Origin of the sequence: Stieleria neptunia (genome assembly GCF_007754155.1) — a bacterium.
GTDB classification, from domain to species: Bacteria; Planctomycetota; Planctomycetia; order Pirellulales; family Pirellulaceae; genus Stieleria; species Stieleria neptunia.
Genome location: NZ_CP037423.1, coordinates 2,190,927 through 2,306,269, shown reverse-complemented (window position 1 = coordinate 2,306,269; position 115,343 = coordinate 2,190,927). Strand labels below are relative to the sequence as shown.

93 protein-coding genes and 1 pseudogene (2 of these 94 cut by a window edge) are annotated in these 115,343 nt (G+C 59.2%); 43 read left to right on the top strand and 51 right to left on the bottom strand.

Annotated elements, in window-relative coordinates; translation table 11 throughout:
* From Enr13x_RS08040 to Enr13x_RS08025, 4 genes are all read right to left on the bottom strand, one after another.
* Nucleotides 1-737, bottom strand: partial view of a hypothetical protein gene (locus tag Enr13x_RS08040; protein ID WP_145385536.1) — the 5' portion only. It extends 7 nt beyond the left edge of the window; only the first 737 of its 744 coding nucleotides appear in the window; the start codon lies at nucleotides 735-737; its stop codon lies beyond the left edge, outside the window.
* 238 nt (nucleotides 738-975) lie between these two features.
* Complete coding sequence (locus Enr13x_RS08035) at nucleotides 976-5,142, bottom strand: DUF3857 domain-containing protein (protein WP_145385535.1); 4,167 nt, start codon at nucleotides 5,140-5,142, stop codon at nucleotides 976-978.
* A 678-nt stretch (nucleotides 5,143-5,820) separates the two neighbouring features.
* Complete coding sequence (locus tag Enr13x_RS08030; protein ID WP_145385534.1) at nucleotides 5,821-9,141, bottom strand: hypothetical protein; 3,321 nt, start codon at nucleotides 9,139-9,141, stop codon at nucleotides 5,821-5,823.
* A gap of 284 nt (nucleotides 9,142-9,425) precedes the next feature.
* Nucleotides 9,426-10,619 (bottom strand): glycosyltransferase, encoded by a 1,194-nt coding sequence (locus tag Enr13x_RS08025; RefSeq protein WP_145385533.1) that lies wholly within the window; start codon nucleotides 10,617-10,619, stop codon nucleotides 9,426-9,428.
* A gap of 212 nt (nucleotides 10,620-10,831) precedes the next feature.
* On the opposite strand from Enr13x_RS08025, the gene Enr13x_RS08020 reads away from it, so the two are divergent.
* On the top strand, nucleotides 10,832-11,995 hold the full coding sequence (locus Enr13x_RS08020) for a transposase (protein ID WP_145385532.1): 1,164 nt from the start codon (nucleotides 10,832-10,834) through the stop codon (nucleotides 11,993-11,995).
* Nucleotides 11,996-12,321: 326 nt separating this feature from the next.
* Nucleotides 12,322-13,734 carry an ArsB/NhaD family transporter gene (locus tag Enr13x_RS08015; RefSeq protein WP_145385531.1) on the top strand — a complete coding sequence of 471 codons (1,413 nt, stop codon included), beginning with the start codon at nucleotides 12,322-12,324 and terminating at the stop codon, nucleotides 13,732-13,734.
* A gap of 7 nt (nucleotides 13,735-13,741) precedes the next feature.
* Here the strand turns inward: Enr13x_RS08015 and Enr13x_RS08010 are convergent, their stop codons facing one another.
* The 3 genes from Enr13x_RS08010 to Enr13x_RS08000 form a co-directional block, all read right to left on the bottom strand.
* Nucleotides 13,742-14,092 (bottom strand): hypothetical protein, encoded by a 351-nt coding sequence (locus Enr13x_RS08010; RefSeq protein ID WP_145385530.1) that lies wholly within the window; start codon nucleotides 14,090-14,092, stop codon nucleotides 13,742-13,744.
* 150 nt (nucleotides 14,093-14,242) lie between these two features.
* Nucleotides 14,243-15,094, bottom strand: a complete 852-nt coding sequence (locus tag Enr13x_RS08005; protein ID WP_145385529.1) for a N5-glutamine methyltransferase family protein — start codon at nucleotides 15,092-15,094, stop codon at nucleotides 14,243-14,245.
* Nucleotides 15,091-15,723: a TerB family tellurite resistance protein gene (locus Enr13x_RS08000; protein ID WP_145385528.1), complete on the bottom strand. Its 633-nt coding sequence runs from the start codon at nucleotides 15,721-15,723 to the stop codon at nucleotides 15,091-15,093. Before Enr13x_RS08000 ends, Enr13x_RS08005 begins: the two co-directional genes overlap by 4 nt.
* Nucleotides 15,724-15,870: 147 nt before the next feature.
* Between Enr13x_RS08000 and fliW the strand changes: the two are divergent.
* Together fliW and csrA are read left to right on the top strand one after the other, a co-directional pair.
* Nucleotides 15,871-16,293, top strand: a pseudogene (fliW, locus tag Enr13x_RS07995) (flagellar assembly protein FliW); the annotation flags it as partial.
* 405 nt (nucleotides 16,294-16,698) lie between these two features.
* Nucleotides 16,699-16,923 (top strand): carbon storage regulator CsrA, encoded by a 225-nt coding sequence (csrA, locus tag Enr13x_RS07990; protein WP_095739475.1) that lies wholly within the window; start codon nucleotides 16,699-16,701, stop codon nucleotides 16,921-16,923.
* A gap of 93 nt (nucleotides 16,924-17,016) precedes the next feature.
* Here csrA and Enr13x_RS07985 read toward each other — a convergent pair whose 3' ends face one another.
* The gene (locus Enr13x_RS07985) at nucleotides 17,017-17,526 is read right to left on the bottom strand and encodes an acetolactate synthase (protein WP_095739476.1); all 510 of its coding nucleotides are present in this window, start codon (nucleotides 17,524-17,526) and stop codon (nucleotides 17,017-17,019) included.
* A 191-nt stretch (nucleotides 17,527-17,717) separates the two neighbouring features.
* Nucleotides 17,718-18,716, bottom strand: coding sequence for a 6-bladed beta-propeller (locus Enr13x_RS07980; RefSeq protein ID WP_145385526.1), 999 nt, complete (start codon nucleotides 18,714-18,716; stop codon nucleotides 17,718-17,720).
* A gap of 196 nt (nucleotides 18,717-18,912) precedes the next feature.
* On the opposite strand from Enr13x_RS07980, the gene Enr13x_RS07975 reads away from it, so the two are divergent.
* The 10 genes from Enr13x_RS07975 to Enr13x_RS07925 all read left to right on the top strand — a co-directional run bounded on the left by Enr13x_RS07975 (nucleotide 18,913) and on the right by Enr13x_RS07925 (nucleotide 34,359).
* Nucleotides 18,913-19,332: an acyl-CoA thioesterase gene (locus tag Enr13x_RS07975; RefSeq protein WP_145385525.1), complete on the top strand. Its 420-nt coding sequence runs from the start codon at nucleotides 18,913-18,915 to the stop codon at nucleotides 19,330-19,332.
* 716 nt (nucleotides 19,333-20,048) lie between these two features.
* Nucleotides 20,049-22,616: a DUF1592 domain-containing protein gene (locus Enr13x_RS07965; RefSeq protein ID WP_231744155.1), complete on the top strand. Its 2,568-nt coding sequence runs from the start codon at nucleotides 20,049-20,051 to the stop codon at nucleotides 22,614-22,616.
* A 26-nt stretch (nucleotides 22,617-22,642) separates the two neighbouring features.
* Nucleotides 22,643-24,004 carry a DUF1552 domain-containing protein gene (locus Enr13x_RS07960; protein ID WP_145385523.1) on the top strand — a complete coding sequence of 454 codons (1,362 nt, stop codon included), beginning with the start codon at nucleotides 22,643-22,645 and terminating at the stop codon, nucleotides 24,002-24,004.
* A gap of 125 nt (nucleotides 24,005-24,129) precedes the next feature.
* Nucleotides 24,130-26,595, top strand: a complete 2,466-nt coding sequence (locus tag Enr13x_RS07955) for a TonB-dependent receptor plug domain-containing protein (RefSeq protein WP_145385522.1) — start codon at nucleotides 24,130-24,132, stop codon at nucleotides 26,593-26,595.
* Between the two features lie 186 nt (nucleotides 26,596-26,781).
* Entirely contained in the window at nucleotides 26,782-27,432 is a 651-nt protein-coding gene (locus Enr13x_RS07950; protein WP_197455868.1) for a YfiR family protein, read from the top strand.
* Nucleotides 27,433-27,454: 22 nt separating this feature from the next.
* The gene (locus Enr13x_RS07945) at nucleotides 27,455-28,981 is read left to right on the top strand and encodes an ATP-binding protein (RefSeq protein WP_145385520.1); all 1,527 of its coding nucleotides are present in this window, start codon (nucleotides 27,455-27,457) and stop codon (nucleotides 28,979-28,981) included.
* 123 nt (nucleotides 28,982-29,104) lie between these two features.
* Complete coding sequence (locus tag Enr13x_RS07940; RefSeq protein ID WP_145385519.1) at nucleotides 29,105-29,557, top strand: response regulator; 453 nt, start codon at nucleotides 29,105-29,107, stop codon at nucleotides 29,555-29,557.
* A 3-nt stretch (nucleotides 29,558-29,560) separates the two neighbouring features.
* Nucleotides 29,561-31,993, top strand: a complete 2,433-nt coding sequence (locus tag Enr13x_RS07935; RefSeq protein ID WP_145385518.1) for a response regulator — start codon at nucleotides 29,561-29,563, stop codon at nucleotides 31,991-31,993.
* A gap of 26 nt (nucleotides 31,994-32,019) precedes the next feature.
* Nucleotides 32,020-32,232 (top strand): hypothetical protein, encoded by a 213-nt coding sequence (locus Enr13x_RS07930; RefSeq protein WP_145385517.1) that lies wholly within the window; start codon nucleotides 32,020-32,022, stop codon nucleotides 32,230-32,232.
* Between the two features lie 1,197 nt (nucleotides 32,233-33,429).
* Nucleotides 33,430-34,359: a transposase gene (locus tag Enr13x_RS07925; protein WP_449336656.1), complete on the top strand. Its 930-nt coding sequence runs from the start codon at nucleotides 33,430-33,432 to the stop codon at nucleotides 34,357-34,359.
* A 331-nt stretch (nucleotides 34,360-34,690) separates the two neighbouring features.
* Here the strand turns inward: Enr13x_RS07925 and miaA are convergent, their stop codons facing one another.
* Entirely contained in the window at nucleotides 34,691-35,668 is a 978-nt protein-coding gene (miaA, locus tag Enr13x_RS07920) for a tRNA (adenosine(37)-N6)-dimethylallyltransferase MiaA (RefSeq protein ID WP_145385516.1), read from the bottom strand.
* Between the two features lie 88 nt (nucleotides 35,669-35,756).
* Here miaA and Enr13x_RS07915 point away from each other — a divergent pair, with 88 nt between their 5' ends.
* Nucleotides 35,757-36,350 (top strand): GNAT family N-acetyltransferase, encoded by a 594-nt coding sequence (locus Enr13x_RS07915; protein WP_315857022.1) that lies wholly within the window; start codon nucleotides 35,757-35,759, stop codon nucleotides 36,348-36,350.
* A 174-nt stretch (nucleotides 36,351-36,524) separates the two neighbouring features.
* Here the strand turns inward: Enr13x_RS07915 and Enr13x_RS07910 are convergent, their stop codons facing one another.
* From Enr13x_RS07910 to Enr13x_RS07895, 4 genes are all read right to left on the bottom strand, one after another.
* Nucleotides 36,525-38,810 (bottom strand): hypothetical protein, encoded by a 2,286-nt coding sequence (locus tag Enr13x_RS07910; protein ID WP_145385515.1) that lies wholly within the window; start codon nucleotides 38,808-38,810, stop codon nucleotides 36,525-36,527.
* Nucleotides 38,807-39,412, bottom strand: a complete 606-nt coding sequence (locus tag Enr13x_RS07905) for an RNA polymerase sigma factor (protein WP_231744154.1) — start codon at nucleotides 39,410-39,412, stop codon at nucleotides 38,807-38,809. Before Enr13x_RS07905 ends, Enr13x_RS07910 begins: the two co-directional genes overlap by 4 nt.
* A gap of 66 nt (nucleotides 39,413-39,478) precedes the next feature.
* Nucleotides 39,479-40,753: a DUF1501 domain-containing protein gene (locus tag Enr13x_RS07900; RefSeq protein WP_231744153.1), complete on the bottom strand. Its 1,275-nt coding sequence runs from the start codon at nucleotides 40,751-40,753 to the stop codon at nucleotides 39,479-39,481.
* A gap of 82 nt (nucleotides 40,754-40,835) precedes the next feature.
* Entirely contained in the window at nucleotides 40,836-42,470 is a 1,635-nt protein-coding gene (locus Enr13x_RS07895) for a DUF1549 domain-containing protein (protein ID WP_145392177.1), read from the bottom strand.
* Between the two features lie 500 nt (nucleotides 42,471-42,970).
* Between Enr13x_RS07895 and Enr13x_RS07890 the strand changes: the two genes are divergently transcribed.
* Both Enr13x_RS07890 and Enr13x_RS07885 read left to right on the top strand, forming a co-directional pair.
* Entirely contained in the window at nucleotides 42,971-43,372 is a 402-nt protein-coding gene (locus Enr13x_RS07890; protein WP_145385514.1) for a hypothetical protein, read from the top strand.
* A gap of 193 nt (nucleotides 43,373-43,565) precedes the next feature.
* Nucleotides 43,566-44,477, top strand: a complete 912-nt coding sequence (locus tag Enr13x_RS07885) for a cysteine peptidase family C39 domain-containing protein (RefSeq protein WP_145385513.1) — start codon at nucleotides 43,566-43,568, stop codon at nucleotides 44,475-44,477.
* A 24-nt stretch (nucleotides 44,478-44,501) separates the two neighbouring features.
* On the opposite strand, the gene Enr13x_RS07880 is transcribed toward Enr13x_RS07885, so the two are convergent.
* The gene (locus tag Enr13x_RS07880; protein ID WP_197455866.1) at nucleotides 44,502-46,607 is read right to left on the bottom strand and encodes an RNA polymerase sigma factor; all 2,106 of its coding nucleotides are present in this window, start codon (nucleotides 46,605-46,607) and stop codon (nucleotides 44,502-44,504) included.
* A gap of 443 nt (nucleotides 46,608-47,050) precedes the next feature.
* Between Enr13x_RS07880 and rnc the strand changes: the two genes are divergently transcribed.
* Entirely contained in the window at nucleotides 47,051-48,004 is a 954-nt protein-coding gene (gene rnc / locus Enr13x_RS07875; RefSeq protein WP_390621064.1) for a ribonuclease III, read from the top strand.
* 34 nt (nucleotides 48,005-48,038) lie between these two features.
* Here rnc and Enr13x_RS07870 read toward each other — a convergent pair whose 3' ends face one another.
* On the bottom strand, nucleotides 48,039-49,067 hold the full coding sequence (locus tag Enr13x_RS07870; RefSeq protein WP_145392175.1) for a beta-ketoacyl-ACP synthase III: 1,029 nt from the start codon (nucleotides 49,065-49,067) through the stop codon (nucleotides 48,039-48,041).
* Nucleotides 49,068-49,290: 223 nt separating this feature from the next.
* On the opposite strand from Enr13x_RS07870, the gene Enr13x_RS07865 reads away from it, so the two are divergent.
* A complete protein-coding gene (locus tag Enr13x_RS07865) occupies nucleotides 49,291-50,343 on the top strand; it encodes a S26 family signal peptidase (RefSeq protein ID WP_145385511.1) in 1,053 nt (350 codons plus the stop codon).
* A 65-nt stretch (nucleotides 50,344-50,408) separates the two neighbouring features.
* Here the strand turns inward: Enr13x_RS07865 and Enr13x_RS07860 are convergent, their stop codons facing one another.
* Complete coding sequence (locus Enr13x_RS07860; protein ID WP_145385510.1) at nucleotides 50,409-51,371, bottom strand: DUF6655 family protein; 963 nt, start codon at nucleotides 51,369-51,371, stop codon at nucleotides 50,409-50,411.
* Nucleotides 51,372-52,019: 648 nt separating this feature from the next.
* Between Enr13x_RS07860 and Enr13x_RS07855 the strand changes: the two genes are divergently transcribed.
* Nucleotides 52,020-53,516 (top strand): carboxypeptidase regulatory-like domain-containing protein, encoded by a 1,497-nt coding sequence (locus tag Enr13x_RS07855; RefSeq protein WP_197455865.1) that lies wholly within the window; start codon nucleotides 52,020-52,022, stop codon nucleotides 53,514-53,516.
* A gap of 202 nt (nucleotides 53,517-53,718) precedes the next feature.
* Here the strand turns inward: Enr13x_RS07855 and proS are convergent, their stop codons facing one another.
* The 14 genes from proS to Enr13x_RS07785 form a co-directional block, all read right to left on the bottom strand.
* Nucleotides 53,719-55,230, bottom strand: coding sequence for a proline--tRNA ligase (gene proS / locus Enr13x_RS07850; protein ID WP_145385508.1), 1,512 nt, complete (start codon nucleotides 55,228-55,230; stop codon nucleotides 53,719-53,721).
* A gap of 45 nt (nucleotides 55,231-55,275) precedes the next feature.
* Nucleotides 55,276-56,271, bottom strand: coding sequence for an adenosine kinase (locus tag Enr13x_RS07845; protein ID WP_145385507.1), 996 nt, complete (start codon nucleotides 56,269-56,271; stop codon nucleotides 55,276-55,278).
* Between the two features lie 254 nt (nucleotides 56,272-56,525).
* Nucleotides 56,526-57,461: a lactate/malate dehydrogenase family protein gene (locus Enr13x_RS07840; RefSeq protein WP_145385506.1), complete on the bottom strand. Its 936-nt coding sequence runs from the start codon at nucleotides 57,459-57,461 to the stop codon at nucleotides 56,526-56,528.
* 142 nt (nucleotides 57,462-57,603) lie between these two features.
* On the bottom strand, nucleotides 57,604-58,473 hold the full coding sequence (locus tag Enr13x_RS07835) for a class II aldolase/adducin family protein (protein WP_145385505.1): 870 nt from the start codon (nucleotides 58,471-58,473) through the stop codon (nucleotides 57,604-57,606).
* Between the two features lie 68 nt (nucleotides 58,474-58,541).
* On the bottom strand, nucleotides 58,542-58,820 hold the full coding sequence (locus tag Enr13x_RS07830; RefSeq protein ID WP_145385504.1) for a EutN/CcmL family microcompartment protein: 279 nt from the start codon (nucleotides 58,818-58,820) through the stop codon (nucleotides 58,542-58,544).
* The gene (locus tag Enr13x_RS07825; RefSeq protein ID WP_145385503.1) at nucleotides 58,817-59,425 is read right to left on the bottom strand and encodes a hypothetical protein; all 609 of its coding nucleotides are present in this window, start codon (nucleotides 59,423-59,425) and stop codon (nucleotides 58,817-58,819) included. The genes Enr13x_RS07830 and Enr13x_RS07825 overlap by 4 nt, the downstream gene beginning before the upstream one ends.
* Nucleotides 59,426-59,515: 90 nt before the next feature.
* The gene (locus Enr13x_RS07820) at nucleotides 59,516-59,782 is read right to left on the bottom strand and encodes a EutN/CcmL family microcompartment protein (protein ID WP_145385502.1); all 267 of its coding nucleotides are present in this window, start codon (nucleotides 59,780-59,782) and stop codon (nucleotides 59,516-59,518) included.
* Nucleotides 59,783-59,866: 84 nt separating this feature from the next.
* Nucleotides 59,867-61,300, bottom strand: coding sequence for an aldehyde dehydrogenase family protein (locus Enr13x_RS07815; RefSeq protein WP_145385501.1), 1,434 nt, complete (start codon nucleotides 61,298-61,300; stop codon nucleotides 59,867-59,869).
* A gap of 65 nt (nucleotides 61,301-61,365) precedes the next feature.
* A complete protein-coding gene (locus Enr13x_RS07810; RefSeq protein ID WP_095742165.1) occupies nucleotides 61,366-61,689 on the bottom strand; it encodes a EutN/CcmL family microcompartment protein in 324 nt (107 codons plus the stop codon).
* A 43-nt stretch (nucleotides 61,690-61,732) separates the two neighbouring features.
* Complete coding sequence (locus tag Enr13x_RS07805; RefSeq protein ID WP_145385500.1) at nucleotides 61,733-62,965, bottom strand: acetate/propionate family kinase; 1,233 nt, start codon at nucleotides 62,963-62,965, stop codon at nucleotides 61,733-61,735.
* Between the two features lie 98 nt (nucleotides 62,966-63,063).
* Nucleotides 63,064-63,333 (bottom strand): BMC domain-containing protein, encoded by a 270-nt coding sequence (locus Enr13x_RS07800; RefSeq protein WP_095742163.1) that lies wholly within the window; start codon nucleotides 63,331-63,333, stop codon nucleotides 63,064-63,066.
* A gap of 92 nt (nucleotides 63,334-63,425) precedes the next feature.
* Complete coding sequence (locus Enr13x_RS07795; protein ID WP_145385499.1) at nucleotides 63,426-63,725, bottom strand: BMC domain-containing protein; 300 nt, start codon at nucleotides 63,723-63,725, stop codon at nucleotides 63,426-63,428.
* 41 nt (nucleotides 63,726-63,766) lie between these two features.
* Nucleotides 63,767-64,501, bottom strand: coding sequence for a phosphate propanoyltransferase (gene pduL / locus Enr13x_RS07790; protein ID WP_145385498.1), 735 nt, complete (start codon nucleotides 64,499-64,501; stop codon nucleotides 63,767-63,769).
* A 60-nt stretch (nucleotides 64,502-64,561) separates the two neighbouring features.
* A complete protein-coding gene (locus Enr13x_RS07785; RefSeq protein ID WP_390621098.1) occupies nucleotides 64,562-65,380 on the bottom strand; it encodes a DeoR/GlpR family DNA-binding transcription regulator in 819 nt (272 codons plus the stop codon).
* Between the two features lie 1,020 nt (nucleotides 65,381-66,400).
* Between Enr13x_RS07785 and Enr13x_RS07780 the strand changes: the two genes are divergently transcribed.
* The gene (locus Enr13x_RS07780) at nucleotides 66,401-67,219 is read left to right on the top strand and encodes an SDR family NAD(P)-dependent oxidoreductase (RefSeq protein ID WP_145385497.1); all 819 of its coding nucleotides are present in this window, start codon (nucleotides 66,401-66,403) and stop codon (nucleotides 67,217-67,219) included.
* Nucleotides 67,220-67,728: 509 nt separating this feature from the next.
* Here Enr13x_RS07780 and Enr13x_RS07775 read toward each other — a convergent pair.
* Nucleotides 67,729-70,221 (bottom strand): sulfatase-like hydrolase/transferase, encoded by a 2,493-nt coding sequence (locus Enr13x_RS07775; protein ID WP_197455864.1) that lies wholly within the window; start codon nucleotides 70,219-70,221, stop codon nucleotides 67,729-67,731.
* Nucleotides 70,222-70,481: 260 nt separating this feature from the next.
* Here Enr13x_RS07775 and Enr13x_RS07770 point away from each other — a divergent pair, with 260 nt between their 5' ends.
* Together Enr13x_RS07770 and Enr13x_RS07765 are read left to right on the top strand one after the other, a co-directional pair.
* Nucleotides 70,482-70,967, top strand: a complete 486-nt coding sequence (locus Enr13x_RS07770) for a MarR family winged helix-turn-helix transcriptional regulator (RefSeq protein ID WP_145385496.1) — start codon at nucleotides 70,482-70,484, stop codon at nucleotides 70,965-70,967.
* Between the two features lie 43 nt (nucleotides 70,968-71,010).
* Nucleotides 71,011-71,928, top strand: coding sequence for a pirin family protein (locus tag Enr13x_RS07765; RefSeq protein ID WP_145385495.1), 918 nt, complete (start codon nucleotides 71,011-71,013; stop codon nucleotides 71,926-71,928).
* Between the two features lie 69 nt (nucleotides 71,929-71,997).
* Here the strand turns inward: Enr13x_RS07765 and Enr13x_RS07760 are convergent, their stop codons facing one another.
* The 3 genes from Enr13x_RS07760 to Enr13x_RS07750 form a co-directional block, all read right to left on the bottom strand.
* Nucleotides 71,998-72,603: a lipase family protein gene (locus tag Enr13x_RS07760; protein ID WP_145385494.1), complete on the bottom strand. Its 606-nt coding sequence runs from the start codon at nucleotides 72,601-72,603 to the stop codon at nucleotides 71,998-72,000.
* A gap of 199 nt (nucleotides 72,604-72,802) precedes the next feature.
* Nucleotides 72,803-74,779, bottom strand: coding sequence for an ATP-dependent zinc metalloprotease FtsH (gene ftsH, locus Enr13x_RS07755; RefSeq protein WP_145385493.1), 1,977 nt, complete (start codon nucleotides 74,777-74,779; stop codon nucleotides 72,803-72,805).
* A 190-nt stretch (nucleotides 74,780-74,969) separates the two neighbouring features.
* On the bottom strand, nucleotides 74,970-75,242 hold the full coding sequence (locus Enr13x_RS07750; protein WP_145385492.1) for a hypothetical protein: 273 nt from the start codon (nucleotides 75,240-75,242) through the stop codon (nucleotides 74,970-74,972).
* 241 nt (nucleotides 75,243-75,483) lie between these two features.
* On the opposite strand from Enr13x_RS07750, the gene Enr13x_RS07745 reads away from it, so the two are divergent.
* Together Enr13x_RS07745 and Enr13x_RS07740 are read left to right on the top strand one after the other, a co-directional pair.
* On the top strand, nucleotides 75,484-75,804 hold the full coding sequence (locus Enr13x_RS07745) for a hypothetical protein (RefSeq protein ID WP_145385491.1): 321 nt from the start codon (nucleotides 75,484-75,486) through the stop codon (nucleotides 75,802-75,804).
* Between the two features lie 355 nt (nucleotides 75,805-76,159).
* Complete coding sequence (locus Enr13x_RS07740; RefSeq protein WP_145385490.1) at nucleotides 76,160-76,600, top strand: hypothetical protein; 441 nt, start codon at nucleotides 76,160-76,162, stop codon at nucleotides 76,598-76,600.
* A gap of 180 nt (nucleotides 76,601-76,780) precedes the next feature.
* On the opposite strand, the gene Enr13x_RS07735 is transcribed toward Enr13x_RS07740, so the two are convergent.
* The 10 genes from Enr13x_RS07735 to Enr13x_RS07690 all read right to left on the bottom strand — a co-directional run bounded on the left by Enr13x_RS07735 (nucleotide 76,781) and on the right by Enr13x_RS07690 (nucleotide 90,143).
* Nucleotides 76,781-78,394: an FAD-dependent oxidoreductase gene (locus Enr13x_RS07735; protein WP_145385489.1), complete on the bottom strand. Its 1,614-nt coding sequence runs from the start codon at nucleotides 78,392-78,394 to the stop codon at nucleotides 76,781-76,783.
* 75 nt (nucleotides 78,395-78,469) lie between these two features.
* Nucleotides 78,470-80,839: an NAD(P)H-dependent oxidoreductase subunit E gene (locus Enr13x_RS07730; protein WP_145385488.1), complete on the bottom strand. Its 2,370-nt coding sequence runs from the start codon at nucleotides 80,837-80,839 to the stop codon at nucleotides 78,470-78,472.
* Nucleotides 80,840-80,863: 24 nt separating this feature from the next.
* A complete protein-coding gene (locus tag Enr13x_RS07725) occupies nucleotides 80,864-82,654 on the bottom strand; it encodes an outer membrane protein assembly factor BamB family protein (RefSeq protein WP_197455863.1) in 1,791 nt (596 codons plus the stop codon).
* Nucleotides 82,651-84,036: a 4Fe-4S binding protein gene (locus Enr13x_RS07720; protein ID WP_145385485.1), complete on the bottom strand. Its 1,386-nt coding sequence runs from the start codon at nucleotides 84,034-84,036 to the stop codon at nucleotides 82,651-82,653. The genes Enr13x_RS07725 and Enr13x_RS07720 overlap by 4 nt, the downstream gene beginning before the upstream one ends.
* Nucleotides 84,029-84,679, bottom strand: a complete 651-nt coding sequence (locus Enr13x_RS07715) for a 4Fe-4S binding protein (protein WP_145385484.1) — start codon at nucleotides 84,677-84,679, stop codon at nucleotides 84,029-84,031. Before Enr13x_RS07715 ends, Enr13x_RS07720 begins: the two co-directional genes overlap by 8 nt.
* Entirely contained in the window at nucleotides 84,676-84,906 is a 231-nt protein-coding gene (locus Enr13x_RS07710) for a hypothetical protein (RefSeq protein WP_145385482.1), read from the bottom strand. Before Enr13x_RS07710 ends, Enr13x_RS07715 begins: the two co-directional genes overlap by 4 nt.
* Nucleotides 84,907-84,911: 5 nt before the next feature.
* Nucleotides 84,912-86,051 carry an NHL repeat-containing protein gene (locus tag Enr13x_RS07705; protein ID WP_145385480.1) on the bottom strand — a complete coding sequence of 380 codons (1,140 nt, stop codon included), beginning with the start codon at nucleotides 86,049-86,051 and terminating at the stop codon, nucleotides 84,912-84,914.
* Between the two features lie 46 nt (nucleotides 86,052-86,097).
* Nucleotides 86,098-87,495 (bottom strand): outer membrane protein assembly factor BamB family protein, encoded by a 1,398-nt coding sequence (locus Enr13x_RS07700; protein WP_145385478.1) that lies wholly within the window; start codon nucleotides 87,493-87,495, stop codon nucleotides 86,098-86,100.
* A 28-nt stretch (nucleotides 87,496-87,523) separates the two neighbouring features.
* Entirely contained in the window at nucleotides 87,524-88,804 is a 1,281-nt protein-coding gene (locus tag Enr13x_RS07695; protein ID WP_145385477.1) for an outer membrane protein assembly factor BamB family protein, read from the bottom strand.
* Nucleotides 88,805-89,306: 502 nt separating this feature from the next.
* Nucleotides 89,307-90,143: a universal stress protein gene (locus Enr13x_RS07690; RefSeq protein ID WP_145385475.1), complete on the bottom strand. Its 837-nt coding sequence runs from the start codon at nucleotides 90,141-90,143 to the stop codon at nucleotides 89,307-89,309.
* A gap of 312 nt (nucleotides 90,144-90,455) precedes the next feature.
* Between Enr13x_RS07690 and Enr13x_RS07685 the strand changes: the two genes are divergently transcribed.
* The 7 genes from Enr13x_RS07685 (at nucleotide 90,456) to Enr13x_RS07655 (ending at nucleotide 94,997) form a co-directional block, all read left to right on the top strand.
* The gene (locus Enr13x_RS07685) at nucleotides 90,456-90,623 is read left to right on the top strand and encodes a DUF1328 domain-containing protein (protein WP_145385473.1); all 168 of its coding nucleotides are present in this window, start codon (nucleotides 90,456-90,458) and stop codon (nucleotides 90,621-90,623) included.
* Between the two features lie 88 nt (nucleotides 90,624-90,711).
* Nucleotides 90,712-90,900 carry a hypothetical protein gene (locus tag Enr13x_RS07680; RefSeq protein WP_145385472.1) on the top strand — a complete coding sequence of 63 codons (189 nt, stop codon included), beginning with the start codon at nucleotides 90,712-90,714 and terminating at the stop codon, nucleotides 90,898-90,900.
* A 39-nt stretch (nucleotides 90,901-90,939) separates the two neighbouring features.
* Nucleotides 90,940-91,161, top strand: a complete 222-nt coding sequence (locus Enr13x_RS07675; protein ID WP_145385470.1) for a hypothetical protein — start codon at nucleotides 90,940-90,942, stop codon at nucleotides 91,159-91,161.
* A 109-nt stretch (nucleotides 91,162-91,270) separates the two neighbouring features.
* Nucleotides 91,271-91,837, top strand: a complete 567-nt coding sequence (locus Enr13x_RS07670; protein ID WP_145385468.1) for a TIGR03067 domain-containing protein — start codon at nucleotides 91,271-91,273, stop codon at nucleotides 91,835-91,837.
* A gap of 89 nt (nucleotides 91,838-91,926) precedes the next feature.
* A complete protein-coding gene (locus Enr13x_RS07665) occupies nucleotides 91,927-92,415 on the top strand; it encodes an MgtC/SapB family protein (protein WP_145385467.1) in 489 nt (162 codons plus the stop codon).
* A gap of 105 nt (nucleotides 92,416-92,520) precedes the next feature.
* On the top strand, nucleotides 92,521-93,891 hold the full coding sequence (locus Enr13x_RS07660; RefSeq protein WP_145385466.1) for an NAD-dependent succinate-semialdehyde dehydrogenase: 1,371 nt from the start codon (nucleotides 92,521-92,523) through the stop codon (nucleotides 93,889-93,891).
* Nucleotides 93,892-93,959: 68 nt separating this feature from the next.
* Complete coding sequence (locus Enr13x_RS07655) at nucleotides 93,960-94,997, top strand: NADP-dependent oxidoreductase (protein ID WP_145385465.1); 1,038 nt, start codon at nucleotides 93,960-93,962, stop codon at nucleotides 94,995-94,997.
* Nucleotides 94,998-95,472: 475 nt separating this feature from the next.
* Here the strand turns inward: Enr13x_RS07655 and Enr13x_RS07650 are convergent, their stop codons facing one another.
* On the bottom strand, nucleotides 95,473-98,172 hold the full coding sequence (locus Enr13x_RS07650) for an FtsX-like permease family protein (protein ID WP_231744151.1): 2,700 nt from the start codon (nucleotides 98,170-98,172) through the stop codon (nucleotides 95,473-95,475).
* Here Enr13x_RS07650 and Enr13x_RS07645 point away from each other — a divergent pair.
* From Enr13x_RS07645 to Enr13x_RS07620, 6 genes are all read left to right on the top strand, one after another.
* The gene (locus Enr13x_RS07645; protein WP_390621063.1) at nucleotides 98,071-98,688 is read left to right on the top strand and encodes an ABC transporter ATP-binding protein; all 618 of its coding nucleotides are present in this window, start codon (nucleotides 98,071-98,073) and stop codon (nucleotides 98,686-98,688) included. The two genes, Enr13x_RS07650 and Enr13x_RS07645, sit on opposite strands and share 102 nt — an antisense overlap.
* Nucleotides 98,689-99,177: 489 nt before the next feature.
* Nucleotides 99,178-100,290 carry a DUF1559 domain-containing protein gene (locus Enr13x_RS07640; protein ID WP_145385460.1) on the top strand — a complete coding sequence of 371 codons (1,113 nt, stop codon included), beginning with the start codon at nucleotides 99,178-99,180 and terminating at the stop codon, nucleotides 100,288-100,290.
* A gap of 78 nt (nucleotides 100,291-100,368) precedes the next feature.
* On the top strand, nucleotides 100,369-100,986 hold the full coding sequence (locus tag Enr13x_RS07635; protein ID WP_145392173.1) for a PepSY-associated TM helix domain-containing protein: 618 nt from the start codon (nucleotides 100,369-100,371) through the stop codon (nucleotides 100,984-100,986).
* A 52-nt stretch (nucleotides 100,987-101,038) separates the two neighbouring features.
* Nucleotides 101,039-101,569: a DUF2271 domain-containing protein gene (locus tag Enr13x_RS07630; protein WP_145385458.1), complete on the top strand. Its 531-nt coding sequence runs from the start codon at nucleotides 101,039-101,041 to the stop codon at nucleotides 101,567-101,569.
* Between the two features lie 40 nt (nucleotides 101,570-101,609).
* On the top strand, nucleotides 101,610-102,416 hold the full coding sequence (locus tag Enr13x_RS07625; protein WP_145385457.1) for a DUF4198 domain-containing protein: 807 nt from the start codon (nucleotides 101,610-101,612) through the stop codon (nucleotides 102,414-102,416).
* A gap of 27 nt (nucleotides 102,417-102,443) precedes the next feature.
* Nucleotides 102,444-103,157, top strand: a complete 714-nt coding sequence (locus Enr13x_RS07620) for a flavodoxin domain-containing protein (RefSeq protein WP_145385456.1) — start codon at nucleotides 102,444-102,446, stop codon at nucleotides 103,155-103,157.
* 32 nt (nucleotides 103,158-103,189) lie between these two features.
* On the opposite strand, the gene Enr13x_RS07615 is transcribed toward Enr13x_RS07620, so the two are convergent.
* From Enr13x_RS07615 to Enr13x_RS07605, 3 genes are all read right to left on the bottom strand, one after another.
* Nucleotides 103,190-103,894: a hypothetical protein gene (locus Enr13x_RS07615; RefSeq protein WP_145385455.1), complete on the bottom strand. Its 705-nt coding sequence runs from the start codon at nucleotides 103,892-103,894 to the stop codon at nucleotides 103,190-103,192.
* Nucleotides 103,895-103,903: 9 nt separating this feature from the next.
* Complete coding sequence (locus Enr13x_RS07610) at nucleotides 103,904-105,091, bottom strand: prenyltransferase/squalene oxidase repeat-containing protein (RefSeq protein WP_145385453.1); 1,188 nt, start codon at nucleotides 105,089-105,091, stop codon at nucleotides 103,904-103,906.
* A 690-nt stretch (nucleotides 105,092-105,781) separates the two neighbouring features.
* Complete coding sequence (locus Enr13x_RS07605; protein WP_145385451.1) at nucleotides 105,782-106,426, bottom strand: hypothetical protein; 645 nt, start codon at nucleotides 106,424-106,426, stop codon at nucleotides 105,782-105,784.
* Nucleotides 106,427-106,984: 558 nt separating this feature from the next.
* Between Enr13x_RS07605 and Enr13x_RS07600 the strand changes: the two genes are divergently transcribed.
* The 3 genes from Enr13x_RS07600 (at nucleotide 106,985) to Enr13x_RS07590 (ending at nucleotide 109,440) form a co-directional block, all read left to right on the top strand.
* Nucleotides 106,985-107,830: a dienelactone hydrolase family protein gene (locus Enr13x_RS07600; RefSeq protein ID WP_145385449.1), complete on the top strand. Its 846-nt coding sequence runs from the start codon at nucleotides 106,985-106,987 to the stop codon at nucleotides 107,828-107,830.
* An 18-nt stretch (nucleotides 107,831-107,848) separates the two neighbouring features.
* Nucleotides 107,849-108,388 carry an AlkZ-related protein gene (locus Enr13x_RS07595; RefSeq protein WP_145385447.1) on the top strand — a complete coding sequence of 180 codons (540 nt, stop codon included), beginning with the start codon at nucleotides 107,849-107,851 and terminating at the stop codon, nucleotides 108,386-108,388.
* 230 nt (nucleotides 108,389-108,618) lie between these two features.
* Nucleotides 108,619-109,440: a hypothetical protein gene (locus Enr13x_RS07590; RefSeq protein WP_145385445.1), complete on the top strand. Its 822-nt coding sequence runs from the start codon at nucleotides 108,619-108,621 to the stop codon at nucleotides 109,438-109,440.
* A gap of 163 nt (nucleotides 109,441-109,603) precedes the next feature.
* Here the strand turns inward: Enr13x_RS07590 and Enr13x_RS07585 are convergent, their stop codons facing one another.
* Nucleotides 109,604-110,194, bottom strand: a complete 591-nt coding sequence (locus Enr13x_RS07585) for a heavy-metal-associated domain-containing protein (RefSeq protein WP_145385443.1) — start codon at nucleotides 110,192-110,194, stop codon at nucleotides 109,604-109,606.
* Nucleotides 110,195-110,434: 240 nt separating this feature from the next.
* Nucleotides 110,435-111,961: a glycoside hydrolase family protein gene (locus tag Enr13x_RS07580; protein WP_231744149.1), complete on the bottom strand. Its 1,527-nt coding sequence runs from the start codon at nucleotides 111,959-111,961 to the stop codon at nucleotides 110,435-110,437.
* A 377-nt stretch (nucleotides 111,962-112,338) separates the two neighbouring features.
* On the opposite strand from Enr13x_RS07580, the gene Enr13x_RS07575 reads away from it, so the two are divergent.
* Both Enr13x_RS07575 and Enr13x_RS07570 read left to right on the top strand, forming a co-directional pair.
* The gene (locus Enr13x_RS07575; protein ID WP_145385441.1) at nucleotides 112,339-112,731 is read left to right on the top strand and encodes a BlaI/MecI/CopY family transcriptional regulator; all 393 of its coding nucleotides are present in this window, start codon (nucleotides 112,339-112,341) and stop codon (nucleotides 112,729-112,731) included.
* A protein-coding gene (locus Enr13x_RS07570; RefSeq protein ID WP_145385439.1) for a M56 family metallopeptidase crosses the window boundary here: on the top strand, nucleotides 112,724-115,343 show its 5' portion. It continues 14 nt past the right edge of the window; 2,620 of the gene's 2,634 nt are visible here — the first part of the coding sequence; its start codon is at nucleotides 112,724-112,726; the stop codon falls past the right edge of the window. The genes Enr13x_RS07575 and Enr13x_RS07570 overlap by 8 nt, the downstream gene beginning before the upstream one ends.

The window sequence follows — 115,343 nt, the reverse complement described above, 5'->3', positions numbered from 1 at the left end:
ATTGACGTCCCACCCGGCGCGGGTCCGGTAGACGAGGTCTCGTTTGCCACTGCCTCCCAGTAGAACAGAAACATCACGATCTGGATGATTGCGTAAACAATGTCCAGGATACAGTCCATGACAACCGACGTGGCCATGGTGTCCAACTGCGGATAGAGATCGACTGGAAAATAGATCGCGAACGACAGGAACAAGTAGGGGACAAAGAACAGAATCGCGGCAAAGAAAATCTGCCAGCGCCTGCCGACGGTCAATTCCGTGCTTCTGACCGCGGCACGATGAGCGCCGGCACCCTCAAGCACCACCGCTGAGTCCAACAGGGCGTAACGCACTTGGAGGACGATTCCGGGGATGACGAAAACAATGAAACCCAGTGTGACAATGAGGCCGGCGACCAACCGAGCAGCGAACAGTCGCCCCCAGTTGCGAAACCCCACCCCGATCGCCTCCGAATAACTTACGTACTCTCCGGTTTTCAGTTTCCACAGCACATGGACCATCGCACCGATATAGATCGGGCCAAAGATCCCTTCGATCCACATGGTGCTGCGCATCAAATCGACAACCTCGTCCTCGCTGTAGACGTAGTAGGCAAGGTAGTTGATCAGCAGATTTCCGGGCAACCAAACCGTCAGAATGATCGCGCTAAACAAAACAAGATTGTTGAAGAGAAGCCGGCTCGCTTCGCCAAATTTCGCGATCAGGTTGGTGTGGTGCGTCGCTGGGAGCTGACTCAACTCGCTCGCGACTGACGCAGGTGTCGCGTAGGGGTTCACTGCAGACGGGGGACGGTCGTTTGAAGTCATCTCGAACTCTTATGAGTCAGGAGCGAATGCGATGAATGGTGTGATTATCGCTCAATGGTGCCATCGGCACATCTCCGGAGCCGCTCGCAGATTGGCTAGCGATCAGCTTGTCCAACGGTGCCCGGCATCATTTGCCGGTGGCACTAAATTGAAGCCCTGTTTCGCAAAGTCAGGGAGTTTCACTGGCATGAGTTGTATTCACCGATTCCTCTAGTCGCTTCAATCTAAGCTGTGCCAAATCGTAGGTCGAGGTCGGCCCATCCAAATCGTCTCGTTCGCAGCGGGAATAGTAGCGTTTGGCGATTTCAGCCACGCCGCTTCGTTCAGCGATAATACCCTGGGTCAGTCGGTCTAAACGATTCAACTCAATACCGGTTGCAACGGACAAATTACGCAGGATTGCAATCGCGTCTTGGTATTTTCCGTTGCTGGCCAGTGCAACTGCGAAGGTTTTCACGGCAAACGGAACGTGATACCCAAATTCGGCGACGAGGCTTCGAAGCAAGCCCTCAGCCTGATCGAACTTACGGCCTGGTTGGTAAAGCAACAATCTTCCCGCGATCAGTTTTCCGGTCGGTGATAGCGAACGCAGGTTCACCAACTCGCTCAAATACTGCTCTGCGACATCATACTTGCCTTGCGTAGTAGCCGCGGATGCCAACGCAAGCAGGGCTGGTTCGTCATTTGGTATGCGTTTCAGCCGTGCATCCGCCCGTTCAACAAGTTCTTTCGCTTTCCCGAGGCGGAGAAGCGACGATGCCAAGTCATGAAACGGGTCGGGGGCATTGGGGTGTGCATCAACCATCCGGGAGGCGAGATCGGCCTGTTCTTCGTCCCGCCCCAACTGACGCAGTGCGCGGAGACGAGCCCGATCAATTTGGAGTTGCTGAATCTCGCCAAAGCCATCACGCGTTCGATCCAGCGTCTTGAGGCATTCTTGAGCCAGATCGCTGCCGCTTGCCAATGCGGCGGCCGCAACTTCAATGTTCTTCGGGTCATTCTTGTCGCAGGCGATCCAGATTCTGGCAAACGGACTGCCGGCGAACTGGTTGAATACTCTGATGTCGCCGCGCTGCCGATCGAACGCCCAATCCAGCCACTGTCGGGCCGCTTTTTCATTGTTTTCTTTCAACCACCCCAACGCCGCCTTTCCCAGGTTTTTGCCGTCATCACCTGGGTAAAGCAGTCGCAATCCGTCGGGGGTTGAAACCATGAAGAAATCGGCGTAGTGCATTGGGTTGAGTTTCAGCAACGCCCTAACGCGGAAGCCTGTCGTTTCATCTCCTGTCGTTTCGAATGTCATCAGCGAGATCACATCGGTCACGGTGGGCTTCGGAGTTCCGCACGCAACGAGAAGTGCCCGACGTTGGACCAAAAACAGTTCAAGTTGGCTGGCGAGTCGCTGCCACTTAAAATCATCTTTCGAATTTGCGTAGGCATCAGTTGATCGGGTACTGAACTGCCCGTACGCCAATCCATCAACGAGACTCCGTTTACAGATGCTCTCCGGATCGTTGCCTTGCAGATCCGCTTGCTCGATCCTTCCAAGTTCGTCCAATCCGAAGGCGAGTGCTTCACCATTTGCCGCGGGAACTGGATGGCTCATGGCGTCGGATCGTAGCTGGCGTGCCGCTTCGTACTCCCGCAACAGGACGAGCGTATTGGTCAGACGTGACAGCACCGTCTGCTGTTGCGTTCGCGAGGGATGCTTGGCTTGTAGCTGGGTTTTGAACAAGGAATACTCGCCGTCGATGGTATGCATCACGAGTTCATAGAGATCGCGGACCGTAGAAGGTGCCGCCTCCTTCAGGAGACTGCGGAGCTCGTCGCTGTTTCCGGCAAAATGGTGAGCCGTCAGGGTCAGGTCGAGCGAAGCGGATTGTGGCGTTTTACGATAGAGTTTGGTGAAGCTGTCTGCGGCGGCCTGTGCAGATTCCTGTGTCGCGTAGATCGCACCATCGGCGTCCCGCGCCGACAAACTGGCGAGACCCAACATGGTTGCTTCGTCATCTGGTTCCAACTCAATCGCCTTTTCAAACGCCTTGATCGCCGCCTCTTTCGAGAACTCTCCGTAAAAGAGGTTGCCGAGTCGGTCATGTGAATAAATTGTTCCCAACGTTCGATATGCGTCCGCACTCTGGGAGTCCAGTTCAACGGCAATCTGGGCCTGTTCGAGGGCTGCATCGCCCAAGCCGGCGGTCAGCAGGGCGGTCGCCAGGTCGCAGCGAAGTCGGACCGTGTTGGGATCCTGTGTCACAAGTTGGTGATAGCCGCGAATCGCTTCGACCACATTGCCTCCGACAAGGTCCGTTGCGGCCGGGTTCTCAAAGCGGATCGGCACCGTCCACGCCGTGAGATCGTTGGTGTCGGCGAGTCCGGCAATCGCACGCGAAGCATCTCTGACCTGAGAAGCGGTGAAACGCCCGCCACCGGTGTCAAGCTTGAATTCGGCAGTGACCGATCCCCGTTTCGAAGACCGATAGTTCAGAGCGAAACTCGCCGATCCGAATTCGATGCGTTTGTCCTCGGGGACTTCCTTTGCCACAAATCCCTTTGGTGGGAAAATCTCATAGCGAACCGTCGTGCGGAACAGCATTGGCAGGTGTAGCGGCGACTTCCGAGATTCAATCTTTGACGCAGCCGTGGCAGACTCCTGGGACTGTGATTCCACTTGTTTGGATTCTGTGGCATAGAAGCTCACGGGAAGATTGTTGAGGGCCTCGGTCGGATCAAGAACGACGACGGCTTCCGAAGCCGAGATCGCAACGTTTTGAGCGTTCCCATAGGTTGCGCGGACCGTGAACTCCCCGTCTTTGGCCCCCGATTCGACCTCCAGGTCGACGAGGTCGTCCGTTGCATACCGACGGACACCGGCGTTGCGATAGACGCGATCCAACTGGGACTCGTCCATCTGTTGCACGACGGACCGCATTGACGACGCGTAGACGCCTCGATATCGATTCTGTTCGGTGATGCGATTCGTGCCATCGTCGGATAGTTTTACGCGGCGCTCGAAGATTGAATGATTCTCTGACGACGGGGCGAGCGGAATTCTGACCAGCCCGGTGGTCTCGCCGGAGGCGATCATTGCAAGTCGTCCTTGATCGCTCGCGGGTATTTTCCCGATCGGCGTCTCAGGCGACGTCAAGTCGATCCAATAATCCGGTTCTCCAGGAATGTAAACGATCGCATGATTGAAAACCCGCAGCGCCGGGACCTCAGGGATGGAATCCAAACCGGTCCCCGACGAAAGCAACGCGACGTAGGATTCGATTCCGATCTCGCGGAGCCCGGATACCAGCAAGGTCGACATGTCTTTGCAGTCGCCGTAGCCACGTTGCAGGATCGTCGAAGGAGGCTGCGGCACGAAGGAACTGCTGCCGAACTCAAGTCCGGTGTAGCGGACAGCATTTAACACTTGTTGTGACAACGCTCGAATGGCTTTTTCACGCGACATCTTCCTGATCTCGGTTAGATCGAGCGACCACGCGGCGGCACCGTTCGCCGCTGCGCTGATCTGTTGGTCAACCAGCTCGCTATATTCGTTCGCACAATCGGACCAAGAAACTGCGGTTCCAGCGAACAACGTCGGAATGGGCGATTGATCAGCGGGCAAATAGGCTTCGATGCTCGAGATTGCCGGCTGAGGTCCGGTCGGAAAAACAAGCTCTCGACGTCCGTTCTTCCTGGTCTCCGTCGGTTCAATGTCTAGGCCAAGCACCTTGTAGTTGAGCGTGAGATCCTCGGGAATCGAGATGGATGCGACCGAATGCCGGATCGGAACCCCGGTCGCAAATGAAAAGCGAACGAGACCGCCGCTTGTCGCGACCGGGCGTTTTTCTTCCGAAACGATCTGAGTTTCGACGATCGCACCCGGCGAGATCCCGGCAAGTGGGGCGCGCACGAGGTAGCGGTCGGTAAAGATTCGTGAATCGTTGGAGGGCATGCGAAACTCTTCAATCGTCTGCGGATCAAGCGAATAAACATGACCATCCTTCGTGATCACCCGTGCGCGGATCACCGGCCGTTTTTCATGCCAAGGTTCCCAAGTTGCATGAACCACACCCCACCCTTCCATCGCTGAGCGTTCTCGAATTTGGTAAACCTGTCGCACGACCGCCGTTTTGCGGCCTTGCGCGTCAAATTCGTAATTCCCCGAATCCCACAGCATTTCAACCGCGGCGTCACCTACTTTCGTTTCGTTTGCATCAGCGATCGCATCTTTGGCAAGCACAGAGAATGGCTTTTCGGACCAAATCGATTGTCCGTGCGATATCGCCGGAGCAACCAAGACGAACCAACAAACGCCGAACAAACCTGTCTTGCTTAAGAACATTGATGTTGCCGTGGAAAGTTAGGACATTCGAAGATCGGTTCTTGTGAACCCGCGTGGAATAGGCAAAGTCGAAACCGTGAATCACGACGGACAAATCGACTCCGTAGGCTAACCAAGGAGGCGCAGGGATGATCGCATTGCCGGTTCATTTGCCACGCAACCCAAAGCCCCCCCTATATTAGCGAGGTGCAGGCAGTCCGTGCTAGACGGGTGTTGAAGCGGACACCATCGGCACGAACGCTTTACTTGGTCGGCCGAAGAAACATGGGTGAAAAGTGCCACCCGGGTGAAAAGCGGTGAAAAGTAGGGTGAAAAGTGCCACCCACCATGCTCAATCGGTGTGACCTGCCTGCTGCTTTGCTTGGTGAAAAGTGCCACCCACCATGCTCAATCTGTGTGACCTGCCTGCTGCTTTGCTAGCAGGCATGCAGATTCTCGCTGCCGTCCAGGATTGGTGGGTGGCACCAAAGATAGCACCAGGATTGGTGGGTGGCACCAAAGATAGATGGTGCGCACGTGGACGTGGGCCAGTTGCTTTCAGCTTTCCGCATCTCCATCCTGTGCCCGCGCCAACTTGGATCGAGAGGTCGGCGGTTGGCCGCGGCATTCGATGTGGATCATGCCGCCGATTGTACCTGTCGGTTCACTCGGCGGCATGCACTTTGCCAATCGTGCGTGCTAGTCCCTGAATCGGATCAGGCGAAAGATCCATGCAAACTTTCGCTCGCGACCGGAGCGCGGGCCATCGTTGAATTCGCTGTCGGTATAGGTGTCCGACCAACTGGAACTGTCACCGATGGTAGAAGGAGGTCCACCGTAGGGACTGTTGTCGTACCCCGTTTCCGACCAGTTGTACCCACCGGCATCGGTTGTCGACCCGGAGACGGATGCCTCCGGTGTACCAGATCCTCCACCGTAGGGATCGCTCGGCGTTGTGATCGCAGTGGTGTAGCTGTAGTTGATGTCCGCCGATGCATAACCGTGACCGATGTATTGCATCCCGTTTGACGAACCGTGGTCCCAATCTTCGGTAAACGATGCGAAGCTATTCCCCCAATCCAGCAACGTACCGGTCAGCGTTGTGGCTCCACTGCTGATTTGGGTGTTGTAGTAGTCATCGTAGTACCAATCGCCAGTCACCACGCGGGTCGATTCGGTGTCGATGGTATCGGTTCCCGACGAGTGATACCACTTGCTCAGCGAATCATTTTCGAACAGGTTGTCTCGATGGGTTTCGCCTTCTTCGTTGACGACATAGGTTCGGTTGTTACCCGAGGTGTAGGTGGCGAGACTGTTTGCCACGTCAATCACAAAATCCTCGTCGTGCTGGTCCAGTCGATTCGTTTTGTAGGTGATCCGTGTGGATCCGGCGGGATCCCATTCGTAGTCGGTGGTTTTCCAATAGTACTGATCTCTGCCGCCGTTTTGACTGTCAACTTGGTGCACGATGGTGCCTGCAGGCGACCTTGTGGTTCCACCGTCGATCGTATCGCTATCGGTGTCGGGATCCATGATGTCGGTCTTAATCGTCCCGGTTCGCCCGGTAATGGTACCGCTGGAATTCCGATCGACGGTGGTGTCATTGTCGTACCAATAGACCCAGTCGTCTTGTCGAATCGGTGTGCCTGCTCCGAACCACGTTTGGGCGCTCGGGTCTCCACCGGCTTCCAGCCATTCAAAGAGCGTTCCGCCTCCAAGGCCACCGGGATTGGCGCCCGAAGATTCGGTCAAGCTGTATTCCCAATCTTGTGAATCACTGTGTGCAGCCCAGTTGTAGTAGCTATCAGCCGCCCGAGACCATCCGCCGTCTGCTTCTCCCTCTTCGTCGACAACCGTGGTGGTTGAACCGTTGGAATGGTGTGTCGTCGAATCATCAAAGATATAGCGATAGTAGTCCTCCATGTCCTCCGCCCAGTACTCTTGTTGGCTATCCGCATCAATGGTGTAGGTGGCGGTGCTTCCGGACCCAGTCATGCTCAAATCGCCGTCCATTTCCAGTCGTCGCAACAGCCAAGCGTCTCCGTCCTCTTGGTAGACTCCGGTCCGAGAGGTTTCGTTGCCGTAACTGTCGAAAACCTGTGTGGTTTGGTCGTCATAGTTGGTTTCGACACGTGCTGTGACATCCACGCTGACTTCGGGCGCGACATGTGCGTTCGGGTCAGAATGATCCTGTGTCGTTTCGGAAAAATAGACATTCCGAACGATTCCTGAACCATAGTCCTGGTGATCGTGCCAATCCAACGCGTGTGTCCCTTCGGTCCAATAATCTCCGTCGATCGAACCGGTGGTGTTGTTGACGACGGTGGAAGTACTGCCGGAGAGCGTGATACTGCGTGAAAAAGTTTCGGCGAATGCCAGATCAGCTTCTTCATCCCACCATTCATCCCGTGTGGCCGCATCGTAGCTGTCGCTGGTCATTTGATCCAAGCGGTCTTGGTAATCCAGATGTCCAGTGTGATCCATGGTGTAGGTCCGTTGGTCCTGACCACTTTCGCTCCGCGTCCCTATTTTTGTGTAGTATCCGGTGGTACCAGTCAATTCGCCGCTTCCCGAGTAATTCAGTGTGCTGGGCGTTGTGGAAGAGATCGACAGGTGCTCATCGAGTGTTGAGTATTCATCCAAGTCAATGAACGAGGATTCTTCACCGACGACATCGATTTCCCATGAGGAGGTGACGAGGTTGTCAAAGTCTCCGTACCAGCTGAGCGTTCCAACTTCGGTATAGGTCTTGGGATCACCGCCCCCGTAGGGATCCCCGCCGCCATAGGGATCCCCGCCGCTGGGCATCGTGACCGCAAATTCATCGGTCTGGCTGCGATCGGCAGTGGCAAGGTAATTGTACGTGTGCGTTTCGGTTTCGTAGGGGAGTGTCGCGGGGTCAAAATCTTCATCGTAGGTATCGGAATACCCGTCGTCATAGATATCCTCGAAACTAAAGTCACTCACACTCGAGCCTGATCCATTGCTCTCGAAATTGAACGTGTAATCCCCGGACTGAACCAGGTCGCGATCCACGACGCCTGGTAGTCCACTGGGCGGCGGTCCGGCTGTTCCGAGTGCCGTATCAAACAGCCCGCCGCCGTAGGGATCGGCGTAGTAGTACTCGATGCCATATCCGTCGTTCGGGTCTGGGACCTCATAACCGTAGGGTTCGAAATCATAATCCCATGACGTGGTGATTTGAAAATTCGTTAAGACCAATGATTCGGAATAAGACCACGTGCCGCCCGACGAACTGTAAGTGACGGTCAACGACCAGGGAATCACGTAGTCAATGCTTTTGTTCGACGATATCGTCTCGGTCACGTTGACTGTCCCCGACGTCACCGTTGTTCCTGTCGAACCGCTGGGGACAAAGTACTCCGGATCCGAATGCCAGCCCTCGACTTGCGTAAACAGATGCTTAATCGACTCGGGGTCCAAGAACCATTCGGAAAAGTCATAGTCGTCGGCCATTCGGCCATAGGCTTCCGCTGACGGTCCGTAATAAAAGTCCAATGGTTCATACGTTCCCATCGGGTCCATTCCATCACGCGAATACAAGCCGACCTTTGACCCGACGGCCGGCGAGGGCTGGTTGGACGGCCACTGTGCGTAATAGCTTGATCCCCAATACGCAAACTCCGAAGCCTGGGGACCGGTTTCCAACGTCAGCGTATCGAGATCCGGGATTCGATCCGTGTATTCCCAATACTCCGGGTAAATCGTATCGGGATCGAGTTCATTTCCGCGGTTGTTTTCCAACTCACGAAAATCTTTCGCAAAATCGCTGAGATTAAAGAAGTCTCGGTCATATTGTTCGTGCTGATAAAGACGATACCCGGACTCCAATTCAAAATCCGTCGCATCGCTACTGAGCGGATTGGATGGAATCCCCTCGGCACTCAAGACACGCCGATTCTCCAACGTCTGAATGATCAGATGTCGTTTTCGATCGACCAGTTTGCGTTGACGACGCTTCGACGAAAACTTACTCGCAAACAGATTCTTCCTACGCATGATATCCGCCCCTTTATATCACGTGAAATGGCTCTTGATGAAATGCATGTTGAACGACAAAAGGTCAACACACTCCGCAACAGATTTGGCGTTTAGGAACAACCAATACAAAACGAAAAAGATTGCCCCAAGTTCGCGTTGCGTTTCACGAACGTAACAATTTGCACGACAGAAGCAAGCAAAATGTTGATAATTTTAGAAGGCGAAATCACTGCGGCCGACACCTGTATAGCAGTCGTCGTCGACGATCGGCCTGTTTGTCTGCGCAAGGTGTCGGCAGGATGTCACTCGTTGATCATCGCATCAAGCGTGATCCAAGTGTGATGCAAACTGTTGCGAAGCGTTGCCGAATACTTGTCGGAAAATCGACCGACCGCGTGCTTCGCGGCCGGGCTTGTTGCACGACGAACGGCTTCGTCGAATCGTTCGGGCGCGCTGGGACTCATCGCGATTGCCAATCGATGAGCGCGCAAGCAACCCGCGTGAATGCGTTGTTCAAAGAACGAGGGAAACCCAATCATCGGCACTCCCAACGACAGCATTCGGATGCTCATGCCATGGTTGCAGTTGGCAATCGCAAAATCACACTGGCGCGCTGCGGCCTGCAAGTCAACGTGTCCGTCCTGCAGGACGACGCGTGGCCCCAACGATTGCAGCAATGTCGCTGGAATTCCGTCGGACACAAGGGCAACGTTGCAGCCAAGGTCGACCAACTGACGCAAGATAGCCGGCAGCGCAGGAAACGGTTTCAGGTAAGCGATGACTTTGTGGCCGTCCAAATCGGGCCAGCGCGGAGCCCGACCGTTGGACACGTCCCAAGTCCCCAAGTACTCACGCTCGGGTGATCCTGCGTACGGGTCAAGTTCCTCCACGGATGCAAGTAGAGTTTTTCCGGCATCGCCAATTGCCTGTCGAAAAGCGTGGAATTCACCCCCGCCAATGATCCTCATGGCGTGGTTGATGTTTTCGAGGACGGCTTTTTCGGGGCTACCGAGTGAATCGTCGGCCGGCAAGCTCGGTGGCGACGGTTCGGCATACAAGAGGTTCGTCAATGGAGCCGTCAACGGCGGGCACTCAAACCCGGTCCCGATTCGGATTCGTCTGAGCCCCAAAGATCGTGCCGCGATCGACGCGGAGAGACCGAAATCGGATACCACCGTTTCAATGGATTCATTCACCATGATGCGACGATACGCTTGGACCTGTGCCGCGATACGCTCGACCGAGTCATACCCCAAATTCCAAGCCAAATCCGCAAAGGTTTGCGGGAAGTCCCGCTTAGCGGAAACGAATCCGGTCAACGTCGGTGACTGGTAAAGTGGCACCGTCTTGAGGCTATAGCATTGCCCCACGTGTGTCAGGTCACGCAGGGCGAGCACAACCCGATGGCCTTGCTCACGCAACCGATCAGCGAGTGGCCAGAAACGAACCAAATGCGAAACGCCCGCGCCCCATTCCCACGCAAATAGAATATTCATGCGCCATTCATACCACTTCATGGCGCAGGTCTCAAATCGATCAATCGCGGCAGCCCCCAGCCGGTCATAAACGAATCACAAATCACAAACACAAATAAACACAAATGGTGCCACCCACCATCTCACAAATGGTGCCACCCACCATTTATTTGACTCGCCGTCGCCACCGGGGTAGAATCACACCACCACGGATTCATGGGGAGGGATTTGTAATGGGACGTCCGCTGCGTTCGGAACAGGTTGCTAGTGACGAAGTGTCGATCGTGCATGCCGTTCAGCGGTGTGTCCGGCGTGCTTTTTTAGCGGGGGTCGATCAGGCGACCGGCAAGGACTACGGATTCAGACGCGAGTGGATTCGGCGGCGGATGGAAGCGCTGGCGTCTGTGTTCGGCATCGATGTCCTCTCCTATGCCGTGATGTCCAATCACATGCATTTGGTCCTCCGCAATCGCCCCGATGTCGTCGCCGCATGGACCGATCAAGAGGTCGCGATTCGCTGGCTAAAAGTCTTTCCCGGCCGCCGAATGGAAGAACATTTGGGTGAGCCCACCGAAAACGATGTTCAAATGTTGGTCTCCGATAAAGAGAGGCTTGCCGAAGTGCGTCGTCGCTTGTCGGATATCTCTTGGTTCATGCGTTCCTTGAGCGAACCGATTGCGCGGATGGCCAACCGCCAAGACGAGTGCACCGGTCGATTTTGGGAAGGCCGATTTAAACTGCAATGCATCACCGATGAGGCCGGATTGCTGGCGTGTGCGATGTACGTGGACCTCAACCCGGTCCGTGCCGCGATGGCGGAATCGCCCGACCAGTCGGTCCACACGTCCGGATACGATCGGATCAAAGGGGAGCAGGGTCAAGAAATCGATTCGGCCGCTTTTGATCTGGTTCCGATCACCACGGAACAGGCCGGCGAAGAGCGTCGCACCACGCCGGTAGATGAACTGCGTAAAAAGAAGCGGGCCAAACGAAAGAATCCGACCGGTAAGCGCATCCGCCGCGACGGATGGCTGGCTCCGTTGACCCTGGATGAGTCGACGCTTTCCAACGACGCTCAACCGAACCAGGCTGGCGTGCGGGCGAGCGACAAGGGGTTTCTCGGGATCAGCCTGAAAGACTACGTCAAGCTTCTCCGTTGGACTGCGAAACAGAGTGAAGAAGGGGCGGGGCGAGAGCTACCGCCAAGTATGCAAGGTCTGGTTTCGCGTCTCGGAATCGACTTGTCGATGTGGCGTGACTTGGTCTGGAACTTTCAACGCTACTTCGGCAACAGTTGTTGCGCAGGCTCACCGAACGGCATGTCGCAGTTCGCCGAGTCGAGCGGCCGGAAATGGGCGAAGGGGCAACGACAAGTTGCCGAGTGTTTCACCGCCTAACATTTCTCCAGTCCGTATCACTCCGGTCGGCGCACCAGTGATTCAGCGAGCCGCGGTCGCCCCTCGACCGGGGTTCCCGGTCTCATCATCATCATCGGGCGCAGCGCCTGCAATTCTTGTGTTGCGCAACTCACTGACCATGCTGGTTTCAGCTGTGCGAATCGGCTGTCGCGAATTGTGCCTGGCAGACTAATCGGTGGGTGGCACCAATTAGGAACCCGGTGGGTGGCACCAATTAGGAACCCGAAGGTTCCCAGGTAGCGTGTTTTGGCGGTTCGGTGGTACGGTATGCAAATGAACCCCGTTTCTGCGTCGCAGGTCTTCGAATGATTTTGATTGACACTTTGCTTGCCGGTCCAACGTTGCTTGCCAGTTCGGTGGAGGAAGCTCCAATCGAACCCGCCTCCGCCGGCGTGATGTTGCTGTTTGCCGCCGTGATGTGCGCCACGTACGTGGGCGTTGCGATCGAGCGGTTTCACAAAACGGTCGCGGCGCTGTGTGGTGCGGCGGTATTGGTGGTGCTCGGATTGGCGCTGGGTCTCTTTGAGTACCCGAAGCTGTATGAGTTCCTGAAGGAAGATCTGAATATCTTCGGTGTGATCATCGGTACCGGAATTCTGGTCGACGTGGTCGGCAAAAGCGGCCTGTTTCACTTCTTGTCGATGTGGATCGTCCGGTTCACCGGCGGGTCGGCGTCCAAGCTGTATCTGACCTTGTGCCTGGTCACGTTCGTGTTCGTCGCAGTGCTGACGATTGTTCCTGCGATGTTGATTCTTTCGTCGTTGGTGCTGGTGATCTGTCGCTCGTTGAATTACAAGCCGATGCCGTTCTTGTTGAGCGTGGCGATCTGTGCCAACAGTGGTGCGATCGCCACGTTTGCCAGCGGGCTGCCGAACATCATGATCGGCACGGCAGCAGGGATCCCCTATGCTCATTTCTTGCAAGTCAGCTTGCCGTACGCAGTGGTTTCCCTGGTGATCGCGATCGCGGCACTGCGTTTCTTCTTTCGCAATGATTTGCCGTGGAAGCAAACACCTGAGCAACAGGAAGCACTGCGTGTTCAAATCGAGACGTTTGATCCCTGGGCGATGGTCGAGGACAACCGCGTGCTGCTACGCAGCGGCACGATCCTGGCGTTGACCGTGATCGGGTTTGTGTTTGCGCAGCAGTTGGGCGTGGGGATGGATTTCATTGCGATGGTGGGCGCGACCGCGGCGTTGCTGTTTGCGGGCAAGGGCGTCGAAGATGCGATCGGCAAAGTGAACTGGACCGTGATTTTGTTTTTCATGGGCCTGTTCATCATCATCGGTTGTGTGAAACAAACCGGCGCGTTGGCCTGGGTGGCCGAACAAGTGATCGAGCTGTCGGGGAACGAGTTAACGCTGTTGGTTCCGCTGCTGGGCGTGTTCTCGGCGGTTGCCAGCAGCATCGTCGACAACATTCCGGTGGCCGCGACGCTGATTCCGATCGTCAAGGACATCGCGGCCGATGGCACGGTGCCGATCGAACCGCTTTGGTGGACCCTGATCATCTGCTGCAACTTGGGCGGCAACGGAACACCGATCGGATCGATCTCTTGCGTGATCGCAATCTACGCGCTCAAGAAAGAAGCCGGGGTCCACGTCGGTTGGGGAACGTTCTTGAAGATCGGCGGTTTGATCATGCTGTTGCAAGTCGCCGGCGCGATCGTTTACGTGCTGCTCCACTACAACAATGGATGGACGCCGGCGTTGTCCTAAGATGGCTTCAGTTGTTGCTGAAGCCGTAGCCGACGGTGGTTTCGCGACCGAGCGGGTTGCTGGCGAACGCCTCGTAGCATTGTTCGCAAAGGTCATATTGTTCGGGACCCTCATCGATGTCCCGTCCGCACACGACGTCGTCGATTTCGTCGAGCGTGTCGTGCAGGCACATGCCGAGCTCGGCATTGAGTTCTCGCTGCAATTGATCGTGCAGTTCAGCGAGTTGATCCAGGTCGTCACCCTGGTCACTGTTTGGCTCAATCACATTGGCCATACGAACATCGATCTCGACGACAAACCTTGGTTCCGTTTCCGGATCGATCGTGCGTTTGCAGCGATCACAGGTGTAGTGGATCATGGGCGATTCCGACTCGCGTTACGTTCGAAGAAAGCGGTCACGCTCTTGCGAGAGTGTTCAACGAATTAAAAATGACAACACTTTTGATCCGCCGCTCACACCATGGTAATGGCTGCGAGCCGCTGATCGCAAGTTTTTTGCGGTAACCCACTAACGGAGATCCGTTGCAGGTGGATCACCACTGCTAGCGTCAACTTTGGGGATTTGATTACGCCCCAAACGCACTTCGATCAACATGCCCGGCAGGAAATCGAGCGGCAACTGATCAACCGCTCGGTCATCCAGGACCTTGGTTTGGTACCCCAGTGCATCGGCCTCGGATAACAGACGCGTGATTGCGGGGGCATGACCGTATGCCAAAAGACAGCGTCCGCCCGGGTTGAGATGTTTTGGCAGCCCGGCCAGCAGCGAATCCATCAGCGCGAAACCGGGGTCGTAAAAGGCATGATCGGACGGTGCAGCGACCTTGCCGTCCTCCCACGGCGGATTGGACACAATTAAATCAAATCGTTCGTCCGGTTTCAGCACCGCATAGGCGCCCGGATCCGCAGGCGAGACCTGCCGGACGTCGAACGATTCGTCCAATTGATGCATCGCCACATTGTAGCGGGCGTTGGCGACGGCCGCGGGATTGATGTCGGTGGCCACCACCTCCTGGGCTCCGTTGGCCAGGCACAACAACGACAGCAGGCCGGTTCCGGTGCCGATTTCCAACACGCTACGCCCGGCGGCGATCTGGTCCTCGACAATCATCTTTCGCAGCGACGTGGTGTCATCGGGTTCCCAGAAAACACTTTCAAATTGAACCAGCGGTTGGCCGTCGATCGCGTCCAGGTCGGGCAGCACGACGTACTGTTCGACATCGTAGGAGTAATCGAGATCGTTGCGATTGGATGCCGGGCACCCCAGGCAACCCAGCAGCGTGATGGCCGCCACGGTCTGAATCAGATTTCGCCGGCCGCCGAAGGCGCGGGGCGTCCGCGGGAAAACGAGAGCGTTCATTCGACCAGTTCTCTTTGTAAAGCGGCTTCGATCGCCGCTTGATATTCTTGTTCGGTCAAGTCCAGGATGTCACGCATCTGGGTCATGACCTTGAGCGATGCACCTTCCATCTTACCTTCCGCGGTGGCGGCCAAGAACATCGCCTGGAGCGCCTCGGACTTTTGTGCTTCGCTCCACCGTCGGGAAACCGTCATCACATAGTTGGCCGCGCGAATCTTGTTCTGTTGTGCGATCGAGCACAGTTCGCCCAGTTCTTCTCGGTCGATCGCACGGCCGAGCAGCTGCTGGGCGATCTGCTGGAGCACCTTGACCTCGGTGCCGCTGATCTGGTCGTCGGCCAAGACCACCAGGACGGCACTGCGGAGCGCTTCGCGTTGGAATTGTTCGGCCTGAACCTGTTCGTGTTCGCGTTGGTCCATCTGCAGCACGGTCGGATCCCACTTGTCGCGACAGCCGCGGCAATCGACAAACCATTCGGCGGCACCGATCGGCACAACGGGAATGAAGTACAGCGTCAGAAACGGCCGTCGTGACCGCAAACGATACTCTTGGGCGCAGCGGCAGGTGGGGCAATAAAACTGCCCCGACTGGCGCGTCCGAGTCAGGTTCATCGTACCGATTAGGATCATCTATCGCTCTGCGGGAAAACCTTGGTTTTTGTGCCCGGCCGGCACCGATTCGGAGTTCTTGTCTGATTTTGTCGATTTCGAAAAGGACTCCGCCGATAACGATAGTGTAGGCACACCCAATCTCTCTAGCGCCACCGAGCCATTCCGATGCGGATCGAAACTCAGCGTTTTGGCAACATTACTGTCGATCAAGACCAGCTTCTTCTTTTTCCCGCAGGACTGATCGGGATGGAAACACTGCGTGATTGGGCATTGCTTCCTGATTCGGAGAATCCGGCTGTCGCGTGGTTGCAATCGGCGTCACGTGGGGACCGGGCACTGCCCCTGATCAGCCCCCGGGCGTTCTTTCCGGACTATCGCGTCCAGGTATCGCGTCGGGAGTTGGCCGGATTGCACATGCGACCGGGCACGGAGCTGTACGTGTTGACGACGATTTCGGGAAACAGTGGGAAACTGACGACCAACCTGCGCTCGCCGATTCTGTTGAATCTGAGCCGTCGACTGGGTTGCCAAGTGATTACCGACAACGACCATCCGCTGCAACAAGGCGTCTCGTCGTTGCAGTCCGATCGCCTGGTGGTGCCGTCGACGTGCGACGCGTCCACGGCGGCCGATGCGGTTGCCGCGGCGACGTCGTCCAGTCTGATCGGGCAGATCAATCGGGCCGCCTGACGCCCATCGCATTGGGAATTTCGTTCCAACCCGGCGTGCGCGATGAATCGGCATGACCGGCATGCGCCGACTTCCTCAGAACGTTGTCAAATGCCGGGACCGCTGCGCCGATGAACAGGTTGTCAGGAGGCACGCCCGCATGACGCGACGGGCCTGCTGATCTTGAATCACCCTATCCAGTCCATGGAAATCTCTCTCCGTCGTGATTTGATCGCGATCGAAGAGCGGTGCCGACTCGGGTGGCTCAACCGTTGACGTAACCTCCTTCTGTTTCCTTTAGAATTCAATGATGTCGAGGCCAATATGCTGGTCCTATCCCGACACCGCGACGAAAGCATCATGATTGGCGACGATGTCGTTGTCACGATTGTCGATATCCGCGGCGATAAAGTTCGCTTGGGTATCGAAGCCCCACAGTCGATCCCGGTTCACCGACAAGAAGTCTACGACGCGATCCAACGTGAAAATCGACGCTCGTCACAGACAAGTGCCGCCGCGACCAAAGACGTCAAACCGCCTCGCGATTAGACACCCGGCCAGTCGCGGCTACCGCGGCGCCACCGGCGACTGCCTGTGCCATCGGCGACTGCCTGTGCCACCGGCGGCTGCCTGTGCAGACCACTATTGATCGATGGTCGGATTGTCGTCCAAGTCACCTTCGGTGATGATCGTGAACCCTTTCTCGATCAACGTCTCCATCGCCATTTCGATATTTTCCACCATGATCGCCACTGCCGGCTTGCCGAGCGGTCGGACGATCAGTGGATACGTCTGGATGATGTTCAGCTCGGCCTGTAGCAACGCGGTGCAAACGCGGAGCAGCGGTTGTGGCCCCTCGGGCAGCTGGACGCCGATCAAATCGGTTTCGATCAACGCCAATCCGCTCCGTTCGAGGATTTCTCGACCGCGGTCGGCATCGTTGACGAGGAACCGTACGAACGCACATTCGGCGGCGTCGTTGATCGACAAGGCGCAAATGCGGATTCCCGTCCCTTCAAACCGCCGGACCACTTCCAAGAGTTGTCCCACGCGGTTTTCCAAGAAGATGGTGAATTGGCGGAGTGCCGGATAATTGCGACCCCGCATCGTATCGAACTTGGTTGCCGCACCACTTCCGTCGTCAGATTCCATCACAGCCTCGTCGTGAATGCAGCCTTCGTTCGCGTTGCAATCGACGTAGTGTACGCGTTTCCCGTCTCGCAGGTCAATTCGGCGATTCGTCTTGACACGCAGGCCCCTGACTCGCCGGCCCTCGGCGCGAGAGACTCGCCGGCCCTCGGCGCGAGAGACTGAGCCGGCCCCTCGCCGTGGGCGGCCCCGACCTACTCCCTGACCCGAACCAGCTTCATCAGCCGCCCCGAAACGTTCCAATCCTGGACGTACAGGTTTCCATCCTTGTCCCAATAGGAACCGTGGGTTCCGCTGAACACACCTTCGACCCAATCGGCCTGGGGGATGTTAAAACTGCGCCCCTTGGCGGGATCGGGGTTGTTCCCCAGTACGGCGATGATCGTGTTGGTTTTGTTCAGGATCACCAGGCGTCCGTGCAGATCCGGCACCGACACATAGTCGCCATGGATCGCCACCGACGTCGGCATTCCCAACCCGGTGATGACTTCTTCGATGAAGTTTCCGTCCAAGTCATAATGCAGCAAGCGGCCCTTGGGCTGGTGATTGCGATCACAGATCAACAGGCGGTTGGGTTGGTAGCGCGTGTCCAGCGTCATCCCGTGCGCGGTGTTGAACTCTTTCAAACCGTTGCCTTTTGTGCCGAAGTGACGCAAATACGCCCCCGTTTTGTCGAACACGAAGATGTTGTTGCTGGCGTAGCCGTCCGACAGATAGATGTCGCCATTTGCGGCCACGGTGATCGCGGTCGGACTGAATTTCTTCAGGTCCAACCCCGACTCTTGCGGGAACGGCAGCTTGAGGACGATGTCACCGCCGCGGACCCGAAATTTGATCCCCTCGGCGTCCTTGTTCCGGGCCCCATAGATGTACTCTTCACCGTCTTCCTGGCGAATTTCCATGTCGTGAATGTTCGCGTACTCGGGCCCCAAGTAGGTGTGGATCACGGCGCCCTCGGGGGAAAACACAAACACGCCGGCCTGGGCGCTGGTGTAAATGTTTCCCGCCCGGTCGACGACGACGCCACCATGGGTCGACCCCAGCGGCGAGTTCCCGTCGGCTCGCAGCCCCCAACCGGGCACCGTGTCAAAGGTCATGTCGCCACATCCCATCCGAACGGGATCGGCGGACCACGCGGGCAGGGCGAAAACAAACGCAATCGAAAACGCAACGAACGGGAGAATTCGGTTCATGATGCTGGATGTCGGTGAGGGGGGCCGGTGAAAAGAAGGGATGGCAGGGGAATTGCCACACGACATTGTAGCTGGGCCCAGCGGGGACAGGGCGGCGGGACGGTTCACGGCCGATCGGGTATAAGATGCGACGCAGCCGAACTCCGCCAGAACTTGCCAGGACCAATCCTGGCCGTCCCCCAACACAAACGCCAGGATGCCCGCAGACACTCTCCTTCATTACTCTCATGAATTTCGTGTCGCCTACCACCAGACCGATGGCCAGCGACGCGTGCACCATTCCAATTACCTGAACTTCTTTGAAGACGCCCGGGTCGAAATGCTTCGCGCCGGCGGGGTGCGTTACAAAGATGTCGAAGATTCCGGTCGGCTGCTGGTCGTCACCGAAATGAATGTCCAATACCACGCCGCTGCCGAGTTCGATGACTGGTTGCGACTGGACGTCGTGGTGACCGAGATTCGAAAGGTCCGCTTGCGGCACCACTATGACGTCTTTCGGGACCAGACGCTGATCGCCTCGGCCGACTCGACGATCGCCTGTGTGGGCGCTGACGGCCGTCCCAAAAAACTGCCCGCGAAATTCTTGGACCTGGCCGCACATTTGGACCAGGCCTAGCGGCGAAGCTCGCCAACGGTTCGCCATGCCGTCTCTGCCAGGAGACGGCACTTTTACTACTGCAAGATTCATGGCTCCCTTCTCCCCCACAAATCGTGACAAGCTTGCTTGTCGATTTGTGGGGGAGAAGGGCTGGTGATCGGTTTTGCAGCCCACATCGATCGTCGCGGAAGTCGCAAAGCCTTTCGGGGCGCCGGCCCTCTCTGGCGTTTGCTTGCTGCGCAAACGCCGTCTCTCCCAGAGGGAGAGAATCTAAATCGGTTGCCAAATCCTGCAGTAAAAGAATCGACGTCCCGCGGGAGAGAATCTAAATGTGTTGCAAAATCCTGCAACAAAAGAATCGACGTCCCGGGGCGACTCGGCTCGCGCCCTGCCGTTCAAAACTTCGTACAAATGGGTGGTCAACGATTCACTGCTTTGCCGTTTGGGTGCGGCAAACTTTGCTGCTTGAACGGCGCGGCCTCGGTTCTCCCACCCAATTTCCCGCAGTCGTCCCGATTTGTCTGGAAATGGGTGGCCAAATTCCTACAATGAACTGCCCCTCCATTCCCCGGAATTTGAACACTTCGCATGCGTCGTGTTCGGCAGCCCCCCGTTGATGGCTTCCCGTTCCGGTCCCGCCTTTCCTACCCGATGGTTTTTCCGTGTTCGATCAACAGATCGTAATACGACCGTTTGCCGTGCAGCCCGACTGCGGGTTCTCGTCCCACGTTCGATTGGCTGCACGTCTAAGCTTGACGGTCGTCCTCCTCGTAGGGCTCGGCTTGCGATGGGCCGGCGGACAGAGTGCCGTCGCAGCCCCACCCGCGGACGCAAAGCAAACAGCGGAACCGGCGCCGTCATCGGAACCGGCGCCGTCATCGGAACCGGCGCCGTCATCGGAACCGGCGCCGTCATCGGACACAGCGGCGACGGACGCGCTGGCGCATTGGCAAGCGACCGGATTGCCGTTGATGCAGGCGTATTGCGTCGATTGTCACAATGAAGACGTGCAGGAAGGCGGCCTGGATCTCAGTCCGTTTGAAACGCTCAGTGACCTGACCACGGCGGAGGTGAAACGGGTGCTGGAGATGGTCCGGTTCGGCGCGATGCCGCCGGAGGACTACGACACACCGGAGATCGAAGAACGAAAATCATTGGTGTCGGCGCTCGAGGCGACGATGTATTCGTCGACCTGTGATCTGACCCCGCGTGCGGGCAAGGTCACCGTTCGGCGGCTCAATCGCAGCGAGTACAACAACACCATCCGCGACCTGTTTGGGCTCGATCTGCGACCGGCGGACCGGTTCCCGTCCGACGAGGTCGGCGCGGGATTTGATAACAACGGCGACGTGCTTTCGCTGAGCCCGATGTTGATCGAAAAACTGATCGAAGCGGCCGAGTTTGTTTCCCAGAACGTGATGGTCGATCCGGCGGACTTGCCCGAACTACGTCTCGAGTTGACCGGCGACCAGTTGCCGATTTATGGCGATCCGAAAATCGGCAGTTTCTATGGCCGGTTTGTCGACCGCGATAGTTTTGCCTGGATCGACTTGGACGCACCGTTCGACGGCCAATACCGCATCGACGTCCGTGGCGGGATGACGTCCAAGTCAGACGGTGCGGCCAAGGTTGCGATCTGCGACGAGCAAGGAAAACTGTTGGCGAGTGACGAGTTGGACTATTTCGGCGGCGGGGGCGGAGCGGATTCGATGCAAGAGACGATCGAATTGACCCGAGGCAAACACCGGCTGATTTTCGTGCCCGTGTTGGACGACCGCGATTTGGTCGTCGGTGAAACAAAATTTGAATCCGTCACGACGCTGGACCCGGAACGCGTCAAGTCGATTCTCGCCAGACGCGGCAAGCCGGTTTCGGTGGATAGGAATATCGATGCGGAAACCTATCCGTTCATGTTCCGTTCGTTTCGCGTGAGCGGTCCGAGAGAGCATCCGCGGGACGCGTATCCGCCCAAACAATTCCAAATCGTTCGCGTTCGCCACGTCGCGCCAAAGAAACGCGATCGGTACAGCGACGTCGCCAAGACGGCGATGAAGAACTTGCAGCCCTTGATGGAACAAGTCTTCCGCGGCCCGGTGACCGAAGACGAGGTGCGGCCCTATGCCCAGTTGGTCGAGCAGTCGGTCAAGGAAGGTGCATCGTTTCACCGGGCAACGCAAATCGCATTGTCGGCGATTCTGGTCAGTCCGCGATTCTTGTTCCGTGTCGAGACGCCGTCGCCGGAGAGCGAACCCAATTCTTTCGGTGACATCCCGCTGTCGCCGCACCAACTGGCAACCCGGTTGTCGTACTTTCTGTGGAGCAGCACGCCGGATCAAACCCTGTTGGATCAAGCCGATCGCAACGAGTTGGACCTGGAACGCTTGCGGGGTCACGTCGGTCGGATGCTGTCGGATGAAAAGGCCGATGCACTGGCAACGGACTTTGCCGCCCAGTGGCTGGGGTTGAGAAATCTGGCGGAGCACGAAGCCGATGGCAAACGTTTTCCCACGTTTGACCAGGACCTGAAGTCGTCGATGGTGCGTGAAACCGAATCGCTGTTTCTGCACATCTTGCGCAACAACCTGCCGATCAGTGAGTTTCTGACCGCCGATTACACCTTCGTCAACGAAACCCTGGCCGAGCACTACGGTTTAACGTTTAGCGGTGAACCGTTTCAAAAGGTGTCGCTGTCCGAGACGCCGCGTCGTGGATTGCTTTCCCACGGCAGCGTGTTGACGCTGACCAGCACACCAAACCGCACCAGCCCGGTGTTGCGGGGAAAATGGATTCTCGAAAACGTGTTGGGGACCAAGGCCCCGGATCCACCGGCGGGCGTTCCCGAATTGGACGATGCGAAAGCAGCCGGCGACAACGCGACGCTCCGTGAACAACTTGAACTGCACCGCCAAAGCCCCTCCTGTGCCTCGTGCCACCGGGTGATGGATCAATTGGGATTCGGATTGGATGACTACGACGCCATCGGTCAATACCGAACCGAAGAGGGCGGCAAACCGATCGACGCCAGCGGTGCCTTGCCCGACGGTCGCTCGTTCAACGGTGGGGCTCAGTTGAGCGGCATGTTGGCCGAGACCGAAGTCGAAGGGCTGGCACGGACGCTGACCGAGCGGCTGCTGACCTTTGCGATCGGTCGCGAACTGACCCCGGACGATCGATGCACGATCGACGAGATTCTCGAACACACCCGCAGCAACCAATTCCGTTTGGCCGATCTTGTCACCGAAGTGGTGGCCAGCCGCCAATTCCGATTCCAAACTTTCGACGCCGACGCACATAGCCGGTAACGAATTCATACCGAGAGGACCGAACGATGAAGTCGAGACCACAAATGATTGAGCGCAAGATCGTCGATCGCCGAACCGTCCTGCGAGGATCGGCAGCCGTCCTGGGCCTGCCGTTGCTGGAGGCGATGACGCCGATGGCACGCAGCGCGTTCGCATCGCCCGATTCGATGCCGCGGCCGGTTCGGATGGCTTGTATTTTCGTGCCCAACGGCGTCATCGTGCCACAGTGGAAACCGATCGTCGGTCCCTCCGGCGAGCCGACCGACTGGGAATGCAGTGAGACGCTGCAGCCGCTTGCGCCGCTGAAGCACAAGCTGAACGTGATCTCCAATCTGACGCACGACAACGGCCGCGGCTACAAAGACGGAGCCGGCGACCACGCCCGCTGCGGTGCGACGTTCCTGACCGCCGCACGGCCGCTAAAAACCAGCGGCAACATTCGCTTGGGCGTCTCGGTCGACCAGATCGCCGCGGAGCAACTGGCCGGTCAAACCCGTCTGCCTTCGATCGAACTGGGACTCGAAGGCAGCCGCAACGCCGGCAGTTGCGATTCCGGTTACAGCTGTGCCTACAGCAGCAACATTTCCTGGCGCAATGAAACGCAACCGATGCCCAAGGAAACGATTCCACGCCTGGCGTTCGAACGGATGTTCGGCAGCGGTGACCTGGCCGAGCGGCGGGAATCCAACCGCATCCGCAAGAGTGTGCTGGACGTCGTTCGTGGCGACGCCCAACGGCTGATGAAGCAACTCGGCAAATCCGACCTGCGGAAGATGGACGAGTATTTCTCGGGGGTTCGGGAAATCGAACAGCGGATCGAACGCACCGAGCAAGAAGACGCCGCGGCGCTGCCGGACATCGAGATCCCCTTCGGCCGCGTCGAGTCGTTCCGTGAACACGCCCGGCTGATGTTCGATCTGATGGTCCTGGCGTTCCAAACCGACACGACTCGCGTCGCCACGCTGATGTTGGACAACGCCGGAGGCAACCGACGCTACACCGAGATCGGCGTCAGCGACGGGCACCACGGTATGAGCCACCACCGAAACAAGCCGGAACTGGTCGAAAATCTGCGCAAGATCGATCGCTATCTGGTCGAGCAATACGCGTATTTCCTGGCAAAGCTCGAGGCCACCCGAGACGCCGGCGGATCGCTGTTGGACCAATCGATGGTGCTCTACGGCAGCGGCATCAGCGACGGCAACCGGCACCGACACGAAGATTTGCCGATCGTGCTGGCCGGCAGCGCTGCGGGTCAGGTGGAAACGGGCCGTTATCTCGATGCCGGGAAAGAATGCCCGATGGCGAATCTGTTCCTGACCATGCTGGATCTGATGGGCACTCCGGCCGATTCGATCGGGGACAGCACCGGGCGGATGGCAATCTAAGCCAGGGGGCACCTCGTAGTAAGATTTAAGGGCGGCAGGCGGAATGCTTAATATTTCCGTCAGCGGGGTCGACGACACTACCAAGGGGACGCTTTCTTTTCCGCGCCTTTTGGTACGCCCGTGTCATGAAACGAACAACGCTCGCTGCATTGTGCTGTCTCGGGTTGAGCCTGGAGACGTGGTCGGTTGGACAGGAACCCGCACCCGGTCGACTCGGATTCGTCGCCATCGGGCAATTGGGTGACGGCGGCCAGCAGACGCCTGGCGAATTGGTGCCGGCGACGGTGGAGCCGCTGACCGACGGCGGAGAAGACGCCGAGAATCCAGACGACGCAAACGCCGCGCCTGCCGACACCGAGCCGCCTGCCGAGACCGAGCCGCCTGCCGAGGATCAGCCGGCAGGTGAAGACCAAGAATCGCCGGCCGATTCGCTCGGTTTTGACCTGCCCTCGCTGGAAGAATTCGCCGAGCAACCCCTGTTGGTTCCCGTCGAGGCGCCGGCAACGCTGGCGACGCTGGACACCATTGACGAAATCGCGCCCGTGTCGATCGGCGGCGGCATTCCGGCGATTTCTCGAATCACGCCGGCCGCGGTCACACGGATCGGGGCCCCCACGATCTGGTCCTCCGGGGCGCGCAACCTGGACGAACTGCTGGATATTCTGGTGCCCAATTTCCAGCATGTTCATCAAGTGGCCACCGGTCCCAAGATGGGCATGCGGGGCATCATCAGCGACCGCGACGACAAAATTCTGTTGAAGGTCAACGGCCGGATCATGAACAACCGGGGAGAATCCGGTGCGTACCACGAGCGTGATCTGCCGCTACTGGGTGATCTTCACATCGTCGACGTGCTCCGCGGGCCCGGCGGGGCGACCGACGGTCCGGGGGCCATTGCCGGTGTGATCAACTTGCAAACGCACACCGGTCTGACGTTCCAGGGACTCGACGCCACGGTCCGGCAGGGATTCATTGACGAATTCACGGCGACCGAGTTGCGTTACGGCCGCAAGTTCGATGAAGATTCCGGCGTGTTCGTCTACTACGGCATCGCGACCCAGGACGGCGCGGATCCATCCGATGCGCCGCTGGTCTTCGGAAGCAGCTTCACCGCCAGAGACAACATCCCGGTCACGGCGGGCCAGCCGGTCACGTTCCCACTGCAGGACGACGGCCGCGGGTACCGTTCCAAACCGAAACACAAGTTGCACGCACAAGTGACCGAAGGCAATCTCAACGCCTGGGTCCGGTACACGCGTGGCGGTCAACAGATCGATCCCGATCGGCGTGACGTCGCCCTCGCGCCGGCGGGAGAGGCAAGTCCCGGAGATAGTTTTGACGACTTGCTCACCTCCCAAGCCGGCTATCAACAACTGACGTTTGCCGGCAAGTACTTGTTTGAGTGCAGCGACAATCTGAATATCGAGTGGATGGCCAGTTGGGATCTTTTTGACTTCGAACGCTTCACCCCACAAGACGGCATCATCACCAACCGTGAAGATGAGTTTTACACGCGTCTGCTGGCCCGTTGGACGCCCAACGAGCGGCATACCCTGGCGTTCGGCACCGCGTTGTCCTACGAGTGGTTCGGGTTGCCGAGTCCCGGATATCCCGGTTTGCCGGCCAACGTCGAAGGCGTGCCTGCGAACATCGAAGGCCCCTGGGAAACGGATACGTTTTCGTTGATGGGCGAATACGTGCTGCGTTTCAACGAGCGTTGGACCGCGTTCGCCGGACTCCGCAGCGACAAACACTCCTACAGTGAATGGCTGCTTTCGCCACGGACGGCATTGGTCTTCGCCCCCAACGAACAAGACACGTACAAAGCGATCTGGTCGGTAGCCAATCGACGTGCGACCGATGGCGACCTGAGGCGCCAGTTCGTCGAAACAGGATCCTTTAGTGAGGCGGAAGAAAACGAAAGTGCCGAGTTCCGCTACGAGCGACGGCCCTGCGATCATCTTTTCTTCGCGGCCAGCGGCTTCTACCAGTACTACACCGCGATCGGATTCAATCCCACACCGACCGTGCGACGGCAGACGGTGTTGGGTAAATTCAAGATGGCCGGTTTGGAACTGGAATCGTCTTACCGGACCGACTGCTACCAATGGTCACTCTCGCACTCCTACACCCAGCTGATCGACGGTTTTCTGCCGGACATCACGCGGAACCAAGGCATTAGCGCCGAACCGTATGGATTCGGCAACGATCTGGTGAGTTGGTCGCCCCATTTGACGAAGCTTTACGCCAACCGAGACTGGAACCCGCTCTGGAGCACCAGCGCATCGCTGCGTGCCTACTGGGGCTTTCCCGGCGACGAAGACTTGGCCAACTACAACGCCAGCTTGCCCGCCTCCAACGGATTTTTGCCGCTGGCCGATCCGGGTTACAAAAAAGCCTTCCGCGGCAGCTACTTCGTCGACTTCGGCATCCAACGCAAAATCTGTTGTGGTCAAGGTCAGATGCGGTTGGACTTTTACAACGTGCTCGGCTGGATCGACCAAGACCTGAACAAACGCAATGTGCTGCGACGCGCCTACTACCGCAGCGAGGCGGCGGCGATCGCGTTGACGGTCCAGCGGACGTTTTAGCGGGTGATCCTTCACACCACGGTCCCAGAATTCTTGCCCGGCCGGTTCAATATGACTAAGTTGAATAGGATGAACACGCTCCGGGGCCCCTGGGTTCGCGTCCATCGGCTGATTCAATCCACACGCCGCGTTGGTGCCGGATACCGTTTGGAAAGGCGGACGCCACAAAGGTCCGTGAGGCCGCACATGCGCCGTTCACTTGTATTGCTGTGTGTTTCCTTCGTCTGTGGGGCGTTGATGGGTGAACGCGTCACCAGCGCGCAGCGGCCGGCCCCGCCAAACGAATATGATCTGAAAGCGGGCTATTTCTATTACTTTGGCGACTTGGTCAAATGGCCCAATCCGCCCTTTCCGGGAGCGGACAATGATTTCGTGATTGGTGTGTTGGGCAGCAATTCGTTCGGACAGTACCTGGGACCCGCGGGAAACGGATTCGCCATCAATTCAGGCCTGTTCAAAGTGCCTGTGACGGTCATTCAGGGAAAGAAGATCAAGGTTGTCCAGTACGATTCGGTCGCGGAGTTTGAGCGAAACTATCAACCTTGCCACATCTTGTTTATCTCACGAAACTCCACGCCAGGGATTTTTGGGGAGACCGTTTTGGATCGGGTCAATGCGGCGTTGCAGAAGACCAAAGGTCAACCGGTGCTGCTGGTCGGAGAGGCGAATGGAAAGGCGGAGTCGTTAGCGTACGCCAGATCCGGTGTGATCATCTGCTACTGGAATGATCTTCAAGCGCGGAAACTCAAAATGATCATTAATCAGACATCTGCGCTGCGTGAGCGATTGGACATCAGTGCTCGATTGCTGGGCTTGAAGATCGTCACCACGCTTTAAAACAACCAGAGGGCCACACCGCATGCGACCACTACGAGACCTGTCGATTCGATTTAAATTGACAGCGTCTCTGGTCATCGTGGTCAGCATCGCGCTGGTGATGTCGACCATCGCAGGGCTCGTGGAACAGCATGAATCGGCCAAAGCGGCCCTGGAGACACAGATTTCCGTCCTGGCAGACGTGCTCGGCGATGCCAGCATGACGGCCTTGAAATTCAGTGACGCGGAGCTCGGCAACGAAGTCCTCGCGATCGTAAAGCGCGAACCGAAGGTTGTTTTTGCGCAAACCTTCGATGCCGATAGCGAGTCGTTTGCGATCTACAAAGCGTCGGCATCAGTTTCCGAGAACGTGCAATTTTCCTGGGAGAAAGATCAGGCCATTTTCCATGGCGGCTTCCTGCATGTGTTCAAGAAGATCGGCGATCCGAAAGAACCACGGGGAGCAATCTACCTGCGCGCCAGCCTGGACGAACTGTATGCTCAATCGATCCGGAGAATTCGACTCGCACTCCTGTCTCTGTTGATTTGTCTCGGCATCGCCGTGCTGCTCGGTTTTCTTGTGCAGCGGGCGATCGCCAGACCGATCCGCGAATTGGCCGCCGCGACTGAAAAGGTTGCCCGACAAGGGGATTACTCCGCTCACGTTTACAGCAATGCCAATGATGAGATCGGCGTGCTGTGCAACGGTTTCAACACCATGCTGGATCAGATTCAACAGCGGGATCAAGAGCTGGAGACGCATCGCACGCACCTGGAGGACTTGGTCCAAGAGCGAACCAGCCGGCTCGAAGCGCAGACACAGCAGCTGACCGATTCCAACGCACAACTCGAACGCAGCAACCAAGAACTCGATGACTTTGCCTACATCGTCTCCCATGATTTGAAGGAACCGTTGCGCGGGATCTCACGTTACTCCTCGTTTATTGCCGAAGACTATGCGGGGAAACTGGACGAGGCCGGACACGAAAAACTCGAGACGCTGCAGCGGTTGTGTTTGCGTCAGGAAAACCTGATCGATTCGCTGCTGCATTACTCCCGCGTCGGTCGCGCCGAATTGGCGATCGCCCCGACCGACTTGAACGACGTCATCGAACAGGTTCTGGATATGATGCACGTCACACTGGAAGAACAGCGCGTCGAGGTGCGAGTTCCGCGACATTTGCCCACCGTCGCGTGCGACTCGGTCCGAATCGTTGAAGTTTTTCGCAATCTGATCACGAATGCGGTAAAGTACAATGACAAGGCGGAGAAGTGGATCGAAATCGGTTTTCAGCAACACGGCGAGTCCGGCGAAAACGATGGCAACCAAACCGGCTTCGTGTTTTACGTCCGTGACAACGGGATCGGCATCCGAGAAAAGCACCAGGAGTCTGTCTTTCGGATTTTCAAACGGCTTCACGCCCGCGACAAGTATGGCGGCGGAACCGGCGCGGGACTGACGTTTGTGAAGAAAATTGTGGAGCGACATGGTGGTAAAATATGGCCGGAATCGACGTACGGTGAAGGCACCACGTTTTATTTCACGCTCGATAAAGGAGTCGTCGCGTGAGTGGAATGATCGATGTTTGTCGGAGCTGTTTTTCGTAGGTGACGGTTTGACGTGCCATTTCGGCGCCATGCGGAAAGCTCGAGCCGACCGTGCAAAACCTGATGCAGAGGAGATGTGTGTCTGATGGTCGACTGGAGCAATCAACCGATCCTGATCGTCGAAGATAGTCCGGAGGACTTCGAAGCGACCGTCCGCGCCCTGAGGTCCTCGGGGCTGCGCAATTCGCTGTATCGATGCAGCGACGGTGACGAGGCACTCGATTACCTACACCGCCGTGGCGATTACGCATCGGTCGACAGCGCGCCCCGTCCGGGGATCATCCTGTTGGACCTGAACCTGCCCGGGACCGATGGCCGCGAAGTGCTCGAAGAGATCAAGCAAGATCATGAACTGAAGCGAATCCCCGTGGTCGTGCTGACGACATCGACCGACGAACGGGACATCGAAGCGTGTTATGAGTTTGGGGCCAACAGCTACATCCAAAAACCGGTGGATTTGGCCGGATTCGTCAACGCGATTCAGCGGCTGAAGGATTACTGGTTCCAAATCGTGGTGTTCCCCAAGACCGACGACTGAGAAATGACGCTCCGTATCTTGATCGTCGACGACAGCCCCGAAGACTGTGAGGTCTACCGACGATTGCTGGGCCAGCAAGCCTGGAACGAATACGAGGTGGCCGAAGCGGATTGCGGCGAAGATGGGCTGGAGGCTTGCCGGGACCGCCCGCCGGACTGCATTCTGCTCGACTACAATCTGCCCGACCTGGACGGCCTGGAGTTCCTCACCGAACTCCGTCAGTCGATCCCCGAGCACCATCTGGCCGTCGTGATGTTGACCGGCCAGGGCAACGAATCGATCGCCGTGGAAGCGATGAAGAAGGGTGCCCAGGATTATCTGGTCAAGGGCGAACTGACTTCGGACAACCTGCAACGGGCCGTCTGCAACGCCGTCGAAAAGGTCAGCCTGCAACGCGAGGTCGAACTGCAACGCGAAGAGCTGAAGCAGCGCAACGAACAGTTGCAGCTGGCCAAGGAAGCCGCCGAGGCCGCCAACCGCGCCAAGAGCGATTTCCTGGCCAACATGAGTCATGAAATCCGCACGCCGATGAACGGCATCATCGGCATGACCGAGTTGCTGCTCAGCACCCGACACACCGCGGAACAGAATGAATACCTGTCGATGGTCAAAGACTCCGCCGACGCGCTGCTTCGACTGCTCAACGACATCCTGGATTTTTCCAAGATCGAAGCCGGCAAGCTTGCCTTGGAGGCGACGCATTTCAACTTGCGCGATTGCATCGGCAAGACCGGACAAACCTTGGGGATTCGTGCGGCCGACAAATCGTTGGAACTGCATTGCCGGATCGACCCGAAACTACCGGAATACCTGCTCGGGGACGCCGGGCGACTGCGCCAAATCATCGTCAACCTTGCCGGAAACGCCATCAAATTCACCAGCGAAGGTGAAGTCGTCATCGATGTGGCCGAAGAAGACCGGATTGACGATCAGGTGCGATTGCATGTCTCGGTGTCCGACACGGGAATCGGCATCGCGCCGGAGCACCAGAAGAATGTGTTTGGGGTGTTCGAACAGGCGGATTCCTCGATCACGCGAAAGTTCGGCGGCACGGGACTGGGGCTGGCCATTTCCTCGCAACTCGTGGCGATGATGGACGGACAAATTTGGTTGGAAAGCGAACTCGGTAAGGGCACCACGTTTCATTTCACCTGCGTGTTCGGTCTCGGTACCCAACAGCCGACTGCGCCGCCGATCGACCGCTCGGCGCTGGAAGGGTTGACGACACTGGTCGTCGACGACAACTTGACCAACCGTCGAATCCTGGAAGAGATTTTGACGAATTGGAAAATGCAGCCGAAAACGGTCGAAAGCGGTGCGGCTGCCTTGAGTGAACTGGCGCGGGCGACGACCGATGGCCGACCCTATCAGCTTGTGCTGCTCGATGCGATGATGCCCGAGATGGACGGATTTGAATTGGCCGAACGCATCCACGCGGAGCAGCGCATCGACCGCTGCACCCTGGTCATGATCTCCTCGGCGGCGCGGCCCGGCGATGCAGACCGCTGCCGCGAACTGGGGATCCTCCGGTACATGACCAAGCCGGTCGTCCAGTCGGAGTTGCTCGAGACGCTGCTGGATGTGTTCGGCGAACAGGCCGCGAAGGACCGTGCATCGCAACCCGATTCGGCCGACCAGGCAGAAGCGTCCACGGGGCTGAAGATCCTGCTGGCCGAAGATGGTCTGGTCAACCAACGTGTCGCCGTCGGGCTGCTGCAGATGCGGGGGCACTTCGTCACGATCGCCAACAACGGCAAAGAAGCCGTCGACGCGGTTCGCAGCGAACGCTTTGACGTCGTGCTGATGGACGTGCAAATGCCCGAAATGGACGGCTTGGAAGCAACGATCGCGATTCGTGAACTGGAGAAACCGAACGAACGACACACACCGATCATTGCGATGACCGCGGCGGCGATGAAAGGCGACCGCGAAAAGTGCTTGCAGGTCGGCATGGACGGCTATATCTCCAAACCGATCGACCCCGAACAACTCACCAGCACCCTCAAAGAGATTTCACCAGCCGAATCCGATCCCGAATCCGCTGCCGCTGCCGACGTGGTGCAGTCCGGCCCGCCACCGGAAACCTCCGACGTGATCGATCTGGAATTCGCCCAGACACGAATTCCCGGTGGAGCCCAGGGCGTCAAGGAAGTGGCGCAGCTGTTGATCGATGAATGCCCGAAGATGATCCATGAAATCAGGGAAGGCCTGGCCAACCAGGACGCCAATCAGGTCCGACGCGGAGCGCACACGCTGAAGGGGTCCGCCGATTGGTTTGCCGCCAAGCGGGTTGTCGCGACGGCAAAACGATTGGAACATCACGCCCACGACGGAGACCTGGTCTCCGCCTCCGCGGTCTTACCAGAGCTTGAAGCCGAGGTGCGGCAACTCGTCGATGCCGTCAAAGAGCTGACCAAGCCCGTCGTCCCACAATAGCAATCAATCTCCTGTTCGCCTTCTCCATGACCTGCCTCCCGCTCATCCCGACGCGTTGCATCGCTCGGACTGTTGCCATCTTCTGCTTCCTCGCCATCGCGTCACAGACCGGATCGGCCCAGACAGCCTCGTCGCTGTCCATCGATCATGACGGGCTGACGCTTCGCCATCCCGATCTCGGTGAACCGGCACTGCTCGCCGACCGACGGGCCATGGTCGATCGCCACCGGGACGGTTAGCCGATCATGATTTGAAGACGCGCGGTTGGACCGGCGTCTCGGTACAGAACCAACACCTGGATGTGTTCGGCGTCGTGTTCACTGCCACGTTTTGGGAGCTGGCCGAGTGGACCGGCGACGCTCGCCAGAGTGTGGGAAGCGCCGGAGATCCGCCATTTGAGAGGCTCCCGTACCAGATGGGAGACGCACCAATAGATTCAGCAGGTTCGCCCGCGATCGATAGGACCACGCGAGAAAAAGGGGTCAGGCCTCTTTTCAGGCGCTGGCGGGGCGGAGTTCGCTGCGACCCCGCCCGGGATCGAGGGAAGGAATGGGAGGCGTGGTCCGGAGGTGGCGCTGCGCTGACCTTCGGCGACTCGCCGAAATCCCTTGGGACGTCAATTGTATAAGTGACGGATTTGATCGTAGCGGAAAACGCTAAGACTTTCGCTGCGCCGGCCCTCTCTGGCGTTTGCTTGCTGCGCAAACGCCGTCTCTCCCAGAGGGCGTTCTTCGTGGATTTTAGTGGCTAATCGCTCAGGACCCAGGTTTTTCGAGGCATTGCTGCGATGTCCGAATGGGGAGAGCGAGGACAAACGCTCGGTTCAAACGACCCTCCGCCGACACGGGGGCCGGCGGAGCGCACGAAGCACCTTCGGCGCATCGCAGACCAGGTGATTCCTTGGCGGGTTGCTCCTCAGCCGCCGCAGGCCACAAGTGACCAAATGATTCCGAGGAACTGGGTGTGAGGATTATCATGTCGGATACGCGGCGGGTCGTGGAGGCCGTTCTCTACGTGGTGCTTCGTGCCCGCTTCTCAGCCTGGTCCCGGGAGTTTGCTTGAAAATGACATTGGTGGCTCGCCTCACGGCGTTGACCCCGTTTGAGAGAATAACAGAGCCCTACTCCCGCGCCTGCCGCGTTTTTCCGTTGAAGTCACCTTTCGGAGTTCCGCCATGGCCAAGAAGAAATCCTCTGGGAAACCTAAGCGTCGATCACGTGGTGGGTTTCCGATTGACAACGCACCCGTTCCACAATCACTTGACACAATCAACTTGAACGCTGCCGGCATCGATATTGGTTCGACCCAGCACTATGTTGCCGTGCCCTCCGATCGCGACTCATCACACGTTCGCTGCTTCGGCACCTTTACATCCGATCTGGCGTCGCTCGCAGATTGGTTGGAAGAGTTCGGCAATTTGTGTTCTGCGTTCTTACATGCGGCAACGAGCCATGCTCGTCGCCAACGCGAGCGAGCATATCCAACGGATGCAGAAGGCGATGATGGAAATGAATGTCCAGCTCCATCACGTCATTTCGGACATCACCGGCACCACTGGCCTTGCCATTTTGGATGCCATTGTTGCGGGCAGTCGAGACCCTCACCTACTCGCAAAACTTCGCGATCCAAGGTGCAAAAATGACGAGTCGACGATCGCGAAAGCTCTGGAAGGCAATTGGCGTGAAGAACATGTATTTGCGTTAAAACAGGCTCTGGAACTGTACCGTTTTTACGGTTCCAAACTGTCGGAAGTCGATTCCAAGCTTGAAGAACATTTGGGTACATTTTCCGACCGAAGTGACGGTGAGATTCTGCCGAAGCTGAAGGCTCCTAAAGCTGGAAGCAATAGCCCCCGGTTCGATATGCGCAATCAGCTCTACCGGGTGCTGGGCGTCGACATGACGACCATTGATGGGATTAGCGGTCAATCCGCAATCACACTGATTTCTGAAATCGGTACCGACATGAGTAGGTGGGCAACAGAGAAGCATTTCACTTCTTGGCTTTGCCTATGTCCGGGCAGTAAGAAGACAGGTGGGAAATTGCTCAGTGGTAAAACACGTACAAGTGCGAACCGAGCCGCCGCCGCACTTCGAACAGCCGCCGCGTCCCTGGCACGATCAAACTGCGCCTTAGGAGCGTTCTTTCGCAGGATCCGTTCCCGTCTTGGTTCACCCAAAGCGATCACGGCGACGGCCCACAAGCTCGCGAAAATAGTTTATGGGATGCTGAAGTACGGGAGGGAATATGTCGATGTCGGCAACGACTATTACGAACAGCAATACAAGAAGCGAGCAATGGAAAACCTGGCGAAACGGGCAGCTGCACTCAACCTGCGAGTGGTCCCCAATGAACTAGCTGGGTAGGAAGTTCCTTGAGAGCAGAGCCCGCCTCCGCTTCATCTGGCTTCGCCATCCTACCGAACAGAACCATCGGACATCGCAGTCATCCCTCAAAAAACCTTCCCCGAGTATTCGAGAGCACCCACTAAAATCCGCGAAGAACCCCCAGGGGGAGAGAGACTAAATCGGATGCCAAAAGCTGCAGCAATAGAATCGACGTCCTTCGGGATACGGTCGACCCTCGGCACGTTGCGCTAATTGAATCTTGGGGTGCGTTTGCGCGCCCCCCAAGCTTTGATGTGGCAGGCCGCTGGTGTGAATCGCAAGCTGGATGCTTACGCCACTTTGAAGACCTCTAGGTTGCGGTATCCATCCGCTGGATGTGGCCGCGCACGAACTCCAGGGCTGCGGATTCGTCGTTGAGTTGATCCATTGGGACGGACGTGATTTCGGTGAACGATCGGAACCAGGTCTCTTGGCGTTTGGCGAGCTGTCGGGTGTGGGTCGCGACCAGGTCTTTCAGCTCATCGGTGGGGCCACCGCCCGCGGCTCTCCAGTCGAGGACTTCGCGATAGCCGACCGCTTGGGAGGCGGTCCGGGATAACGAGCCGTAACGCTCGACCAGTTGTTCGACTTCTGCGATCAAGCCGCGTTCAAACATCTGCTCGACACGGCGGTTGATCCGTTGGTGAAGTTTGCCGCGATCGTGTTGCAATGCGAACACGCAACAGGACGCGGCGTCGACGTGGCGGTCGAATTGAACCTGTCGATGACTGAGCGGCATTCCGGTGTGCTTGGATACCTCCAGCGCCCGGATCATCCGACGCGTGTCACCCGGCGCGATCCGCGCGGCCGAAATGGGATCGACTTGAACCAGTCGCTGACGGAGCGCTTCGGCGCCGAAGGTCTCGAGATCGCGCTGCACCGATTCGCGAAATTCCCAGTCCGGCGGCGGCCCGACATCAAATCCCCTCAAGACCGCCTTGAGGAACATCGGTGTTCCGCCGACAAAGATCGGGCGTTTGCCGCGGCCGCTGATCTCGCGAACGCGTTGATGGGCTTCGGCCAGGTAACACGCGACGCTGTAGTCCTGATTGGGATCGGCCAAATCGAGCAGGTAGTGGGGCACCCGGGAGCGATCGGCGGCACTCGGCTTGGCCGTCCCGATGTCCATGTGTCGATACACCGCGATCGAATCGAGCGATAAAATTTCGCCCCCGATCGCTTCGGCCAGTTGCAACGCCAGCGATGTTTTTCCCGAGGCCGTCGGGCCGGTCAGAACAATGGTTTCTTGAACCAGGGATGGAAAAGTCGTTGCAGTCGGATCGGACATCAGCGCGCCGGATAAGCCAAAAAAAGAAGATTTCCCATTTGCAGGGGTTGCCCAAAGTTTACGCACATGCGGCCGGATCGGTAAACGCATGGTAGAATCAAGCATCATGGGCATGACGTATTTCAAACGATACCGGATGGAATTTGACCTTCGCGATTGGCGTGGGGAGGATCCGCGTCTGCCCGAAGGTTACGAGATCTTGCCCTACCTGCCGGGGCTGCTGCGGGAACACGCGATCGCCAAGTTCAATAGTTTCAAGGAGGAATTGGACGCGAACGTTTTCCCGTGCTTGTCTCGACGCGACGGCTGTTTGCGTCTGATGCGTGAGATCACCAGCCGCGGGGATTTCGTCCCCGACGCGACCTGGTTGATCCGTGCACTCGAAACCGATCCGAAAACCGGCGCGGTCCAGTCCTATGCCGTCGGAACCATCCAGGGGCTTTCCACCGAAGGCTGGGGCTCGATCCAGAATGTCGGCATCGATCCGGCGCATCGAGGCAAAGGCTTGGGATCGATTCTGCTGTCCAAGGCTGCAACGGGTTTTCGCGCCGTCGGCTTGGAGCGGATGCACCTGGAAGTCACGACGGAGAACACCGGCGCGGTGCGTTTGTACGAACGCCTGGGATTCAAGCGATCCAGTGTCGTCTACAAGGCGGCGGAAGTCGCCGGGGCGAGCGCGTAAGCAACGAGCGGAAGAAAAGTGGGATAGGCTTCCAGCCTGTCGATACTGGAATGACAGGCTGGAAGCCTGTCCCACTTTAAGAAATCCGACACTTCTGTTCTGCTTGGTGCAATGCAACGTGTGGACGATGACTGCCCGCGGTTGTGTCGCTGCGGAGGGATCCGTGGCCGCAGACTATTCGTTTCTCAGGATCCACCAGATACGACTGAGCGCCGATTCTCGGCTCTTGGATTCTTCTTTCAACCGGTTTGCCGCGGCGGTGATTTCTGCCGTGACACGATTGCGACCGGACAGGTAGACCAGGTGCTGGACTTGCAGGTCGAAATCGTCGATCGAACGCAGCCACGAAACCGGCAACGGGGCTTCGTCACCGGGAAAGTCGACGCTCAATTGTTGCAAGAAACTCGTCGCCGAATTTCCCGCATCGAGCTCGGCAAGCGATTTGGGCGAGCGCGGACGACCGTCGATCGGCTGAGCCAGAATGGCGCCTTGATCATCCGGAGTGAATCGCCCCCCGACGCGGCGCATGGCAACTTCCACTCGCTGGTTCAAAGACGAGGCCGGAGTCTGAACCGCCGCGGCGAAGGCCTGGACTAATTCCAGTGCTTCCTTTCGCTCCTGTTCGGACGACGTCAGCATCGCATCACCTTGCAGAACTTCGGGCACGCTGCGCCGGGCCATCGGAGACGCGATGATCAGCGCCAGCGTTCTGGCGACATCAAACCCATTGGCCTTCAAGTCGTCGGCGAGTTGACGGTGCAAGCGATCGAGGTTTCCATCGACCGGAGGGGCAAAGGCGTCCACGGGAGACGGTTTCAGGGTGCGGCCGTGAACCAATTGCCAAAGCGAGTCGACCATGCTGCCGGCCAGCACGTCGCTGCCGACGAGCGTCTTGGTCCAGGCTTGGAAGTCTTGCATTTGGTCGGTCGACTGCAGCAGGTACTTGCTGACCTTGGGCATCGCCATGCGTTGACGCCCATCGAGCAGTTCATAAAACGTCGGCTTGGGCGTCGCCGGTTGCGCGGCCACGACCCAACGGTTGTCCTGTCGACGAACGACGTTGCGAACCAAGGCCACGAACGACCAGTAATCGTCTTGGGTACCGGAGCGACCGATGTGCGAATCGTGGCATCGAACGCAACGCATGTCGGCGTTGATGGAAATGCCGGCCAGATGCGTGGCGATCCCTTCGCTGCCACGACGCCCGATCGCCTGATACCATTGCCCGGATTGCTGATTGGATCCGTCGATCAAGGAGACCAGCGTCACGTCCAGCTTGGCCTGACCGGAGACACTTTTGGATAGCTCGCTGACCAGCCCGGCATTCTCGGGGCGATCCATGACCGCGATGCCGCTGCCGGTCGTCAACGCGAGCCAGCGTTTGGAAATCTGTTCCGCGTTGGCGGACTGGGCCAGCAGATCGCGGAGTTGTTGCGGATCGCGCAACGCTTGATCGGAAAGCGTGATCCCCAGGCGGCGGTTCAAGCGGGCGACGACTTCAGCCGGCGCGGCATCCGGAGTCGGCGTGATCCCAAGCGTCTGCCAGTAGTCGCGGACCGTCGCCGCGGTTTCAGCCGCGACCAAGGTGACCGCCGGTGACTGACCCGCGGACGGGGCGGATGGGACCGGGTCGGGCTGGCCGTCGGTCGCCTGGTCCTCGCTCGATGCAATGCGTGGTGAGTCGAGTGGGATTCCACGTGGGAGATCCGAGCCGCCGTCGGGCAGACCATCCGCAATGTCCACGGTCTCCGAACTCGCGACCTGTGGACTTTGCGACGACGGCGATTCCGAACGCTCCGACGAAGACGGCTGGTCCGGAACCTTTTCGGCGACGATCAGACTCTGATCGGCCGGATCATTCTGGAACTCGTCCGGTCCGCTGAGGTAAACAACGGCCAGGATGCAAGCGGCGACGGCAATCAGGATCGACACCAATCGCCCCATCGACAGACCGCCACCGGAGGCCTTGATCGGCGGCGTCGAAGGGCTGCTTGGCTCGGCCGCGACAGAGGTTGGGGTGACGGGGGATTGGGCGAGGATCGGCGCGACCAGGTTGGGCGGCGACTTGCGTTTGACCGGGTTGACCGGGACAAATTCGGTCAGCAGCGTATCGACGACGGGATCGGCATCTTCGGCAAACTCGTTGCGTTTGCTGTCGGCCGAATCGGCGAGACGCTGCAGGATGGTCGCGGACAGATCGGGCGGGCCCAAACGTTGCTTGGCATCGGCCGGCAAAAACTCCGCCAGCAGGGTATCGATGACCGGGTCCGCATCGTCGTCGGCGTCGCGTGGTTGTCCGTAACCTGGGGCAGCCAACTGCGCGAGAATGCTGGCCGACAAGTCGGGCGGTTGCTTGCGTTTGCTCGCATCGCTGGAGACAAATTCAGCCAACAACGCGTCGATCAATGGATCGGCATCGCTGCGTGCGTCGTGCGGCAGTTGGCTTGCGGATTGGGTCATGGTTCGTTTTGAAGCTGCAATTTCTCTTCGACACAGTTTCGCAGCTGTTGTTTGGCTCGCTGCATCAAGTTTCGGGCTCCGTGATCGGTGATGCCCAGGGCTTCACCGATTTCGATTCGGCTGGCGCTGGAATCGAACCTCATTCGCAAGGCGATTTGAGCCCGTTCGGTTAGTTTTTCAAAACACTGTTGGAGGGCCTCGACGGCGGCGTCGCCGGTGAGGTCCTTTCCGGCCCACCGGTCCCACGTTTCGTCGAGCAACTCGGGTTCACCGGTGGTCTGAACGCGTCCCAGTTTGCGGTGCCGGGAGACGAGCAGGTTGTAGGCGGTTCGGCGTAGGTAGCCTGCCGTCGCGCTGTCGTTGTGCTGGACAAAATCGGGCCGTCGCAGCACACGCAGGAAGGTTTCTTGCGTCAAATCATCGGCGGTGGCGTCGTCGCATCCGAGCATTCGCAGGTACCGCCAGACACCACGTTGGTGACGTTGGATCAGCGTGGCCGCGTCGAGTGTTTCCGTTTCCTCGGACTGTCCATCAAACGCAGCTTCCTCGTGAACGCTGCCCTCGGGCATCGAATCGTCGGGAACATCGTTTGACTGGGTCATCGAGACGGAACTCGGCCCGGTCGAGCTTGGCGTCTGTCCGCCTAGACTGCCTTCATCCACCAATCATCAAGCCACCAATTCACTTATCAGTTTTCCACCATTGGCAATTTTCATCGGGCGGCGATTCTTGCTCATGAACGTGGTATCGAGCCCGATGCCAAGTCCCTTGCAGACGGTCGCCATCAGGTCTTCGCTGCTGAACGGTTCGGACACAACGGCCGTGCCGTCGCTGCTGGTTTCACCGACGGCCAATCCGCCCTGGATGCCCGCACCGCCGACGACGCAGGACCAGGACCGTGCCCAGTGGTCTCGTCCGGCGTTCTGGTTGATCCGCGGTGTTCGTCCAAATTCTCCCATCCAAATGATCGCGGTGTCCTGCAACAATCCGCGTTGTTCCAGGTCCTCCACCAGGGCGCTCATCGCCTTGTCCAGTTGTGGCAATTTCGTGTCCGCCAGGGTTTGGTGAACGTTGTTGTGCAAATCCCAGCCGCCCAGGTCGACTTCGATAAACGGGACACCGCCTTCGACCAGACGTCGGGCCAACAGACACCCCTGGCCGAATCCGTTGGTCCCGTAGCGTTCTTTCGTCTTTTCGTCTTCTTTCTCGACACGGAAAGCTTCCATTTGACTGCTGGTCATCAAGTCAAAGGTCTTCTTGAGCACCTTGCCGTGCTCTCCGGCGGGCAGGTCACGCGTCCGGTTGGCGAAACCGCTTTCGATTTCCTGCAGCGCGGCCATCCGTTGACGCAATCGCAGGCCGTCTAACTTCATGTCCAAATTGCGAATCCGTCCGCTGCTGGTGACGGCAAAGGGAGACCACGCCATCCCCAAGAACCCCGGCCCCGCGCTGGCACCGCCGATGGTGACAAAGGGAGGAATTTCAAGCTCGGGACGCTGCGACATCAACTCGTGAGCGACGACCGCGCCATAGCTGGGGTGTTCGATGTTCGGATTCGGGACAAAGCCGGTGTGCATGTAGTAGCGGCCACGATTGTGGTCGGCTTCGCGGGTCGACATGCTGCGGACGATCGACAGATTGTGCATCTGCTTGGCGACCATCGGCAGATGCTCACAAATCTGCATGTCACCGGTTGTCGAGATCGGCTGAAACGGCCCACCAGTGGGCGCGCCCGGTTTCAGATCCCACATGTCGATCGTCGGCGGGCCACCCCCCATCCAAAGCATGATCGCCGATTTCCGATTGCGACGCATCTCCTCGGCATTGGCCGCTATCGCACCACCCATGGTCAGCGCCGCCGAGGCAGCGGCACTGGAACCCGCCAGGTGGTTCATGAAGTGGCGGCGGCTCATCCCGCTAGGAGTTTTCCATGGTGAAATCATTGCGATTGCCTATCGAAGAATTCGGTTTCGAAGGAAGTGTTGTCAAATTGGTAACGCTTGAGAACCGGGATTGAACCCAACCTCAATGCTGCATGATGAATTCATTGCTGTTCAGAATCGCCCACCAAACGTCCTGCAACATTTCAATCTCCTTGCCGCCGCGGGCGCGGTAGAGTTCGCCGGCCAGCGCGACTTCCCGCTTGGTCGGCTGTCGCGACAAACCCGCCTTGTACAGTAGATTTAATCGGTCGCGGGTCGATTTGCCCGACTGAGAAAGCCGATCCAAAAAGCTGCCCGGTTTGGTGCTGGTCGCATTCTGTGTCAATTCGCCGTTGAACAACATCAACGCCTGGGGGATCGACCCATCAAAGGTCGTCGCTTCGTCGCCTTCGTCGGTTCCAAAGGTCACCACGAACTGGCGGAGCCATTCGCGACGCTTTTTCTCCTGCTGCTCGTAGGTCCCCGTGGCGTTCCCGCCGGAGGCGGAAACCAGGGACTGATACAGTTGTTCCGCGCTCATTTGGCGGAGATAAAAGCGAGAGAATTTTGGCGTCTCACCGATCGACGGGTCATCGATCTGGTTGTTGCTGCCCAACACCGACGCCAGCGAATATGGTCGGCTGAGCGTGATCCACGTGATCAGGTCTTTGAGGTTGTAGCTGGAACCGCGAAACGCCTGGGACAAGTCGTCCAACAATTGCGGGTGCGTCGGATTGTTGTGGGGCCCCATGTCATCGATGGGCTTGGTGAACCCATACCCCAGAAACATCGACCAGTAACGATTGATCGCCATGCGGTCCAGCGACTGGCTGTCCATCATCAGCCGCCCCAGTTCTTGGCGGCGATTGACGTCATCGACAAAACCGCTCTTGGAAATTTCCGTGCCGTCGGTGAAGACCGGATACGCGACGCGCGTCAGACCGTTCCGCATTTCGTAAAAGACCAACGCGTCATTGGGGTCCCCTGCTTCGCCGGCATAGTCCTCGCTGACCAATTCGGCGTACTCCACGTCACGCGTCCCGTCGACGAACCGTCGCAACGCACGTGTCTGTCGGAAGAACGAATTGAACTCCCAAAACTTCTGCTGCTTCCAATCATTAAAAGGGTGATTGTGACATTGCGTGCATTGAACTTGTTGGCCCAGGAAGATGCGCGACACACTGCTCGCCGCCAGCACCGCTTTCTCTTCGTTGACTTTGCCGACCAGAAAATTGACGGCGCCGTTGAATCCGGGTGCGCCGGGCTTGGTGGCTCCTTCGGCAGTCACCAATTCATAGACCAGCCGGTCGTATGACTTATCCTCCGCGAACGAGTCTCGCAGGTATTTCATCAGACCGTCGCGGTTGGTCAGATCACGCCGGCCCATGCCCCCGCCGCGGCCGATCAACAAATTGCTCCAGACCGTGGCCCAATGGTTCGCATATTCTTCGGTGTAACGATCGTCATGCAACAAACGATCGACAAGCTTCGCGCGGCGGTCGCCGCCACGCTCGGATGCAAATTCCTGTTGCTCTTCCAGACTGGGAATGCGGCCAATGATGTCCAAAAAGACGCGTCGACACCAAACCGCATCGTCCGCTTCCTTGGCCGGAGTGATTTCATAATCGGCCCACCCCTGCTCGATCGCATCATTGATCATCGCGATCTGGGGAGGCACGACGCTCTGCGCTCGCGCCACCGAAGCAAACGCGACCGCCACAACCACCAGGCCACCCATAGAACGCGACAGACGCGACAGGAAGATTGATTTTGCTGCCATGAACTGAAACCTGAAATGCTCGAGCAAAAAGGATGGAGTGCCCCGGTTACGGGTCGATGCGGTGTGTGTGATTCGCCCTATCACATGAACGGACTGTCGAATCTTCGGTACCTGATCAAGTATCAGTTTTGTCACACATTGGGAAAATCGGACGCTATGGCACACCCCTGTCCACCAATGGTACCCGGTTCGACACCGAATCTTCCAGGAATTCAGCGTTTTTGCGGCAAGCGACACCCTTTGACGACCCTGTCCCCCCTGATTCCGCAGCATGACTCCCCGCCTGGAAAACCATTTGCGTTAGCTGTCTCACTCTGCGACGCGGCATACCGGCCCCCCGCGGGTCAATCGCGGCGTGAATCAGTGGTTTGACCAAAGGTGTCAGCGGAGTTGCGATGTTGCTCGGATCAGCCACCAGATTCGCCGTTTCAGCCAATCGCCATTTCAGGGAGTTTGAAATGCCGGAAGTTTATCGCGGACTCGAGCACGCCCTTTGCCCACACTTTGACCCTGGTGCGGGGGCGACAGGCCCCCGCAGCACTGGCCCCCGCGGCGCGAATCCTGGCTGCGCGAGCAAGCGGGCGGGTGCTAAACCCATCGCCGTGGTCGGGCTGGAGGCGGGCTGGTTGATCGCCAAGAAGCCGGACGCCGCTGACGCAGAGAGCTTCGATGCGACGCCGCGCTGCCTGCAACTGGCAACCGGTCAATGGTGTTTACCGAATTGGGCGACTTGGTTTCCCAGCCCCGGTCCGGCCGTGGTCTATGCGTCTGACTTGGGTTACCGGATCGGGAAATCGGTCGAAATCATCTATTTGCAACGCGACCGACAGACCATAACAACTCCGTTTTGGCAATCATGAAAACCCGGATTGCCGCCCGTTTGTCTTGAAAACCGCTGCCCCACGCTGCCCCTTCCCAGGATTCTAAACTTTTCCAACACGCGAACTTCATGGTATCTTCATACGGAGCCGTGTGTCATCATTTTGCAATCGCCTGGATGGCGTCCGGTTTGCTAGGATTTGTCCGAGAGACACCCCCCCCGAGAATTGGGCAATGGGAATGGACCTTTGGATCGCGATCGGTTTTATCGCCACGGTCGCCACGCTCGCCTTCGTGGCGGGACGGCGACTGTCGCTATCGGTCTACCAAAACAAGCCTTTGCTGCTGGCCGAATGCTTGATTTTTTCACTGGTGTTTGCATTCGGTCTGGCCAACCGATTGTCCTGGGCGCACGCGTTCCCCACGCCCGCGGCGCTTTGCTGGGCGAATTGGGTGCCGGTGTTTCTGGCGTTTAGCGCCGGCCTGGCATCGGAAGTTTCTGCATTGCGAGCGGCATGGCGACACGGCGTCGCCGGATTGATGTCGCTGCTTGCGATCGGGTTTCTGGTCTTGCCGGTGCTCCGCCCCCAATTGTTTCCGATCGAAGTAGACCGGGCGGCGACTTGGAAAAACGGTGTGTGTTTGCAGAGCCATGAAGCCAGTTGCGGACCGGCTGCCGCCGCGACATTGCTGCATCAAACCGCCATGCTGACGTCGGCGCGGTTGACCTATGCCGACGGGCAATGGGCGACGGCGCCGCTGGCGTCGGCCGAACGATTGATGGCCGACGCCTGTTTGACCAGCAACCAAGGGACATCGTCACTGGGATTGATTCGCGGATTGCGGATCGCGGTGGCGGGCAGTTCACAACAGGTCGAAGTCGCCGAACAGGATCCGGGGCTGTGGATGGCCAGGGGGCAATTGCCCAACGTCGCGGTGGTGCGGTTTAGTGACGATCGGACCAGCGGGCCGGTGCGTCGTCTGCTGGGGACGGACGGGGAAGGTCACGCGGTGGTGGTGCACAGCCGCACGAACGATGGGCGCTGGAAAGTTGCCGACCCGGCGGTCGGGTGGCGTCTGTGGGATGACGACCATTTCCGTCGCGTGTTCACCGGCGACGCAATTTATCTTGCGACGCGTGAATGAGTCGTCGCGGTGGATCGGTTCGGCCTACATGAAACCACCGCCCTGCACCCCAAAGCCTCCGCCGCCACCTCCGACCGCCCCGCCAAATCCGGTTTGATAGACCGGGATCGCCACTTCAACCTCTTCGGCGACGGCATCGAGTCCGAACGAATTCTCTCGAAGCGTTTGAAGCAGTTGTTCGATTTGTCGATGCGTTTGGTACGTCGTGCTGACAACCAAGCCCGGGCGATTGCCGGGTGCAGGCGACATGGTCGACGCACCACCCATCGCCTCCCATGTGTCGGGATTGATTGTCGTTTCCATCAAGTCCATCAGGCTGTCAAAGTCGCCGCCTATTCCGATCCCTTCGAGCCAATAAACGCGACCGAGCAAATACCTGCTGTCAATGTCATCGGCGACGACCGTGAGCAGGTTGTCTTTGGCCGTCAGAACCAGGTCGTGCTGGCGCAGGATCAAGGAGATCAGGTCGTAGCCGGAGAGGGGATAGACGTCCGCGTCGACGGGCACATCGGCATCGATGCCGATGTCTTCGAGCGAGCGTTTGTCGATCACGATCGGCAGATCCAACGTTTGGCTCAATTGCGAAACCGCTTCGGCCAGCGGGGTTTCAACAAACGCGACGCTGTTCGTTTTGGCCAATTTTTCTTCGGCCTGACGCATCATCGCATCGTTCACACTGAGCCACTGATCGGTGCCGATCCCACGATGCACGAGTTCGCTGTGGTCGGCCGTGATCACCAAGCCTTCGCTTTCGATGGTCGCTTTGAGTCCCAGTGGCTGCAACAGTTTGCGGAGTGCGGTTCGCAGCGGTTCCGGGCGAGAGCGGTACTTCACGGGTGAGCCGGGTTCGAGCTGCGCGTATTCCGTCACGCGTGGGCTGAGGATCACCGGTTGCTGAATTTGGTCCTGCAGTTGATCCACAAGAGAATCCAAGGCTCCGGTGATTTGGAGTTCGACTTGTTCGTCCATCATTTCAGCGAGTGAATCCGCCAATTTTCCTGACGGGGAGGCGGGTCGGAAACGTCGTCGCAAGACGGTTTGTGTTTCGGGCGTTTGTGTGTCGGGCGATGGGTTCGCCGAACCGACTGTCTCCGCGGTGCTCGGTGTGAATTCCACGCCCGTTCCATCGGGGCCCTCGAAGCCCATCGCACCCGTGGCGGGCGTTTGGCCGGCTTGGTCTTGAGGTCGCGTTTCGGCCGGTGCGGCGAACTGTCCGGCGATCGCATCGGGCTCGGCACGGAGCGTGATCGGAGTGTTTGAGGGGGTTGAGGGGCTCGATTGCGGGCCACCATCGGCACCAACGGCCGACACCAACAACAGGGTGGCAATCGTTCCGATCGCGGTCAGACCGCCGGCAACATTCCAAGGAGTCATGATTCGTTTTCCTGAAGCGACGAGAGGATGAAGAAGGTTTTCCTGAATCGGTGGAGAGGGCAGCGGTCCATCGGCCACCGTGGAGAGAAACGTTGTTCCGGCGGCCGAAACTTCATCAGCAGTCACCGTGATCGATCCGGCGGCGGCAAACGCTAGCAACGGCACAACGCCTCGTCGTCGCAATCGATCGGCGAGCAATTTTTTGCCTCGCTGCAGTCGACCACGAATCGATCCGAGCGAGGTCTGAAAATGCTCCGCCATGCGTTCCAGCGGGCAGTCTTCGTAGACCTGCATGACCAGAGCGGCACGATAATGTTCGGGCAGCCCCGCCAGTTCCTCATCCAACACGATCGCATCGTGTTGCTGCGTGATGCGGTCCAGCGGATCGTCGATGAGGACTTGTTCGATCATGGGTTCGGGGCTTCGATGTTTGCCAGCAAGGGTGGCGACCGAAGCTCGATGGGCGACGCGATGCAGCCACCCCGCCAGGCAATCCGGGCGTGTGATTTTCGCACTGTTTTTGGCCAACACCAAGAAAGTGGTTTGGAACGCATCGTCGGCATCGGCGGCGCTGCGGCATTTTCGGCGACAGACCGTCAAAACCATTCTCGCGTGTCGAGTGACAAGCACGGTTAACGCTGCTGCGAGTTGATCACGGGACCAGGCGTCCAGTAATTCGGCATCGCAGAACTGCTCCAGCGCGACCGCTGAGTTTCGATCTGTCGTCAATTCGTCAGTTTGGTTTGTTCGATTCATGGCGTTCTGCATGTTAGTGCGACCGAACGCGCCGGGAGCGCGCAGAAAATCTTCAACGCCGAATGAATTGCCCGTTTTTTCTTTGGTGAACGTTCGTGCGACCGGATTCCGGGCCGAATCGCGTCACGTCGACGCCCCCTTTTCAGACCGATCGGACTACCCATGCAGGTCCGCAGTTGTTAAGGTACAACCATCGCGTCGCACACCGGCGGGCGGGTCGGTCTGGTTTCGTTCCAGTTGGAACGGCTGGACCCGTTCGCCGGCGTGTGACATGGATGGCATGCAAGGCTGCATCAGACGTTGCGCCTTGATTTGCCTCACGTGTCACTGCTGCTTCTCTCTGCGTCCGCGCCACGGAGTGTCTCTCTGTCCCGGCGCGTTGTGCGAGTGATCCGGTTGGGCACGTGCCTTACCGACGCACGACTCTTTCGCACGCAAGTACCTTGTCTTTACCGCTTGATTCTGAATCGAATGATGCCGAACTGATCCAATCCGGTTCCATCAGCGATCACGACCATCATTCCGACGATCACGACAACGACGCGTTCCAAAACGATCCAGACGATCTCGAACAAGAGCGATCGGAATTGGTGGTCGATTTCGACCCACCCGGGACGGGCGACGATGTTCGGCTCGTCGCTTCGCCACGCGATGAATCGGGGGACTTGGATCACTCCGAGAAACTACTGCGTTGCCAACAACTGATCGATTATCAGTTCAAGGACCAAGAGTTATTGCGTTTCGCGTTGACGCACGCCTCGGGCGCATCCCATCGCTTGGCGAGCAACGAGCGATTGGAATTCCTCGGCGATAGCATCCTCGGCTTCGTCATCTGCTCGTGGTTGTACGAGGAATACCCCGAGTACAACGAAGGCGATTTGACGAAAATCAAATCGGCCGTCGTCAGTCGCCGCACCTGCGGTAAAGTGGCCTGTCAAATCGGACTGGACGAGTGCTTGATCGTGGGCCGGGGCGTGACCCGGAATCGCAGCTACCCGCGGTCGTTGGTCAGCGATGTGTTTGAATCGATCGTCGCCGCGCTGTATCTCGATGGCGGTCATGACATCGTCCGCGCCCGACTGAAGACCTGGTTGCGGGGCGAGGTTGAAATGGCGGTCACCAGCCAGGGGGCGACGAATTACAAATCCACGCTCCAGCAACGAGCCCAGCGCGATATCGCTTGCACACCCCTGTATCGACTCAAACGCGAGATGGGCCCCGACCACCGGAAATCATTCTTGATCAGCGCCGTGATCAACGGCGAAGAATACACCGCCGCATGGGGCACCAACAAAAAGGAAGCCGAACAAAAAGCGGCGGCCAACGCGCTGGCGGAAATGAATGATGACCCGCTGCCGTATCCGCTGCCGGAAGATCCCAATCAGTCGGGCAAGTGAGTCAGGCACCCCAAGTTTAAAAGTTGACGAAGCACTAGAACCGCAGCAGCGCGGTGCCCCAAGCCAGTCCGCTGCCGAATCCGCACAGCAGCACGTAGTCGCCACGCTTGATTCGGCCCGCGCGAATCGCTTCGTCCATCGCCAGCGGGATGCTGGCCCCGGAGGTGTTTCCGTAGCGATCCAGATTCACGAACACCTTGTCCTTAGGAACGCCCAGGTCGGAGACGGCCGAGTCGATGATCCGCTGGTTGGCCTGGTGCATGATCACCAACGCCAGTTCCTCGGCGTTGACCTGGGCGGCCGCGAGCACGTCTTTTGCACTGTCGTCAAAAACGCGGACGGCCCACTTGAACACGTTCCGCCCATCCATCTTCATGTATTGCAGCCCCTCGCGCCGCGCTGCTTCGGTCAGCGGCAGACGGGTTCCGCCGGCGGGAATGCAGAGCATTTCACCACCGCAACCTTCGCTACCGAGCTGATACGACAAGATTCCCGACGGGCCGTCCGCATCGGCTTGGTCGACACCGCCGTCATCAGGGCAGCGAGAATCGTCCGGCCCGATCAAGACCGCGCCGGCGCCGTCACCGAACAACGGATAGGTTTTTTTATCATTGGGATCGATCGTTCGGCTCATTAAATCGGCACCGACGACCAATACCCGTTTCGCGTTGCCGGCGGCCACGAACTGGGCGCCGGTCGCCAACGCGTAGACGAACCCCGCACAGGCGGCGCTCAGATCCATCGCGGCGGCAAAGGCACCGAGTCGCTTTTGCAGGTGACACGCCGTGGAAGGCGTGAAGTGATCCGGGGTGATCGTCGCGACCAGGATCAAGTCGATTTCATCGACCGAGACCGACGCGTCGGCCAGGCAGCGAACCGCCGCCTCGTAGCACAGGTCACTCGTCGCCTGATCCGCAGTCGCGTGACGTCGCTCCAGAATCCCCGTGCGACGAACGATCCACTCGCTATCGCAGCCCAGCGCCGCAAGGTCTTCGTTGGTGATCACGTTGTCGGGGACGTAAGACCCGCAGCCCAAAATGCGAACGCCCGGCAGCGATCCCATTCGGCCACGCGTCTCGGGCTGTTGGCGGATCTCCGTTTCATCGCCGCTGGTCAAACCACTGGCGTGTGGCGATCGTTCGGTTCGGTCAATTGTGGTCGGGTCGGGCATCACTGGGTCTTCATCACGCGACAGGCATCCTAGAAATCACGCTCGTTCGACGTAGAGCGGTCGCGTCGGAGTATAACGGGGGCTCGTTTTTCTCGTCAGGTGATACTCTTTCACGATGAAACCACTCGTCAGTCGAAGTCTGCCGGTCGTCGCGATCCTGGTCGTCACGATGCCGATCGTCGTCGCCCTGTTCTCCGTTGCGTATGATTGGGGCGAACAATCCGCCCACCGCACGGCGTCCGGTGACGCCCCCACCGGCACGCCCCCCGACGGCAACGTCCTGATCACAACGCCGTTTCGGATCGTCGGCGACTCGATGGCACCCACGTTGGTCGACGGCGAGGTTTGCCAAATCGCCAAATGCCGCACCCTGCAAATCGGCGATGTCGTGGCGATCCGCTGGGGCGGCAAGCGTCACGTCAAGCGGGTCGCCGCCGTCGGGGGTGACGTCGTGGATCGCGTCGGGGGCAGGCTGACCGTCGGCGGGAAGCGGTTGGAAGATCGGCTCGCCGAGCGCGACACCGACGAGTTTCTGTCTCCGGCGCTGGTGCCGGTCAGCTCGCAACCGCACCACTGGAGCCGTGACGCTGCGGTTCCCAGCCGTCTCGTCTACAGCCATCACAACCCCCACCAAGCCGGCCGAATCACAGCGGTGATGGACGACTACCCGAGCAACGAGACCGTGCGACGGGTGCTCAATCCCGTCGATCGCTTGGTCGTTGAGATTCGAGCACGCGACAAAGACGCCGCCCCCCTTGCCCCTCTCCGCGTCTTCTTTTTCGATGCCCAGCACGCCATGGTTTCAACCACAACCACCACCGGTTGGGCTCGCTTTCGCGATGCCGCGGCCGTTGCCGTGGAAGACCTTGCTGCCGATCTCGCGCCCGGGACCGCAGGACAAAGCGAGCGGCGGGGAATGCTTGATGCGGCCCACCCGATCGCCGTCGAGTTGGGCCGGCGACAGGCGTCGCGGTACACGCTGCACGTTTATCGCGAAATCGAATATCGCGACGATCGGCCCAGTGGCAACGTGAAGTATCCGATCACCTTGGATAATGATGAAGTCTTCGTCGTCGGAGACAACGTTCCGGTTTCCGTCGACAGCCGAGCCCTCGGCCCGTTGCCACGCGCCGCCATCGAAGGCTGCGTCGTGAACCCGGGCGGCTGAGTTCAAGTTTCAAATCTCAAACTTGGAATCTGGATCTCCGCCGTTGAAATCGATCCGTCGAAATCTCATCGCGGTCGCTTCTTCGGCTTGGCGTCATCGGGCGCCTTGGCCACCTTCGTCGGCTTGTCGCTGGGCTTGTCGCTGGGCTTTTCCGGTTTGTCATCGGGCTTCTCCGACGATTCCAGTCCCGGTGGCGTCGGGATCGCTGCATCTTGGGAGTCTTCACTGGACGCGATCATCGCATGGCCGTCACCGACGTCGCCGAATTCGGGCCATCCCTGGTTGAACCGTGTTTCGGCGGTGTAATCCACCGAGGGGCGCTCAAAGTGTTCGGAAACCGACGCGTTTCGACTGCGTCGGCCGAACGCAATGCCACTCCCCACCAGCTTGGTCTTTTCTCGGATGGATCCTCCCTGAAACGGCCCGATCCCCATCACCCAAGTGTTTTTTGCCGTCGCGGTTGAATGGCGAACGCCGGATTGCCAAATCGGTTTGCGAGTTTCACGGTCGTAGGCAAAGGCGGCGATCTTGGCCGCGGCTTCGCGGGCCTCGCGTCGGGCCACGGAGATCTCGGGCAGCGTCGGGATCGTCGGGGCGCCCGGGATGACGTTGGCTGCGCTGTTGAGCGAGTTGTTTTCCGGAATCCCGTACGTCACCTGATGCTCATCGGCCCCCAACGCACCGATTCTCGCTTCGATGATCACGTCGGACTCGTTGGCCGAGTCCTGCAACAGACAGCCCGCGGCCAGGATTTGCTGACGCAAGGCACTGATCACGTATTCCGCGTTGACGAACCCGACACTCTTGACCTGTCTCAGGTAGCTCGAATCCAGGTAGACCTTGCGGCCCGAGAGGGGGCGAAAATCCATGTGCTGGATGCCGCGATCGACGGCATCACTGACGACCAGTTGCTCGGTCGCCTCGTACTGACGCGTCGTGCCGCAACCGGACAGGGCCAGAACCATCAAGCTTGAGACCAGCAGGCCCCGCTTTGCTAGCAGGCATTGAAATCCGACAGCGTGAAACATCTGGAGCAAAGGCAGGCGAAGCGGTGGGAGATCGAGCGGCAACCGGCACTCCGGCGTGAACAGTCACTGTTAACGAGTCTCACCGGGCCCTGGCAAGTCCGGTTCCGGCCTCACCGCCCACCGGGGACACACCTCGCCCACCGGGGACAGGGCACCTCGCCCACCGGGGACAGGGCACCTCGCCCACCGGGGACAGGGCACCATTGACGTCGCAGGGAATTGATTTGCAGTCAATTCCGAGGTTACAACGCTTGCAATGCTTGCAATTTGGAGTTTGTGCCATGTCCCCGTGCCGAGGGTCATGTCCCCGTGCCGAGGGTCTGTCCCCAAGGGTGGCGGGGACAGGGCACCATCAAGGGTGGCGGGGACAGGGCACCATTGAAGTCGCAGGGAATTGATTTGCAGTCAATTCCGAGGTTTCAACGCTTGCGATGCTTGCAATTTGGAGCTTGTGCCATGTCCCCGTGCGGTGATGCTTGCAATTTGGAGCTCGTGCCATGTCCCCGTGCGGTGATGCTTGCAATTTGGAGCTCGTGCCATGTCCCCGTGCGGTGATGCTTGCAATTTGGAGCTGGTGCCATGTCCCCGCGCGGTGAATCTTTGAATTACGCAACAACTGGCCTAAGAAAACCAGCATGGGAACGTCCAATGAACGGGGGGCGAGGTGTCGTTTGCCAACCCTCACCGGGTGGCGCACCCTGTTTCAAGCTGCGGATCGCCCTGTCGCGGCAGCCCCCGGCGACCGGCATCGGCGGACAATCGATGGAGATGACCATGCTTCGAATTTTTCTGATCGCATTCGGTTTGCTTGTCGCAATGGCGGCGCCCGCGTCGGCGTTGATCACCGGCGGCAAAGACGAGCCCGTCAAGCCCACGGGGCTACCGGACGGCTCGCTGCCGCTGGCAAATTTAAAAACCCGAATCGCTTGGTGGGAAGGGCCGCCCTTCGGCGGTGGTCAGTATCACTTCGAGTACTCCGGCACGACAAGCGATCTGCAATCGGCCATCGACCTGTTTGCCCAGGTCAAATCGCCTCGCAAGCAGTTGATCGTTCGCAGCGGCGTTCAAACGAGTTTCTGGCTGAACATCACCGACAAAACGAAGCAGCATACGATCGACTGGCAATTCGTGGTTTGGCGGCCGTCCAACTGGCAGCAACTGCGAGACGCCAAAGCGGGCCTGTTGCCACCGGGGGAAGAAGGAGACGGCCCCAAGACCGAACTGGTCGTTCACGTGAGCGATCGGATCGAGTGGAAGTCGCTGACCATTCCGCCGACGCTGACGGTGGTCGATGAACGCTTGGAATCCAATGGACTCTCGACCGATCAAGGTGCCGCGCTCAAGGGCCACATCCATGATTCCGACGGGGCCGCGATCGCCGGAGCGACGATCACGATCGGCAAGGATGCGGATCAAGTCACGGCATCGAGCGACGCCGAAGGGGCATTTCTGGCGTCCCAAATCCCTGCCGGCACCCATCGAGTCGTGGTCGCCGCCCGCGGATTTGCATCGAAAGACAAATACTACCATCGCTTCACAAAGTCCACCTTCAAAAGGCTGGACGTGACGCTCGCCAAAGCCGCCGAGGTTCCCGTGCGTGTGATCGATGACCAAGGCCAACCACTCGAAGGTGTCGAGATCCGAGTCGCAGTCTGCCTCGATCGCTCGGGGAATTTCTATCGCGTCGCCGGGGAACATCAATACACATCGGACGCGTCTGGCGAGTTTGTGGTCACCGACGTGCCCCACGGCAAACTCAAGCTCAGCAGCCGAACCCAAGGCTACTACTACAACTCGGTGTTGAACCAACACGATACCGCCGAGTCACCGATCGTTCTGACGTTGCAGCCGACTGGAACGGTCAAGGTGTCCGTCGCGACCGCCGACGGCCAACCGGTGACATCGAAGTACATCGTGGAAATCGATGAGGCCGGGATCGATTCGGCCAAGGGGGCACCGGTGGGCAGTTGGGGTGGTTCGGCCAACATCGGTGCTGACGGCAGCTACACGTTCAAAAACGTCCCACCGGGCGACTACGTCGTCAGCGGCAAACCGAATCCCGGCCGCAGCGCCGATCGGACGGATCCGGCAACGGTCCACATCAAGGGCAAGGACCAGCACCACGTCAAGCTGACGGCGAAGTGAGACGCGGCGTCGTGCCAGCGATTTCACACGCTAACCACCGAAAAGAATACCCACGGATGGCAGCGCGAACCCACGGATGACAGAGTGCAAAAAATCCGTGGGTTCGCGCTGCCATCCGCGGGCCCAGTAATCGTTTCATCGTTCCGCAAGTTACAGCCTGACCCGTTTCCGCGGCACCCTAAAACGAAACGCTGCCCGGGCCCTAATACGCCTTGGCAAAGATCGCCTGTTTCTCCGCGGGCTTGCCGGTCGCGAAGCACGTGCCCGGTGTGTCGTTGTTTTCGCTCGGCACACAACGGATCGTCACCTTTAACTCTTTCAACAACGCGTCGATACTCGCTTCGTCGGCGAAATGACACATCGCAAATCCGCCATGGATCTCCGGGTTGCCCGCATTTTTGGGCGTGAAGAAATCACGGAAATCGGCTTCGTTGGTGATCGTGACCGTGTTTTCGATTCGCAACTGATCGGCGCGATCGTAGAGCGATTGTTGAATCTCGCCGAGCAGTGTTCCGATGGTCGCGACCAATTCGTTACGGTCCATGCCGACGCTCTTGGGCTGGTCGCGTCGTCCCATGAAGACCGAGTTCTTTTCCATGTCTTTGGGTCCGACTTCCAAGCGGATCGGGACGCCCCGTTTGACGTGATGCCATTTCTTTTCGCCACCGCGCATGTCGCGGTCGTCGATTTCGACGCGCACCGGCACCCCGTCGTAGGATTGGGCTCGCAATGCATCGCGCAAGGCGTGGATGTATTCCATCACGGCGCTACGCGAGTCGTCTTTGTAGATCGGCAGAATCACAACGTGGATCGGCGCCAGTTTTGGCGGCAACACAAATCCGTCGTCGTCGCTGTGCGTCATGATCAGGGCGCCGACCAATCGTGTCGAAACACCCCACGACGTCGTCCAAGCGTACTCGCGTGATCCCGATTCGCTTTGGAACACAATCTCTTGCGCTTTGGAAAAGTTTTGGCCCAGGAAGTGGCTGGTGCCGGCTTGCAGCGCTTTGCGGTCTTGCATCATCGCTTCGATCGAAAGCGTTTCGACGGCACCGGGAAATCGCTCGCCCGCGGTTTTGGCGCCGATCGTGACCGGCATCGCCATCCAGTTGCGTGCAAAGTCGGCGTAGACGTTGATCATCCGCTCGGTTTCTTCGATCGCTTCGGTGTCGGTGGCATGGACCGTGTGTCCTTCTTGCCAGAGAAACTCGGCGGTCCGCAGGAACATACGTGTTCGCATTTCCCAACGGACGACGTTGGCCCATTGGTTGATCAGAATCGGCAGGTCGCGATAGCTTTGGACCCATTTAGCGTACGTCGCGCCGATGATCGTTTCACTGGTCGGCCGGACGATCAACGGTTCTTCCAACTGGCCGGCCGGTCGCAACCCGCCTTCGGGATCGGGTTCCAAACGATGGTGGGTGACGACGGCGCACTCTTTGGCAAACCCTTCGACGTGCTCGGCTTCCTTTTCCAAGAAGCTCATCGGAATGAACAGCGGAAAGTAGGCGTTCTGGTGCCCGGTCGCTTTGAACATGTCGTCCAAGGCGCGCTGCATGTTTTCCCAGAGCTGGTAGCCCCAGGGTTTGATCACCATGCAACCGCGGACCGGCGAATTTTCCGCCAGGTCGGCTGCCTTGATGACTTGCTGGTACCACTCCGGGTAATCGTCGGCGCGGGTGGGAGAGATCGCGGTCTTGGGGGCTTTGGCCATATCAGATCAGAATTGTCAGGGAACGAGAAAAATTCCTTCACTCAGTTAATCGGTCAATCGACTGAGGTCCTCGATTTCTTCCTTGGTGAATTTGCGATCCAACCGGGCGCCCAGTTGCGAAACGACTCGAGCGGCGGCGTGTGACGCCAGGTGTCCCGCCGTTCGCCAATCCAAGCCGCTGGTGATCCCGTACAGCATCGCACCGGCGTACATGTCACCGGCACCGGTGGTGTCGACCGCATCGACTTTCACGCCTTCGATCGGGAACTCTTCGCCGCCGTGCATCACGATCGACCCTTTGCCGCCCAACGTCAGCGCCACGTTTTCGCAGTGTTCGTGAATCTTGACGGCACACCGCAACGCGTCGGTCTCGCCGGTCAGCGACTTGGCTTCCTCTTCGTTGCAGAAGAACAAGTCGACCGGGCCGGTGATCAGATCCCAGATCTCATCGCGGATCAAGTTGACCAGGAACGGGTCGGAGGCTGTGAAGGCGACTTTGACATCATGTTTTTTCGCCAGTTCGAACGCCTTGTAGGCGGCCGCTTTGGTGGTTTCGCCGGTCAGCAGATAGCCTTCGACGTAGACGTACTTGGAGCTGGCGATCTTGTGCTCGTCGATGTCGTCCGGGCCCAGGCTGGTCGAGGCGGCCAGGTTGGTCAGCATCGTTCGCTGGGCATCATCGGTGATCAGCACCGCGCAGGTGCCCGTCGGCTGGTCCGCCGGCGTGACTTGGATCGACACGCCCAGGTCGCTCATGTCTTTCAAAAAGAAATCGCCGATCGCGTCGCTGCCGACCTTGCCGATGTAGCCCGCCGCTCCGCCGAATTCGGCCAAGGCGACGATGGTGTTGGCGGCCGAACCACCGGCACAGCGATTCAGCGGGCGTCCATCGAGACGGCTGAGCACGCCGGATTGTTGTTCGTCGTCGACAAGCGTCATGATCCCCTTGTCGAGTGATAGCTCGCGTAACAGCGCGTCGTCCACACGTGCCTGAATATCAACCAGCGCGTTACCGACACCAAAAACGTCATACAAAGCCATCAGGAGGCCTCTGTGAGAAAATACGGTCAAATCGGGAGGACCGATAGCGTAGTGCAGAGGCGTGATTTCGGGAAGAAGCGTGTGCCCCACTTGTTCCCAGGCTCCGCCTGGGGACACGCGGTTTCGGAGGCTCCGCCTGGCGACCACAAGCCGCGCGTGGCAGAGCCACAGGGACATTGCGTTCCAAGGCGGAGCCTTGGAACGAGCGGGATGGCGGAGCCTTGGAACGAGGGGGACCGTGGGAGCTGCGTGGCTCAGCGGATGCGTTTCAGGACCACATCGAGGGTCTTGCGGAGGGCGGCGCCACTGGCACGCATGCCTTGGACCTCTTTCGGCCACAGATCGATTTCCATCCGATCGACGACGCCCGTTCGGCCGACGACCGTGGGGACCGACAGGGCGACATCACGAACACCGAAACAGCCGCGTTGGACACTGCTGACCGGGAGCACACGGCGTTGATCCAGAATCACCGCGTCGATCACATCGCGAATCGCAATACCGACCGCAAAGCCGGCTCCGCCCTTGCGTTTGATCACTTCGGCGCCGCTGCCGCGGGTCCGCGTGAACAGTTGCGTCGCCAGCGTCGGCGACCAACCGGGGTACTTGTCCAACGGCAGTCCCGCGATCGTCGCACTGCTCCAAACCGGCACCATCGACTCACCGTGCTCGCCCAAGATCAAGGCGCGGGTCTGCGTCGGCGGCGATTTGAGCTGCTCGGCAATCAACGCACAGAATCGGATCGTGTCCAGCTGGGTGCCCAAACCGATGACTTGGTTTTCCGGTAGCCCCAGTTTCTGGGCGGCGACGTAGGTCAAGATGTCGACCGGGTTGCTGACCACCAAGACGATCGCGGTCGGCTTCGGTCCCGCCGCTTTGACGTCGTTGAGAATCTGGACGAACAAATCGGTGTTGCGATTGATCAAATCCAATCGCGACTCGTCCGGCTTGCGGCGCAGTCCCGCGGTGATGCAGATCACATCGCTGCTGGGGATGTGTTCATAACCGCCGCCGACGATCGTTTGGTCGGCGACACTCGGTCCGCCGTGCTGCAAGTCGAGTGCTTGGCCGACGGCCAATTCCTGGTTCACATCCAGCAGCGCGATTTCACGGGCCAGACCGCCGCACTGCAAGGCATACGCGGCACAAGAACCGACTAATCCGCCGCCGCCGATGATTGAAACTTTCATGATGTTTGATTGATTGAGAGGATGTTGGGGAGTGGAGTCGCGGCGGAGTTGGTGGGATAGGCTGAAAGCCTGTTGTTCAGCATTGACAGGCTGGAAGCCTATCCCACTGTTGACAGGCTGGAAGCCGATCCCGCCAACGTGACTAAGCCTTCATCTGCCGCATCACTTCGTCGGTGATCAGTTTGACGAGCTGCTCTTCATCGATACCGGCCGGCATCGCTTGGCCGTTTCCGGAACTGGCCGGTTGGGCCGGCATCGCCGGTGGCGGGGTGAACGCACGCCGCTCGACACCCGACTCTTTCCACGAGTCGCGGAAGATGTCGTTGGCACAGATGTCGCAATCCTCGTACTCCTTGGTGTTCCGCGGGTCCTTGTATCCCCATTGGTCTTTCAGATCCAACAGTTCTTTCGATTTCTGTTGATCCAGATACGACACGTTGCCGAGTTGTTTGGCCAGCATCAACATGCGGCAATAGGAATCCAGGATCTCCGTCCACCAGTAGGCCTGTTCGACGGTTTCGCCATAGCTGACCGTGCCGTGGTTGGCCAGAATCATGACGTTGGTCTTGGCGACGAAAGGAATAATCGTATCGGCAAACGCCTGACCGCCGGGCGTTTCATACTTGGTGATCGGCACATCGCCCAAGAACACCTCGACCTCGGGCAAGATGCACTGCGGGATCGGCTCGCGTGCGATCGCAAACGCGGTCGCGTGCGGCGGGTGGCAGTGAACCACGCTGCGAATGTCTTCGCGTTGTTTGTAGATTTCCAGGTGCAGCAACGCTTCGCTGGATCGTTTCTTGCGACCGGCGATCTGCTTGCCCGTCATGTCGACGGTGGAAATGTCTTCGGGCGTCAAGAACCCTTTGCAGTGCAACGTCGGCGTGCACAGGACTTCGTTGTCGCTGATCCGCACGGTGATGTTGCCGTCGTTGGCCGCGGCGAACTGGCGATTGTAAATGCGACGGCCGATGTCGCACATGTCCTGTTTGATCTTGTGGATATTTTGCATGGGATTCTCGAGTGACAGTGGAACGTGTGTGGTGTGGTGTGGTGGTCGAAACGTTTGAGAGAAACGGGCTACAATTCAACCTCGTCCAGCAAGGCGACAATCGAAGCGTCCAAGGGTTTGACGTCTGGCTTAAACGGCTGGGCGGCCTCGGGGCCTTCGGCCAAGGCGACCAGGTCGCCCAGTCCGGTGCTGCACAAGTCCCAGGCCACGATCGTGTCCCCGCCGAGCGGTTCGGTGTCGACCCGTTCGATCGAATCAACGACCTCGACCAGACGCAGCTTGGCGTTGGCCATCGCGGGATGCGACTTGGAAAGCGTGATCGAGCCGATGGTGCGTGCCAGTTTCATCGGGAACCTCCGAGAGTTTGCGACACCGCCGAGGCATCCGGTGCTGGGCAACGTGCGATCCGAGCCGCCACGTTGACCGCCGCGACCAGATTCAGTTTCTGGCGGTCCAAAACCCAAACGTTGGGCGAGAGTTCGCCGGCGAATCGTTCGACGTCCGACAGGGCGCCGACCATCGCGGCACGCTGTCCACCGCTGCAACGGCGGTACACTTCCGCGGAGGGCTCGTCGGTCCACAGGATCTCGACATCGGCCGGCAACGTGATTCCACGCCGAGCGAGTTGATTGCCGAGCGACTGCGGCACCAGCGATTGCGTTGCCGGCGGCGTGTCCGCTTGGGCATCCGCGACGCCGGTGGGCGACGCACCGCTCGACGCGGCGTGTTGAATTTGGATGCCCCGCTGCGCCGCTTCTTCGCGGGCCGCCGGGGTGATAACCGCGCCTTCGGCCGCGAGGATCTGGCCCGTCGCCGCATAACGGTCCAAGGTTTCGATCGTGATCAGCTTTTCGCCGCCGTTCGGCGACGGGCTGGCTGGGGCAGAGGCGGTTGGAACCGACGTACTTTCACGCAGCCGCCGAATCACCTGGCGCGCAATCTCAGCGATCATCGCTGTTTCGTTGCTGCGGTCGTATGAAAGGCGGGTCACGTGCGAATATTTGGGTTGGGTGTCAGGGTGCGGGGTTTCGGGTGCAGTAGCCTAAGCTTCGATGTCGTCGATCAATCCGATCACCGTCCAACGGGCCGGCGTCAGATCGTGGTTGCAGGCCTCGCGGGCATACGAACCGTCGCTGGTGATCATCACGTGATCGCCCTTGCGTGAACCGAGTTGGTCCAACGCAATCAGCGGCGGCCCGTCGGCGTTCTCATCCGCCCCGATCGGCTGCAAGACGACCAAACGCATGCCGACCAAGCTTTCATGCTTGACGGTGGCGCGGGTCGATCCGAGGACAATCGCAGGTTGCATTTGTTAAACCAACTGAAATCCCAAGTCGTGAAACTTGAAACTTGAAACTTGAAACTTGAAACTTGAAACTTGAAACTTGAAACTTCAGACCACCCGCAGTTCGCCGATCATGCTGCAGCGTCGTTCGCGGGTGAACGTGGTCGGTGTGGTGACGCCTTCGCCGGTCGGCCCGGCGATGGAGAACGACAGGTAGCCTTCGCCGCCCAGGCCGAGCGATGCCATGCAGGGTCCGTTCTTGACGTACAGCGTGGTATCCAGTTCGCGTCCCATCTTGGTCATGTTGCGAACATTGCGCGAGTGGATGATCGCGGTGTGGCGGAAGCCGTGTTCGTAGTGTTTGGCCATCGCGATCGCGTGATCGACGTCGCGGGCGCGAACGAAGGGCATGAACGGCATCATTTGCTCGACGCTGACGAACGGGTGATGCTCGTCGGTTTCCCCGAACACCAATTCGGTTTCCGGGGGGACCGAGACGCCGGCGGCGGCGGCCAGGAACGATGCGTCCTTGCCGATGTAGTCTTTGCAGGCCGCATCGTGTTGGTCATCGCCGACGGTGACGATCGCTTTGGACGTCAGTTCGGCGATTTGTGCGGCGTTGAGTTGCACGGCACCGGCGCGTCGCATCGCGTCCATCATCGCATCGAAGACCGAATCGACGACGAAGACTTCTTTTTCGGCGATGCACAGCAGGTTGTTGTCATAAGCGCCGCCGGTGATGATCGATCGGGCGGCCAGATCCAGGTCGGCCGTTTCATCGACGACGACCGGCGGGTTGCCCGGTCCGGCGACGATGGCGCGTTTGCCGCTGTTGAGTGCCGCACGGCCGACCGCGGGGCCGCCGGTGACACAGATCAACGCGACGCTGCGGTGTTTGAACAACGCTTCGGCCGATTCCAACGTCGGTTCGGCGATCACGCAGATCAGATTGTCGATCCCGATTTCCGCCGCGATCGCTTCGTTGAACCGACGTACGCCTTCGGCGGCGACTTTTTTGCCCGACGGGTGGGGATTGACGACGACGGTGTTCCCGCCGGCGATCATGCTGACCGCGTTGCCGGTGATGGTGGGCAAACTGTGAGTGACCGGCGTGATCGCACCGATGACGCCAAACGGGGCGCGGTCGATCACGGCCAGACCGTAGTCGCCACTGAAGGCTTTGGTTTCGAGGAACTCGACGCCGGGCGTTTGCTCGCCCAGGGTCTTCAGTTTTTCGATTTTGTGTTCCAGACGACCGATCTTGGTTTCTTCCATCTCCATCGTACCGAGCTCTTCGCATTGCTCGATCGAGATCCGCCGGATGACGTCGATGATCCGTTTGCGATCGGCCAGGGTCCTTTCGCGAAGTTGCTCAAACGCCGCACGTGCCGCCGTGACGGCCGACTCGGCATCGTAGAACACGCCGTGGTGACCGCCGGCCGAAGCCGCCTGCTTGGCCGCTCCGTTCCCCGGTGGCATCGGACCGACCTCGGCCAGGACCTGTGCGACTACGTTTCGGATCAGGGTTTCGTCGTATTGCATGGTGGGTTGCTAGTTGTGGGTGGATGTCGGCGTGCCGCGACCGCGCTCGAGCGTGGCGGGGCGGTCTAACGGTCGTTTGATTCGTTGCGCGAGTAAACGCTGAACTTGTCGATGTGGACTTGATCGACGATCCCAATGATGACGGCGTCGATGGGTAAAACCTTTGTTTCCGGCGTCAATCGTGCGCTGCTGCCTTGGGTGATCAAGACAAAATCGTTCTCGCCGGCACCCAAGGTGTCGACGGCGATAAACGTTCTGCCGGTTGTGACGAGCGATTGACGCTTTTTGTCATCCAGCCGATACGGCTCGACGACCAGCAATTTGTGACCCGTCATCGTCGCAACCTTTTGAGTGCTGACGACCGATCCGGTGACTCGGGCGATGAACATTCGTGTCAGGCTCGTTGGGGGTAAGGGAGATGAAAGGTCGGCTTCACGAATGCTTCAACGCATGCAGGGTCTGCCTGGCCACGATCACTTCTTCGTTGGTCGGGATCACCCACAATTGAGTTTTGGAATCGCCGGCGTGGAACGACGCTTCACCGAGATCGTTGGTGCGATCACGCAGGCCTTCGTTGGCCGCCGGATCGACGACAATGCCCAGCTGTTCCAACCCCGCACAGACGCGACCGCGGACCAGCGTGTCGTTTTCACCGATGCCGCCGGTGAACACGATCGCATCGGCACCGCCGAGCGCGACCAGCATTCCGCCCAGGTGACGCCGGATCTCTTCGATGAAGACATCCAAGGCCAATTGGGATTGGGAATCACCTTCGGACGCCGCTTGTTCGACATCGCGGATGTCACCGCTGCGGTTGCTCAATCCTAACAATCCGCCTTTGCTGGCCAGTTCTTGCAACGCTTCGTCCAAGGACAAACCGGTCCGCTGCAAGATCAGGGGCAAGGCGAAGGGGTCGAAATCACCGACGCGGTTGTTCTGCGGCAGACCCGTTTGGGGTGTCATCCCCATCGTCGTCTGGACGCTTTGTCGATTTTCGATGGCGGTGATCGAACTGCTGCCGCCCAAGTGACAGGAGATCACACGGGCATCTTGACGGCCCAGGATCTCTGCACTGCGGAAAGCGATGTAGCGGTGGCTGGCACCGTGGAATCCCCACTTTCGAATGTGGAATTCGTCGGCCCACTGACGTGGGATCGCGTATTCCTTCCGCGCCGCGGGAATCGTTTGGTGAAAATCGGTTTCGAAGGCGGCGACCAGCGGCAGATCCGGGAACCGGGCCTGCAAGGTTTTCATCGCCGCGATGTAAGGCGGGTTGTGTGCCGGTGCGGCGGCATTCATCTCGGCCATCGCATCGAGCACTTGATCGTCGACCACAAACACGCCCGAGAGTCGTCCGCCGTGAACGGCCTTGAAACCGATCGCGGCGACCTGGGACGCATCTTCGATGGCACCGTTTTCGGGGTCGGTCAGCTGATCCAAGCAGGCTTGGACGGCCACCCCGTGATCGGGGACCGACATCGTCAGCTCGTTGGACCAATCACCGATCTCAACCGTGCACTTGCTCTGCGCATCGCCGATCCGCTCGACCGCGCCTTTGGCAAGGCAACGTGCGTTTTGAATGTCGTCGATGGCTCCATCATCGGTCATTTCGAACAACCGATACTTGAAACTGGTCGATCCCAGGTTTGCAACCAGTACGAGCACTGGCGGTACCCTCCGCGATGAGTTGGGGTCTGTCGTAGACGTCAGCGTGCGTTCGTCATCCCGCGGGCGGTCTCGCGACTCGCCGGGCGGGGTGACGTTTAAGCCAAAAAAGCTTTCGCAACACCTTCGGCGGGACGAGGGATCACGTGGCTGGAGACCAGCTCGCCGACTTGCGAGGCCGCGTTGGCACCGGCTTCGACCGCGGCGCGAACGCTGCCGACGTCTCCGCTGACCACGGTGGTGCAATACGCGCCGCCGATGTCGACTCGTTTGACGATTTCAACGTTGGCCGCCTTGGCCATCGCGTCGGTCGCTTCGATCAGTGCCAGCAAACCCTTGGTTTCGATCAATCCGATTGCGTCATTCATCTTGGTTCTGTTTCTTTCAATTGTTGTGGAGGGGGTGGTTCGATCGCGCCGGACGACACGATCGCTGGGCGGCCGTTGTTGCTTGGCGGCCACTATTTCTTCGCCGTCGGCGCGCTGGTCTTGAGGACCTTGGTCAAATCATCGTGCGGTCGGGGAATGACTTGCACGCTGACGACTTCGCCGATCCGTCCGGCCGCCGCTGCACCGGCGTCGGTCGCGGCTTTGACCGCGGCAACGTCACCGCTGACAAAAATGCTGACCAGACCGCTGCCGACCTTGTCCCAGCCCAAGAATTCGACGTTCGCCGCTTTCAACATTGCGTCGGCCGCTTCGACCAGGGAAACAAACCCTTTGCACTCGATCATGCCGAGTGCTTCATTACTCTTCGCCATTGGAAATCTGCCTATTGATAGGAGAAAAGGAGGTGGTAGTACTATTTGTGACAGCCGCAGCCGCCCTTGGTCAGCTCGACTTCGGACGCGGCGTCCAAGAAACACGCGTTGCCCTCATCGGTGTCGATGTGGACCTCTAACTTGGCCGCTTCATCGGCACGCACCAGCACGTCGTCAAACACGGTCGTGCATTCGTGACTGGTGACTTTCAATTGCATCATGTCACCGTTGGAAACACCGAAGTGCTCCGCGTCAAAGTAATTCATGTGGACGTGACGCGCCGCTCGGATCACGCCCTGTTCCAACTGGACGCTGCCGACCGGTCCGACCAACACGCATCCGGGCGTGCCGTCGATGTGGCCGCTGTGGCGGACCGGTGCATCGATGCCCAACGAGATCGAATCGGTAAACGCCAATTCGACTTGACTGGCTCCACGCGTCGGTCCCAAGACCCGCACGCTGGGTAACATCCGCCGCCGCGGTCCGACGATCATCACCGTCTGCTTGGCGGCATAAAAACCGTCCTGGTACAGATCTTTGTCGGGCTCTAAAACCGATCCGGCACCGAACAAGATTTCGACGTGCTCGTCGGTCAGGTGAACGTGTCGGGCCGAAATGCTGACACGCAGATTCGGCTTGCCGTCGACCCAACCGGGCGGATCTTGGGAAAGGCCGAGGTCGGGCCGTGATGCCGACGGAGTGCCGAGGCTACCGCCGGCGATCGCGCGACGAACCAGTGATTCGATTCGGGCGCGGTCAATTTGAGTCGCGTTCATTCGGTTCGGGAAAGGGAGGTGATGGGGGAAGGTAGAGGAGAGGATCGAAACGTTCGGGTCTCAATCTGTCTTTGATTCGGTGTCGGTTTCGTCGCTGCGTCGGTTGTCTGCTAACACTAGTTCGACTCCGGCGTCGTCAATCCGCTTTTTCCAGTGCGATGCCAGACCGGAGTCGGTCACGACACCCTGGACGTCCTCCAACCGGCACAGATGGGACAAGCTGACTTTGCCAAACTTCGTGTGGTCGGTGACGACGTACGACTGGTCGGCGGACGCCAACATCGCTTTCTCGCTCTCGACCAACATCATGTTGTTGTTGAAATAACCACGCTCGTTGATCCCGGCGACCGACAAGAACGCCAGCCGCACGTTGATCTGACGGAGCATCGATTCGGCCATCGGGCCGATCGCCACCGCCGTCCGGCCGCGGACGCAACCGCCGATCGTGACCAGGTCGATCGAATCACTGCTGGACAGCAAGTGTGCCACTGGCAAGCTGTTCGTGACGACCTGCAGTCGCCGACCGACCAGGCAGCGGGCCAATTCGTAGGTCGTGCTGCCGCCGTCCAACAGGATCGTGTCGTGCTCTTCGATCAGCTCCGCGGCCGCCGCTCCGATCGCGGCTTTCACCGTCCACGTCGTGTCCTTGCGGCCCTCGAACGCCCGGATCGTTGCACTCTCGCCGGTCCAGAACACCCCGCCATGCGTGCGGCGAACATCGCCCGATCGCTCCAATTGCTCCAAGTCGCGGCGGACCGTCGATTCGCTGACCGAAAGCGACTCGGCCAGCTCGCCCAAGGACGCGAATCCCGTCTGCCGCACCATCCGTCGCAAACGCTCCCGACGCCCACCACTGGATGAGCGGGTTTCGCTAGGGATGCCGTTGGACGAGTTGACGGTTCGGACCACAAAAATTGCCTAGATTGCGCAGGTAGTGCGTTTGGTGATAGCTTTCTCTCATTCGTGATAGATTTCAAGCACCAAATGACAAATATTAATCACTTCTGAAAGAAAACCTCCTTTTTTGAGGGGAACGACTGTTTCGGGGAACGACTGTTTCAGCGGAGCGATGCAGTCCACGGAACGGGCATGCTGTTAAGCAGTCGCTGAGATCGACTGGGGTTTCGCGCCGTTCTCCGGGGTGTCGATTCTTTTGCTGCAGCTTTTGGCAACCGACTTAGTCTCTCTCCCTCTGGGGGTTCTTCGCGGATTTTAGTGGCTGCTCTCGGATACTCGGGGAAGGTTTTTTGAGGGATGACTGCGATGTCCGATGGTTCTGTTCGGTCTGATGGCGAAGCCAGCTGTAGCGGAGACGGGCTCTGCGGAGGAGCAACCCGCCTAGGAATCACCTGGTCTGCGATGCGGCGAAGGTGCTTCGTGCCCTCCACCGGCCCGCGCCACCGGCCCGCGCGTCGCCGGAGGGGCGTTTGAACCGAGCGGTTGTCGTCCAACACCCATTCGGACATCGCAGCAATGCCTCAAAAAACCTCGGTCCTGAGTGATTAGCCATTAAGATCCACGAAGAACCCCCTCTGGGAGAGACGGCGTTTGCGCAGCATGCAAACGCCAGAGAGGGCTCGCGCTGCAAAAGTCTTGGCGCCTACCGCTACGATCCAATCCGTCACTTCTACAATTGACGTCCCCAGGGAGAGTCGAGCGTATTGACCGGATCGTGTAGGACCGAAATGAAAGTGGCGATTCACCGTTCGCCCCTCCCCTCGCTTCGCTCGACCCTCCCTGCCAGGGAGGGTGACTCTGAAGGATCTCCCACCCGAATCACCGGGTGAGCCGGCAACCAGGAGGAGTGGCATGGTTTTCCCGCGGGCGCCGTCGCGATACGCTTTTCGCTGAATCAATTCAGGCGGACTGTTTCACTTCTTGTAGCGTCAACACATCATCATGACTGAACTATCCGGAAAGCGGGCGATCGTCAGCGGGGCATCACTGGGCATCGGTCGCGGCATCGCGGTCGAACTGGCTCGTGCGGGGGCAACCGTCGCGGTCAACTATCGCTCCAATCCCGACCAGGCCGACGAGGTGGTCGCCGAATGCAAGTCGGTCGGCGGGGATGCGTTCAAGGTCCAGGCCGACGTCTCGGTGCAGGAAGAAGCCGAAGCGATGATGCGGACTTCGATCGAGACGCTCGGAGGGTTGGACATCGTTGTCAGCAACGCCGCCTACAGCGACCGGCACCTGATGCTGGAGTCGGACATGCTGGAGTTCCGCAAGACGATCGATGTCAGCATGTGGGGTGCGTTCTACGTCGTCCGGTCGGGTGCCGCCGAGATGGTCAAGGCCGGCAAGGGCGGGAACATCGTGGTCATCAGCAGCCCCCACGCGCATCTCGCGATGCCCGGCGCGATGGCTTACAACATGGCCAAGGCGGCCAACGACCAGATGGCGCGGACGGCCGCCTGTGAATTGGCCCAGCATCGGATCCGATGCAACATCATTCACCCCGGCTGGATCAACACCCCGGGCGAGCGAAAGTTCTTTTCCGAAGAGACGCTGAAGACGGAGTCGGCCAAGCTGCCGATGAAACGCCTGGGCGAGCCGAAGGAGATCGGTCGCGGTGTGGTCTTCTTGTGTCGCGAAGAAAGCGAGTACATCACCGGCAGCACGCTGACCATCGACGGGGGCATCCAACTTCCCTGGCGCGACATGTTCCGCGTCGAAGAGACCGCGGCGACGGCCAAGCCGATGCAGGACAACGAGTGATGGATGCGTGAGCGCTGGTGTGCAGGCTTTAGCCGCCCGATGTCGCTGCGTCGCAGCGATCGGGAATCGCCCAAAGGCTAAACAGTTATTGTTCCGTGGTGGATCAAGGATCACTCTGCACGGTTCGCCAAAGGCGATCAACAACATAGCCTGGGGTGGCGGTCACTCCGCTGCGCTCGTTCCCTGACCCCAGGCTATGTTGTTGATGCCCTTTGGGCAAATGCTGCGGAAAGGTTTCCGCCTAAGATGTGGACCGGCCGCAAAATCTCTCGGTTGAAACGTGCATTCATTCGCAAAATTTTGGCGGTTTCCATTCCCTTGGGGGCTTCGTGGGATCCGCCGTTTGGCGCCAGCCTCCGGGCCCTCCGTTGTTGACGAGACCCGAACGCTTGCGCGAATCGGCTGATGTCAGTCGTGTTTTTGATGCCCAACCGCTCCATGCTCATCGAAGGTCCATTGCAGTGCGTTCCAAGGCGGAGCCTTGGAACGAGAAGGCCTCGGAACGAGCCCTACTTCGACGCTTGGATCTCCGCCAGCGCCTCCGCGTAGCGCTGTCCGAATTCCAACAGCGACTGGCGATCGAAGTGTGTGTTGTCGCTCTTGAGCGTCAACCCGGTCGACTCGACGAACGCCGACGCCGGCAATTCCGATGCGACCTCGCGATGGGATTGGTCCACTCGCTTGCGATGCTCGGTCCACTTCGGCGTGTCGCGCTGCGCCAAACCGCCGATGATGATCGGAGTGTGTGCGCCGACGAGAGTGCGGAATCGATCAAACACCTCCATCAGGTTGGCTTTGTACGCCTCCGCCAACCCGGGTTTCGAATCCGATTCGCCTTGATGCCAAAGGATTCCCTTGAACGTTCCGCTGGCCATCGCGGTCTGAATCCGCCGCACCGCATCATCGTAGGGATGCGTTTTGGTTTGCGGGTGATAGCCTCCGGGAGCCCAGGCGGCGATGGGTGATCCGCCGACCGCGCAGGGCACCAAACCGACGGTGACATCGGGGTGCTCGCTCGCATAGCGCCTGGCAAACCCGCGTCCGAGTCCCACGCCGGCGATGGATTTGTCAAAGTGCAACGGGTCGGTCGCCGGGACCCAGATTCCGTCACGATCAAGCATCAGGATGCGCGGGTCGGGCACACGATCGGCCGGCGTCACCTTGCCCCGACCGGCCATGTTCGATTGCCCGGCAAGCAGAAACAGGTGGAATTGTTCTTTCGCCGGCAGGTCGGCGCTGGTGATCGTCACGCCGCCGAGTTCGATCATTTGGCCGTCGCGTTGGCGACTCAGTTCCAGCGTCGTTTTCCCGGCCGCGATGTTGACGATCCCCAAGGACAGTTGGCCGAACTCAAGCATGCGGCGGGGCGTCGATCGGGAATCCAGATCGGGGCGGACCACCGAATCGGACTGGAATCGTCGCAGCGTCTTGGAAACGCTTTGGCCCGCGATCGCTGCCGAGACCGAGACGTCCTTGGCGTTGCAAACGTAGTGCAGCGTGATCTGGTAGCGTCCGGACTGGGCAACGTCGATCGGCCAGGCGATCGTATCGGCGGCGGAAGTCCAGTGGTCGACCCAGCTGTGCGCCCAGCTGATGCCGTCGGCATAGCCTGGGTTACCGGCCAGCGTTGCATCGACCGATGGGATGAACGTGGGTCGCTGCTTGGTGACCGGAACATGACGCGTTTGCGTGATGCTTGTTGTGACAGCGTCGACGTAGCCTTCGATCTCGGATTTCAACCGCTCGGTCGTCTCGGGATGCTGGTCGGCGACATCGTTTTCCTGTCCGGGATCGGAAAGCATGTCGAACAACGACACCTTGGCATTTTCGATGGTCAGCCGGTATTGATTGGTACGGACGGCAGCCTTGCCAAATTTTTCGAGCTGCGATTTGTTCGGACGGTAGGTCAAAATGGATCGCCCATTGAGCGCCGGATCGCTGCCGTCTTGGATTAATTTCACCAGGCTCCGGCCGTCCAATGCAACCGAATCCCCCAAGGAAATTCCACACCACTGGGCGAGTGTCGGCAGCAAATCGATGTGGCCGGTGATTTGATCAATCGTTTGTGGCTGCAGTTGCCCCGGCCAGCGGATGAAGCACGGCACGCGGCACCCGCCTTCGTGGACGCTGCCCTTGGCGCCGCGCATGCCGCCGTTGAATCGTTTGCCGTTGGGGCCGTTGTCGGTCATGAACAGGACAATGGTGTCGTTCGTTTCGCCTTGCTGCTCAAGCGTGTTCAACAAGCGGGCGACGTTGGCGTCGATGTTTTCGACCATCGCGTAGACCGCAGCGGTTTTCTCAGAGACTTCTCCGGTGTTGAACTTGTCGAACAGATCTTGTCGGACTTGAAACGGGCCGTGCGGCGCATTGAAAGGCACGTAGCAAAAAAACGGTTGCTCGCGAGGCGTCTGCAGGAACTCGATCGCGGAATCGGTCAACACATCGGTGATGTAGCCCTTGGTTTGCACGGGGACGCCGTTTCGTTCCAGCAGCGGGTTGTCGTAGAGATTGAAGTGGCCGCCACAGAATCCGAAGAACTCTTCAAACCCCTGGCCGTTGGGATGCAGCGGCATTTGGGCGCCGTTGTGCCATTTGCCGAAACAGCCGGTCGCGTAGCCGGCGTCGCGAAAGCGTTCGGCGATCGTGTTTTCCGCCGCCCGCATGACTTCGCGGCGGCCGGTCACGCCGGCGACACCCGTGCGTTCGGGATACCGGCCAGTCAAAAGCGCCGCTCGCGTGGGCGCGCACACCGGAGACACATAAAACCGGTTCAGCCGAACGCTCTGGTCGGCCAATCGGTCCAACGTCGGCGTCGAAACGATCGGATTGCCGTTCGCTCCCAAGTCCCCCCACCCCTGATCGTCGGTCAGGATTAGCAAAACGTTGGGGCGAGTGGCCGCCTCGGCACTGAGGACCACTGGAACCAGCAACTGCGTGGACAGGAACGCAACTGCGAGCGCTGCGAGTGTGGCTTTGTGATGGAGCAAAAGACGACGGAACATTCGGCGGCAACCATTCGATGTTGAGTGGAGAAACTTCGTGAACAGGTTCGATCAGCGTTTAGTTTGACGCTTCCCCGCCCACTTCTCAACAAAGCTTGGCGAGTTTACCGGCCGATCGTGCCAAACCGAGCCGCCATCGCACGCTTGCAACGATTGCGGGCGGGAATGCATGAGCGGGAACGGGGTCCGAGCCAGGGAGGGCGGATGGTGGTGGGCGAACGGGGCTTGACGAACTATCTGTTGCAACATATAGTTAGGTCATGAAGAAAAAGACGAACGGGTCTCGAACGCTGGCGGACGAGATCGGCAAACGTGGTCCGTTTTCCAGCTTGAAGCAGGAGACGTACCTGAATTTGCTGCGGACTTCGACTCAGCTGCAGCGAGAATTCGTTCTGCTGTTCGAATCCGCCGGGCTTTCGGATTCGCAGTACAACGTGCTGCGGATCTTGCAGGGGGCGGGCACGCCGATGCAGATTTATCAGATCGGTCAACACATGATCACGCCCCAGGCCGACATCTCGCGATTGATCGATCGAATGGCCAAAGCGAACTTGGTGAAGCGAGAACGCTGTGGCGAGGATCGTCGTGTCGTCTGGATTCGGCTGGCCCCGAAAGGTCGAGCCGCCTTGAAGAAACTCGCCAAGCCGCTGGAGGATCTGCATCGGGCGCAATTCAACGATTTGTCTAAACAGGAGTTGACGATATTGAACGAGCTGCTGTTTCGCGCCCGTCACATCGACAATTAGCGACACCGTTTTCATCCACCCGTTTTGCAAGGGGAAACTTTCGATGACCATTCCCACGACCCACGTTCGACAACCCCAACGCATCACCACATCGCAGCCGATGGTTGAAGGTGCCGGTGTCCATCTGCATCGAGGCTTTGGTTTTGGTGAAACCGGACCATTCGATCCATTCCTATTGTTTGATGACTTTCGTAACGAAGACCCGCAGCGCTACGCCAACGGGTTTCCCTGGCATCCGCACCGCGGCATCGAAACGATTACCTATGTCTTGGCCGGGACGGTCGATCACGCCGACAGTTTGGGCAACAGTGGGCAGCTGGCTGCGGGTGACATCCAGTGGATGACGGCCGGCAGCGGCATCATGCATCAGGAAATGCCGCACGGGGACGCCACCGGCAGGATGCACGGGTTTCAACTGTGGGCCAATCTTCCTGCTAAGCACAAGATGACTCGGCCACGTTATCAGGACATCAGCGCCAAGGACGTCCCGACCGTGGTGGACGACGACGGCACCAGCGTGCGCGTGTTGTGCGGAGACTTTTTGGGCGAGCGAGGCCCGGTCGAAGGGGTCGCCGCCGATCCGCGTTACCTGGACATCAGCCTTCCCCCGAATACATCGCGGTCGATTCCGATCGAAACGACTCGGCACGCGTTCGCCTACGTCTTTGCCGGATCGGTCCGGTTCAAGGACGCGTCGGATCCGCGTGACGTGCGGGTCGAAGATCCGATGAACCACGGGCAATCGCTCGCCGAGTTCGCCGGCAATCGCTCCTTGGTGTTGTTCGACCAAGGCGATTCGATTCGCGTGGAATCGGGAGAGGAAGGCGGCAGGTTCCTGCTGGTGTCGGGCGAACCGATCAAAGAACCGGTTGCCTGGCGAGGCCCGATCGTGATGAACACGCAAGCCGAACTTCAGCAAGCCTGGAGAGAGTTGAAGGACGGATCGTTTATCAAGCCGTGACCACTCGTGCTTCGTCAACGCTCATGTTTAGGATCGGCAAGCAAGTGGCGTAAGCTTCCAGCTTGCGATTCACGAGTGAAACGACGACTCACCAAACATGAATTCGCTGACCAACCGGTGCACATTGGGTTGCAATGCGATCGTGAGATGCGTGGCGACCACCTTCCGAGTCTGGACGTTTTCCAAATGCGTCAGATCGATGCTTTGCAGGCTTTCGTCGAATTTGGACCAGACCACCATCCGCCGGATTTGCGGATCGCAATCGAGGTGCGCCGCGGCCCGGTCGGAGTCGATCGTGACGGCCACTTCGGGGATCAGTTTTCCACTGATCGCGTATGCCGCGCGGGCCAGGAAGCCGGCTTTCATGACCGGAGCGAGCGAAACCAGCGTGCGGACGCGGTGATCGGATTGATTGGCGATCGCGGCGCGGGCGACCCAGTCGCCGAAGCTGTGTGTGACGATCCCGATCGCCCCGTCGCGTTCCGCGTCGCCAGCGATCCGACGGGTCATTCGGTTGACGCTTTCGTTCAGTTCGCGAAAGGCAAGGCGATCTCGCCAGTACTCGAATCGGTCGCAGTGCGGCTGCAACGACCGCTGCAACGGCCACAATGCAAACCGCGGCTCAAAGAGTCCCGGAACGAGAAGGATTTCCTGCGGCGGCATTTTTGTCGTCATCGATTCCACGTGTTCCCCCCGAGTTTAGCATCGTTGATCGCCCGCACGCCATGCAGGGTGTGCCCATTTTCCTGGGGTGGGGTCCGTGGGCTTGCGCCAGACGACTGATCATCCGAAGAGATCGGGCGATGTCGAGATCACTCCTGCCACCGACATCGGCCGGTAGGGGCAATCACCCTGGCCGGGGGCTTCGCCGATTTCAAACGGGTATCCGACCGCGCCCGGTTTGCGAGTGCAGTTGCATCAGTTGGTTGAGTTCGTCGGCGGTCAGGGTCTCGCGATCGAGCAGCGCCTGGGCGATCGCTTCGACGGTCGTCCAGTGCTGCTCAATCATCTGATCGGCATCGCGGTACGCTTCGTTGACCAAGGTCTGAATCGCGTCGTCGATTTGCTTTGCCGTCTGTTCACTATAGCCTCGGTCGATCAACAGGCGTTCTTCCTCGGCATCGGTGGCCACGCGAACAAATCCGATGTCTTCGGACATCCCCCACATCCGCACCATTCGATCGGCGAGTTCGGTGAGTTTCTTGATGTCGTCTTCGGCACCCGAAAACGCGTCGTCGGTTTTGCGGAGCTCGGCAATGCGCCCTCCGCACAGCACCCGCATCGTCGCCAACAAGTACTTTCGCCCGTAGGTATAGCGTTCTCTCTCGGGCAGCGCGAATGTGGCGCCGAGTGCGCGTCCGCGGGGGACGATGGTGACTTTTTCGACGGGATCGGCGTCTGGCAACAATGATTCCAACAACGCATGTCCGGCTTCGTGGTAGGCGCTGATCGTTCGTTGCTGCGCATCGATTGTTCGGCTGGTTTGGGCGCGGCCGAATTTCAGTTTGTCCCGACCGCGACGCATGTCTTCCATCGTCACGGCGGACTTGTCGGCCATCGTGGCGATGATCGCCGCTTCATTGACCATCGCCTTCAAGTCGGCACCGGAGAACATCGGCGTCGCGCGGGCCAATTCTTGCAAGTCGACATCGTCGGCCAGCTTGACTTGTTTGGTGTGAATTCGCAGGATGTTTTCGCGGCCCTTGGTATCGGGAAGCGGCACGTCGACTTGGCGGTCGAATCGTCCGGGCCGCACCAGCGCCGGATCCAGCACATCGGGGCGGTTGGTGGCGGCGATCACGATGACCTGGTCGTGCGGTTCAAAGCCGTCCATTTCCGAGAGGATGGCGTTGAGGGTTTGTTCGCGTTCGCCATGGCCGCCACCGGCGATCAGTTCCAGCCCACGTTTGCGGCCGATCGAATCGATTTCGTCGAGAAAGATGATGCACGGCTCGCTGTGCTTGGCTTGTTCGAACAAGTCGCGAACACGACGCGCCCCCACACCGACGAACATCTCCATGAAATCGGACCCCGAGATCGAGAAGAAAGGGACGTCGGCCTGGCCGGCGATCGCGCGAGCCAATAACGTCTTGCCGCATCCGGGCGGACCGAGCAACAAGACGCCACGTGGGATGCGGGCGCCGATCTTTTTAAACCTGCCCGGGTTTTGCAGGAACTCGATGATTTCCCCGATCTCCGCTTTGGCTTCATCAATCCCGGCGACGTCGTCGAGCGTGACGCTGACGGTATCCTTGGACGCCATGTGGTGCTGGGATCTGCCAAAACCGCCCAGCATTCCGCCGGCGCCTTCGCCGAACGTCTGACGGGTTCGATACAGTAGAAACCAGAAAAACGCGATCAACACGATCATCGGCAGCCAACTGAGCAGCATCGTCGACCAGCGGCTGACCGACGTATCGAGCCGGTAGGCCACCTGTAACGCGTCGATCTGTTCGATGAACCATTGTCGGTTCTCGCTATCGATGGCCACGAACAGCGGCGCCGGTTGGTCGGCCTCTTTGGCGATCGACAGGGATTCGTCCGGCACCACCTCGGGTTTCAGAACGGCCTCCACCCGGTCATGCCGGATCGTGACGCTGTCCGGTTCGATTGCCTGGTCGACCAGCAGTTGTTTAAAGTCGGTCCATGAGGCGACTTCCTGCCGTTCCGACTCCGCCGTGCGCCATTGCAGTGCAATCAACATCACGGCCATGAACGCGATCCACCAGAACAGCGGCGAAAAGGAACCGTGGCCGCGGAATGATGAACCGCCATCGTCGTCTCGGCGATCGGCTGGTTTGGGGACGCCTGGTTTGGGTTCGGGCGGTTTGGGTTCGGGCGGCTGGGGCATGGGAGCTGAAGGGCTAGGGAGGTTAGTGACGAGCGGAATAATAAGTGTCGGATCGCTCCCTGTTTGTCGCGGACGCCGACGGTTGCGGAGTGCGATTGGGAACGCGGTGGGGCGCTGAGCGACGATCGATACTGCTCGAAGGACTCGTTCAATCCATCCGGTGAGACCGGATCCAGCCTGCCTGGGCGACTCATTTGAGCCAAGCGTGGAGAAGCTCGTTGCACAGTTTGTGCCAATCGTCGTCGGAGTGACCCTGCCGGCCTGATCCCGTGATGATTCGTTCACTCCAAGGCGTCATCCGTGCGGCCATGCACATCTGGGAACTCCACGCGCGCCGCAACGACTCGGTTTTCGGAATCCGATACGATGAACCGCTCGCAGTCTTGCTTCCTGGAACCATACGGTCCGCAACTTGCATCGTCGGATCGGTCGTCTCCAGCACTTTTAAGAAGTAATCCATCATGGCAGGCAACCCGACCAGGTCCCCGTCAAAGACCGCTCCAAAGAAGCGTTTTTGTCACACGTTTCCGAGGCGTTCCGCAATGATCCGGTCGTGGACGCGGAACGGCCTGTCCACACGTGATGGAGAGGAAAGGATGCGATTTGAGAATCAGCGACGGCCAGTTTGTTATCATGATGGAATGCGGGACGGCAAGATCCGCCGAGTGATTGTTTGGGCGATCTCATCTGCCAAGGAATTGACGATGCCACACTCAACGCAACAAAAAGTGATCGAATTCTTGGGCGGTCCATTGGACGGGCATCTTGAGCCGCTCGCGGTCACCGCGGAACGATTGCCCGAAAAGATCGTCTGCTACATCAGCGCGAACGTCTTTCACCTACTCGAGGGCGAGCCGCACGAACATGAAAACGTGGTCACCAGTCTGGTGATTTACCGACGCGAAAATCAGAAGAGTAAATGGAGTTACGCATTCGCGGGTTCGTTTGCGCCCCGGGATGTCACCCGGGAGTCCACCGACGAACATCGCAAGGATGGTCCGGATGACGAATCGCGGCCGGAATGAGCGAGGAGTGAACGGTCACCATTGCAGGTGGTGCAGGAGCGGAAAAACGGTCAGGTACCGAATCGAACGGGCAGGAGTGTTAGTGTGCAGGCCTCAGCCGTCCGGTGTCGCTGCTTGGGACGTCGATTCTTTTGCTGCAGGATTTGGCAACCGTTCTCGATTCTCTCCCTCTGGGAGAGACGGCGTTTGCGCAGCAAGCAAACGCCAGAGTGGGCCGACGGCTCGTGAAAGTCTTGACGACTTCCGCTACGATCAACTCCGCCACTTAGACAATCGACGTCCCCCGCAGCAAGTGCGAGCGTCTAAAGACTGGACAGTAACACGGATCCGCGTGCCATTCCCCGGGGACCTTTTGATGACCGATCGCAGACCCACTACCGGACTCCGCAAGACGCTTGCCGTGTTGCCTTCGGTCGTGCTGGCGCTGCTGCCCAGACTCGCCTGTCCCTGCCAGTATCCGGCCTATGCGGGATTGCTCGGCTGGCTGGGACTGACGTTCTTGATGCAGACGGTGTACCTGTTTCCGCTCACGGCCGCCTGCTTAACCTTCGCCGTCGGCGGGCTGGCCGTCGGTGCCCGGCGCCGTCACGGCTACGCACCGTTTGGTGTCGGGTTGTTGGCGGCGATTGCGCTCCTTGTCGGCAAGTTTGTGATCGCCTTTGACCCCGTCGTCTATCTTGCGATCGCGGTGTTGTTGGCCGCTTCGGTTTGGAATGCATGGCCGAATCAAAAGCGATCCAAATTGCGATTTGACGCCGACGGGTATGTGGCGACGGGTGAAGAGCCAACGCCCTGAACGACTTGTTAGCGGCAGGGCGCGAGCCCTCCGGTGTGTTGGCAACGATGGGGAACCGGAGGGCTTGCGCCCTGCCGCTAACACCTCGTCAAACACAGGAAATACATCGTTCACGGCGCAGGGTGGGGCCCGGGAACACGTTGGATTTGACAGGCTGGAAGCCTATCCCACGGGCGCTCATCACTTTGCGTTGATGTGACGGGGGATTTCGATTTGTGTCAGGTCTGGGGGCTGGCGGCTGGGTGCGAACGACAGCGCCGCGGTCGGGCAGGCGTCGACACATTCTTCGGCGACTTTGGTCAACGCTTCATCGAGTTGCCCTTCAAACGGGACGCTCAACAGGACATCGAATCCGCGACCGACGAAGGCCAGCCCCAGCGGCTCCTGAGCCCGCTCGGCGATTTTGATGCACAGTTCGCACTTGATGCACTTGCCCGGTTCGAACAACACCGACGAGGCGCGTCCGACGACTTCGTAGGGTCGCCGCACCCGGGGAAAGCGGTTCGGGTTCGCGCCGTAGTACTCCGACCAGCGTTCCAATTTGCACTTGTTGTGTGCCACGCACCCACAGCCCAAACATCGCTCGGATTGCTCGGTCGCGTCACAGGGAACATAGTCGGTGCCGGTTTCAGGGACAGAGCGAGGGGCGGGGACGGAGTTGGCCAGGAATTCGTCCATCTCCCCCGATTCCAAACGGCCGATGCGTGAAGAGAAGCTGTGTCCCAGGCTGAGTTTCTTCCAGCCGGCGAGGTATTGGTTGATGATCGTTGCGGCTTCCTTGCCGTCGGCCGTACTCCGCACAACCATGCCCTTTCCGCGCAACGCGTTGCCGACGGCAAACACGCCCCGGCGATTGGTCGCGTAGGTTTCCGAGTCGATGTCGATGCCCTTGCGGCTCGCTTTGATCCCCAATTGTTCCACTTGGTCAGGCGTCGTTCTGCCGATCGCCAACAGCACTGCGTCAAACTCGCTGCACAGCGCATCGAGTTGCTCCTTCGTGGTGACCGACGTCTGCGAACGCACTTCGACGCCGAGTCGGATGATCTGGTTGATTTCTGCATCCAAGATGTCGCGTGGCAAACTCTGCTCGCTTTCCTCGGTGCGGAGACGGCCGCCGAGCGATTCGTTTTGCTCGATCAACGTGCAGGCGTGTCCGGCTCGGCGCAGGTAAAACACACCGGCCAGACCGGAGGGTCCGGCACCGACGACGGCCACGCGCTTTCCGCTGTCCGGCTTGCAGGGCGGCAGATACGGATCGTCGGTCGCCAAGTCGACATCCGCCACGTAACGTTTCAGATCGCAGATCGCCACCGGACCGTCGGCGCCTTTGCGACGACACCCCTTCTCGCACGGCTTGGGACAGACGCGGCCGAGTATCGCCGGCAACGCGATGTCCGCCTTGATCGTCACGATGGCCTCACGCAGGTTTTCATGACTGATCTGATCCAACATCAACGGGATGTCCATGTGTGCCGGGCAGGCAAAGTCACACGGGGCGCGGCAGTCTCCGACGTGTTCGCTGAGCAGCAACTCCAACGCCGTCCGCCGCACATCGCGAATCTCTTCGGTCTCGTTGTCGATCTCCATTCCTTCGACGACCTTGGTGCCACAGGCGGAGATCAATCGGCCGGAGCGGCGATCCTTGACCGTGCATACCTGGCACGAATTGGAGGCCTCGTACCCCTTGAGATAACAGAGCGTGGGGATTTCAACATCCAACAGCGCGGCGGCATCGATGAGGTTCGATCCCAGCGGGACGTCGACTTCACGATCGTCGATTTTGATTTTAACCACGGTGGGCGGCCTCGTTCTGAACTTAACTTTAACAGCTTTTGGTTTCGGTAGTGACGAACCTGGAAGCCTCTCCCACTAGGGTTTTGACTCGATGAAGACGGCGTCCTCGGGGCAGACTTGGTAACAGGTGTCGCATCGTGTGCAGCGATCCAGGTCGATCGTGTGTTTGTAATACGGCGTCATCGGGATGGCATCGACCGGACAGTGCTGTGAGCACAGCGTGCATCCGATGCACTTGTCGTTGATGCGGTAATCGATCAGATCGACGCATTTGCCGGCCGGGCAGTATCCCGCGATGTGCGCCTCGTACTCCTCACGAAAGTACTTCAATGTGGAAAGGATCGGATTGGGCGCGGTCTTGCCGAGACCGCAGAGGCTGCCCGCGCAGACCGATGTCGACAGGGCTTCGAGTTGTTCCAGGTCACCCTTCTTGCCGTTGCCCGTGCACAGCCGGTCCAGGATGTCGAGCAATCGTCTCGTTCCGACGCGGCAAAACGTACACTTTCCGCAGGATTGATCTTGGGTGAATTTGAGGAAGTAACGGGCGATGTCGACCATGCAGTCTTTGTCATCGAGCACGACGAGTCCGCCGCTGCCCATGATGGAGCCGACCGCGGACAGCGATTCATAGTCGATTTGGGTGTCCGCCAATTCGGCGGGGACGCATCCTCCGGACGGCCCTCCGATCTGCACGGCTTTGAAGGTTCGCCCGGGCTCCACGCCACCCCCGATGTCTTGGACGATTTGACGGATCGTGATCCCCATCGGGACTTCGATCAAACCGCCGTTGCGGACTTTCCCGGCCAACGCAAACGCCTTGGTGCCCTTGCTGGTTTCCGTCCCCAGTTTGGCGAGTTCTTTGCCGCCGTGACGCAGGATCCAGGGAATCGTGGCGAAGGTTTCGACGTTGTTGATCAGCGTCGGTTTTTCCCAGAGTCCGCTTTCGGCCGGAAACGGCGGTCGGATCCGCGGCGTGCCGCGACCGCCTTCGATCGAATGAATCAGTGCGGTTTCTTCGCCGCAAATGTAGGCGCCCGCGCCTTCTCGGATTTCAAGGTTCAAGCTGAAATCGGTTCCCATCACCGAGTCGCCGAGGATGCCGCCTTGCCGGCAGATTTCGATCGCGTTGCGAATCCGCTCGACCGCCAGCGGGTATTCAGCCCGGACGTAGAAGATGCCGTCGTGGGCGTCGACCGTCCGTGCGGCGATGGCCATGCCTTCGATCACCCGAAACGGAATCGATTCCAACAGCACCTTGTCCATGAAGGCGCCGGGGTCGCCCTCGTCACCGTTGCAGATAACGAACTTCGTGGGGCTCTGTTGGCGACGGACGGTGCGCCACTTGATATGCGTCGGGAATCCCGCCCCGCCGCGACCCCGCAGCCCACTCGTCTCGATCTCGTCAAGGATCTGTTCCGGCTGGAGCTCGGTGAGACATTTTTTCAGCGAGTCGAATCGGCCGTGACGCCTGTACTCGTCTAAATCGAGAGGATCGATCGCATCGAGTAAATCCAGCGTCAAGTGCTTTTGCGGACCGATAAAGGAATCGACGACACCGTCGCGGACGGCGCGATGTTTCTGCAACACATCCTGATCTTCATCGGATTGAAGCCAATCGACGATCCGCGACGCTGCGTAGCGAATCGGCTTGGAAATGCCCTTCGGACGAAAGTGCTTGAGGACGATCTTTCGAGCCACGTCGGGATTGACGTTGGTGTAGGTCTGGGACGCGCCGTCGGGCGAGACCAGTTCGACCAGCGGGACCTTGCTGCAGATGCCCGTGCAACCAATTTGTTTGACGTAGGCGTCGCCGCCGGAGTCGTCGATGGCATCGCACAGCGCTTCGTGCACCTTGTCGCTGCCCAATGCCAGGCAACACGAGCCCAGCCCGATCCGCACCTCCGTCGTGTTTGGCCCCCGCGGCTGTGAAATCGGCCGGTGCACGGCGGACAGTTTGACGAATTCGGCTTCGTCGTATTCCTGCAACATCCGTGGCGTCGTCTGGGAACTGACGTGGCCAAAGATCGCGTCGTCGATTTGCACGACCGGGCCGAGCGTGCAACATCCCAGGCAAGCCACCTTCTGGACCGTGAACTCGCCATCAGTGTCGGTGTCTTCGTGCGGAGCGAGTTGAAGCTCCTGACGAATCGCATCATCGACCAGATCCGCTCCCTTGACGTGACAGGCCGTGCCCGTGCAGACGCTGATCATGTGCCGGCCGACCGGATGATGGCGGAAATGGTCGTAGAACGAAGCGACACCGGTGATCGCGGACGGCGTGATCTCCGTTCGTTCGCAAACACGGCGAAGCGCTTCCTGCGGCAGGTAGCGATACTCTCTCTGCACCGCGTGCAAGATCGGGATGACCGCATCGGGTTCTCGACCGACCTGTTCGATGATTCGATCGACGGCAGTCAAGTCGATTCGTGTGGTTGTCGTGATCATTCGACATCACGTCCGAAATTCGAGTCATTCATCATCAGCGTTTGGGCTCCCGATGCAGAACAAGTGCTCGTTTCCTCGAATGAAAATCCGACCATCCCGAAACGCCGGACTGGTCACACAGTCTTCGCCCAGTTGTGATTCTGAGATGCGTTTGCACCCTTCGCGGGTCGGCTCCACCACCCATGCCGCGCCGTCTCGGCTGAACAAATAAACGCGATCGCCAACCAGGCTGGGGGAAGAAAGGAAATCCGCGCCAAAGTCTTCCTCCCACAACGGTTCGCCGCCTTCCCGTTTGTCAAAGCAAAACAGCGTGCCGTAGGACGCCAGGGTCAATACAAATTCATCGGTGACCAAGGGGCTGCAGGTATCCGGCAGCCCGTAGTCGGCGGTCCACAGCACATGGCTGTCGGTCACGTCACCCGATCCGTCCACTCCGATCGCGGCATAAATCGCCATGTCGTTGCCGGCATAGACGACTCCGTCGGAGTGCACCGGCGAAGGCCCCACTTCGACACGGTCGAGACAGTTTGCACGCCAGCGTTCCGTTCCATCGCTGGGCGAATACGCGATCACCCAAGGGTCGCAACACGTGATGATTTGAGGTTCGCCGTCATGCTCGATCACGATCGGCGAGGACCACGACGCCGGAGTCGCACGGATCGTTTCCCAGATCGGACTGCCGGTTGCGCCGTCGAAACACATTAATTTGGAAAGCTGGTCGTCGTTGGTTCCCTGGTCATACTGCACGATCACCGAACCCCGATACGTCACCAGCGAAGACGCGTGGCCATAGCTGTTTCGCTGCGGCGCGCCCAACGAACGCGTCCATGCTTCCCGGCCAGCGAAATCGAGTGCGACCAGCTGCCCATCGGCAAACATCGCAAACACGAAACGTCCATCGGTCGCCATCGTCGGCGCGGCGTAGCCGGTGTCATTGGAGGTCTTGATCTTCTCTCCAGCGACCGAGGGATCGACGGCGATGTCTCTGCTCCAAAGCAGTTCTCCGGAGCCGACATCGAAGCAGTAAACGCTGCGGGCATCTTCGGTCGCGCCAGAAAGAAACACGCGGTCTTCCCAGACGATGGGCGAATTGACACCGGGCAGCGGCACCTCGCTCTTCCACAAAATCCCGTCGCCGGAGTCACCGTCCCAGACCGTCGGGGCGTTTTGACCGGACGCGATGCCGGAGCCGTCGGCCCCACGAAAACTGGGCCAGTTCGCCCGCATGGTTTCGGCACTGGGAAGTTCTGGGAGCACCGGTTCGATCACCGCATCTTCACCAGGACGTTTCTGCGCGCCGACTGGAGCGCGCACCGACACCAATTCATCCAAGTTCGACGGCAACACACTCGGGTGATTCGCCTTCATCGCCCACGTCGTGCCGACCAAGACCAACATCACCGCGGCAACCGCCCACGGCCCCCGATGGCTCAACACTTCATCGGAGTCGGGACCGGGCCGTTTCGGCTTGGGGCGGGGCAGCCGGCGGTGCAACGTGGCGGCCCACTTGCTGAGCAGCAGCGTGACGAGGACGCCGCCCAACAGCAGATACGAACCACGCTCGGTGAAACGTTGCTCGCGAAAGTACTCTTGACGCAGCGCCAGATCCAACGATTGGATCTCTTGCCGCAGCGGTTTGTTGTCGGGTTGTTCGAGGAATTGTTGCCTGAGCTCGATGAACGCCGTCGCCTCCAGTGGAACCTTGTTCAATCGGTTCATTCCGTCGATCACCAGGATCGCACCGACAAGGGTTGAAAACACACCGGCAACCACTGCGGAAAGCAGAATCGATCTGAAGCCCAAATAAGCGTTCACGATTCTTTCCCTCCGACGGTCAATTGGACCAGCGGACCGTTGGGCATCTGGCCATCGGGGAGGGCTTCGGACACATCGGAAATCAAACCAAGCCTGACCTTTTCGACCGGGCAATACCAGTAGCAACGGCCGCAGGAAACACATCCCGCTCGGTCAGCCTGGTAATCGTCACGCCGACGCCGTGCCGACAGATGAATCAATTTGAATCCGATCACCAATCCGGTCCAGGCCCCGAGCAAGCCGCCCAACGTGACAAAGTCATCGCGCCGTGCCAGCGCCGATTGATACAACTCCTGGACCGACCGTCCCGAACCCCGAAAAGCGTCGCTAGCTTCGGTGGTCGTTTCCGCCACGCCCAACTCTTCCAGCCGCACCTGTTCGGCCAAACGCGATTCCGGATGCCACTGCGACAGCGGAACGCCGAGTGCCGTGCCCAGCCACCAGAAAACAGCGACGACAACGGGAGCGGCAAGCAGGGCAATCACAAACTGTCGTTTCCCTTTTCGCCGACGCTGAGGTGATTGCGTGACCGTCGGGGGATGAATCGCTCCGTAGGGACAGACGTCTTCACAAAGCTGGCAATTGATGCACGTGTCCGGCGGAATACTCAAACGCCATTTGGAAAAGCACGACAGCACACGCAGAATCGCGCCGTAAGGACACAGATAGCGACAATACGGGCGACCGACAAACACGCTGATCAGCAGGACGCAGCTGCCGAAGAGCAACATGTCGGTGTTCGCCCCCAGTCGGAAAAAGGGAATGAACGGATCGTAGCGACAGATGATGAATCCGGTTTTGGTCGCGGCGAAGATGACCGCGGCGCCCAGGTAGATGTAAGCGACCAATCCTAACGAATGGTCCAGCCAGCGGGGCACTTTGACCGAGCGAACGGCGAGCAACTCTTGCATCGCGCCGAGCGGACAGACCGAAGCGCAAAACGTTCGGCCAAAGAATAACGTGAACACCAACGGCAAAATAAAGAACGCCACCACCGTCAACGGTACGACGTAGGTGGGATCAAAAATCGCCAACGCAACATTCTGGGTCGCACCGATCGGACAGACGCAGCCCTGCCGCCAAAAACCGAACCACAGCAAGCTGGCGATCGTCAGCAGCAGCACGTTGCGACGCGACCGCGACACCAGCGTGAAATAGGATGCCAAGCACAACGCGACAAATAGAATCGCTACGTCCAAGACCGCGGCAACCTCGCCCTGAACCTCCGGGACACTGGCGGTGGGGATCGGATGGTCGGAGAACTCCGGCACGGGGAACATCAGATCCTGCGACTCGTCGGCCATCACGCTGCCAGTCAAGACGCCGCTCATCAGGGCAGCAACCAGCGCGGCAGCAACACTTAGACGAAGGATCCTATTCATCGGCTTGCACCTGATCGATCAGCTTCTGAGCCGCCTTGTCGGCTTTCCCCGCCTTTTGCCGCATCACCCCCAACGCCACTCGCTTGAGCCGATAGGGCTTGTCGGAGGAAACGTTGACGAAGGCGTCGCTCGGGCACGCCACCGCGATCGCACACTCGTTGCAGTTCACACAGCGATCCTGCATCACTTGCAGGTACAGTGAACCGTTCATCAGGGCACAGCCCTTGACGCACAACGCACAACCGATGCAGGCATCGGTGTCGATCGTGTACTCATAGAAATTTTGCCCCGCTTTGCCTTCGACGAACGTGCGAATGATCGCTTCGGTCGGGCACAACAAGTCTTCCGCGGCGGTGTCGCGACTGTCCAGCCCGTCCAGCGTGTAGTAACCGGTGCAACGGTTGCAGAAGCCGCACATGTCGAAACACTGGACGCACTTGACGGCCGATTCATCGAGCACACAGTGGGTGGCACAGTTTCCGCAGCCGACGCATTTGTCGGGATCGATCTGCCAACGGTTCTCTTCGGCCTGACCGCGACGGCCGGCCAAAAAACCACCCAACACCCCCGCGGACACTACGCCGGCCACGCGCGCCCCATCGGCAAGAAAGCCACGTCGGTCGGTCTGTTTTTCGCCGTTCATGATGTTTGGCCCTCGGTCGTCGCTTGCCGCGTCTCTGCCGCTTTGGAAAGCTCACACGCTTTGAACAACTCGCAACTCTGGCAGGGCGATTCCAGCCGCACACATCCACTGCGCAGCGCGCGGTCGAGCAGGTTGAGTGACAACACGGACAGGCCACCGAGCAGCGTGTAGCGTCCGGTGCGAATCAGCCATTGCCGGCGATTGTTGTTTGTTTCAGGTTGCGTCATTCGATTTACCCTCGATCCCAAACAGTGGGATAGGCTTCCAGCCTGTCATGTGCGAGTCGACAGGCTGGAAGCCTATCCCACATTTCAGGATTGACAGGCTGGAAGCCTATCCCACTTTTTTCGACAATACTGCGTTCAAAAACCCGCACCGACTTTCGTCTCGGATCCAAAACCAAGATGCGTCCCCGGCTGTCGGTCGCCACGTCAAAGACCGCTTCGGCTTGGACGGCGCGAGGGTCTCCCAGTTCCGACTGGGCGACTCCCAACATGCTCGGTCCCGCGACAACGGATCGGAATTCACCGAACTCGCTGTAAACCTTGATCCGCGGAATCCCCTTTTCCGACGTGACGATTTCGCCACCGGGCAAGACCGCGAAATAGCTGGGATTGCAGCAACCGAAGAAGCGGTCGATCGCCGCCCCCGGCTCGCCCCAGCGAACTTCCATGGCACCGTCAAACGTGTAGGTTTCGATTCGCAATGCGCCCGGATTGGCCACGTGCAGCCGGCCTTCGGAACCGATCGCGATGTCAAAATAGGTGTTGGGGACGTTGAAGGTTCGTCCGCCGTCATCCGGTTTTCCGATCACAGACACCAGCTTGCCGGCCAGGTCGAATCGCAACACCACGCGGTTGGCAGCGTCGGCGACGAACACGTCGTTGGCCGCGACGGCGATGGATGCCAGGATCGCGTTGTCGTCGGGCACGCTCCAGGTCCCGACCCGACTGCCGTCGGGTTCGAACACTTCGATCCGGTCGCCGGCACCCACATAGATCCGTCCCGGTGAGACATGTTGGTCGTTGCCGATCGCCACGCAACTCGGTTCTCCATCGGTTCGGATCGTCGCCAGTTCCACACCGTCTTGCGAATAGACGGCGACCGCCTGGTCACCGGCGATGTAAAGCTTGTCCGCGGGCCCGACGCAGATGCCGCGAACCTCGTCCATCTGAACCTTGATTTCTTCCGTCTGGCGGAACTGAATCAAGTCCGAATCGACTTCATAGACACTGGAATAGTCGATCGTGAACGATCCGCGACTGCGTTGGGCCAACGGGTCGCTGCTGACGACGGCATAACTGGCGATGCCGACCGCTATCGCGATCACGGCGGTGACCAGCATTCCACGATGCTCGTTCAAGAATCGCATGCGTCGTTGAACTCCGAATTCAAAGGGGGTTGAGTGGTTGTCGCCATCAATTCGCTCGCAGATCCAGGCACACCATGCGGGTCATGTCGCGGAGGATCAGTCGCCCCGCAACGATCGCCATCGGTCCCCAGGCATCGTGGCCGCCGGAGAGAACCTGGTGCCGGGCCAGTCGCTTGTAACCGGCCGGCGTCGCCTGGGCAGCCGTCAGCGTCGCGTCGTCATCCAGGATCAGCAGCAGGTCGTCGGCGAACAGATAGGGACCGAACCCGAACCGATCGCTGCCGCTGTCCCACACCTCGTTGCCATCAAGGTCGAAGCAGACCATCGTTTTTGCGCCGATCTTTCGAATGCCAAACAAATGACCGTCGCGATAGATCGGTGTCTGTTGCTCGGAACTGAACTGTTTGGGACTGAGTTCAAACAGGCTCTGGGCCTCGATCCCGCTGTCCGTCTCGACCAGTTTCAACATCAACGCTCCCGATCCGTAGCCTCGTGAGAGAAACAGTCGGTCATCGGGCAACACCACCGGTGACGGGCTGGTCGCGTTGATTTCTTTCCAAGCGGTCGTTTCCCAGAGCAACGTTCCGTCATCGGCCGCGACAGCAGCGACACCGCCGCTGGCGCAATAGACATACGTGCGACGTCCCTGGAACTCCATCGGAACGACCGAGACATGCGTCATGTTCCAGCCCCTGGGATTGGGTGATTGCCAAATCACGTCACCCGTCCGGTAATCAATCGCCATCAGCATCGCGTCGCCACAAGGGGCGACGATCAAGCGGTCTTGGTCCACCAGCGGGCATTGGCCGGTGTACCATTCGGGCACGCGGGTTCCGAAATCCCGCTCCAGATCAATCAACCAGTGCGATTTGCCCGTCGCGGCATCCCAACACGCCAGATGACAACGCGGCCCCATCGTGATCACGTAGTCACCGACGATCATCGGCACCGTCCGCGTCATGCCGTGGTGAAACGCCACAACGACGGGATAGCTGTTGCGCCAGAGTTCACGGCCGTCATCGAGTGACAAGCAACGCAGCGTGTCGGCTTCGGCTTCTTCGTCGTAATCCAACACGTAGACTCGCCCGTCGCTGATCGCGGCACCGGCGTAGCCCTCGGCGACTTCGATCGACCACAGCAGCGGCGGGCCTTCGTCAGGCCAGGATCTGGCCAGCGGTGGGCCGCCGGTCGCAATCGAATCGCGGCCCGGCCCGAGGAACCCCGGCCAGCGGCCGGAGATGTCTGACGCCGTTCCGGGCCCGGCGATCGGCTGCCCCGGTTCGGGACGATCCGTCTGGCCGGCGCGGTCGATCGTGCCATCTCGTCCCGCTGTCCGCGGTTCCAGATCGCTCGGCGGACCGGTCGCCAACCAGAACGCCAGCGACACGACTGCGACCGTCGCGGTCAGCGTGGGAAGGATCGCTTCGGGGGCGTGAACTTTCACAATAACTACCTAAACCAAATCAACGATGTCACTTTCCGATGCAATACAGATGCTCTTCCGTGCGGAGAAAGATCTCTCCCTCCGAGAACGCAGGCGTCGCGTTGGTCACCCCGTCCAATTCGTTGCTGGCAACCTGTTCGTACGCTTGCGGGTTGGGTTTCAAAACAACCGTCGTGCCGCGCTGGCTGAGCGCGTACAGGTGCCCGCCGGCCAGCACCATCGACGCCCAATGATCCCTGGCGCGACTCTTCCACAAACTCTCGCCGGTTTCGGCATCCAGGCATTCCAGCGTCCCGGGCCCGGAGTTCGGTCGATAGATGTGACGGCCGACCATGACGCCGGTGCCGACGCTGCTGGGGTTTCGTTTCTCGACGTGCCACAGCCGATTTGATGCGGTGACGTCGCCGGATCCGCCGAGCTTGAATCCCATCGCCGGCCCACGCAGGTCGGCCATGGCAAAACCGATTCCGTCACCGATCAGCGGCGAGGAACTCACCACGTCGTAGTTCGAACCGTTCAATCCGTCGCACCACCAAAGCAGATCACCGCTGTCGAGATCGTAAGCGTTCACCCGCGTGCTCATGGCACAGATGACCTGCGGTTGGCCATCGACATGGGCGACCACCGGTGTGCTCCATGATCCGACGTCGTCCGGGCTCTTGTCGCCGCTGTAGGGTTCGTCGGTTTCCCACAACGTCTTGCCACTGGCCAAGTCAATCGCGGTCACAAAGACGCGTTCCCCCGGCCCCGTTTGCAGCAAGACTTTGTCTTTGTAGAGGATCGGAGACGAGCCGTAGCCCCAGATGTGCTTGAACTCGCCCAGATCGCGTGACCAAAGCGGCTTTCCGGCAAAGTCGTAACAGTGCAGCCCCGCCGAGCCGTGCCAAACGACGACGTGCTCGCCATCGGTAGCCGGTGTGGTGCTGCCGAAGGGATTCTTCGAATGCGTGATGTCTTCACCAAACTCGACCGTGCGCGTCCAGAGCAGCATGCCGTCGTTGCGGTCGATGCACAGCAGGCTGCGTTGGCGACCATCTTCGGTGGCGCTGGCAAGAAAAACACGTCCGCCGGAAACGATCGGACTACCGGCGCCGGGATCGGCCAGATCGATCTTCCACTTGATGTTTTTCTCTGGCCCCCACGTCAACGGATAGTCCTCGCCCACTGCCGTCCCCTTCCCGTCGGGACCGCGGAATTGTGGCCAATCGCCCGCGTTCGCTCCGGGTGCCGCAAAGATCGCTGCCGGCCAGACCACCGCCGCGACGATGACCGCCAAGCCCACCGTCAGTCCACCTCTCAACTTGGTCATCCGCTCGTACTCCTCATGATCCACCGGTTGTGTCTAGCCCCACTGGTTCTTCCCCGCGTCTTTACCGCACGTCGTGTTCCCACAACGCCAAAACTTCGCCTGTGGTGCCACACCGAGCTTGGGCGTGTGCGATGGACGGGGTTTGCCGGGGAAAGGCGATGAACTGGGCCCTTGGCGAGCCGCTGAAAGGCTAAAAAAGATCTCGATGAAAAACGAATTGCCGACCGCCGCATTCATCCTGTGAGACAGTCGGTCACAGGATTTCGGTGCGTTTGACGTCGTCATGCGCCAATACGCCCACCCTCAAGAGGCACGTCGCTGTGAAGCATTTGTGAGCGGTAGGGCGCGAGCCCTCCGGTCTTTCACGCCGAAACCGGACGGCTCGCAGTCTGTCCATTGAATCGGGATCTGCTGAATCAATGGCGAGCCGCTAGCCGTCAGGCCTCGGGCGGGCGCCACGATGCCCGGCCGCTGACGCGGTTCGCGGCTCCATCGCCGCTCATTAATGAAACAAAAACAACGGCAGATGCGACGCTTCGATCAACTTCTGTGTGAACGATCCGAGCAGGAACTCTCGGATCCGTGAGTGGCCACAGGCGCCGGCGACCAACAGCCCCGCGTCCAGTTCGGCCGCGAGACTGAGCAACGCTCGTTCGACTTGGTTCTCCGCCTCGATCGCGTGCAGCTGACAATCTATTCCGTGAAGTTCCAGGAAGTCAAAGGCTGGCTGAGCGATCAAGCGTGCGGATTCGGCCGAAAACGCTGCGGTCGCGACGTGCACCTTTCTGTCACCGCCGATCCCCAGCGCGACGAACGCGAACAGCGCCTGGCCCGCCGAGCGGCTGCCATCATAGGCAACCAGCACGTTGTCTTCCTGGGGCAGTGCAAGGGGCACCGTGATCATCGGGCGTGACGCTTCGTGGAGCAGCTTGCCCAGAATGGTGTTGGCCGACGTTGCCGAATCGAAGGGCGTTTCGCGGCTCAGGATGATCAGATCGGATCGTTGGGCCTCGGTCAAAAGCTGCTCGGCCACGTCACCCTTTTTGCCACAACAATCCGTTTGGATTCCGGCAGCGCTACAGCGCTGTTGGAACGCGTCCAGATTTTGCCTGGCCCGCTCGCGCAGTTGCCGGATCTCTCGTTGACGCTCCGCCTCGGCCGCCTCATCGGCAACGCCGTAGATCGCAAGTTCCGTGTCGTCGTCGTCGACGATGTCGATTCCCACCAATCGGCAACCGTAGCGGTTGGCCAGCTGGATCGAATAATCAACGGCCACGTGACCGTTGGCGGAGCCGCCCACTGCGACCAAAACACGTTGCAAGTTCGAGACTTGATTCATCGAATTTCCCTCATGCCTAAGAGTGGCGAAACGATGCACGTCAACGCAAATTGTGCGCCACGCCGCGACGATGGTGTTCCTCGACAGCGTGAAACGGTCCGATGCGTTCACGCCCGCCGACTGCTCGGTTCTCGACCACGCTGAACTCCCGGCATCCAGGCCAATCGGTTTGACCCAGTGATTTACGGGCTTTTAGCGGTCGAATCACGCAATCATTCGGTTTGGCACGGCAATCGCGTCTCCATGCTGACACTCGCCAAGTGGTGAAGTCCACCGCTTCGAGACAACCTCTTTCAAAACTCGGAGATTGCCATGTTGAGCTGGGCATTAACTTTTTTGATCATCGCGTTGATCGCCGGTGTCCTCGGATTCGGCGTCGTCGCCGGGACCGCAGCGTCCATCGCCAAAATCTTGTTCGTCGTCTTCCTGGTGCTGTTCATCATCGGGCTGGTCATGGGCCGACGTGGGCCGGCCGTCTGACCGCGGGGGCGACCACTGTCGCTGCCCCGTTCCCATTCCCTCACTTTGAGCGGGGACGCGATCGCCGCGTCCTCGAGAAGGCTTCCTTATGAAATCTCTTCAATTCGACGTCCATTTGTTTCTACTCGGCGCAATCATCGCGTTGGCGGCTTGCGCCAGCGGCTGCGAGCAGCAAGAAACGAAGGAGACGATTGTCGACGTCGACACGCCCAACGGCGGCATCGAGATCCATCGCGATGAAAACGGTGGCGATGTCACGGTGAAGGTGGGCGAGTGAGTCGGGTCTGTCTCTCGATCTTTTTTTCGGAGAAACGTGATGCGTGCGATCATTGGTGTAGCAGTCCTGTTACTTGTTCTGGCTTGGGTCGGTTGGGTGCAATTCAGTTCGCCCGACGGTGATCCGACGATGCGTGTGGATGCCGACAAAGTTCGGCAGGACTCCGCCGTGATGGTCGAGAAGTCGAAACAGGTGCTCGATGAGACGGCGGAGAAAGTTGACGCCAGTCTGGATACCGAACCGCTCGAGACCGAACAGTGATCGACGCGGGTCACATTCATCGCGTTTAGCAATTGGGCTCGCTTTGATGGCGAGCGATGTCGGCGGACGGGTGAAACTCTCGAACCCTTTTCATTTGTGGAGATAAATAATGTTCAACCGTTTCTACGCCGTGCTGGCGTTTGGATTCAGTTCGGCTTTTGCCGTTCCACCGGCAATAGCCGTCGAGACAAAGGTCGAAGAGGCAAAGGTCGACGAGAAGCCGAATGAGACGTTGATCGAAGAACTTCAAGGGCGTTGGGAGATTGTCGCCGGTGTCAACCAAGGTCGCCCTTTGACCGAATCTGAAGTTGAAGGGACATATGTCACAATCTCGGTCAACCGGATTGTCACCTATGATCGCGACAACCAACAACGGTTTCGGGCCGTGTTTCGCATCGATTCATCGACGGATCCGGTTCAGATCACGATGACATCGGTTCCCAAACTCGCCAGGCCCAGTCAGATCGACCCGCCTCCCAGACCGGATAAAGCTGTCGCGGAAGGCATCGTCCGATTTGAAAACGAACACCGATGGACACTCTGCTACGCGCTCGACGGTGCCGATCGACCGACAAAATTCAAGTCGCCCCAAGGCAGCAAGAACATGTTGCTGACCCTGGAGCGGAAACCCGGCGATCCGGTTCCGGATGAGATTACAACGATCGAGACCAATTAGTGCGTCGTCAGCTTTCAATCTTCGAACTGCGTACTGAAGACGTTGCGCCGCTGATCGATCACGCAGGGTGAGCGTTCACGGGTAGAATCATGTTTGACGCCATTGACCTCGAGAACCTTCAAGCGATCGCGATCTCGGCCGCCTGCGGTGGGATCCTGGGGATCGAGCGTGAAGTCGCGGGCAAGCCGGCGGGGATTCGCACGCATATTTTTGTCTGCGCCGGGTCGGCTCTGATGATGATCTTGGGGCAAGAGATCGTCAATCAATTCGAGCAGCAGGAAACCAACTCGCTGCTCAAAGCGGACCCGATTCGAATTTTGCAAGCGATCGTTGTCGGCATCAGCTTTCTCGGTGCGGGGACGATTGTGCACCAGAAGGGCGAAGGCGTGGAGGGATTGACGACGGCAGCGACAATCTACTTGACCGCAGGGATTGGCGTCGCGGTTGCCGTCGATCGTACCGGGCTCGCGTTGGCCGTTACCGCATTTGCCATGGCCGTCTTGTTTTTGCTCGGTCAATTGGAACGGCGGATTCAAGCATTCAATGACTCCCAAAACGGCGGCGACGAGGGGAAGTGAGTCTTCGTCACCGCGCCCGGACGATCGCAGCTTTGCGATCAACCGCGATCCTCGCCATGATAGAGGAACGTCCGCCCTTTTCACCTTTCTTCAAATACACCGACCATGACCATTGCCAGCATCAATCCGGCCACCAACCAAACGTTCCAGGAATTCGAGCCGTTGTCTAAGGATGACGTGATCACGGCCATCGACGTTGCCAACACGGCGTACCAAGACTGGCGTCGGGAGACCTTCGCGCAGCGGAAACGCTGTCTACTCAAGTTCGCCGAATTGCTTCGATCGAGCGCCGACGAGTACGCGCGCACGATCACGCTGGACATGGGCAAACGCATTTCTGAAAGCCAATACGAAATCGAGTACTGCGCCAAAATCGCTGAATTCTATGCCCACGGTGCCGAACAGTTTTTGGCCGATCAGCCGATGGATGTTGAGGGCGTGAAGGCCTATATCCATTACGAGCCGCTGGGGATCGTGATGGGGGTGATGCCTTGGAACTTTCCGTTCTACCAGGTCGTCCGCTTTGCCGCCCCCAACATCATGGCCGGCAACACCGTGATGATCAAACACGCCAGCAACGTTCCGCAGTGTGCCGAGACGATCGAGGCGTTGTTTCATCGGAGCGGATTACCACGCGGCGTTTACACCAATCTGTTCATCCCGACGGAGTTTGTCGAAACGATTGTCTCCGACGATCGCGTACGAGGTATCTCGCTGACCGGCAGCGAACCGGCCGGTGCGGCGGTCGCGGCACTGGCCGGCAAACACCTCAAACGCAGCGTGCTTGAGTTAGGCGGCAACGATCCCTTTGTCGTGCTCGAAGACGCTGACATGGCGGAGGTGATTCCCCAGGCCGTGAAGGGACGGATGGTCAACGCCGGGCAATCGTGTGTCGCATCAAAGCGATTCATCGTCGTCGAAGCCGTCGCCGAGGAATTTTTGACGGGATTCAAAGAACAGCTGTCTGCGCTCCAGATGGGTGATCCATTGGATGAAGAGACAACCTTGGCGCCGCTGTCCAGCGAGAGCGCGGCCGTGCAGCTGCAAAACCAAGTTCAAGCGTCCATCGACGCCGGCGCAACCGTGCGACTGGGAGGCGATCGGCCGGATCGCGAGGGAGCCTATTTCAATCCGACCCTGCTGACCGACGTCACCCCCGACATGCCCACGTTCGACCAAGAACTGTTCGGCCCGGTCGCGACCGTGTATGTCGTCGAAGACGAGGCCGCGGCGATCGAGTTGGCCAATCAATCCTCCTACGGTCTCGGCGGCAGCGTTTTCACCGCCGACATCGAGCGTGGCCGTCGCGTCGCCGAACAGATCGAATCCGGGATGGTCTTCGTCAATCAACCGACTCGCTCGCAAGCGGAACTGCCGTTCGGCGGTATCAAGAATTCTGGCTACGGCCGCGAACTGTCTCACCTGGGCATTCTTGAATTCGTCAACAAGAAACTGATCCACCTCGGTGCTGTTTGAAATGCCACCGCAAGCAAAAAAGGTTTCAGGCGTGAATGTCACGCACCACTCGATAACAGGAATCTGCGATGTCAACTGACGCTTCTCAACCAACTCAATCAAAACAAATCGAACTCGTCTCGCGTCCCGACGGCATCCCGTCGCCGTCCAATTTCCGTATGGAATCGGTGGAACTTTCTCCGATCGCCGACGGAGAGTTTCTGGTCAAGAACCAGTGGATGTCGGTCGATCCGTACATGCGCGGCCGGATGAAAGAAGGCGACAGCTACGTGCCGGCCTTTAAAATCGACGAGCCGCTTGAGGGTGGATGCATCGGACAGGTCGTCGAGTCGCGGCACAAGGACTATCAAAAGGGCGACATGGTCCTGGGCAACCTCGGCTGGCGTGAATACTGGAAATCCAACGGCCAAGGGGTCACGGTGGTCGACCCGGAACTCGCGCCCGTGCAGGCGTATCTCGGTGCACTCGGCATGACGGGGATGACCGCCTGGGTCGGGTTGAACAAGATCGCCGAACTGCAATCCGGCAGTACCGTGTTTGTCTCTGCCGCATCCGGGGCCGTCGGTTCCATCGTTTGCCAACTCGCCAAGGCCAAGGACTGCCACGTGATCGGCAGCGCGGGCAAACCCGAAAAGATCGACTGGCTGCGGGACAAGGCGGGTATCGATGCGGTCATCAACTACAAGCAGACCGACGACCTGGCCGGAGAACTCGCCCGCTTGGCACCCAACGGCATCGACGTCTACTTCGACAATGTCGGCAGCGATCACTTGGAAGCGGCGCTCGACGTCATGAACGATTTCGGATGCTGTGTCGAATGCGGCATGATCGCGACCTACAACGCTACCGACCCACCCGCAGCACCACGGAACCTGTTCAAGGTCATCGCCAAACGAATCCGCATGCAGGGTTTCATCGTGATGGATCACATGGACGCCCGTCAGCAATTCATCCAAGAGATGGCACCGTTGGTGAAAGCCGGCAAGGTGGTTTGGGAGGAGACGATCACCGAGGGATTGGAACACGCACCCGAAGCGTTCATCGGCCTGTTTGACGGCGACAACCTGGGCAAGCAACTGGTTCGGATTTCAGGGGATTCGGCATAAGCGGCCGTCGTACGGGAGCCCGATGAATCAACTCGAAACCCGACTAACGCTCGGGCGTGAAACTCGTTTGTTACCGCTCGGCTCACCGACGTTATCCGCTCCATCGACCGTCTTGCAATGACGAAGGCACATCATTTTGAGGCGTGATTGTTGTCGGGTTTCACCGCTTGGGTAACACGTCTCGCCTTCGGGTCTTCTCTGCTCGTATGCGTCACTGTGGATTGGAATCCCCCTCACCCCCGGCCCCTCTCCCCCAACACTCTGGCTCGCTTAGGCTCGCCAGAGTGTTGGGGGAGAGGGGAGCCAGAATCTTTATCTGACTGTGAAACCGCCGCTTCAGTTGGTGTCGCTTCCGGCAGATCGCTGTACGACGTCCTTTCCAGGTCGTCGCCCGGAAAGTCCGAAGGACGACAGCCCGGAAGGGCCGTCGTCCTTGCGAGTCGCGGTCCCGGAATTCGCGACACCCACGTTTCTGCTACTGTGCCGTTCGGCCGGCGGTCAGCAACGTGAGTGGTTCGGCACGCCCGATCTTGATCGCGGGCCAGAGCCCGGCCAACAGGCACAGGACGATGGTCAATGCGAATCCGACCGACAGTTGACTCCACGGGATGATGAACGTCGGCGGACCGGCGAACCAGCGTCCGTACTGCGCCATGCCGACCCCACACCAACCGGCGATCAAGCCGAACAGTAAACTCAGGACAACCGCGGCGATCCCGATCAGCACCGATTCGGCGACCACCAACCGGACCAACTGGCTACGTGTCACGCCGATCGAGCGCATCACGCCAAACTCCCAAGTCCGCGATCGGACCGATGCGATCATCGTGTTTGCGATCGCCAGGGACATGACGGCTAGCGTGATCAACGGCAAAAGACTCATGCCCCAAATCATGTCATCGGCACGCATTCGAATCGCTTTGCGGACGTTTTCGGTCGCCGTTGCCCGTGCAAAGGGACGGTAGGCGGTGACTTCACCCATGCCGTCGGCCGTAAAGGTCGTGCCCGCGTCACGCTCGGCGATCGATTGCAATTGCGATTCGACCGCGGCCAGGTCTGCGTGATCGTCCAAGTTCAACCAGTAAAACTCGTTGCGGTGCAGGTGAAAATCACGACGCACCTGCTCGCGGCCGGCCATGACCATCGTCGCGGTGCGAACAAAGTGACGTCGCACGCCGGAAAATTTCGTGACCCAGTGCCAACCCGGTAGCGACACCACCGCGGCGATGCGATAGGTCACTCGTTCGTGCTCGGCTGCCGGTGGGGTGAAATGGAGTTCATCGCCGATGCCAAGGCCGGTGCTGATCTGAAAGTCCTGCGAGATCAAACAGCCGCGGCCGTCGGCGAGTTGCTCGGCCGCGGATTGACGATCGCCGTCGACAAACCGCAAGTTTAAAAACGGATCGTCGTCGGTTAACGCGGGGGCTGGATCAAGGCCGAAGATCACGGCGTTGTCGTATTTCAGGCGAGTCGGTTCAGCATCACCGTCCCAAGCGAATCGAGCTTGTTCGACCGACAGTGGCAGCACCTGGTCGGACCGGACACCCTCGACCTGCTTCACCCGCGCCAGACCGGTTTCGTCCAGACCGATGGGATGAAAGGCCACCAGCATGTCCGGCAGCCAGCGGCCCGGCGTGAACGGTTGCAGCATGGAGTAGCCCCACGTCTGGGTCGAGGTGTACAGCCCCAATCCGACCGACAACGCCAGTGTCGCGCCGACCGTTCGCCAAAGGTTGCTCGAGAGCGGAACCTGCATTGTTCTCCGATCCAATCGCAGCAGTCCTGTCACCATCGGTCCGAACGTCTGCTCGCACAGGATCACGACGGTCGGTGCGATCAGGATCGTGCCGAACAACAACATCGGGTAGGCCACAAACGCGTAGCAGGCCGTCCGCCACGTGTCGGGCATCGGCAACGCAAACACCAGGATCGGGGTCGCGGCCATCATCAGCAGCCCAACGCCCGCGAACGTCGTCCGATGCAAGCGACGCGGCGAGGGTGTGCGAGCCGACATGGCATCGATCGGCTGGATCCGCATGGCCCGCCACGCCGGCAGGATTGCGGCGCCGAGCGATCCCACGACCACCGTCAGCCCGGTCAACACGACACAGCCCCAGCCGAGGACCGGGCTGGATCCAAACAGGCCCGTCATCACGTGGCTGCCGAGCAGCACCAGCGCCCAACCGGTGGCCAAACCGCCGAGCCATCCGATCAGTGCAAGCAGGACACTTTCCATCGCGATGATGCCGGCGATCTGCGCCCGCGTGAGCGCGACCGCGCGGAGCATCGCAAGCTCACGCGCCCGTTCGCTGACCCCCATGCTGAGCGTCGAAAAGATGATGAAGACGGCAGCCAGGGAGGCCATCCCGGTCGCCGCCCAGGCTTGGGAACGCTGCTGGGAAACCGAGCGGCTCGATTCCAGCCCGCCCCGAACGGCGGCAAAGTCGATCAGCTTCAGCGGCGGCTGGTTCGACGCGAGTTGTGATTGCCAAGCGTCACGAAAGGCGTCGACGGTGACGGTGTCGCGAACCGCGAGTTGCAACACCTGTGGTTTTGACGGGTCCCCGTTGATCATCGCGGCAACCTGCGGACGCACGTAAACCGCGTTGGTCGCCACGCCTTGCACGAAGTTGCTGGGCAGTCCCAGCTGTGTCTTTGAGCCTCCGCTGGTTGTTGGTTCGGGCGGGTTCGGATTGGGGCGACCGCCAGGACCAGCGCCCGATCGGACCTGCTGTGCGAGTACCGGGGCTTGCGGAGCTTGGTCGACCAGACCAACGACCCGTAACCGGACTTGATTGGCCAGCGTTGTCAGTTGCAGCGTATCTCCCACGGCGATGTCGTTCTCGCTGGCGTAACCGATCCCGACGACGACTTCCCTCGCGTCCGCATCCGTACCGAGCCACGCCCCATCAACGAGTTCGTAAGGCTCATCGATCGCCGGGGTGCTGACCAGGGTGGGATCTAGCGGTGGCGCGCCATTGACCGGCGGACGCGAACCGACCAGTAAATCGATCGATGATTCCGAATCCTCCGCGTCGGAGTCACCCGTCACGTTCGTGACCGTGACCCGCGATTGGCTGATCGGGTTGAGTTCCAAGACGGCCAACGTCTGGACACACTTTCCGATCGCCAATTGACTCTCTTTCGTCGACGACGCGTCGGGCTGGTGTTTCAAGACTTTAACCTGATCCCCTCGCTGACCGCCTACGACAATGTCCTGTTTCCCCTGCATGCCGCCGGGATCCCGCAACGCGACGACACGGAGCTCGACGCGCTGGCAACGCAATTGGGAATTCGCGATCGGTTGAACCACCGACCGGATTCGCTCAGCGGTGGCGAGCGGCAGCGCATCGCGATCGCTCGTGCATTGATCGCGAACCCGGCGATCGTGTTTGCCGATGAACCGACGGGCAGTTTGGATTCGCAGACCGGACAAACCCTCTGCAAACAGTTGCGCGACCTGTGCGACCAGCAACAGCGGACGATCGTGGTCGTCACGCATGAGCCCAGCGTCGCGGCCTGGGCCGACAAAATTGTTGTGCTGAAGGACGGCTGTGTGGTGCAGCAATTCGCGGCGAGCGAATGCCACGACGCCCAGACCTTGGCCGCCCACTACCAGCACGCCATCGGCACCAGCCCGGCGGAGGCCGCGGGCGCCCAATGCCACTTGCCTTGGCTCTCAAGGTGTTAGCGGAACGGCGCGAGCGGGGTGTCGATTTTGTCGGGATCTGATGAGTCAATGGTGAGCCGCTGGCCGTAAGGCCTCGGGCAGCGTCGCAGTGCCCGGCCGCTTACGCGTCGCGGCTCACAAAATCGACAGCCCGCGAGCCGTCCGGTCGCGCTTCAAAAACACCGTGAACGACCGGAGCGCTCGCGCCCTACCGCTCACCAAAAACACCCCGCTTGGCGTCAAAGTCGATGGCATTGGGCGGCCGGGAGGCGGCGGGCAAGAAAAACTGAACCATCCCCCTTGAACATCCCTGGATCATTCGCCATCCTACTGCAACTGATTCTCAATAGCAGTACTGTTCGACAACGAAGCAAGCCACGGGCTTTTCCTCGCCCTCTAGCCAGCCACGTTCGATCGGTCCCCGGCAAACGCGTGTCGCCACGGTGGCGGTTTCGACGTGTGGTCCGGGGTTGATCCATCCTTTCGTGTGCCCTCGGCTGGAGAAATTTGATGTCCCGTTTGCCCGTTTGTCCGACCGCTTCCCGCAGCGGTTTCCCCGCTCCGATCGCCTTCCGACCGGACGCGGCGCCACCCCATCGCGTCGGCCGCCGCGGTTTCACGCTGGTCGAACTGCTGGTCGTGATCGCGATCATCGGCATCCTGGTCGGCCTGCTGCTGCCCGCGGTCCAAGCCGCCCGTGAAGCCGCCCGCTCGATGCAGTGCAGCAACAATCTGAAGCAGATCGGATTGGCGCTGCACAACTATGCCTCGGCCTACAACGAAGCGTTCCCCAACAACGGTTACCCCTGGCCGAACGGTTATCCGAACGACTACTCGCCGCACGCCAAGCTGCTGCCGTTCATCGAACAGGCGCAGCTTCAAGATCTGATCGACTTTGACATCTACATGGGCCATCCCGCGTTCCAGGATCTGCCAGAGCGGCTTCATGACGCCGCCGGAACACGGATCCCGACCTACGAATGCCCCAGTGATGTCGGTGCGGAATTGCACGCTTTGGACCTGCCGTCGGGAGCCTCGATTCAAATCGCCGGTACCAGTTATGCCATGAACCAAGGCAGCGGGACGGACGGGGTGTTTCATCCGGGCAATGGGGTCAAGTCCGATGGCCTGTGCTGGGTCGGCGCGAAGGTCAAGTTCCGCGACATCCTGGATGGAACGAGCCACACGATTGTCTTTGCCGAAACGACGATCGGGCTGGGCATCGGTATCGCCACGCCGACACCGAAGATGGACGTCCGCGGCTACCGCGCGTCTCCGACGTCCCTTGACCAGACCGTGATCGATGCGGTTGAGACGGGCGACTACTCAGTCGTTGAACCGTTTGTCACCCAGTGGACGGGGAACCGCAATCACTATTGGCTTCGCGGCAGCGTGCCCAATGGCCCGGTGATGAACGGATTCCTGACGCCCAACAGCAACATTCCCGATCTGCATTACGGTTCGTCCAAGGTGACCGGGCCGCGCAGTTACCACACCGGATTTGCACAAGTGTTGATGGCCGACGGTAGCGTGCGAAACGTCACCGACTCGGTCGACCGTGAACTCTGGCACGCCAGCTGGACGCGGATGGGACGCGAAGTCAAAACCATCTCGTCGCTGTAATTTGACCGGCCCACGTTCACCACAGTGGAGTTGTCAAGTGTGACCCACAGCCCCGACACCGCATCGCAAACCACGACGATGGCCAAGCCCGGTTTTCGCGCCGTTTGGATGCGCAGTATCGTCGCCTGGCATTGGATCAGTTCGGCGATCTGCCTGGTCGGGATGTTGGCGTTTGCGATCACCGGGATCACGCTCAATCACGCCTCACAGATCGAATCGCAGCCGGTCACCGAAAGCCTGACCGCCCAGTTGCCCGACGACCTGCACGCGCTCGTCACGGAGCCACAAGCCGACGATTCGGCGCCCTTGCCCGAAGCGGTCGCCGAGTGGTTGAACGTTCAATTCCCCAGACCGGTCGGTTCACGAAACGCGGAATGGTCGGCGGACGAGATCTATGTGTCAATGCCCGGCCCCGGCAGCGACGCGTGGATGGCGATCGACCGTGAACGCGGCGCGGTCGAGTTCGAATGGACCCGTCGCGGATGGGTTTCGTTTGCCAATGACTTGCACAAGGGGCGGAACACCGGCGCCGTGTGGAAAGGTTTTCTTGACCTGTTTGCCTTGGCAACGCTGGTGTTTTGTCTGACCGGATTGTTGCTGCTTTACGAGCACGCCAGACGACGGCGGATGACGTGGCCCCTGGTCGGGCTGGGCGTCGTCATTCCCTTGTTGTTGGTGTTGTTGTTGATTCACTGAGTGATTGCTCTACATCCTGCTCCCTTTCCTGCACCAAAATCAAAGTCCAACCATGCAACTCAATCGCATCGCACCACTGCTCTTGCTTGCGCTCGGCGGCATCGCGGCCGCACCGGCCGAAGACTTGCAAGTGAGCGTCGAAATCCCACGTCTAAACGTTTCCGAATACCACCGGCCTTACGTGGCAGTTTGGATTCAAGACAAAGACCGCACGTGCGTCGCCAACCTGTCCGTCTGGTACCAGATGCGTAGCTCGGCCGAAGGCGCCGGCACGAAGTGGTTGCCGGACCTGCGGCAATGGTGGCGGCGATCGGGGCGCCGGCTGAACATGCCCGTCGATGGCGTTTCCGGCGCCACTCGGCCGGCGGGAAAACACACCTTGACGTTCGCGTCCGACGACCCGCGTCTGGCCGACTTGAAACCGGGCCGGTACAGCCTGGTGGTCGAAGCGTCGCGCGAAGTGGGAGGGCGAGAGCTGGTCGAAATCCCCTTCGCTTGGCCGGCGGAATCGTCAACGACAAAACGAGCCGAGGGCAGCGAAGAACTCGGCGAAGTCACGTTCACGCTCAAGCCGTCGTCCTAAATCCATTCCACTCCCTTCACGAACCGACTCGGAGATTTCCATGAAACGTTTCATCCTGTCTGCTTGCCTGCTGGCCCTCGCACTTCCCGCAACGAGCTTCGCCCATAAAGTCTGGCTGCGACCTTCGCAGACGGTGTTTTCCGGGCCAGAGCCCTGGGTCACGGTCGATGCCGCCGTTTCGAACGACCTGTTCTACTTCAACCATTTTCCGCTTCGCCTGGACGGACTGGAAATCGTCGCGCCCGATGGCAACACGGTAGAAGCGCAGAATCAGTCGGTCGGCAAGTACCGCAGCGTGTTTGATCTGCCGTTGACCCAACAGGGCACCTACCGCATCGCCGTCGTCCATCGCGGCGCCTTCGCGAGCTTTGAATCCGAGGGCCAGCGGCGCCGCTGGCGGGGCAGTGCCGAAGCACTCCAAACCGAGATCCCCGCGGGCGCCACCAACGTGCGGGTGACCGAAAGCCTCGGTCGCGTCGAAACGTTCGTCACCAACGGGGCGCCGACGCTGGAGTCACTTGAGCCCACCGGGGAGGGAATTGAATTGATTCCGTTGACGCATCCCAACGACCTCTACTCCGGCGAAACGGCCAAGTTCCGCTTCCTGGTCAACGGCAAGCCGGTGCCAGAAATGGAAATCAGCGTCGTGCGAGGCGAAACCCGCTATCGAAATTCGCAAGACGAGCTCCACGTGGTGACCGACGGCAATGGCGAGTTTTCCGTCACCTGGCCTGAACCCGGCATGTACTGGTTGCAAACCAGCGCTGAAGACAAGCAAACGAAGATCCCCGAAGCCCAGAGCCGTCGCATGAGCTACGCCGGAACCCTCGAAGTCTTGCCGCAATAAAGGTCGGCGGAACGCTCCCAAACCCCGATGACCGATCACGAAAAACACTCGCGATTCTCCCCCCGGCTGGCCAACGCATTCGTGCTCACGGCCCTCGCCATCGTTTCGGCCCTGCTGCTCCGTTGGACAGCGGGGCCCTGGTGGATCGCGACGCCACGTCCCGGGCGTTGGTGGGCGGCGGCTCTCGTGCTGATGTCCTATGTGGGACTCTGTCGATGGTCGTTTCAGCATGGCCGACCGAAGCAGCGATCACTTCCCGACGCGCCCCAATCCGAGGCGTCGATCTTGGTGATCTACGCCAGTCAAACCGGTGTCGCCGAGGAACTCGCCGGACAAACGTCCGAGCTGTTGCGTCGGTCGGGACGATCGGTCGACGTTGCCTGTATCGATTCGCTGGATGGCAAACGTTTGCAGCAAAGCCGTTGCGCATTGTTCATCGCCAGCACCGCCGGAGAAGGCGATCCGCCCGACCATGCGATCGAATTCGCCGAGACGGTGATGAATGATCGCGTCGACTTGGCGACGCTGAAGTACGCCGTGTTGGCCCTCGGCGACAGCAGCTACGACGAGTATTGCGCGTTCGGACGACGGTTGGATCGATGGCTGGAAGCAAACGCCGCGGCCTCGCTGTTCGATCGCATCGATGTGGATGATGCGGATCCCATCGCACTCGACCGCTGGCAGTCGCAGATCCTATCCATCGACGCACCCACGTGGGGTAAGCTTCCAACTTGCCATTAGTGCGCAGTCGCAAGCTGGAAGCTTACGCCACGTTAGGCGTCGTAGCGGACCAGGTACCAGCCGCTTCCGATGGCGGTGGCGGTGCGCAGTTGGTGGGGATCGGCCAGTCCGCCGACGAAGGAGATCGGACGACTGTGCGGCGGATGCCACTCCGCCCAATCACCACCGTCGGTCCCGGTCAGCTGCAACTTGATCGCGCCATCGTCACAGCGTTCGATCGCGCTGACATACACGTGCTGACTGGCCAAGGCAGGCGATTGCAACAGAACCAGTGTGGTCGGGCGTCCGAACGGGTAGGCCATAAACGGTCCCGTCGCCGGCAACTCGCCGTCACGTTCGGGCCACTGATTCCGCAACGGTGCGACGATCGCTTCCAGCTCGTCAATCCGCCAAGCGAATCGCACCCGTTTGCCTTGCCAGGCGATCGACTCGTGGTGAATCACCAATCCGCACCAGAGCGCGATCACGGTGGTGATCGCCAGCAACCGACGGAGCGAACTCTGTCGCAATCCGACACGCCAACGCTGTGTCCGCGTCATCAGCACCGCCGCCAAACTGGTCGCCGCGATGACGACCAGCGACGCCAAGCCGCCCCAACGAATCCAACCCACCGCCTCGGCCGGTCCGGCCCAGGCATATCGCTGCACCATCGTCGGGAACAACGGATCCATCGCCGCCCAGATGATCATCGTGATCAGTGTCGAAATGTGGATCGTCCAGATTCGCTTCAGTCGCATCCGAATCACCTACTTGCAGTACGAAAGCGCCATCAAGGCAAAACTGGTTGCAAGGTTCTTGTCGTTTTCGAACCAGCGTTGATTGCTGTTGCTCCACGAGCCGTCTTCGTTTTGGCGCTGGGCCAGCTCGGAGACGAGGTCGGCTTTCCAATCGTGCCGGGTACCGTCGGCGTCGTCGATGGTTTTTAGTCCGGCGGCGTTGAGTGCGGCGGCGAAGGTGTGGTAGTAGTAGTACAGCCCCGCGGACCCCATGCCGGGGTTGCTTTCCACGCTGTAGTGATCCCGGATCCACTTGAGCGCCGCTTTCACGCGTGGGTCCTCCTGTGTCAGCCCGGCAAAGATCATGCTCTTCAGGCCGGTGTAGCCCATCGATCCGTAGCTGCGCAGACCGCCGTTGGGCGTGTAGCGTTCCTCCGACGTGCTGGGGTCAATCTTGGTCGTCGGGATTTCGTAGTAAAACCCGCCGTCATCGACCTTGGCCGCAAACGCGGTGTCGTTGTACTTGCTGTCCAGGTTTTGGCAGCGCGAGACGAACGCCAACGCGCGCTCAATCGCCGGGTCGTCCGGGCCGGCTTCGGCCGCCCGCAGCGCTTCGATCATGTAAGCGGTATTGGACAGATCGGGCCGGCCGGCGCCACCGTATCCGACGCCGCCGTACCAGGGATCCGATGGGTCACGCTGACCTTCGCCATATTGAATGCCGGTGACAAAGTCCTTGGCCCGTTTGAGGGTCTCGTTGTACTTGCCCGATGCGTTGGCTTCGGCAAAGCACACCATCGCCACACAGGTTTCGTAGTTCTTCAATCGTCCGTTGCCATAGATCCCGCCATCGGGTTTGACGTAGCTCTCCAGCGCTTTCAAACCCTCCGCGACCATCGGATCATCGATCTTTTTTCCGTTCCGCAGCGCCGACGTGATCGCCAGCGCCGTCACACCGGGGCCGACACGATCGGAGAATGTTCCCGCAGCCGATTGACCTTCCTGGGCCAAAAACGCCAGTCCCTTGTCCACGATCTCCCGGCGCTGCCTTTCCGTTTTCGTGACCGCTTTGTCTTGCGTTGTCTCGTTTTCCGACGCGAACACAGTGTCTCCCGAAAGCACAGTGCCTCCCGAAAGCACCGGCCCGCCCAACAAGGCGAGTGTCAGCAGGGGGACAAAAATCCGTCGCGGGCGGTGGAAATTCCATCGTCGATTCATTGTGGGCTCCGTTGAGTCTCGTGATTTGCAGTGTTTCAGGCCGAAGGCACTTCGGCCGGGAGATACTTTGCAAGTCCGGTGCCAGTGTCACTGGCTTGGGACACAGGAGCGCAATTCCGTCGGCATCAAATAAAGAAGTCACCCTCCCGTGTGGAGGTCGTGCAGTTTTTAAAGCAACCCTCCTGGCAGGAGGGTCGAGCGAAGCGAGGGGAGGTCGAACGGTGAATCGCGGCGTTCACTTCACTCTTGATGGGCGCCCCCAAGCAATGACGCAAACCCTCTCCTCGCCACGCTCGACTCTCCCGAGGGGAGAGCGACGAAAACCCGTTGTTAGCAGCCACTTAAAAACTGCATGACCTCTGTGCGGGAGGGGCGAGCGTTCGTCGCAGAGTTATTCCGAGCCGCCGGCCCTCTCTGGCGTTTGCTTGCTGCGCAAACGCCGTCTCTCCCAGAGGGAGAGAATCTTGTTTCCGATCTTCCTGGCACTTTTGGGAACGCGTGTTATCGGACAAAGCACGTCGCCGGCGGTGACGATCGAAGCGTTGCAAACACGCATTGCGGCGACCCCGAAAACCCACCCGCGGTTGATCGCCGATGCGGCGCAGTTTGAATCGTTGCGGGCGTCCCTGGGTGATTCGTCGTCGACGCGAGATGTGCTGGCCCAAGCCGTCATTCGTCACGCCGATCCCATCACGCCATCGAAAACCTGGCATTGGGGACCAGATCTTCCAGGTCGGCGAGCACGTGGCGCAGATGCCGCTGTCGGATTTGTTTGCCCACATTCATGATGCTATTGGTGTCGCCCAGGTGCGGGCTGGCGGCGTGCGATTCGTCATGATGGTACCCGATCGCATGCAAAAATTCGTGGGGAATCGCGTTGTGGATTCCTGTCTTGCCCGCCACGTTCATCGGCTGGTAATCCTTGATGTCGGCCGTGTCCAAGTGAATGGTCAAACTGTTCGGCATGACCTTGCTTTGATACGTAAACGACTCACTGGTCGGATGAACCTTCTTTAGCAAGACGGTCCAGTGCCGATACTTTGCCAACCCACGACCGATGCTGAAGTCCACGCCGAGTGTGGTCGTAAACCCCCGATCGGTTGCGGTCATCCGAATCCGCGTGTTGCGGAACGCCTCGGCCAACAGCAGATTGAACACGTCGTGATAGAACTTCTTTTCACGTTCCACCCACGGCGTCGTCACTCCGGGGCCGAGCAGCCAGCGGTAGTACCAGCGGCTGACCAGGATCACCTTCGGGTACACCGAAAATGCGTCCAACTCGATCCGATACCAGGGCGTTTCTTTGGCAACCTCTTGAGAAATCGTGCGACTCATCTTTCACCTCACCCGTGACGCAATTTGGACTGCCTGCTACCTCTTTCGCGCGGACGCGATTCCCCTGTTATCGTGGCTACATCTCAATCGTGACGTGAAAAAGAGAAAAATGCTCTTGAAAACACGACACCTGACCAGAAGCATCCTGCTGTCCCAGCGGGCAACGCTATGAAGCATTTCTTTCCCATGTTATGCGAGGTTTTAGCGGCAGGGCGCGAGCGGGCTGTCCGTTTCGTGAACCGTGACGCGTAAGCGGCCGGGCACTCGGGCGCCCGCCCGAGGCCTTACGGCCAGCGGCTCACCAGTGACTCAGCAGATACCGACTCAATCGGCAGGGCGCAAGCCCTCCGGTTCCACCGCACCGGAGGGCTCCCGCCCTACCGCTAACAAAAAGTAACCCGCTTGGTTTCAACGTAGGTGGCATTGGGCGTCGGGGCTTGCTTCTTTTTCGGAATCCCTTGACGATCGATTCTGGCCGACGAACGATGGAAGCGGAGCCCGCTACACTGTTCTGCGAATCCGGTTTTCTCCACAGACAATCAACACTGAAGGCATTCCATGTGCGACCAAGATCACTTTGCAGAAGATCTCAAAAAATACTCACGCCGCGACCTCGGCACCCTGGCCGCCGGCGTCGGTGCGGCGATGATGCTGCCCCGCGCGGCGAACGCGGCCGAGGTGAATGAAAGCGACGTGACGATCACGACGCCCGACGGCGAGTGCGACGCGTACTTCGTGGCTCCAACGACGGACAAGCACGCCGCCGTACTGGTCTGGCCCGACATCTTTGGACTCCGACCGGCGTTTCGCCAGATGGGAAAACGGCTCGCCGAATCGGGTTACAGCGTGTTGGTCGTCAACCCGTTCTATCGAACCAAGCATGCGCCGACCGCGGCCGACGGTGCCAACACCCCGATTCCGGACGTGCGGCCGCTCGCACAGTCCTTGAATGCAACCACACAAACGACCGACGCCAAGGCGTTCATCGCGTGGTTGGACGCGCAGCCGCAGGTGGACACGACCAAAAAGATCGGCACCACCGGGTACTGCATGGGCGGACCGATCGTGATGCGCACCGCCGCGGCGGTGCCCGACCGCGTCGGCGCCGGCGGCACCTTTCACGGCGGTGGTCTGGTCACCGACAATCCGGACAGCCCCCACTTGCTGATTCCCCAGATGAAGGCACAGTTCTTGATCGCGATCGCCGAGAACGACGACCAACGCGACCCCGAGGCCAAGAACGTCCTGAAGAAATCGTTCGCCGATGCGAACCTGGCTGCCGAGATCGAGGTGTACCCGGCCGGGCACGGCTGGTGCCCACCGGACACGCGCGTGCACAACCGCGAGCAAGCGGAAAAGGCCTGGGGACGCATGCTCGCGCTTTTCGAGCGGGCACTTGGCTAGTGCTTTGTCACGACTGACATGATCAAGACCTTCGAACAAGCGTTTCAATTTATTCTCGAACAAAAGGTATGCACGGTGTTCGGCAGCAAGGGGTCGCCTTACCCTTCGCTGTGGGACAACACGGGGCTATCCGAGAAGAAACCCGAATCCGGTGGCTGGAGCCCGAAGGTCATGGCCGTTTGGGATTGGAAGACCCGAATCCCGCAAACCTATCCCGACGCGGTGTACTACGGAAAAGTCCCCGGCGGCGATGCCGTGCTGATGGAAATGCAGCACTTCCGCAACGTGCATTACCCGCGTGCGTTTCAGCCGGTCGGCGATTTGGATTCGTTGTCACAACAGGTTTATGAGTTCATCCGCTTGGAACCCAATTACACCGGGGCACTTCGCAAACAAGCGATCGCGCGGCTGGAGTGCACGAAGAGTCAATTCGACACGGCGCTCAAGAAGCTGCAAGTGAGCTTGAATATCGTTCGCTCGAATGAACCGAAGCATAAGAATGATTTCTGGCTGCCGATGGGTGAAGTGCATTTGGACATCGTGCAAGCACAGGGGTAGAAGCGGGTGGCATGCACAGCATGCCCTACGATTGCCGGGACATCATTCTGCCCCGTCTCGTTCTGCCCACTTTTTCCGCGGCATCGTCTTGCCCGATCGCTTTCTGATTTTTTCTCGGAAACATCCCGACGGCTGCTTCGCTTGGATCGGTGTCGAGGAGCGTGGTCGGGTGTTCCGATCGACGCCAAACGTAGATTCTCGGCACACCCTTTGTTTCGGGAGAAACTTCGATGGCTCGTTCCAAAAACCAAGCAGCGAAAAAACGACGGCTCGGACTTCAAAATCTGGAAACCCGCAAGTTGATGGCCGGGGACATCTCGGTCGATGTCGATATCTCCGGCAGCCGAATGGATGTCGAACTGACCGGCGACGGCGCGGCCAACGGCGTCGAAGTGCGACAGGTCAATGACATGCTTCGGATCACCGGTTTGACCCAAGGCGGTGCGCCGACGACGATCGAAGGTAACTCGGTGCAATACATTCCGACCAAGCAGTTCATTTCGGGATCGTGGAGAACGTTGGATGACCTGACCATCAAGCTTGGCGACGGCGACGACCAAGTCGTACTGCGTGACGTCAACATGCAACATCATTCACACAGCGACTTGAAGATCGAAACGGGACGCGGCCACGACCGAATCACCATGCTCGATGTCACCGTCCTCGACGACATCCACTTGCTCGATCACTCCTCTGATGACGGCAACGATTATTGGTGGATGCGCAACGTTGATGTCGGCGACCGACTGGATGCCGACATGGGGGACGGCGCGGACACCTTTGTCGCCTCCTACACCGACGCCCGAACCCTGGACATCGATAGCGGACGGCACAACGACTACGTCAGCCTGTTCGGCATCGACGTCGACAACCTCGACGTCGCACTCCGCAGCGGAAACGACACCCTGCGAATCGACGCATCCGCGGCCGATGATGCGGATCTGGATGGCGGCAGCAACCACGACAAGTTGGACGTCAACGGCACCGGCTACTACGCCAACTCGTTTGATGCCGTGCTCGCTTCGGAAAGCTTCGAAACGATTTACGATTGAGCGTGATCGGAGAGGCTGACGGTATCCCCTGGGGGCCGGTCACAGGTTTCACCGCGACTTGCTCCCAGCCTCTGCCCTACGCCGCGAATATTATTTAGCGGCAGGGCATTGCTTGGGAACGAGTCGGGAGAATCATTCGGCCCCGAATAATTCTGCCTTCCTTCTACTTGTCCGTGGATTTCGCGGCGGCCTTTTTCTTCCTTGCCGCGGCGGCTTCTTTTGCGGCTCCCTTGGCACGGACGTGGAAACCGGCTTTGTTCAACGCGTTGACGACAGCCAGTCCATCAAACTCGCCTTCGATCACCAGTGTTTTCGATTTCGGCTTGGCGGTGTCCGCCTGGACGCCGTCGACCGTCGCCAGCGCCGCTTTGATGGCCTTGTTGCAGCCGCCGCAGCAGTTGTGGACTCCGACCAATTCCAGACGTTTCGTGACGCCTGCCTTGACCCCACTGTTGTCTTGCATTTTCAGTTTGGCGTGATCGGTCTCGCCATGAAACCCAGCCCGCCCGATCGCTCCGATCGCCTTGCGAGCCGTTTTTTGATCGGCTGCGGTGACGACGGCCGAACCGCTCTTCTGATCGGCCTTGACGGATGCACCTTCGACTTTCTCCAGGGCGCCTTCGACGGCTTTCACGCAGGCCCCGCAGCAAAGGTGCATCTTGGAGACTTTGACCGTGACTTCGGCATGCGCCAGCGGATTGGCAAGCAGCACGATGGCTGCACCGAACGCGAGTGAAATCATTCGTTTGTTCATCGGGGTTTCCGGGTGTGGGGAATCAAAGAAATCGGCGTCGCTAAAACTCAACGGGATATTCTACATCGAATCCGACCCCACGGGCGGTGCCACGTGCTTTGGCTCTGAAAGTGTGAGCCCCACGGGCGACGGCCCGGAAGGGCCATCGTACATCAGAAAAGCGATCGCCTTAAGCTGGACGGTCTCTTTAGGCTGGACACCAACGCTGATGCCCGTACCTTTCGTATCGGGCACATTCGATCAGGGCGATGCGACGTCGCCGAACTGGAATGCGTACAGATCGGCGTCTTTCATGACGAAGCGGAGGCGCACGGGGCGGCCGGCGAGGGCGGACACGTCGCTGCCGGATTTCCACGCCACGACGCGTTCGATTTCGTTGCCGATCTGCTCGCGCGATTCGGCAAGCGTGTAGCCCGGGATCGGCTTGCCGGAGGCGTCTTGGATCTCCACGCGAATGCCGCCGGCGGCGGAGGTGGCGAAGTTGAGTGCCAGTTGTGATCCGGAAAACGTCAACGGCTTGGTGACCAACGCGCCGCCATGGTAATCGGCTCGGGCCGATGCGAACCCGTCCAGTCGCATCGAATAGCGGCGCAAATGGGCCGTCGGTTGCGCGTAGTCCTGGTTCACGTACAACGACATCTCCGTCGGTCCGGTTTGCACGACGTTCAACGCCGGGTAGTTCGTCCGCGAGACCCAATTGTGTGCCCCGATCCCAGGACGCACGAAACTGCTCAGGAAGGTGCGGTCGTACACTTCGCTTCCCGGTCGCGACGTCATCAGGATCGCATCGGAGGTGTCTTTGAAGTAACGCGGATTGACGTGGATCGCCTGGGCTTGCTCGTCGCTCAAGACCTGTCGCCCCGGCATGAAACGCGCCGCGATCGAGACATACAAATGTGGGGCGCGAAAATACGGATGCGTTTGGTTTGTGTACAAGTGCTCGATCGGTGACTCACCGCCGCGATGACGATACCCCATCAGCACCGGCGCCGACCACTCGACGAAATCGTCGCTCACCGAACGCGCGATGCGACGGATCTTGTCGTGGAAGACCCGGAAATAACAGACGTATTGTTGTTCCGCCGCCGACCAAAACGCCAGGTTTTGTGAGTCGAAGAAGTGCGGATAGGGCACCCGGTCGCTGGAGATCACGGGTTGCTCGCGAAGCCGGCGCCAATGCGTGCCGTCGGCAGAAACCCAGGCGATCAGCCCGCTCTTGACGGTCCCGCCGAGTGCCTTATAACGCTGGTCGGCCGGAATGCCCTCGCGCGTGTCCAACATCGGGCAGAAGTTGTGCGTGACCGGTGCGGCGTCGGCCAGCACCACGTTGTTCTCACGCGTCCCCTTGACCTCGAACAGACCGAGGTTCGGTTTGGTCCAAACGATCCCGTCGGTCGACTCCGCATAGCAGGTCGTCTCGGAGCGGTTGCCATCCTGGCCGGCGACGCCGAGGCCACGGTAATACAGACGCAATCGATCGCCGTCGCGAATCACGGTCGCGTAAGCGCTGAATCCGCCTTCCCACGGTTTGTCAAACGCCAGCACCTGGCCTTCATCGCGCGGACGATGCATCACCAAGTCGACATCGTCGCGCGTTTCGACCAAGGCTTCGTCGACAAACAGCTCACGCCGGGATCCGATCGGCTGGGCCTCCGCTGATGGCCCGCCGGCAAAGCTGGGGTAGCGAACGGATCCGGACGCAACGACAAGCGTTGAGGCCGCGGTCGACAGCATCCAACGACGACGAGACAGCAATTTCGGGTTCATGGTAACTCCTGGTAGTGATATCGAGTGATCCGGCAGTTTACTCGCTACGGCGCTGTCGAAGTTGTTTGAATCGGTGACAGGCAACCGTTGGTGTTTTGCCTTGAGGCGATTCCCGGTCGCTGCGACGCAGCTCCACGCCGCAATCAGGCTGAAACTCCACCACGATTTGCCCAACCGCGTGGAGCTCTGACCCACATCAGTCGAACTGAACAACGACGTGCACCACCGAGCAGAGGAAGCAAATATCGACATTTGCTTCCGCTGCGTGGGCCGCGGTATGAATCGAAGGCATGAAAAAACGGGAATGTCCTTGACCGACCATGCAAACCTGCTAGTTTTACTGCACATGCAGTAAAACCAGCACATGGGGAGGCGTTATGGCAAAGCAGACACTCAATCTCAGTCGCCGTGAACGACAATTGATCGAAGCGCTCTATCGACTCGAAGAAGCCAGCGTGGCGGATGTACGAGACGCAATCGACGATCCGCCTAGCTATTCATCGGTACGAGCCATGCTCACCGAATTAGTCCGGAAGAAGAAGATCGCTTATCGACGTGACGGAAAGCGTTATTTGTACCGCCCGAAAGCCGCCAGAGAGAAAGTCGCCAAAGGCATGTTGAACAACTTGGTTGCGAACTTCTTCAGAGGACGCGCAAGTGAAGCCATTTGTGCACTGCTGGAAGATGACGCGACACAATTGTCCGCGGAAGACATTGTCCGCATCAAAGAGCAGATCAAACAAGCGGAAGCGGAGTTAACCGATGAATAAAGTACATTCGCAATGGATCGATTTCATTGTTCATCTGGCGACTGGTTCGACGATCGTCCTGGCTTTCGGATTGCTTGCGATCCTGGCTCTTCGCAGGCAATCGTCGGCAACCAAGCATTTAGTTGGTAGCCTCGCCTGCGTCACGCTACTGTTGTTGCCTTTTTGTGTGGCGGTATTGCCAAGTTGGCGTCTGGGGATTGTGAAAGGAGTGTCGGTACAGGCATCGCAAACACAAACTCCTGCTGCCAATGCGTCCACGTCTTCATCGAAAACGAGATCATCTCAAACCATCCATGGGGTACACAGCGAGCTGAACTCAAATGACGTCGCAGCAGTCGTGCCGGGACTCGAGGCCGAGTCATCTTCCATCAAGGATCCGCCGCCGTTTTCGTTCTACGTACTGGGACTCTACGTGTTGGGTGTCGCTTACGGATTTCAGCGACTGCTCACGGGGCACCTGTTGGCTCGCAGGTTAACCTGGAAATCGCGAGCCGTTGAGGATGCTTGGATGATGGCTGTCGGAATAAACGATCTTGGATGGATGGATCTCAATCGAGTGCGGGTGCGAATCTCCCAGGATATATCGGTACCCATGGTTACCGGCATCGTTCGGCCGACAATTTTGTTGCCTGAGTCAGTGACGAGTTGGTCGGACGAACAACTTCACTCGGCCATGGCCCACGAAATGGCTCACGTTGAACGCCACGATTTGGCGATGCAATTACTGGCATCGGTCGCAGCGATTCTCTACTGGCCTCAGCCACTGATGCGTTTGCTTCAATGGTGCATGCGAATCGACCGCGAGATCGCTTGTGATGACAAGGCCCTTCGCGGTTGCCCCAAACGCACGGATTACGCTCGCCATTTGCTAGACTTTGCCAGGCAACTTCGTGAGCGGAATCGAGATCTCGCCGGAGCGTTAGCGATGGCACGCGAATCGAATGTTGAGCGACGAATCATCGCAGTCCTTTCCGGCACTCGTCGGCGATCACCGCCAGCATCACGATCGGTTGCATTCATGTTGATGGCCTCGCTTTTCTGCCTGCTGGGTTCCGCCCTGGTCAGCCCCTTCTCCGACGGCGGCATTTCGAACGCGGCCGCCCAGGAAAGTCAATCGGAAGATTGGGCGGACGAATCTGTCGCCAGTGGGGACCACAAGTCTGACTCTCACGACAACATTCACGTTCTGTATGGTCGCGTACTGACTCCGGACGGCCAGCCCGCCGCTGGTGCAGTTGTTACCTACCCGCCGCGGGCGTTCCAATCTGTCGCCATTGAAACCGTGGCAGACGCTGAGGGCAAATTTGCGCTCTCGGTCCCGAAGCGGAGCTACCACTCACCGATTGTTGCCAAATTCCAAAGCGAGCGTCTGTTGGGATGTTCGGAGGCGTTCACCATTGACGAACCGGACGCGCCCAATGTTCGGCGAAACATGGGTGATCTTCTCCTGAAACCCGCCAAGCGAATTCGCGTGCAAATCTTCGATAGCAACCGATCCCCAGTTGAGAAAGCTGCGATTTTTATTCAGGGGCACGACTGTACAGTCGATCAAACAGTGAGCGATGAACACGGCCAAGCAGAACTGCTCTACCCCGACGGATTTCCGCTTCAGGCCATTGGAGCCTTAAAGGCGCAACTTGGATGCGACTACTTGAATTTTGAAGTCCCCGGCAAAGCACATCATCGGGATCTTCAGCAGGGGTATGAAGGTGACATTGAGATGCACTTCAATGGCATTCGAATGGCGACCGTCAAAGTGATTGATTCCAACGATCATCCGGTGGAGGGGATTCGGCTTGATCCTTGGTACATTCAGAAACCAGACCGCAGCGGAACCTGGAACCATCCGATGCTTGATGCGTTTTCGCGAACGACAGACAAAGAGGGCGTCGCCGTTTTTGACATGTTTCCATCCGATCAACTAAAGGGAATGCAAATCTGGCCCCGTCTGACGCGGCCAGATTGGTTTGTGATCGGCACTCAATTCCATGGAATGTCCAATGGATCTGCGTACGTCGAATGGGAGCGAGGTGATTCGGCTACCGTCCGCATCGCGCCTAAGGTGCGCGTTAGAGGCCGCGTTATTCTTCCGAATGGCAAACCAGCGGCGAACGTTCATGTCGTGGCGTCGGGCGGCATCTCCTATGGGCTGCTTTTCAACGAAACTGCATTGAGCGACGAAAAGGGCAAATGGGAGATGCTGGTCAAACCGAGCGCATACTACTTATTTGTAGTTCAGGATGAGCACTACAGCGCCGCTGCGCACGAAGGAGTCTTCGTGCCGAGCGAAGGTAAAGCGGAAGAGCTTCGATTTGAACTTGAACCAGCCCGCCGAGTGTTCGGGAAGATAGCAGGCCCCATCAACGAAAGTACGAGAGTCATGCTTCAGCAACGGTCCACTCGATTTGACAAGCGAGTCTCTCATCCAATTCAGCCTAGTGAGGTGAACCAATTTTACCACCGGCCCCCAGCAGCGATTCGGCAATTTTCAAAGAGGGTTAACGCGGACGGCACCTACGAATTCAAAGTGGGACCTGGCGATTATTCCATTTGGGGCCCTGGCCAAAACGTCAAAAGTTTTAGAATCGCGGATGAACTCGAAAAAGAGTTTA

What these genes read in the sequence shown, in the direction of transcription:
- Enr13x_RS07720 (WP_145385485.1), bottom strand. Translation starts at nt 84,036, where the DNA reads ATGAATAGGATCCTTCGTCTAAGTGTTGCTGCCGCGCTGGTTGCTGCC.
- Enr13x_RS07640 (WP_145385460.1), top strand. Translation starts at nt 99,178, where the DNA reads ATGTCCCGTTTGCCCGTTTGTCCGACCGCTTCCCGCAGCGGTTTCCCC.
- Enr13x_RS07950 (WP_197455868.1), top strand. Translation starts at nt 26,782, where the DNA reads ATGCGCCGTTCACTTGTATTGCTGTGTGTTTCCTTCGTCTGTGGGGCG.
- Enr13x_RS07960 (WP_145385523.1), top strand. Translation starts at nt 22,643, where the DNA reads ATGAAGTCGAGACCACAAATGATTGAGCGCAAGATCGTCGATCGCCGA.
- Enr13x_RS08000 (WP_145385528.1), bottom strand. Translation starts at nt 15,723, where the DNA reads ATGATCCTAATCGGTACGATGAACCTGACTCGGACGCGCCAGTCGGGG.
- Enr13x_RS07830 (WP_145385504.1), bottom strand. Translation starts at nt 58,820, where the DNA reads ATGAAACTGGCACGCACCATCGGCTCGATCACGCTTTCCAAGTCGCAT.
- Enr13x_RS08035 (WP_145385535.1), bottom strand. Translation starts at nt 5,142, where the DNA reads ATGTTCTTAAGCAAGACAGGTTTGTTCGGCGTTTGTTGGTTCGTCTTG.
- Enr13x_RS07845 (WP_145385507.1), bottom strand. Translation starts at nt 56,271, where the DNA reads ATGGCTTTGTATGACGTTTTTGGTGTCGGTAACGCGCTGGTTGATATT.
- Enr13x_RS07900 (WP_231744153.1), bottom strand. Translation starts at nt 40,753, where the DNA reads ATGATTTCACCATGGAAAACTCCTAGCGGGATGAGCCGCCGCCACTTC.
- Enr13x_RS07715 (WP_145385484.1), bottom strand. Translation starts at nt 84,679, where the DNA reads ATGAACGGCGAAAAACAGACCGACCGACGTGGCTTTCTTGCCGATGGG.
- Enr13x_RS07820 (WP_145385502.1), bottom strand. Translation starts at nt 59,782, where the DNA reads ATGCAACCTGCGATTGTCCTCGGATCGACCCGCGCCACCGTCAAGCAT.
- Enr13x_RS07760 (WP_145385494.1), bottom strand. Translation starts at nt 72,603, where the DNA reads ATGACGACAAAAATGCCGCCGCAGGAAATCCTTCTCGTTCCGGGACTC.
- Enr13x_RS07655 (WP_145385465.1), top strand. Translation starts at nt 93,960, where the DNA reads ATGTCAACTGACGCTTCTCAACCAACTCAATCAAAACAAATCGAACTC.
- Enr13x_RS07745 (WP_145385491.1), top strand. Translation starts at nt 75,484, where the DNA reads ATGCCACACTCAACGCAACAAAAAGTGATCGAATTCTTGGGCGGTCCA.
- Enr13x_RS07980 (WP_145385526.1), bottom strand. Translation starts at nt 18,716, where the DNA reads ATGAACCGAATTCTCCCGTTCGTTGCGTTTTCGATTGCGTTTGTTTTC.
- Enr13x_RS08005 (WP_145385529.1), bottom strand. Translation starts at nt 15,094, where the DNA reads ATGAACGCTCTCGTTTTCCCGCGGACGCCCCGCGCCTTCGGCGGCCGG.
- Enr13x_RS07800 (WP_095742163.1), bottom strand. Translation starts at nt 63,333, where the DNA reads ATGAATGACGCAATCGGATTGATCGAAACCAAGGGTTTGCTGGCACTG.
- Enr13x_RS07680 (WP_145385472.1), top strand. Translation starts at nt 90,712, where the DNA reads ATGAAATCTCTTCAATTCGACGTCCATTTGTTTCTACTCGGCGCAATC.
- Enr13x_RS07685 (WP_145385473.1), top strand. Translation starts at nt 90,456, where the DNA reads ATGTTGAGCTGGGCATTAACTTTTTTGATCATCGCGTTGATCGCCGGT.
- Enr13x_RS07740 (WP_145385490.1), top strand. Translation starts at nt 76,160, where the DNA reads ATGACCGATCGCAGACCCACTACCGGACTCCGCAAGACGCTTGCCGTG.
- Enr13x_RS07935 (WP_145385518.1), top strand. Translation starts at nt 29,561, where the DNA reads ATGACGCTCCGTATCTTGATCGTCGACGACAGCCCCGAAGACTGTGAG.
- Enr13x_RS07750 (WP_145385492.1), bottom strand. Translation starts at nt 75,242, where the DNA reads ATGATGGATTACTTCTTAAAAGTGCTGGAGACGACCGATCCGACGATG.
- Enr13x_RS07635 (WP_145392173.1), top strand. Translation starts at nt 100,369, where the DNA reads ATGGCCAAGCCCGGTTTTCGCGCCGTTTGGATGCGCAGTATCGTCGCC.
- Enr13x_RS07710 (WP_145385482.1), bottom strand. Translation starts at nt 84,906, where the DNA reads ATGACGCAACCTGAAACAAACAACAATCGCCGGCAATGGCTGATTCGC.
- Enr13x_RS07955 (WP_145385522.1), top strand. Translation starts at nt 24,130, where the DNA reads ATGAAACGAACAACGCTCGCTGCATTGTGCTGTCTCGGGTTGAGCCTG.
- Enr13x_RS07860 (WP_145385510.1), bottom strand. Translation starts at nt 51,371, where the DNA reads ATGTTTCACGCTGTCGGATTTCAATGCCTGCTAGCAAAGCGGGGCCTG.
- Enr13x_RS08015 (WP_145385531.1), top strand. Translation starts at nt 12,322, where the DNA reads ATGATTTTGATTGACACTTTGCTTGCCGGTCCAACGTTGCTTGCCAGT.
- Enr13x_RS07580 (WP_231744149.1), bottom strand. Translation starts at nt 111,961, where the DNA reads ATGAACCCGAAATTGCTGTCTCGTCGTCGTTGGATGCTGTCGACCGCG.
- csrA (WP_095739475.1), top strand. Translation starts at nt 16,699, where the DNA reads ATGCTGGTCCTATCCCGACACCGCGACGAAAGCATCATGATTGGCGAC.
- Enr13x_RS07630 (WP_145385458.1), top strand. Translation starts at nt 101,039, where the DNA reads ATGCAACTCAATCGCATCGCACCACTGCTCTTGCTTGCGCTCGGCGGC.
- Enr13x_RS07975 (WP_145385525.1), top strand. Translation starts at nt 18,913, where the DNA reads ATGCCCGCAGACACTCTCCTTCATTACTCTCATGAATTTCGTGTCGCC.
- Enr13x_RS07770 (WP_145385496.1), top strand. Translation starts at nt 70,482, where the DNA reads ATGAAGAAAAAGACGAACGGGTCTCGAACGCTGGCGGACGAGATCGGC.
- Enr13x_RS07585 (WP_145385443.1), bottom strand. Translation starts at nt 110,194, where the DNA reads ATGAACAAACGAATGATTTCACTCGCGTTCGGTGCAGCCATCGTGCTG.
- Enr13x_RS07615 (WP_145385455.1), bottom strand. Translation starts at nt 103,894, where the DNA reads ATGCGACTGAAGCGAATCTGGACGATCCACATTTCGACACTGATCACG.
- Enr13x_RS07590 (WP_145385445.1), top strand. Translation starts at nt 108,619, where the DNA reads ATGGCTCGTTCCAAAAACCAAGCAGCGAAAAAACGACGGCTCGGACTT.
- Enr13x_RS07610 (WP_145385453.1), bottom strand. Translation starts at nt 105,091, where the DNA reads ATGAATCGACGATGGAATTTCCACCGCCCGCGACGGATTTTTGTCCCC.
- pduL (WP_145385498.1), bottom strand. Translation starts at nt 64,501, where the DNA reads ATGAACGCGACTCAAATTGACCGCGCCCGAATCGAATCACTGGTTCGT.
- Enr13x_RS07870 (WP_145392175.1), bottom strand. Translation starts at nt 49,067, where the DNA reads ATGGGATCGCTGCCGGGCGTTCGCATTTTGGGCTGCGGGTCTTACGTC.
- Enr13x_RS07815 (WP_145385501.1), bottom strand. Translation starts at nt 61,300, where the DNA reads ATGCAATACGACGAAACCCTGATCCGAAACGTAGTCGCACAGGTCCTG.
- Enr13x_RS07795 (WP_145385499.1), bottom strand. Translation starts at nt 63,725, where the DNA reads ATGGCGAAGAGTAATGAAGCACTCGGCATGATCGAGTGCAAAGGGTTT.
- Enr13x_RS07765 (WP_145385495.1), top strand. Translation starts at nt 71,011, where the DNA reads ATGACCATTCCCACGACCCACGTTCGACAACCCCAACGCATCACCACA.
- proS (WP_145385508.1), bottom strand. Translation starts at nt 55,230, where the DNA reads ATGGCCAAAGCCCCCAAGACCGCGATCTCTCCCACCCGCGCCGACGAT.
- Enr13x_RS07620 (WP_145385456.1), top strand. Translation starts at nt 102,444, where the DNA reads ATGACCGATCACGAAAAACACTCGCGATTCTCCCCCCGGCTGGCCAAC.
- Enr13x_RS07915 (WP_315857022.1), top strand. Translation starts at nt 35,757, where the DNA reads ATGGTAGAATCAAGCATCATGGGCATGACGTATTTCAAACGATACCGG.
- Enr13x_RS07675 (WP_145385470.1), top strand. Translation starts at nt 90,940, where the DNA reads ATGCGTGCGATCATTGGTGTAGCAGTCCTGTTACTTGTTCTGGCTTGG.
- Enr13x_RS07670 (WP_145385468.1), top strand. Translation starts at nt 91,271, where the DNA reads ATGTTCAACCGTTTCTACGCCGTGCTGGCGTTTGGATTCAGTTCGGCT.
- Enr13x_RS07895 (WP_145392177.1), bottom strand. Translation starts at nt 42,470, where the DNA reads ATGGGTGGCCTGGTGGTTGTGGCGGTCGCGTTTGCTTCGGTGGCGCGA.
- Enr13x_RS08030 (WP_145385534.1), bottom strand. Translation starts at nt 9,141, where the DNA reads ATGCGTAGGAAGAATCTGTTTGCGAGTAAGTTTTCGTCGAAGCGTCGT.
- Enr13x_RS07945 (WP_145385520.1), top strand. Translation starts at nt 27,455, where the DNA reads ATGCGACCACTACGAGACCTGTCGATTCGATTTAAATTGACAGCGTCT.
- Enr13x_RS07730 (WP_145385488.1), bottom strand. Translation starts at nt 80,839, where the DNA reads ATGATCACGACAACCACACGAATCGACTTGACTGCCGTCGATCGAATC.
- Enr13x_RS07660 (WP_145385466.1), top strand. Translation starts at nt 92,521, where the DNA reads ATGACCATTGCCAGCATCAATCCGGCCACCAACCAAACGTTCCAGGAA.
- Enr13x_RS07880 (WP_197455866.1), bottom strand. Translation starts at nt 46,607, where the DNA reads ATGAATCGAACAAACCAAACTGACGAATTGACGACAGATCGAAACTCA.
- Enr13x_RS08025 (WP_145385533.1), bottom strand. Translation starts at nt 10,619, where the DNA reads ATGAATATTCTATTTGCGTGGGAATGGGGCGCGGGCGTTTCGCATTTG.
- Enr13x_RS07985 (WP_095739476.1), bottom strand. Translation starts at nt 17,526, where the DNA reads ATGGAATCTGACGACGGAAGTGGTGCGGCAACCAAGTTCGATACGATG.
- Enr13x_RS07605 (WP_145385451.1), bottom strand. Translation starts at nt 106,426, where the DNA reads ATGAGTCGCACGATTTCTCAAGAGGTTGCCAAAGAAACGCCCTGGTAT.
- Enr13x_RS07890 (WP_145385514.1), top strand. Translation starts at nt 42,971, where the DNA reads ATGCCGGAAGTTTATCGCGGACTCGAGCACGCCCTTTGCCCACACTTT.
- Enr13x_RS07575 (WP_145385441.1), top strand. Translation starts at nt 112,339, where the DNA reads ATGGCAAAGCAGACACTCAATCTCAGTCGCCGTGAACGACAATTGATC.
- Enr13x_RS07825 (WP_145385503.1), bottom strand. Translation starts at nt 59,425, where the DNA reads ATGATCGCTGAGATTGCGCGCCAGGTGATTCGGCGGCTGCGTGAAAGT.
- Enr13x_RS07930 (WP_145385517.1), top strand. Translation starts at nt 32,020, where the DNA reads ATGACCTGCCTCCCGCTCATCCCGACGCGTTGCATCGCTCGGACTGTT.
- miaA (WP_145385516.1), bottom strand. Translation starts at nt 35,668, where the DNA reads ATGTCCGATCCGACTGCAACGACTTTTCCATCCCTGGTTCAAGAAACC.
- Enr13x_RS07665 (WP_145385467.1), top strand. Translation starts at nt 91,927, where the DNA reads ATGTTTGACGCCATTGACCTCGAGAACCTTCAAGCGATCGCGATCTCG.
- Enr13x_RS07705 (WP_145385480.1), bottom strand. Translation starts at nt 86,051, where the DNA reads ATGCGATTCTTGAACGAGCATCGTGGAATGCTGGTCACCGCCGTGATC.
- Enr13x_RS07690 (WP_145385475.1), bottom strand. Translation starts at nt 90,143, where the DNA reads ATGAATCAAGTCTCGAACTTGCAACGTGTTTTGGTCGCAGTGGGCGGC.
- Enr13x_RS07835 (WP_145385505.1), bottom strand. Translation starts at nt 58,473, where the DNA reads ATGCAAAATATCCACAAGATCAAACAGGACATGTGCGACATCGGCCGT.
- Enr13x_RS07775 (WP_197455864.1), bottom strand. Translation starts at nt 70,221, where the DNA reads ATGTTCCGTCGTCTTTTGCTCCATCACAAAGCCACACTCGCAGCGCTC.
- Enr13x_RS07855 (WP_197455865.1), top strand. Translation starts at nt 52,020, where the DNA reads ATGAACGGGGGGCGAGGTGTCGTTTGCCAACCCTCACCGGGTGGCGCA.
- Enr13x_RS07625 (WP_145385457.1), top strand. Translation starts at nt 101,610, where the DNA reads ATGAAACGTTTCATCCTGTCTGCTTGCCTGCTGGCCCTCGCACTTCCC.
- ftsH (WP_145385493.1), bottom strand. Translation starts at nt 74,779, where the DNA reads ATGCCCCAGCCGCCCGAACCCAAACCGCCCGAACCCAAACCAGGCGTC.
- Enr13x_RS07910 (WP_145385515.1), bottom strand. Translation starts at nt 38,810, where the DNA reads ATGACCCAATCCGCAAGCCAACTGCCGCACGACGCACGCAGCGATGCC.
- Enr13x_RS07840 (WP_145385506.1), bottom strand. Translation starts at nt 57,461, where the DNA reads ATGAAAGTTTCAATCATCGGCGGCGGCGGATTAGTCGGTTCTTGTGCC.
- Enr13x_RS08020 (WP_145385532.1), top strand. Translation starts at nt 10,832, where the DNA reads ATGGGACGTCCGCTGCGTTCGGAACAGGTTGCTAGTGACGAAGTGTCG.
- Enr13x_RS07595 (WP_145385447.1), top strand. Translation starts at nt 107,849, where the DNA reads ATGATCAAGACCTTCGAACAAGCGTTTCAATTTATTCTCGAACAAAAG.
- Enr13x_RS08010 (WP_145385530.1), bottom strand. Translation starts at nt 14,092, where the DNA reads ATGATCCACTACACCTGTGATCGCTGCAAACGCACGATCGATCCGGAA.
- Enr13x_RS07865 (WP_145385511.1), top strand. Translation starts at nt 49,291, where the DNA reads ATGAAACCACTCGTCAGTCGAAGTCTGCCGGTCGTCGCGATCCTGGTC.
- Enr13x_RS07695 (WP_145385477.1), bottom strand. Translation starts at nt 88,804, where the DNA reads ATGACCAAGTTGAGAGGTGGACTGACGGTGGGCTTGGCGGTCATCGTC.
- Enr13x_RS07780 (WP_145385497.1), top strand. Translation starts at nt 66,401, where the DNA reads ATGACTGAACTATCCGGAAAGCGGGCGATCGTCAGCGGGGCATCACTG.
- Enr13x_RS07905 (WP_231744154.1), bottom strand. Translation starts at nt 39,412, where the DNA reads ATGACCCAGTCAAACGATGTTCCCGACGATTCGATGCCCGAGGGCAGC.
- Enr13x_RS07810 (WP_095742165.1), bottom strand. Translation starts at nt 61,689, where the DNA reads ATGTTCATCGCCCGAGTCACCGGATCGGTCGTCAGCACTCAAAAGGTT.
- Enr13x_RS07600 (WP_145385449.1), top strand. Translation starts at nt 106,985, where the DNA reads ATGTGCGACCAAGATCACTTTGCAGAAGATCTCAAAAAATACTCACGC.
- Enr13x_RS07940 (WP_145385519.1), top strand. Translation starts at nt 29,105, where the DNA reads ATGGTCGACTGGAGCAATCAACCGATCCTGATCGTCGAAGATAGTCCG.
- Enr13x_RS07925 (WP_449336656.1), top strand. Translation starts at nt 33,430, where the DNA reads ATGCGGCAACGAGCCATGCTCGTCGCCAACGCGAGCGAGCATATCCAA.
- Enr13x_RS07885 (WP_145385513.1), top strand. Translation starts at nt 43,566, where the DNA reads ATGGGAATGGACCTTTGGATCGCGATCGGTTTTATCGCCACGGTCGCC.